We start from the raw sequence: 115343 nt of genomic DNA on the forward strand, positions 1-115343 counted from the left end.
GTGCGACTTGGACCTCATAGTCCCAGTCGAATGCGGCCACGCGCATCGCAACGGCCGGCTCAATCGACATGGTGTATCGCCCTCCTGGCCGATTCCAGTCCTCCGGCGACACTGCTGTCACTTCTTCGCTCCTATCTCAGCGATCTGGTTGATTGTGGTGGCTCCAAGCCGTAGTGGCGGTGGGTTACTCTCGAAACGACCAAGTTCTCCCACAAACCAAAGGCAGTGAGGCCGATATCTGCTTGTGAACGCGTCATGAAGCATCCTTCCCCCTGGTCGTTGACGACGCTCAGACAGCAATAGCCTTGCCTGCACGGCGTGGGTCGGCGCAGGCAGACATGGTCCCGTCTTCTGCCAGATGGACTCCCTCGTAACTGCCCATGTAGAAGTTCCAGGGGTTACAGGCGTCGAGCCTTATACCACGCGAGACGACCTCAGCACGGACGGCCTCATCCAGGTCTGCCTCGATCAGGTAGCTCGGGGGTCCCACCGGATCGGCGAGGAAGGTGTCCACCGAGAGTGCACCGAACCGCGGCCGGTGGACAGATTGCTCTATGTCAAGGCCAAAGTCGAGGATATTCACTGTGTTCTGGACAACATTTTGGATCAGCCCGTGCCCCGGTGAGCCTGCAGCGAGCACGGGCTTCCCCTGACGTAGGAGGAGGGTAGGCGCAAGGTAAGAGGTGCCCCGGCCGCCGGCTGGCGGCATAGTCCGGAGGAAGTGTTCGGCGCCAGCCCAGAGCTGCACCCCATCGACAAACAGCCCATTGGTCCATGGCTGACTCATCACGGAATGCAGGACGGTAGCTATATTACCGTCACCGTCAACGACGGTGAGGTGGTTTGAGCCGGAGTAAGGGGGTTTCGCCACAGGCTGAGGGTCAGCCATCCTCATCAGTTCGAATCGCTGTTGCGCATATGACTTGCTGACTAGGAGGTCGAGCGGGACGTCAAAGAACTCTGGATCTCGGATTTTCGCGCCCTCAGCATATACCTCGCCACAGAACCGCAGCATCCAGTAAAGAGTGTCCGGTGACTCCGTCGACGGGCCCCACCGCTCTAGCGGAATCAGTTCAAGGAGGTTAAGTATCTCGATAACGTGGGTGCCCCCGGCATCCGGCGGCGGAGAGCCGAGGACATCGTAATCCCGGTAAGTGCTTCTCGCCGGGTCTCCCCATCGAACGGCATAACGGTCGAGGTCATCGAGAGTCAGTACGCCACCAGCGTTCTGGACTGTCTCAACCATCCGTTTGGCAAACTCTCCGCGGTAGAAGTACTCGGCTCCATCGTCAATGAGTCTCTCCAGGGTGTCCGCCAGATCCGGCTGCCTCAGAATCTCACCCACTTCGATCAGGCGCCCCTCCGGGAAGAACACGTTACGGCCCTCCGGATACCGTCCGAGGCTGCCAATCTGTTCAAAGGCCATCCCGTAGAGAAAGTGGTTGACCTCGAAACCTTCACGAGCTAGGTCGATGGCGGGCTTAAGCAACTCGGACTTCGGCTTGCTGCCCAGACGCTCCAACGCGGACTCCACGGCAGCCCAGAAGCCGGGAACACCAACACTCTTGCCGGTGCGCAGCTCAGTAGGCGCAAGGTGAGTTAGCTCCTTGGGTCGGTTGATTCCGCCGTTGAGATATGAGGCCTCGCCAGTCGCAGCGTCATAGTGCAGCATCGACAGCATCCCGCAGATCGTTGTCATGTGCGGCTCGACGACGGTCTGGGCGACCGAGGCAGCCATCACGGCATCCACTGCATTGCCACCGGCGTTGAGGGTGTCGACCGCGATCTGGCTAACAATGGGATGACTTGAGACGGCGATGCCGTTTTTCCCTCGAGCGGTTTTCTTGCGTCCGAAGCGGGACTCTCCAACGAGACGGCGACGCATCTGCTGTTCCATGGGCATTCTCCTTATGTCGTGATCAGGACGATGGCCATTCACAGCATGAGTGGCCTAGGGGCAGTCAAGCAGCTCGGGAATCGGCCCATCGCCAGACCACTTCAGCCAGCTCAGATAATGGAATAGAACCGGTCCCGAGCACTGCGTCGTGAAATCCTTTAATATCGAAGCGAGCCCCCAGCATGGCTTGGGCTTCCTCTCTCAGGCGGACAATCTCTAGGCGCCCAGTCATATATGCAAGAGCCTGGCCGGGCATGCTGATGTATCGGTCGACTTCGTTCACGATGTTGTCCATAGTCAACGCGGTGGCGTTCCACATGTAGTCGATTGCCTGGCATCGGGACCAGCCCAAGGCATGGATGCCGGTGTCTACGACCAGTCGGGCGGCACGCCATGCGTCGAACGAGACCATTCCGAAACGCGCCAGTCCCTCAGAGTAGAGGCCCATTTCATCGGCAAGGCATTCTGTGTACAGACCCCATCCCTCTGAATAGGCAGTAACGTAAGTGAACCGACGATAGGCGGGTAGTCCGATCAGGCCCTGAGCCAGCGCGAACTGCATGTGGTGGCCGGGAACAGACTCGTGAAAGGTGAGAGTCTCGATTTCATGCCTTGGACTTTTCTGAGGCTGAGAGGTGTTCATCCAGAACCGGCCCGGCCTGCTGCCAGTTTCAGCGGGTGGATGGTAGTACCCGAGAACCGACGAGCCAGCCTCGGCGTCGTTCATCGATTTGATCTCACAAGGCGCCTGATGCCGTTGCCCGAACCAATCCGGAATGGCCTCCTCAGCTCGGTGCACCGCCGCGGAGGCCTGACTTAACATCGCCTCACGGGAAGAGAATCGGAGCGCCGGATCGTCCCGGAGCCGCTGTTTGACCTCGTCCACATTTTGCGTCCCAAAGACGCAGGAACCTAATTCGCTGAACTCCGCACGGAGTTCCTGCACCATAGCAAGCCCTGTAGCGTGGAGGTCTTCGGCAGTCCGATCCGTCGTGGTGTGCTGCCGAACCAACCGGGTGTATATTTCATCGCCCTCCGGCAGGTACATCAATCCGCAGTGATCATCGCTCCGGGCTGCAGGAAGGACCTCCTCAGCCAGTGTGGCCCGCAACCGAGCCATTGCCGGACGGATGGAATTGTCAACGATCTCTTCGAATCGGCCTCGGCGTCTGGAGTCGAGGAGCTGCGCGAGCGGCTGCAAGAGAGGGTCTTTGGATGGGCCTGCGTTGAGGTAGTTATCAAGCATCGATAATGAAGACTCGATCGCTCGCTTGTTCGAGACAAAGCCGTCGCGCAGGCCGCTCCTCAACGCCTGCGCCGATTGGACAATGTAAGTGCCGAGTCTGCTGAGTCGCATCTCGTAGTCGTCGGTTCTCTGCTCGGAGTCCAAAGTGACCTTGGGGACCGCAGAAAGGATCGCGTATACGGGGCCGGCCAGGAGGTTACCGATCTGCCAATCGTCATCACGGGAGGCGATTCCGTTGAGGATCGTCGTCACGTTGTGCTGAAGTAATGATCGAGATGCCCGGTCCGTCGCACTCAGTTCTTCGAGTGCGAATGCATCGAGCTGGTCCCGAAAGTGAGACATCCTTTGCGTCAATCCGGAACGCGTGGCCTCTGAGATATCTGGGACCTCTGCATCGTGACCAGGCAGACCGAGAGTGGTCGCCCTGAAAGGGAAAGCCGAGCAGAACTCCTCAAGATAGCTCGCTCCGAGTTCATCGACAGTAGCTGCGACACGAGAGGCACTCATGATCCATCCCGCCCTGCTGCCCACCGCCGGATCGGCGAGAGATCAATCTCGGTGAGTTCGGAGAAGCCGGCCAACTGCTGACTGGGGAAACCGGTGTCCTCACCACGAAGCTCCTGGCCGAGGAAGGACCCGACGGTGGCATTCAGCAGGTCGACGGTTGGCTGAGAGGCAACTCTGCCTCCGGCTGGGAGGGCGCTGGCTCGTTCGTTCTGAGGGATAAGGACCAGGTCGGTCAGTTCGAGGTGACTTACGTGGGCCACACGCAACCGGTACACGTGCCGAGTGAGACCAGCGAGTTCAAGCGGCTCGAAGGAAAACTCGTTGGTGTCGATCGTCGTGACACCCGGGGCGCCCATGGTCGCCATCTGCTCGGCGAAATCTGTCGCAAGATGCATCAGCGGAACCCGCATCTCAGCGCCGAAGAGGTCCGAGGTGAACTGTTCGCCATCAAGGTTGACGGCTGCCTTCACTCGCTCGTCCAGCTGCGCCGTTAAAGCGGCGGCCGAGCCTCCGAAGGACATTCCGACAGTTGCGATCGCGTCGAGGTCACTGCTTTCTACGATCTTCCTAGCTATTCCCTCGACCCAGTTGGTTTCGAGTGCATCGATGACCGCACGCATGTCATTGACCCAGCGTTCTGCCCATCGACCAACGCCACGGTCGTCATGGAAGTCAGACGTCAGTTCATGTCGACGCCCGATGTCTGCCATGAATTTCTCCTGGTAGCTCGGCGACCCGACGAGCGCCACGAAGGCATCCTGCAGCGTGCCATCGTGACGCAGTGTGGTCCCGTCCGGGTACCGGACGCCACTTGCCTCGCCCGGATGGGCGACCGACCATACGACGTACCCATGGCTGGCCAGGTGCTCCATGAGCGGCGTGTTCTGCGATACCCAGGCTGTCGCGCCGTGCGAGAAAATCACGGTGGGAAAGGTTCCCTCCGCTACCGGCGCGTCCACGACGGAGAACGTTGCCATAGATGCCAGCGAAGTCGCCCACCGTGTGGGCAATCCCCCGGGCTCGACACACCACTCGACGAGCCGGGCCTCTTCGCCAATGAGGTATGGGCGGTGCTCGCCGTCGGCAGTGCTGGCCGGATACCAGACCCGCAACATGATCCGCCGGCCCAAGGAGTCCTCGGCTCTCACTACTGGGTAGGTGCTGTCGACCAGTTCGCCATCGCGCACTCCAACCGGGCGCGGGCCAGTCGGAGGGTCATAAGTCAAGTAGGTCATGGCCGCTCATCTTTTACAACAGTGCCTGCTTTGACCACGAGGCGGACTTGATCGGGATCCGCAAAGGCAGCCGGGTCGGCCAAAGGATCGACGGCCCAGGCCGTGAGGTCAGCAGACTTGCCGACTTCGATCGTGCCGGTTTCGTCACCAATTCCGAGAATCTCGGCGTTGATGCGGGTGGCGGACTCCAGTGCCGGCATCGGAGTTTCAATCGCGCTGCGAAGTGTGAGCTCCATTCCTCGATGCTTTTGTTGAGCACCAATCAGGTCGGAGCCAGATCCCACCTTTACGCCGGCCTTTCGCGAGGCTTTGAGTCCAGCGATCTGCCCATCGAGGACAGGACCGATTCGCTCCTTCATGTTCGAGGGAAGGCCTGCGGCAGAAGGGTCCTCAAGCAGTGCATGAACAACTGCCAGAGTCGGTACATGTGCTACGTCGTACTCAGCCATCAGAGCCGCCGTCTCATCGTCGATCTCCGAGCCATGCTCGACACACTTGGCCCCGGCACGAACTGCATTGCGAATGCCAGCGTTGTTGTGTGCGTGCACAGTCACGTAGGTGCCGCGAGCGGCAGCCTCTTCGACGGCTACCTCGATCTCTTCGACAGTGAACTGGGTATCGCTCAGTTTGTCGTGAGTGGACACCACTCCTCCCGTGACGCACATCTTGATGAAGTCCGCGCCGCGCCGGAAGGTCTCTCGGATGTTCTTGCGCATCTCTGCCGGCCCGTCGGAGAGCAGGGAAAGGGCTCGTAGTCCCGGGATGCCATGATCGTGCCAGTTGGCGGTCGGTTCCCAGTCTGCCGCGGTATGACCGTGGCCACCGGTCTGACACTGGACCGGACCGCATTGGAGGATTCTCGGACCACGGACCTTTCCGGAGGCGACAGCGCGTGCCAGTCCACCATCGATGCCTCCTGTGTCTCTTACGGTGGTAAAGCCTGCATCGAGCGTATCGCTGCAGTTCTTGAACATGTCCGCGGCAAGCTCGGCGACAGAAATATCGTGGCGGAGACTAGGGCCTATATCGCTCGACAAGCCGAAGTGAACATGCGCGTCGATCAGGCCGGGGGTGATGGTGAGACCTTCCGCATTAACGAGCTCAGCGCTATGTGGTGCCTCGCCGAGGTGCGCGATCTGTCCGTTCACGACATGGATCGCTAATCCGTCAACAGGTTCGCTTCCCGTGCCATCGATGATGCGTGCACCCACGATCCAATAGTCAGAAATCACGATTCTCCCTTAGCTTGAGGGTAGGTGCATTCAACCGTATCCGCACGGGTCCGTCTTTTGCGATGACAGAGGATGGAACTAGCAACAAAATCTCTCAACATTCGTAGTGCGACATCCCCCTTCAAGCACCACTGTTTGTTAGACCCGGCGACTCATGTCACCAATGCCTGTCACAGTACGTCTGTCGAGACTTTCCCTTCTGTATTTCATCCGTCGTCATCAAGTAACCATCCATGGTCTGATTTAGAGTCGAACTGTTGCTGAAGATTAGGGAGACTCCATTGGATAACAGAACTAAGGTGACTAACCGCTTTCGCACCAGACAACTACCACTGGTCGAGACCCTCCCCACGGATGCGGGGGGCACATTCTAATGCAGGATTATTCTCTCGCCACTCTCTCCCCACAGCACTGGTCCCACCATGTACGCATTGCTGCGGAGAAAACCGAAAGCTCGGACATGGTGGCAAGCGAGTCTAACGTTCATATCGGCCGAAACGGAGCAGTGTCAGCAACCGCCTCAGCAATCTCCGTAGCAGCCGGCATAGAGACGCTTAAGCGGGGCGGAAGTGCCGCTGACGCCGCCGTCACGATCGCTATGACCGGTACCACGACCCAGCTCGGATCGGTGGTCTCCTTCGCGGGCATTATGTCGTTGATCTACTACGACGCGCGGACAGGAAAGATCCATTCCCTCGATGGTGGTTACAACACCTACCGAAATGAAACTGATCCTGAGTCGATCCCGAAAGCGGATTTGGGAGCGCTTGGAACAGCGTACCGCACCGGTACTGCGGGCGGGGGGAACTTTTCTCCGCCGCCCGCAGAACAGACAGACTTGGGCCGAGAAACTCTGGTCCCGGGATACATGGCCGGTTTCGAGGTGATGCACCAACGTTTCGGGCGCTTACCTTGGAGGGAGTTGTTTGCCCCCGCAATCTGGTATGCCGAGCGGGGCGTGACCCTGTGCGCCAAATTGGCAGGATTCTTCGAATGGCGCAAAGAATTCCTCGAACGCACGCCGGAGGGTAGAGCTTTCCTTCATCCGTGTGGCAATCCGATCCCCCGCGCTGGCGATAGATTCCATCAACCTGAGCTGGCAAAGACACTGCGCGCCGTGGCAGAACAGGGCGCGAGTCACATGTATACCGGCGGATGGGCACAGGAGTTTCTCCGTGTTATCCGACGCGAAGGGGGCAAGGTCTGTGCAGCAGATCTCGCGGAATACCAACCAACATGGAGCGAGCCTTATGCGGCGAGTTTCGCGGGAACAACCGTTTATGCGCCCGGCGGAGAGAACTTTGCGGGATTCAACGCCATCCCTTCCTTAAACATCGCTGAGGCAGCCGGGGTCGACCGAATGAGTCCATTTTGGAAAGATCCAAACAGCTTCGCGACGCTCTCCCGTATTGTCGGCCTGACGGAGGGCGCACCGGTACTGCACGCCGAAGTAGCTAACGGACTCGACCTGCGTGGTATCGATCGGTCACGTGAGGCATTACTCAGCAAGGAATTCGGTCAGCAGGCAGCACAGTTGCTTGAGCAAATCGGCCGTCCTCCTGAAGGCGACGGTAAGGATCACCACTCTAATTCGCTCGTTGTGATCGACAAAGAAGGCAACATCGCGGCCCTCACCCATTCAATCAATTCGGTTGTCTGGGGTTCAACTGGCATTGTAGTCGGCGGCGTTCCAATCCCCGACTCCGCAGGCTTCCAACAGAAACGACTCGCTACTCTGCGCCCCGGAGCCCGGTTGCCAAACGAAATGGTGCAAACAGTCGCAGTGCGCGACGAAAAGCCGGTGTTTGCCACTGCTGGAATAGGGACGGGCCTTGTTCCGGAGAATATTAAGCTCCTCGTCAGCGTCCTTGGCCAACGCTGCGGACTCCCCGAGGTACAGGCGGCTCCTCCCCTCCTGACAAATTTCGCTCTGGGAGACACATCCACTGTTCGAGATGTGGTGGTGCCTGAAGGGACCTACAGCCCTGAATTCTTGACGAAGGTTGCCACCACTGGTCTGAAAGTCACCGAAATTCCGCCTCAGACTGCGGCGGGAGTCCGTGGCACTATAGCTGCGGTGTCGGTTGATCCCGTGACCGGTAAAAGGCAATCCTCGGACACCAAAGGCCTAGTACTCTTCGGCGACGCTTACTAGACCTGAGGCCGACTCAGCAGGGCTACCTCGGAGGCCCCCGGCGGAACTCCGCCGGGGGCCTCCGTTTGAGGTGTTATGGGCCACGGCAACGCGGCCGGGACAGGCCAGATCAGGCGTTGGCCGTCTTTCCAGCCGGCTTGCGCAGGTCGAAGCGGTCCAGCTCGGTGACCTTGTACCAGGCGGCCACGAAGTCCTTGATGAACTTCTCCTGGGCGTCGTCGGAGGCGTAGACCTCGGCGAGCGCCCGCAGCTCGGAGTTGGAGCCGAAGACCAGGTCGACCCGGGTGCCGCGGCCGAAGGTCTCCCCAGTAGCGTCCATGGTGCCTTCGAAGGCGTGCTGGCCTGAGTCCAGGGCTTTCCAGGTCTTGCCGAGGTCGAGCAGGTTGACGAAGAAGTCGTTGCTCAGCACACCCGCCCGGTCGGTGAACACACCATATGTGGAGCCGTCCCAGTTGGTGCCCAGCACGCGCATACCGCCGAGCAGCACGGTCATCTCTGGTGCGGAGAGGGAGAGCAGGTTGGCTTTATCGACCAGGGCGTGCTCGGCCGGCAGCGAGTTGTCCGGGCCCACGTAGTTGCGGAACCCGTCGGTGACCGGCTCCAGGTAGGCGAAGGAGTCCTCATCGGTCTGCTCCTGAATGGCATCGGTGCGGCCCGGGTTGAAGGGCACCTCGATACTCACCCCGGCATCGGCTGCTGCCTTCTCCACTGCGGCGTTGCCGGCCAACACGATGAGGTCAGCCAGGCTGATCTTCTTGCCGGCACCGTTGGAGGAGTCGAACCGCTCCTTGATGGTCTCGAAGGCACCGAGCACCTTGGCCAGCTGCTCGGGGTTGTTGACCTCCCAGTCCTTCTGCGGGGCCAGCCGAATGCGGGCGCCGTTGGCGCCGCCGCGCTTGTCTGGGTGCCGGAAGGTGGAGGCGGAGGCCCAGGCGGTGGAGACCAGCTCGGAGACGCTGAGTCCTGAGTCGAGCACCTGCTGCTTCAGGGCGGCGGCGTCGTCTGCATCGATCAGCTCGTGGTCCACTGGTGGCAGCGGATCCTGCCAGATGAGGTCCTCCTCGGGGACCTCAGGGCCCAGGTAGCGGGCCTTGGGGCCCATATCGCGGTGGGTCAGCTTGAACCAGGCGCGGGAGAAGGCCTCCTGGAAGGAATCCGGGTTCTCATGGAAACGCCGGGAAATCTTGTCGTACTCCGAGTCGAAGCGCAGAGAGAGGTCGGTGGTGAGCATGCGAGGCTCACGCTTGTCGTCACTGTGCGCCTCAGGCACCAGACCGTCGCCCTCACCGTTGGTGGGCCGCCACTGCCAGGCACCGCCGGGCCCCTGGTAGACCTCCCACTCGTAGGCGTAGAGGATGTGGAAGAACTCGTTGTCCCAGCGGGTGGGGTGGTAGGTCCAGGTGACCTCCAGGCCTGAGGTGATCTGGTCATCACCCTTGCCGGTGCCGTTGGAGTTCCGCCAGCCCAGGCCCTGCTCCTCCAGCCCGGCGCCCTCCGGATCGGGGCCCAGGTAGTCGTCGGTGTTGGCGCCGTGAGCCTTGCCGAAGGTGTGACCGCCGGCAATCAGAGCCACAGTCTCCTCGTCGTTCATGCCCATCCGGGCGAAGGTGACGCGGATGTCGTGGGCTGCCTTGACCGGGTCTGGCTCGCCCTCCGGGCCTTCGGGGTTGACGTAGATCAGACCGAGATGGGTGGCGCCCAGCGGCTTGTTGAGGTCACGCTCGTCACCTTTGGCGAAGCGTTTCTCGCTGCCCAGCCACTCTTCCTCTGCGCCCCAGTACACGTCATCCTCAGGCTCCCAGACATCGGCGCGGCCGCCGGCGAAGCCGAAGGTCTTAAAGCCCATGGACTCCAGGGCTACGTTGCCGGCCAAGATCATCAGGTCGGCCCAGGAGAGCTGGCGACCATACTTCTTCTTGATCGGCCACAGGATGCGCCGGGCCTTGTCCAGGCCGATGTTGTCCGGCCAGGAGTTCAGCGGGGCGAAGCGCTGCTGTCCGGTGCTGCCGCCGCCGCGGCCATCCACTGCACGATAGGTGCCGGCGGAGTGCCAGGCCATGCGGATGATCAGCGGGCCGTAGTGCCCGAAGTCGGCCGGCCACCAGTCCTGGGATGTGGTCAGAGTCAGCTCGATATCCCTCTTCACCTCGGCCAGATCCAGCTTGAGGAACTCAGCGGCGTAGTCGAAGTCCTCGTTGCTGTAGGGGTCGATGGTGGCGGTGTTCTTGGCCAGAATCTTCAGGTTGAGCTGGTGGGGCCACCAGTACCGGTTGCCACCACCCATGGTCGGATGCGGGGGCCCAGCTGGCTTCTCAGCGGTAGGCACGGTCCCGGTGCCCTCATTGTGCACCACGGGGCAGCCGTTGGGGTTCTCAGTCATCAGGTTCCTCTCTTGGGTGGATCAGGACTCTTCAGGTGGACAGGAGACAGTAGGGTCAGACAGGCTGGGCCGCTTTGTGCTCACCGGCATTCTGGGCAGCACAGTTACGGCAGATGCCGCGGAAGACCACATCAGCAACCTCCACCTCCATACCCAGCCCGGCAGGGGCCTCCAGGCAGGGTGCTTCGCCGTGCACACAGTCCACATCCTCGATGCGGCCGCACTGGGTGCAGATGGCGTGGTGGTGGTTATCGTGGGTGCGCGTCTCGTAGCACGCCGCGGATCCAGGAGGATCGAAGCGGCGCAGCAGCTGGTGTGCAGTGAGATCGTGCAGCACGGTGTAGACCGACTGCACGGTGATCTCAGGCAGTCGGCGGGCGACCTCAGCATGGATGGCCTCGGCAGGCTGGTGCGGGTGCTCAGCGACAGCGTCGAGCACAGCCAAGCGCTGCCGGGTGACGCGTAGCCCGCAGTCCCGAAGTGTTTCGGGCCATGAATGCTGCATAGCGGTCATGACCACTATCTTGCCGCAAATTATGAGTAATTCATAATTAGGGCAGGCCTGAGGCGTGAAGCAGCACTGTTACATCAGAGATTCGCCGATGGAGTTGAGCTCCTCGTCAGTGATGGTCTCATCCTCCTCCGGCTCATCCTCAGCCAGGTCCTCGGATTCGTTCCAGTCGGTGAAGCTGATATCCATCTGGATGCCTTCAGCGTCCATGCTGATGGTGTGCAGCAGTGGCGAGTCTTCATCGGCGAGGACCACGAACTCCACGTACTCTTCGCCATCCTCCTCGCGGTAGACCCAGACTTCCTGGCCGTCGCGGTTGTCGGCTTCGCCCTGGATCTCCAGATCGGCTAGGGAGTCCACGCCGGCACTGGCCAACATCTCGGAGCGGAAGTCCTCGATGAACTGCTCCGGGGTCTCGATCTCCCCGCCGAAACTGAGGGTCATATCGATCCAGGTGCCCTCATCCTGCAGGGCGGCCTCCAGCTCATCAGCGTCAGGTCCGGCCGCATCATCAGGCTGCAGGGCGCGGTACTCGGCGATGAAGGAGACCACAGATTGATAGACGGTCTCGCCGCTGTCGTAGAGCAGGTACTCGGAGAGCCCCTGGAGCTCCCACACTGAGCCGTTGCCCTGCATATCACCGCCCACGGTAACCTGAACCGTCTCACCGGCAGGCTCCTCATCACCAGGATCATCCTCTTCGCCGTCCTCCTCGGTGAGGTCCTCGGCTTCGCCGTTCTCCAGACCTTCCAGGTCGAATAGTTCGGCGGGCACATCAGCGGTGATGGTCACAGAATCCTGGGCAACAGAGTTCTCCCAGAGCTCATCTTCAATATCTGCCAGGCCGGGGGCATCTCCGGCGGCGGGGGCCTCATCATCCGGTTCCTCGCCGTCCTCGTCAGCGATCTCCCCGGGGGTGTCGCCCTGGTCCTCAGCGCCGTCGGGATCCACATCCTCCTGTGCGGCGTCCTCCGGGTTGTCATCGCCCACAGTGGTGTCCTCGGGGTCGTCCCCGCAGGCGGTCAGTGCCAGTACGGCCACCCCGAAGATTCCGGTGGTCCGGTAGAGCGTGTTCCTATTCATTGTTGCCATCCTCAGTGTCCTCGGTCTCGTCCAAGTCAATGTCCTCGGGGTTCCAGCCCTGCTCTGCTGCGATGGCCAGCACAATCTCGTCCAGGGTGATCACATCCTCCGGCACCTCGGGGGTCTCGGAGGCGTTCCACTCGGTGAACTCGAAGCGGGAGTCCTCATCGGTGATGGACAGCAGGTAGGGCTCACTCTCGGCGGCGACCACGAATTCGCTGGCCCCGCCGTCTGCGGTGTAGATCCAGACCTCCTGGCCCTCGCGCTGGCCGGCCTCAGCCTGCATAGCGTCCACGTCCTCGCCAGTCAGCTCGTTCTGCCAAGTTGTGATGAACTGCTCGGCGGAGAACACCGCGCCCTCGGCGTCCTCGAACAGCACCCAGGAGTCTCCGATGGTCTCCTCCATAAACTCCTGGTCCACCAGTTCGGCGACCTCATCGTCGAGCTCACTGACCAGCAGGGCGGCGAAGTCCTCACCGTGGAAGTACTCCTGACCCTCCAGTGCGCGCTGGGTGAAGCTGGAGCCGCCGGCGGAGAAGCTCATTTCCGAGTCGGTGCCGTCCAGGGCCCCTGAGATGGCCAGCTCACCCATGGTGTCGTCGTCGAGGCCGGAGAACTGCTCGTCGAGATCCGCCTCGCCGGCTTCCACCTCTCCAGTGATGGTCACCGAGTCAGCAGCGAGCATGGCGGCGAAGACCTCTTCGCGGATCTCACCGAAAGCCGGAATGTCCTCCGTATCAGGTTGATTCTGAGTGGAACCCTGCTGGTCCGGGGTCTCGCCGGTGTAGTCGAAGGGGTTGCCGCAGGCAGCCAGGGTGAGTGCCGCGGCGGCGACGGGGAAGGTTGCTCGCCTCACTATGTGCCTCCTCGTGGACATGATGCACCGAGGTTAGTCGGTGAGCCTGAACATGGGCTTCACTCTGCCCGAATGCCGGGCAGATACGCAGCGCTGGTCCCGACGGGCGCAGGTGTCGCGCCTAAAGTGCTCAGCTTAGCGGCAAGTACGACGACGCCCACGGAGGCTCACTCATAGCAGCCGGTGATCATTCTCCCCCACCACGCGCAACCACCGGTAGCCGTAGCCGCCCAGGGGCATTCGGCTGGATGAGCTGCGGTCCAGCCGGCAGGACTCGTCGCTGAGCAGGTCCATCAGGATGGTGCCCGACTGCTGGTCCTCCAGGGTGAAGTCCGCCACGGTGGGCTCGGGGCCCAGGTTGTGCAGCAGCACCATGGTCTTGCCCTCCCAGCTGAGCTGGTGGGCCAGCACTTCAGACACCCCTGTTTGGATGATGCTGCACGCCCCCCAGCCCAGTTCTGGGGACTCTCTGTAGCGCTTGGCCAGTCGGGTGATGTGGTGCAGCAGCGAGTCCTGGTCGCGGCGGGCTTCAGCGGCGTTGACGTGTTCAGGCCCGAACGCTCCTTGGGTCACCTCCCGGCTCAGCGCGGAGGGTTTCGCGGTGGAGAATCCGGCGTTCTTGCCCGCGGTCCACTGCATGGGGGTGCGCACCGCTTCCCGGCCGGGGACCTCGAGGTTCTCCCCCATGCCGATCTCCTCCCCGTAGAACAGCACCGGGGTGCCGGGCAGGGTGAACAGCAGCGAATAGGCCATCTTCAGCCGTCGGGGGTCACCTTCGAACATGCCGGGCAGTCGGCGGCGCAGCCCGCGCCCGGCAAAGCGCATCTGTTCCTCCGGGGCGAATGCGCCCAGCACCTCATTGCGCTCATCCTCACTGAGCAGGTCCAGGGTGAGCTCGTCATGATTGCGCAGGAAGTTGGCGTACTGGGGCTCCACCCCCAGTGCCGGACGGGAGCTCAGCGCCTCGGCGAGTGGGGCGGCCTCGTGCCGTGCCATGGCCAGGAATAGCCGCTGGTTGGTGAAGAAGTCGAACTGCATGGTGAGCTGGTCACCCTCGGCCCCGCCGAAGAAATCCAGCTGCTCCTCGTGCGGAAGGTTGACCTCACCGAGCATGACGGCAGAGCCCTGCCCGGAGGCCCGGCGCTGCAGAAAGCCGCGCAATGCCCGCAGGTAGTCGTGGGGCTCCTCGAACTCGTGCTCATCGTGGCCCAGCAGGGTTTCCTGGTTGATGGCGAAGGGCACCGCGTCCACCCGGAAGCCGTCGAGGCCGAGCTGTAGCCAGAAGCCCATCATCTTGGCGATCTCATCTCTGACCTGCGGGTTTGCGGTGTTCAGGTCCGGCTGTGTGTGCAGAAAGTGATGCAGGTACCATTCCCCGGTGCGTTCGTCATAGGTCCAGATCCCGTCCTCCTCGTCCGGGAACATGGTCTGCTCAGAGGTGTCACCGGGGTCGTCCGCCCGCCAGACGTAGTAGTCACGGGAGGGACTGTCCTTGGAACGCCGTGCGGCTTTGAACCACGGGTGCTGATCGGAGGTGTGGTTGATCACCAGATCGGCGATCACCCGGATGCCGCGGTCGTGGGCCACCCGGATCAGCTCCACCAGGTCACCGTGGTCCCCGTAGCGGGGGTCGACCCCGTACATATCGGCGATGTCATAGCCGTTGTCCCGCCGCGGGGAGGGGTAGAACGGCATCAGCCAGAGGCAGTTGACTCCGATCTCAGCGAGGTAGTCGATCCGCTGGGTGACTCCGTGCAGGTCTCCGGTGCCGTCGCCGCTGGAGTCCAGATAGGTCTCCACGTCGATGCAGTAGATGATCGCGTTCTTGTACCAGAGGTCTGCGGTCTCGGTGATGCGCATGGGCTCAGGTTCCTCTCGATGGATATCTACCCCGGCTTTTCTTCATCACCCGGGCTTATAAAGCGGGGGGAACGAGAAACGCGGGGTAATTTCACTGAAGTTGGGGCAGGACGTGCTCTCCGAAGGCGTCGATGAACGGCTCCTGCTCCTGGCCCACATGGTGGAGGTAGACGGCGTCGAACTCCTCCCCTGCTTGGGCAAGCCATGCGGTATGGGCATCAAGGGACGACGACGCCCACACGGCCTCGGTCACCGTATCGGGGCTGACCTCCTCAGCGGCGGCATCGAAGTGGGCGGGTGTGGGCAGATCCTGATCCAGGGGCGGGCCGAAGACATTGCTGCGCCACTGGTCGTAGGCGATCTCGCGTGCCTGTTGATCAGTCTCGGCCCAGCTGAGGTGGACCTGCAGCATGGCCGGGCCCTGACCCCCGGCATCCCGGTAGGCGGTCAACACCTCATTCTGGGCTCCGCCGGGCTGGTTGAGCGTGATGAATCCGTCAGCCCATCGAGCAGCACGGCGGGCGGATGCGGGGCTGATACAGGCCGCGTAGAGCGGGACGGTGGTCTCGGGCCGGTCGTAGAGGTAGGCATCCTCCACCCGGGTCAGCCCCTGGTGGCTGCTGATCCACTCACCGCGGTGCAGCCGCCGGATAATCTCTGCCGATTCCTCCAGCCGGGCCCGCCGTGTTTCCTGGTCCAGCCACTTCTCCGCGGTGACGTGTTCATTCATCGCCTGGCCGGCCCCCAGGGCCACCCAGTAGCGACCTGGGAACATCTGGCCCAGGGTGGCGGTGGCCTGGGCGGCCAGTGCGGGGTGATAGCGCTGACCCGGGGCGCAGACTGAGCCGATGGGGAAGCTGGTGGTGGCCAGGGCCGCTCCCAACCAGGAGAAGGTGAATCCGGAGTGCCCCTGGCGATCCGACCAGGGGAAGAAGTGGTCAGAGCTCATGGCAGCCTCGAATCCAGCATTCTCAGCATGCCGGACATCACGCAGCAGCTGGGCCGGGGAGATCTGCTCCTGCGATGCGTGGAATCCGTATGTGGTCATAGAACAATCACCCAGATAAGTAGTCAGTAGATACTCCCTTGTCAGAAAGCCTACCGACACTTACCTGGGTGATGGCTGAATACTCCTCGAGGTGTTACTTGATGGAGTCGATGATGCCGTTCAGAGTCTCACTGGGTCGCATGACTTTGAAGGCCTTGGCCTCATCGGGGCGGTAGTAGCCGCCGATCTCGGCCGGGCTGCCTTGAACCCCGTTGAGCTCAGCGAGGATCTGCTCCTCCTTCTCCACCAGTGCTGAGGCGACCGGAGCAAACGTCTCAGCCAGGGCGGCGTCGTCGTTCTGTGCTGCCAGCTCCTGGGCCCAGTACTGTGCCAGGTAGAAGTGGCTGCCGCGGTTGTCGATGGTGCCCAGCTTGCGCCCCGGACTGCGGTTCTCCATCAGGAAGGTGGTGGTGGCCTTATCCAGGGCTGCGGCCAGCACCTTGGCGCGGGGCGCATCGGCCTGTTCGGCGTACTTCTGCAGGGAGGGCACCAAGGCGAAGAACTCGCCCAGGGAGTCCCAGCGCAGGTAGTTCTCCTCAGTGAGCTGCTGGACGTGCTTTGGGGCGGAGCCGCCGGCGCCGGTCTCGAACAGTCCGCCGCCTGCCATCAGCGGCACGATGGAGAGCATCTTGGCGGAGGTGCCCAGCTCCAGGATGGGGAAGAGGTCGGTGAGGTAGTCGCGCAGCACGTTGCCAGTGACGGAAATGGTGTTCTCACCTTTGCGGATGCGCTCCACCGAGTACTTGGTGGCGGCAACCGGGTCAAGAATCTCGATGGTCAGGCCGTCAGTGTCGTAGTCGGCCAGGGAGGTCCGGACCTTGGCGATCAGGTTGGCGTCATGGGCACGGTTCTCATCCAGCCAGAACACTGCGGGCCAGCCGGTCTCCCGGGCCCGGTTGACCGCCAGCTTCACCCAGTCGGCGATGGGGTCGTCCTTGGTCTGGCAGGCCCGCCAAATGTCACCCGGCTCCACCTGGTGCTCGATGAGCACATCGCCTCTCGCGTTGACCACCTGGACAGTGCCGGCGGTCTCGATTTCGAAGGTCTTGTCGTGGGAGCCATACTCCTCGGCCTTCTGCGCCATCAGCCCCACATTGGGCACCGTGCCCATGGTGGTGGGGTCGTAGGCGCCATTGACCTTGCAATCCTCGATGACGGCTTGGTAGACCCCTGCGTAGGAGGAGTCCGGGATCACAGCCAGGGTGTCGTCGGTCTCGCCGGTTGGGCCCCAGACCTTGCCGCCGTTGCGGATCATGGCTGGTATGGAGGCGTCGACGATCACATCGGAGGGTACGTGCAGGTTGGTGATGCCCTTGCGGTCATCGACCATGGAGATCCGGGGACCGGCTTCCAGTGCAGCCTGGTATTCGGCCTTGATTGCCTCGCCGGTGGACCCGAGCTTCTCGGCGCCGGAAAGGATGGAGGCCAGGCCGTCGTTTGGCGAGAGCCCGACCTCTGCCAGCTGGTCGCCGAACTTCTCAAAGATGGTGGGCACGAAGGCCTTGACGATGTGACCGAAGATGATCGGATCGGAGACTTTCATCATGGTGGCCTTCAGATGGGCGGAGAACAGCACGTCGAGTTCCTTGGCACGGACCACCTGCTCAGCGAGGAAGGCATCCAGGGCCTTAGCGGAGATGAAGGTGCCGTCCACCACTTCGCCGGTCTGGACGGCCAAGCCCTCTTTGAGTGCGGTGACGGTGCCGTCGGCGGTCACGTGCTGGATGGTGAGCTCATCGGCGGACTCGATGATCACTGACTGCTCGTTGGAGGCGAAGTCGTTCTCGCCCATCGTGGTGACCTCGGTCTTGGAGTCTGCACTCCACTGCCCCATCCGGTGCGGGTTGACACGGACGTACTCCTTGATGGAGGCAGGCGCCCGACGGTCGGAATTGCCCTCGCGAAGCACCGGGTTGACCGCGGAGCCCTTGACCTTGTCGTAGCGGGCGCGGATCTCCTTCTCATCCTCTGTCTGCGGGGACTCGGGGTAGTCGGGAAGGTTGTAGCCTGCGGCCTGCAGCTCGGCCACCGCGGCTTTGAGCTGAGGCGCGGAGGCAGAGATGTTGGGCAGCTTGATGATGTTGGCCTCGGGGGTCTTGGCCAGCTCGCCCAGCTCTGCCAGGGCGTCGGCCTCGGCCTTGTCCTCGCCCACATGATCAGGGAACTGGGAGATGATGCGCCCGGCCAGGGAGATGTCGCGGGTTTCGATCTCGACCCCTGCGGTGGCGGCGAAGGCCTCCACGATCGGCTTCAGCGAGTAGGTGGCCAGCATGGGCGCTTCGTCGGTGTTGGTGTAGATGATCTTTGCCATAGAACGGCAACTCCCTCGAGGTCGGAGATGTGCAGAAGTATTCAAGTTCAATCTATCAATGGTTTAGAGCCCCAGGACCGCCATAGCGATCATGAAGTAGACGATCAGCCCGGTGGCGTCCACAAAGGTGGCGATGAAGGGGTTGGCGAAGACAGCCGGGTCCGCGCCCAGCGCCTTGCCCAACAGCGGCATCAGCCCTCCGGCACTGGCGGCCAGTGTGCAGATGGCCAGTAAGGTCAGTCCGATCACCGTGCCTATGGACCACCCGTAGACCAGCCCCGCCAGCGTGAAGCCCAGCACACCCAGGGTGGAACCCAGGGTGATGCCCACCCGCACCTCGCGCCAGAGCACTTTGAACACGTCTCTGGTGGCCACATCGCCCAATGCAAGGGCACGGGTGATGGTGGTGGCGGCCTGGTTCCCGGTGTTGCCTCCGGTGCCGATCAACAGCGGGACGAAAAGCGCCAGGACGGTGACGGCCTCCAGCTGGTCCTCGAAGGCATCCAGCACCGAGACAGTCAGGGCCGCGCCCACCGCCAGCACCAGGAGCCAGACGATGCGCGAGCGCATGATCTGCAGCACCGGAGTGGAGAGATAAGGCCGGTGCAGCGGCTCGGCACCACCATGGCGGGCGGCATCCTCAGTCTCTGCACGTTCCAGGATGTCCAGGGCATCGTCCACGGTGAAGATGCCGACTACCCGGTGCTCCTTGTCAGTGACCGGCATAGCCAGGTGCTTGCGGTCGGCGCAGCGGCGGGCGGCGTCCTCAGCTTCGTGGTCGGCGTCCACAGAATCGGCCTCAGACATGATGGTGCTGATGATGGTCTCCTCATCAGTGACCATCAGTTCGCGCAGACTCACCACACCTTTGAGCAGCCGGGCCCGATCTACCACGGGCAAGGTGTAGACGGTCTCCGCATCGGCGCCCACTCTGCGGACTTTCTCCAGAGCCTGCTTAACGCTCCAGTGCTCCGGGATCGCCACGAACTCCGGGGACATCTGACGACCGATGGTGCCGTCAGGGTAGCCCAACACAATGTTCGTCAGACTGCGCTCGCGCGGGTCCAGGTGGCGCATCATCTTCCGGGCCACCGAGGCTGGCATCTCGTCCATCAGCCGGACCCGGTCATCAGGATCCAGAGATTCGAAGAAGTGGGCGACGTCGCTGTCCTTCAGGCCTTCGATGATCTCGTGCTGCAGTGCCTGGTCCAGCCGGTCGAATACCTCCACCGCGGTGTCCTTGGGCAGTAGCCGGAAGGTCACCGCCCGGTCTTTGACGCCCAGACGCTCCAGGAAATCGACGATGTCGCCGGTGTTGAGCTCATCCAGGGCGATGCGCAGCTCACGCAGCCGCTCATCACGGATGAGATCCTCGAGTTCGTCCAGCTGCTCAGTCATGATCAGTGGAAGAAGTGCCGGACGCCGGTGAGGTACATGGTCAGGCCGGCCTGTTCAGCGGCGGCGATCACCTCGGCGTCGCGCTGGGAACCGCCGGGCTGAACCACGGCGGTGACTCCTGCAGCGATCAGTGACTGCAGGCCGTCGGCGAAGGGGAAGAACGCGTCAGAGGCGGCTACTGCGCCGCGGGCCCGCTCCACGCCGTCGCCGCCTAAGGTATTGGCTCGCTGCACGGCCAGCCGGCAGGAGTCCAGCCGGTTGACCTGTCCCATTCCGATGCCTACGGTGGCCTGATTCTTAGCCAGCAGGATGGCGTTGGACTTCACCGAGCGGATCGCCCGCCAGGCAAAAGCCAGGTCATTCAGCTGTGCGTTGTCTGCCGCGGGGCCGGCGGCCAGCTGCCACTGGGCGGGATCGTCACCGGGAGCCTGAAAGGTGTCTGAGGCTTGGAGCAGCATGCCACCGGAGATCTGTTTGTACTCCACGGCATCCCGGCTGTGCTCAGCAGCGAGCTGGATGATCCGGATGTTCTTCTTCCGCTTGAGGATCTCCAGCGCCTCTTCCGCGAAGGAGGGGGCGACGACGACCTCGGTAAAGATGCCTGCCACAGTTTCGGCCATCTCCCCGCTGACCTCACGGTTGGCTGCGATCACCCCGCCGAAGGCTGAGAGCGGGTCGCAGGCGTGGGCAGCCTGATGGGCGCCGGCGATGCTCTCCCCCACGGCCACACCACAGGGGTTGGCGTGTTTGATGATGGCCACGGCGGGCTCATCGAAGTCGTAGGCGGTGCGCACCGCGGCGTCGGCGTCCACGTAGTTGTTGTAGCTCATCTCCTTGCCGTGCAGCACAGTGGCCTGGGCCAGTCCCGGTACGCCGTTGTGCTCAGCGTAGAGAGCAGCCGGCTGATGGGAATTCTCCCCGTAGCGCAGCGTGGCGACCCGCTCCAGGGCGAGCCCGGCAAAGGGTGGGAACTCCACTTTGCGCCCCTCCCCCAGAGTGGCCGGGGCGGGGATGTCAGCGGCGTCGACGTCGTCGTTGAACTCAACGGCGGTCCAGCGGGCCACTGCGGTGTCATAGGCGGCGGTATGTGCGAAAGCCAGTGCTGCCAGGCGTTTGCGTCCGCCCAGGCTGAATCCTTCACCCTGGGCGGCGGCCACGGTCTCGCGGTAGCGCAGCGGGTCCACCACCACGGCCACCGAGGCATGGTTCTTGGCCGCGGCGCGGACCATGGAGGGGCCACCGATGTCGATCTTCTCCACGATCTCCGCCTCAGAGGCGCCGGAGGCCACTGTCTGGGCGAAGGGGTAGAGATTGCCCACCACCAGGTCGAATGCAGCGATCCCATGGTCTTCCAGGGTCTTGACATGCTCAGGGTTCTGCCGGTCAGCCAGGATTCCGCCGTGGATGCGAGGGTGCAGGGTCTTGACCCGTCCGTCGAGCATCTCCGGAAACTCGGTGACCTCTTCGACCGGGATGACCGGGACGCCTGATTCGGCGATGGCGGCGGCTGTGGAGCCGGTAGAGACGATCTCAACCCCGGCAGCGTGCAGTCCGGCGGCCAGATCCCCTAGCCCAGTCTTGTCGAACACGGAGATGAGTGCCCGCCTGATCGGCTGGAAGCCTTCGGCACTGGTCATATCTGCTCCTTCACACCTCTCCGTTCTGGGCCGGGTACTACTCTACCGGTGCCTCCACCATCCTCCTCACCACGAAATAATGTGTCAGAAAGGTGGAAACTCACCCCGAATCGGCCATCATTCCGCAGCTTCTCACACACTATGTGCGCGGAATCCGGCCGAGTCAGACCTCGAACGTATCGCCGTCCGGGCTTCCCGCCCACCGCCTGGTCTGTGCGGCCCCCTGCCCGGCCAGCTGTTTGAGCATGCGCTGAAGGCTATGCATCAAATTTGTAGCCCAACCCTCTGACGGTGACCAGCAGGCGGGGCTTGGCGGGGTCGGTCTCGATCTTGGAACGCAGCCGCTTGACGTGCACGTCCAGGGTCTTGGTGTCGCCCACATAGTCGGAGCCCCAGACTCTGTCAATGATCTGGCCGCGGGTGAGCACCCGGCCAGCGTTGCGGATCAGGATCTCCAGCAGCTCGAACTCCTTCAGCGGCAGGTTCAGGCTGCGCCCTGCCACTTCCACGATGTGCCGCTCGATGTCCATCCGCACCGGCCCGGCCACAATGGTGGAGGAGTCGTCCAGCTCGGTGTCCACATGCCGGCGCAGCACCGCCCGGACCCGGGCCAGAAGCTCACGGGATGAGTACGGCTTGGTCACGTAGTCGTCGGCACCGAGCTCCAGACCCACCACTTTGTCGATCTCGGAGTCCTTGGCGGTGAGCATGATCACCGGCACTGCTGAGCGCAGCCGGATCTGGCGGCAGACCTCAGTGCCGGGCTGGCCGGGCAGCATCAGGTCCAGCAGCACCAGATCGGCGCCTTCTTTGTCGAAGACTTCGATGGCCTCAGTGCCGTCCTCGGCCACAACCACGTCGTAACCCTCCTTCTGCAGCGTGTAGGACAGCGCCTCGGAGAACGAGGCCTCGTCTTCGACGATGAGAATCCTGGTCAAGGTGACTCCTCAATTTCTTCCTGCCGCCTATTCGGCCGGCGGCTGCTTCTTGGCGGTGTAGGTTCTAACGGTCTGCGATGGTGTGCTGGCAGTGCTGGTGAATGTCTCGGCAAGATCGCCGACGGCGGCGTCGTCCCCCAGTCCGCTCAGGCTGTCCAAGCCCTCTTCAAGCTCGGGCATGCGCACAGTGAAGGTGGAGCCGCGCCCGGGCTGGGACCACAGCGCCACCTCGCCGCCGTGGTTGCCGATCACGTGCTTGACGATGCTCAAACCCAGTCCGGTGCCGCCGGTGGAGCGGGAGCGGGCGGCGTCGACCCGGTAAAATCGTTCAAAGATGCGTTCCTGATTCTCTGGGGCGATACCGATGCCCTGGTCGGTGATGGTGATTTGGGCGATGCCGTCGCGGGATGAGAGTCCGATGCCGACCCGGGTCACCTCAGGCGAGTAGCGCACCGCATTGTCGATGAGATTGCGGAAGGCCATGGTGAGCTGGTCAGGGTCCCCGTGCACACGGCGGGGAAGGCTGCCGCCCACCCGCAGCTCGATCTGCTTGGCCTCAGCCGGAAGCCTGGAACGGTCCACTGCATCGGCGAGCACTGCGTTGAGATCCACCGGCACCCCGGCATGCACAACGTTCTTGCCCTGCACCCGGGAGAGCTCGATGATGTCCTGGACCAGCACGGCCAGCCGGTTGGACTCCTTGTGCAGCCGCTTGGAGAAGCGTTGGACGGCGTCGGGGTCATCAGCGGCGTCTTCAATGGTCTCAGCCAGCAGGCTGATCGCACCGACCGGGGTCTTCAGCTCGTGGGAGACATTGGCCACGAAGTCATTCCGGACCGCCTCGGTACGGGAGACCTCGGTGCGGTCATCGGCCAGCACCAGAATGTACTCATCACCCAACGGGGCCACCCGGAGGCTGACCACAATGGAGGTTTCGCCCTGCAGACCGCGCGGGAGCTCCAGCTGCTCCTCGATGATCACGCCGTCGCCGCGGACCCGTGCGGTCAGCCCCAGCACCTCCTGATGGACCACAGTGTGGCCGCGGACCAGGCCGAAGGCGTAGGCGGCCGGGTTGGCCCGGACCACCCCGTCCACAGTGTCCACCACAATGTAGGCCAGGCCCAGGGAGGCCAGCACCTCGGTGGCGCCCTCCGGCATGGCGGGTTCATCCACATCGATGCCCTCGGCCCGCTGCCGTTCGCTGACCCGGAAAGCGTGCATGCCCACCACGCCAATGGCGAGGCCGACGACGCCGGCGAGCACAGCGATCAGCAGGGAGTCCACAGTCCCCCAGCTTAGGCCGAAAATTCACCGCGGCGTTGCCTCTGGGTCGCTCCGCGGTCAACAGTTCACGGTCTGTTCACCTTCTGGTTGCCTGGTTGTCCGGGCGGTGTTCATCCGGCGGGGCGAGGATAGCGATGCACTCGCGTGAGGAAAGGACCCGTTGAACTATGCGCAAACTCTTCCAGGAAGACCTCCACAATCTGGGCGATCAGCTCAGCGATATCGCCGTATTGGTCACCGAGGCGATGGAGAAGGCCTATCGCTCCTTCGAGATGGCCGATGTGCAGCTGGCCGAGGAGGTTATCGCTGCTGACGCCCGGATCGACGCCAAGCAGAGTGACCTGGATGAGAAGGCCATCGAGCTGCTGGCCCTGCAGGGCCCGGTGGCTTCTGACCTGCGGTTGATCGTTGGGGCGCTGCGGATGTCCACCTCCCTGGAGCGGATGGGTGATCTGGCCCGGCACATCGCTCAGCTGACTCGATTACGCTACCCGGACACGGTGGCCCCTGCTGCGCTGGTGGAGGTGTACCGGAAGATGGCGGAGAAGGACGTGGCGATCGCCAAGAAACTGGTGGAGTTGATGGTGACGCGTCAGCTGGAGCTGGTGGCTGAGATCCACTCGCTCAACGAGCAGATCAATGAGATGCACGCCGGGATCTTCATCACTATTGCCCGTCCTGGCTGGGAGGCCTCGGCTGCCACCACCGCCGATGTCACTCTGGCCAGCCGGTACTTCGAGCGCTTCGGCGACCACGGTGTCTCAGTGGCCAGGAAGATTCAGTACCTGGTCACCGGCGAGTGGGAGCCGGAGCCCGCAGCCTGAACAGAGTGCTCAGCGTAGGATCGGGGACTATGACGACGACGCTGCCGCTGAACTCAGGTGCCCATATCCCCCAGATCGGCTTCGGGACCTCCCAGGCCGCAGATGCTGCTCGCTCTGTGGCTGAGGCGGTGCGGGCCGGGTACCGGCATATCGACACCGCCCAGATGTACGGCAATGAGACCGGTGTCGGTGAGGGCGTGCGCGCCTCCGGAGTGCCGCGGGAAGAGGTCTTCGTCACCACCAAGCTCAACAACGGGCACCATGATCCGACCGATGTGCACCGCACCTTCCAGGAGTCCCTCGACCGGCTGGGCTTCGACTATGTGGACCTCTTCCTCATCCACTGGCCGCTGCCGTTCCTGAACACCGACTATGTGGACACCTGGAAGGCGATGCTCCAGGTGCAGGAGACCGGCCGGGCCCGCTCGGTGGGTGTCTCCAACTTCCAGCCGGAGCACCTGGAGCGGATCATCGCAGCTACCGGGGTCGTCCCCGCGGTGAACCAGATCGAGGTCCATCCCTACTTCGCCAATAACGAGCTGCGTGAGTTCTCCAAGGCCCGCGGAATCATGGTTGAGGCCTGGAGCCCGCTGGGCAAGGGCACCGAGCTCAGCGACCCGGTCATCGCCGAGCTGGCGGCGAAGCACGGCCACGCGCCCGCCCAGGTGATCCTGCGCTGGCACCTGCAGCGGGGCGACGTCGTCATCCCCAAATCAGACAATCCGGAACGCATCCGGTCCAATCTGGATCTCTCGGGCTTCGAGCTCACCGAGCAGGATATGGCCGCCCTGGATGCCCTGGACAAGGGTGAGGAGGGGCGGCGCAGCCCCCACCCGAATGAGTTCGGCAAGTAGGCCCGCTTAGTCTCCGCGTCCGCCCCCTGGCGCCCCTTTCTGCTTCCCATAAGGCGAATGGTGTGCTGAAATCCCGGGAAACAGCAGCACTTCAAACCGCTTGCGGCGGATTTCAGCACACCAACCTGCGGGATGCTCAGCCAGTATCAGCGGTGTTGCCGTAGCAATCGCTCCAGGCGCGCGATCAGGGAGCGAAATCCCTCCTGCTGATCCACCCGGTTGGCCAGGATGACAGTCCAGCCTTCTGCCTCGAACGCTGCGTTGCGGCGCTGGTCCCGGGCCTGCTGCTCTGCTGTGAAGTGGTGTTGCCCCTCGTACTGCAGCACGATCTTCTGGTCGCGGTACCCAGCATCGCCTGTCGGAGAGTACGCATCCCGAGGGTGAAGCTTGATCTGAAGCTCAGGCTCCCGAAGCCCTGCTGCAATTATGGCAAGCCTCATATAGGTTTCCGGTTCGGAGTCTGCCCCCACCCGGACCAGCTGCAATGCCTCCCTGGCCCGAGAAACACCTATCCGCCCGCGGCCAGCCCGAACGATGCGCTGAAGTTCCTCAACCGTGCACCAAGGGCGCTTCCGAGACTCAAGGCTGGGATGAGGTTGACGGACCAGCTGGTCACCGACGGCGACGAGTTCATGGACCATCAGCGTCTCAGCCAGTTCCAGGAACACGCGCGGTCCTGGCGAAAGCGCAGCACCTCGGAACTTCCACAGCTCCGGGGGATATTTCTTGGAGCGGTGGAAGACCACATCAGAGGCACCAGCGAGGGCAGGCGAACGATTGAGCCCAGTGATGTGGATGCGCAGATCGTGCTGAAACCGGCGGGGAACCCTCAGCCCAAGACATCTCGCCGCCGTGAAGTGGCTGATCCAGAGGTTCCCGGACCGCACTGAGAGTGCCCGGGCCTTCGACAGCATGCCCTCAAGCAGCGTCTCAGACTCCCCTGAGGCGGTTCTATGATCCTGATCCAGTGGCTTGTGCCTATAAACTCCCCAGCTGATCCGTTCCACGTCTCGGGCCTGCAGACGTCCGCCCTCAACACCGTGTTGGGAAGCTTCTTCTCGAGTAAACACGGCGCCCAGTAGTTCTGGAGGCAGTGGATGCGGATTCCTCATACCCACAGAATCCCACCAAATGAGTCCAAAATGGACAAAAAGTGACTATCTGTGGATAAACAAGTCCTCCTAGCAGGAGGATGAAGCAAGGATAGTTCTCGGTGCCGACCCTATCGGAGAGAATGGTGTGTTGAATTCCTCGGAAGACTGCCGCGACTACGGCTATTCACGGGAATTCAACACACCAAGCCAGACACACCCGTCCCGGTCAGGAGCTTAGGCCTTACTTCTTACCCTGGTTGGCAACGGCCTGGATTGCCTCAGCAGCAGCCTCGGGGTCCAGGTAGGTGCCACCAGTGTTAACCGGTGTGAAGTTCTCGTCCAGCTGGTAGTGCAGCGGAATGCCGGTGGGGATGTTCAGTCCGGCAATGTCCTCATCGCTGATCCCATCCAAATGCTTCACCAGGGCACGCAGCGAGTTGCCGTGGGCGGCCAGCAGCACGGTCTTACCTGCCTTGAGATCGCCGATCACCTCGGACTCGTAGTAGGGGATGAACCGCTCCACCACGTCCTTGAGGCACTCAGTCTTCGGCGCAGCCTCGCCCAGATCTGCGTAGCGAGCATCCCCGGACTGGCTGTAGGGATCCTCGGCGTCGATCTCAGGGGGAGGGGTGTCGTAGGAGCGCCGCCAGGTCATGAACTGTTCCTCGCCGTACTTCTCGCGCACCTGGGTCTTGTTCTTGCCCTGCAGAGCACCATAGTGGCGTTCGTTGAGCCGCCAGTCCCGCTTGACCGGGATCCACAGCCGGTCAGCGGTCTCCAGGGTCAGGTGCGCGGTGGTGATAGCGCGCTGCAGCAGCGAGGTGTGCACCACATCGGGCAGCAGGTTGTGCTCAGCCAGCAGCTGACCGCCGCGGGCGGCCTCAGCCCGGCCGGTCTCAGTCAGCGGCACATCCACCCAGCCGGTGAAAAGGTTCTTCTGGTTCCACTCGCTCTGGCCGTGCCGCAGCAGGATCAGGTCATAGCTCATTGCCGGTGCTCCCATTCAGTAGAGGGTGTGAGATCACGACGCCGTTGTCTTCAGTGACCACTCTATCGGGACTCGGGTGCCGCCGGGGCAGCCCGCAGTGGACTACCGGCCACTGACCGCGGGGTCCACATCAGCCAGGTACACCGAGGCCATGCAGGCGCCGATCACCGGGAAGAGCAGGCTGAACGCTCCAGGCGGGGAGAGGTGGGAGAGCAGGCCGATGACGGTCAGGGCCAGGGCTCCGCCGGTCATGCCCAGCCAGAATCCTTTGGTGCGCTTGCCCTGCACGAAGAACATGTCCGAGCTCTTCGGCAGGCAGCGCAGCAGGGCGATCACGGCCAGGATTACGCAGACCACAATGAACGCCAGCTGAATATAGTAGTCGGCGAGGAATGCCAGGATCCAGAGCTGAGACATGCCTCGATGCTATCGCAGGCTCAGCGCCCGTGCGGTGCAGATAGGCTGAAGTCCGTGAGTGAGCAGAGCAAAGGACTCTTCGTCGTCTTCGAGGGCGGCGAAGGCGCGGGCAAGACCACTCAGCTTCAGCTGCTGGAGGACTGGCTGACCGGAGCTGGGCACACTGTACTGCGCACCCGGGAGCCCGGCGGCACAGAAATCGGCGAGCGGATCCGTGGTCTGCTGCTGGAGCACGGCCAGGGAGAGGTGGACCCGCGGACCGAGACGCTGCTCTTTGCGGCCTCCCGTGCTGCCCATGTGACCCAGAAGATCCGCCCGGCCCTGGCCTCAGGCGCCGTGGTGCTCTGCGATCGCTACATCGATTCCTCCCTGGCCTATCAGGGTGCTGGTCGCGGCCTGGGGGTGGCTGAGGTGGCACAGATCAATGCCTGGGCAACGCAGGGTCTGCAGCCAGATGTCACCGTTCTGCTGGATCTGGATCCTGCGCTCTCTGCCCAGCGCCGGGCGGCCCGCGACGGGGGTGCGGCCGGGGACCGGATAGAATCGGCGGATCTTGTCTTCCACGCTGCGCTGCGCCAAGCGTTCCTGGACCGGGCCGCTGGTGCCCCGAAGCGTTACCTGGTGCTTGATGCCACCGGCAGCATGGAGCAGTTGCACGCTGAGATTCGCGGCTGCCTTCAGCCGCTGCTCAACGGTGCTGCTGGTGCCGACTGAGCCGCCGGTCAAGAACCAGCAGCAGTGCGACGATGCCCGCCCCAGCTGCTGCCAGACCCGCCGCAGGTGCCAACAGCTCATCCGGCGCCAACAGCCCGCGGTCCTCAGTCTGCCAGGGCCAGAGGGTGCGCAGCGCTCCGAGCATCACTCCGGCAAGCACCACCATAGTGACCGTGTGATGGTGGTCCAGCAGCCATTTCAGCCCCTTGACGATGCTCACCAGCCCAATGAGCAGCCCGGCGAAGAACACCGCGAGGTATCCGAGGTCGAGGTCCCGAGCGGCGGCGATGGTGGGCTGGTAGAGCCCGAAGGTCAACAGTAAGAAAGACCCGGAGAGTCCGGGAAGCAGTAGCGCGGAGACAGCCACTGCGGCCGCTGGCAGCACAATCCACCAATGGGGTTCCACCTGGCCCGGAGGCAGGGAGACCAGCACGAAGGTGACTGCCGCAGCTGCCAGGCCGATGATCCAGTGCTTTACCGCCAGGGTGCCTGAAGCCGAGTCGCGGGCCATCCGGTAGGGCACCGCCAGGGAGACCAGCACCATGCCGAAGAAGGCAGCCCGGGTCAGCTCAGGGTAATTTTCCACCCAGTCTCCAATGAACTGCACGGCAGTGAAGAGACCGATTGGCATGCCGATCATCACCGGGATCACCACGGACCAGTGGACCAGGGCCATCTGCTCCCGAAAGTGCTGCGCCCGGTCGGGACCGGTGATCAGCGCCCGGACGCCGGAGACGATCGCGGAGGCGGAGTCGATGAGCTGCCGGTATATCCCCACCACCAGGGCCACTGTGCCCCCGGAGACCCCGGGCACAGTCTCCACCACACCGATCAGCCCGCCGCGAATAACATTGCCGGGCACCGAGGTGCGCCGAAGCTCATCAAGAACGGGGGCGTCGTCGTAATGGTCAGGAGTGTGGGTCACGGAGGAAGCCTACAGCGGATCGAGGGTGTAGGGCTCCACGGCCTGGAAACGTACCTGATGACCGGGAGGCAGTTGGGCGGCCAGGCCGAGGTCCTCACGGACGACGACGCCGATCACAGGGTATCCGCCGGTGACCGGGTGGTCTGCCAGAAACACCATCGGTTCACCTGAGGGCGGGATCTGGATGGATCCGCGCACCACCGGCTCACTGGGCAGCTCCTCCTGGCGGGTGCGCTGAACCGGCGGTTCGGAATGCTCAGGGCCATCGGGATCCTCGGGGTGCGCAGCTCGCAGCCGCGTGCCCACACGGTTGGAGTCCTCGGAGACTGTCCAAGTCATTGACTGCAGCGCGGCAAGCCCTGGGTTGCTGTGCTTGGAGGCGAACCACTCCTCCCGGGGCCCCGGGACGAACCTCAGGGTGGTGGGGATTCCCGGCTCGGGCAGGGCGGTGCGGGCGACGTCGGCGATCCCCACAAAGCCGGAGGGCGCCCCCACCAGGGCGAAGCACTGGCCGGCGGAGACTGGTGCCGGGCCGAGTCCGGAGAGCAGGTCGGTGGCGGAACTGCCCAGCACCGCCGGGGCGGCCAGTCCCCCGGAGACGGCCACATAGCTGCGCAGTCCTCGGCTGGGAGCGCTGAGTCTCAGCCGCTCGCCCGGGTAGATGAGGAAGGGGGCGCGCAGCGGAACCTCCCTGATCTGCTCGGGCCCGGGAACGCCGTGGCTGGCCATATTGGAGGTCTCCGGCACGGACGGAGTGCTGATCTGAAGTCTGCTTTCGGCCCCGGTGACCGCCAGCACGGAGATCTGGTGCACCGCCAGTTCCAGTCCGCCGTGGAGGACCTCGAAGCCCACTGCCTCCTGAGGGTTTCCCACCAGTTGGTTGACCTGTCGCAGTGCCTGTAGGTCGGCGGCCCCGGAGCGGGGCACGCCCAGTTCGCTGTGGCCGGGCCGGCCCAGGTCCTGCAGCAGGGTCTGCGGGCCGGGGCTGAGCACCTCCAGCACCACGTCTGTGGCCGGCACCGGCGGGACGGGGGCAGGCTGCTGGGCTCCGGCGCTCACGGTGATCCGTTCGGCCACGGGCCGGTAACGCACCGTGTCTCCGGCCCGGATCAGGGCAGGTTCGGGACGGCTGATGTCCCAGAGCGCGGCGTCGGTGGTGCCGATGAGCTGCCAGCCGCCCGGGCTGCTGCGCGGATAGGCTGCAGAGAACTCTCCGGCCAGGCCCACCGCACCGGCGGGGACCACGGTGCGCGGGGTCTCCAGTCTCGGCACGGGCCCGGGGAGGCCGGACTTCCTGGGCCGGCGCCGGGTAACCAGCTGCTCCGGCAGACAATAGGTGAACCCGGGGGCGAAGCCGCCGAAGGCAGCCGCCCAGCGGGTGCTGCTGTGCCAGTCGATGAGTCCCTGGGGACTGAGCCCGAGATGCTCGGCGGCAGAGTCCAGGTCGGCGCCGTCGTAGTGGACCCGCAACTCGATTTCCCGGCCAGTCTCGGAGGCACCGGCCTTAGGACGGATACGGCGCAGCTGCCGCTGCGCCTCCCGGGCCTGCTGACGGGTGCGGAAGGCGACCAGCACAGTCCGCGCCGCGGGCACCGCCTCAAGCTGCCCGGGCAGCGGCGTGGCACTGAGCTGCCGGTGGAAGGCCAGCACATCGGCCGGGCTGGCGAATTCGGCCAGCAGAGCCCGCTGGCCCGCCCGGTGCAGGGCCTCCATCAGGCGAAGCTCTCAATGCTGACCCCAGCGCCGGTGAGCGCGGCGCGGACCGCCTCGGCCATTGCACCGGCTGAGGGGGTGTCCCCGTGCAGGCAGATGCTGTCGGCCTGGATCTGCAGGCTGGTGCCGTCCTCGGCGATGATGGTGCCCTCCTCCGCGTAGCGCTGGATTGTCTCAGCCACCGCAGGGATATGGGTGACTACAGCGCCTGGTTCACGCCGGGAGACCAGCGTACCGTCCGGCCGGTAGGCCCGATCTGCGAAAATCTCCTGAGGGGTGGGGATTCCCCGTTCTGCGGCGATCTGATGGGCCAGGGCGCCGGGGGCCAGCAGCAGCGGAAGCACCCGACCGGTGGCCTCGGCGAAGGCGGAGAGCGCATCGACCACCGCGAGCGCATGCCCCGGATGGCTGTGGCAGGCGTGGTAGAGGGCTCCATGCGGCTTGATGTAGCGGACCCTGGTGCTGGCAGCGGCGGCCAGGCCGTCCAGGGCGGAGAGCTGGTAGAGCACATCGGCGGTGAGCTCCTCAGCTGAGGCGTCCACAAACCGGCGACCGAACCCGGCCAGGTCCCGGTAGGCGGGGTGGGCGCCCACGGTAACCCCGGCCTCTGCTGCGGCCTGCAGGGTGGTACGCAGGGCCTGCGGGTCCCCAGCGTGGAACCCGCAGGCGATATTGGCCGAGGAGACCTGGCCCAGCATGGCGGAGTCCTGGCCCATGCTCCAGGAGCCGAAGCTCTCGCCGAGGTCGGCGTTGAGGTCGATGCTGTGCTGGGCAGCCACGGTGAGCCCCTTCGTGAAAGAATCGGTATGTGAGTCAGGATGCCAGCAATCAGGATACGAAAGAACCGCTGTTCAGCTGGAACTTTATCCTGGCGATCCTGATCAACCTATGCATCACTACGGTGTTCTTCACCCTGGTGACGGCTATGGCGGTCTATGCGGCCAGCGAGTTCGGTGCCGGAGAGACTGCCGCAGGGTTCGCCGCCAGCGCTTTTGTGGTGGGCGCCCTGGCTGCCCGGTTCTTCGCCGGCAAGTACGTCAACACCCTGGGCCGCAAGCCGATTCTGGTGATCTGCCTGCTGATCTTCACCCTGGCTAGTGTGGGCTACCCGGTGATCAGCTCCTACGAATGGCTGATCACCCTGCGCATCTTCCACGGCATTGCCCTGGGCTTCGGCCAGACCGCGCTGACCGCTGCAGTCTTCGACATCATTCCCCGCTCCCGCCGCGGGGAGGGCTCGGGGTACTATCTGCTGGCCAATTCGCTGCCCCCGGCCCTGGGGCCCCTGGCGGCCATTCAGCTCTCGGCGGCCTACGGCTATTCGGGAATGTTCTCGGTGGTCTCGCTGATCTCGGCCATCGCTTTCCTCTTCGCCTGCCTGGTCCGCACACCTGAGGTGAAGCAGCCCGGGACTCCGCTGCGGGAGCGGCTGCGCCTAGGCCCCTCTGATGTGATTGAACCGCGGGCCTTCTCCATCGCCCTGGTGGCCATGCTGCTGGGCATCACTTTCGCCTCGGTGATGACTTTCCTTAACGGCTATGCCCAGTCGCTGGGGATGACCGATGCCGCCAGCATCTACTTTGTGGTCTATGCCGCCACCATGCTGGTGGCCCGGTTGTTCATGGGTCGAGTCCAGGACCGCTTCGGCGACAATGTGGTGATCATGCCCGCACTGGGCGCCTTCATCGTCTCCATGAGTCTGCTGGCCTGGTCACCCAACCAGGCGGTGATGGTAGCCGCCGGGGTGCTGGCCGGGTTCGGCTTCGGCGCGATGCTGCCGGCGATCCAGGCGATCATCGCCTCCAAGCTGCGCACCCACCGGATCAGCATCGGGATCTCCACCTTCTTCATCATGATGGATCTGGGCTTCGGCTTCGCCCCGCTGGCCCTGGGCCCGGTGGTGGAATCCTTCGGCTACCAGGTGATGTACGCCGGGTGCGCCGGCGTGGTGGTGGCCACCCTGGGCCTGTACTGGCTGGTGCACGGGAAGTTCTCGGTGCGCCAGGGAGTGGCGCGGCGTCGTGCCCGCAGGTGGGTCAATGAGGCCACCGGCGTGATGCCCCTGGTCCAGCAGAGAAAGCACGATGACGCCACGCCGGCTCCCCGTGCCAGCACGCCCTCGGTCTGAGCCTCACTGCCCCGGCTGGGAGTGGTGCTGCAGGAACTGGTAGACCTCGGTGGTGTCCACTCCGGGGAAGGCGCCCTGCGGCATGGCGGCCAGCAGGTGGGTGTTGGCCCGGCTGGCCGGCCAGGCGGCCCCGGCCCAGACCTCGGCGAGCTCGGCCGGAGGCGTGCGGCAGCAGCCGGGATCGTCAGGGCAGCCGGAGACCGAACGGGCCTGGGTGTCCTTGCCGCGGAACCATTTGGCGTGCTCGAAAGGCACCCCGATGGACAGCGAGTACATCCCGGAGGAGTGCGCTGAGGTGCGGGCGGTGCACCAGTAGGTGCCGGCCGGGGTGTCGGTGTATTGGTTGAAGGAGCGGAATTTGTCCTGGACGTCGAAGACCTCCCGGGAGGTCCATCGCCGGCAGACGGTCTGGCCCTCGATGGCCCCTGAGTGGTCGGTGGGGAAGCTGACGCCGTCGTTCTCATAGGCCTTGTGGATGATGCCGGACTCGTGGACCTTCTGAAAGTGGCAGGTGATGCCCAGATGTTCGGTGGCCAGGTTGGTGAACCGGTGGGCGGCGGATTCGTAGGAGACGGCGAAGGCATCGCGGAGGTCCTCGATGGCCAGCTCCTTGGCGCCCTTGGCTTCGACTAAGTGCTCCACGGCGGTGCGCTCGGGCATCAGCAGGGCGGCGGCGAAGTAGTTGGTGTAGACCCGCTGGCGCAGAAACTCAGAGTAGTCCTCCGGCTCGGTGTGGCCCAGCACGTGGTGCCCCAGAGCCTGCAGCAGCACTGAGCGGGCATCCCAGTCGCGAGAGCGGCCCTGGGTGAGGTAGATGATGCGGTGATGCCGGTCAGTGACGGAGCGGGTGGAGTTGGGGAGATTGGGGACGAACCGGATGGAGAAGCCCAGATGCTCAGCGACACGGGCGGCGATGTGGTGTCCCAGCGGCCCGGAGGAATAGCCCACGGCGTCAAGCAGCTCGACGGCCTGGGCCTCGATCTCGGGGTAGTAGTTGTTGCGGGCCTTCATCTCCTCGCGCAGTTCGGTGTTGGCCCGGCGAGCCTCCTCAGGGGTGGCGGCCTGCTCCTCAAGCCGGCGGGTGAGCTCACGCTGCAGAGCCACCAGGGATTCCAGCACGTCCATCGGCAACCGATTGGATATCCGCACTGTGGGCAGTCCCAGGGCGGCGTAGAGGGGTCCGCGCTGAGTCTTCTCCAGCTCGATCTCCAGGGCTGCCCGCTTGGAGGGTGGTTCTGCGCCAAGCAGGTCATCGGTGCTCACGCCGAGCGCACGGGCCAGCTGCTGGAGCTGGGAGAGTTTGGGCTCGCGCCGGCCGTTCTCCAACAGGCTGAGCTGACTGGGTGCGGTGCCCACGGCCTCGCCCAGATCGTCCAGGGTCATGCCCTGTTTCTTTCGCAGGTGCCGCACCCGGCGGCCCAGGGCAATCAGGTCCAGGACGTCATCTTCGGTTTCAGGCTCCGTGGCAACCATGGTGTGAGTGTACTTCCCGCGGGAGGACTGCGCCCCCGGAGGACCTCGAATAACTCCGGGGACGCAGTGGTCTTCTCCCGCTATCTGCGGCTCCGCACTGCCGTCGTTGTCGCGCCTTCGGCGCTCACATCCTCAATCGCCTCAGCGGACTCCCCCTGGAGTGGGGTCTGCACTGGGCTCAATCGGGTGCCCCGCTCCCCGATGACATTGAGGCTGCAGGCGTGGGTGGTCACCGGTTTGCCGTTAATCTCGATGGCGCTCATGGCATCTCCTCGTGGTGGTCTCCGGCTCAGTGAAACTGGCCCTCTTCGGTGGAGCCGCGAAGGGCCACCGTGGAGGATTCGGGGTTCAGAGTGGTGGAGACGGCGTCGAAGTACCCGGTACCGACCTCGCGCTGGTGCTTGGTGGCGGTGTAGCCCTGGTCCTCGGCGGCGAACTCCTTCTCCTGCAGCTCCACGTAGGCCTTCATCTGCTCAGCGTTGTAGCCCTTAGCCAGTTCGAACATGGAGTAGTTCAGGGCGTGGAACCCGGCCAGGGTGATGAACTGGAAGGTGAAGCCCATGGCACCGAGCTCACGCTGGAACTTAGCGATGGTGTCATCGTCCAGGTGCTTCCTCCAGTTGAAGGAGGGACTGCAGTTGTATGAGAGCATCTGGTCGGGGTGCTCGGACTTCACGGCCTCGGCGAACCGCTTGGCCACTTCCAGATCCGGGGTGCCGGTCTCCATCCAAATCAGGTCAGAGTAGGGGGCGTAGGCCTTGGCCCGGGCGATGCAGGGGTCGATCCCGTTGCGCACCTTGTAGAAGCCCTCTGCGGTGCGCTCACCGGTGATGAACTCGGCGTCGCGCTCATCCACATCGGAGGTGATCAGGGTGGCGGCCTCAGCGTCGGTGCGGGCGATGATCACGCTGGGGGTTTTGGACACATCTGCGGCCAGTCGGGCTGACTGTAAGGTGCGGATGTGCTGACCGGTGGGCACCAGCACTTTTCCACCCAGGTGGCCGCACTTCTTCTCGGAAGCCAGCTGATCCTCCCAGTGCACCCCGGATGCACCGGCGGCGATCATGGACTTCATCAGCTCATAGGCGTTGAGCGGGCCGCCGAATCCTGCCTCTGCGTCGGCGACGATCGGCACCAACCAGTCCTCCACGGTGCGTTTGCCCTCCAGGTACTCGATCTGGTCGGCGCGCAACAGGGCGTTGTTGATCCGCCGGACCACGTTCGGCACGGAGTTGGCCGGGTAGAGCGACTGGTCGGGGTAGGTCTGCCCGGAGAGGTTGGCGTCACCTGCCACCTGCCAGCCGGAGAGGTAGATGGCACGCAGTCCGGCCTTGACCTGCTGCACGGCCATGTTGCCGGTCAGGGCTCCGAGCGAGTTGGTGAACTTGCCGGCGGCGTGCTCCTCGGTCAGCTGGGCCCAGAGCTTCTGCGATCCGCGCTTGGCCAGGGTGTACTCCTCCTGCACGGTGCCTTGGAGCTTCACCACCTCCTCAGCGGAGTAGTCGCGGCTCGCGTTCCGCCAGCGCGGGTTGGTCTCCCACTCGGTCTGCAGCGCCTGGACCTTCTCTTCGAAGGCCACGCGGCTCTCGGGCTGAAGTCCGCCGGTTCCGGTCCCGGTGGTCTCGTCGGTGGTGATTGTCATGGGAATCTCCTTTGATTCTTGGTCTGCCATCGCTGACATTCACCAGTTTTCGGCACTTCGCAACCCCATTTCCAGCTCTTCTGGGGTGAAGATCTGCATTTCTTTGCTTTTTCGAAGAACTGGCACAACTTGAAGCATTTTCCCAGAGGACGACGGCGCCTGCTCACCTCCATGGCAACCTGGGCCACCACCCGTGATCACCTCGTGCCGCACTCCCTGGCGCGACGCCGCTCCGCCCCACGCGGTCCACACATCACCACATCCGCCCCACTCCCCTGCACAACTACACCGCGGAATCATGTCTACACCGCCTTATAACCCGGTGTACTCACGAAAGACCGGTGTACTTAGGCTTCTGGGTAGGCTGAACACCCGATGAACACTCAGTCACACACCAATCGGGCCGTGCGCCGTACCACCAGGCGCCAGGCGCGGCGGAACCTGGGCCGCACCATGAACTCCCCGCGCGGCCAAAACCGGCAGTCACTCGTTCAAGGCCTCTCGATGTGGCTGGGAGTGATTCTGCTGGCCATCCTGGTGGCCGGGGCGCTCAGCTGGTGGCAGAACCGGCCACCAGAGCTGCCGGAGGGGTTCTCTGATGATGCCGCGGTCGCTGAGCTGGTACGCATTGTGGACGGGGACACCATCGTGGTGGAGCTGGACAGCGGTGAGCAGCGGGTACGTCTGCTGAACATCGACACCCCTGAGACGGTGCATCCGAACCAGCCGGTGAAATGCGGCGGGCCGGAAGCCTCAGCGGCGATCGCGGAGCTGATCAGCCCAGGAGACCTAGTGGTGCTGGAATTCGACATGGAGATCCGAGACCACTACGACCGGTTGTTGGCCGGGGTCTTCACCGAGGAGGTGTTCATCAACGAGGAGCTTGCCGCCCAGGGGTGGGCGGAGCCGGTGTACTTCGCACCCAATGGGCGCTTCCTGCCAGTGATCGAGGAGGCCTGGGCACAGGCTGAGGCAGACGGCGTCGGGCTCTTCTCACCTGACCTTGGCTGCCGCTCAGGCGAGCCGATCGGGCAGTGAGCTGGAGGCCAACGGTGCAAGAGACTTTCCGCGATCGATTGAGCCGAGTGAAGACTCGAGCTTGCGCGAAGTCTTCCGAGGCGATGGTTAGGGAGGGAAAACGGCCTCAGCTGTTTTTCCACCGGCGGGCGGCAAGGAAGCTGCGCACACCGAGGAACAGGTAAGCCACCAGGATCACCAGGGAGATGAAAGCGGCAATGACGGCTGCCGGACGCTCATGCTCCCCGGCCAGCAGGTCTGCAGTGCCGCCCAAGGGCATGAACATGCCCAGCGCTCCGATCAGGGCGAAGAGCAGAGCCATATGGATGCCTGCCATCAGGCTCTTCAGCGCGATACCGCCGCTGATCAGCAGCAGCACACCAATGATCGCCGGGATCAGCGCAGTCCAATGTGCGGCGTCATTGATCAGTGAGAAGATGTATCCGCCTCCGCCGACCAGGACCAACAGGCCACCGGTGATGAAAGTCAGCCTCGGCATGGGGGAGTTGGTGTAGGTCTCGGTCACAGATGCTCCTTCGGGTTGAATGCCACAGTGCTCACCGGTCAGTCTAACGCCGTTTTCTACGTGACGTAGAAGTCGCGGATATTAGAAACCCCACGCGCACCTGCCAGAGCCCGCCTACCCTTGCTACCGTCAGGTCCTGGGGGAGTTCAGCAGGATGACACCACGCGTGGGGCCAGAGACCATCGTATCGCGAGTTGATGATCCTGGGCCAACCCTCGCAATGGCGACCGGTAGGCTAGCGGAGTGAGTTCTGCACAGAGTGAACCTGTACGCCTCGAGGCCGGACCGCATACGGTCAGCTATTCGATCACCGTCCCTGCCCCCGCAGCGGAGATCTACGCGTTGTTGGCGAATCCACACCGGCACCATGAGATCGACGGTTCGCATACCGTCCAGGCCAGGGCCATCGGCGCCCATGAGCTCACCGAGGGCGCGCGGTTCAGTGTGCATATGCGCAAGTTCGGGTTGCCTTACCGGCTGCCGCTGCGGGTCACCCAAGCCCGTCGGCCAGCAGCCGGGGCCCAGGGCGTGATTGAGTGGCGCCAACCCACCGGTCACCGCTGGCGCTGGGAGTTTGAGGTCCTGTCAGAGAACGACGACGCCCTCAGCACTCTGGTAACCGAGTCCTTTGACACCGGGCAGCAGTTCCCGCCGGCCCGTGCCGCGATAAAGCTGGCTAAGGTGCTGCCGGCTAATGCCAAGAGCATTCAGGAGTCCCTGCGACGGGTAAGGCAGAAGTTCACATGACTTACGAGACCACCACTGCCTCTTCTGATGCTATGCCGTTGGTGAATCTACGCGACCTGGGTGGGATCCCGGTGGAGGGCGGACGTGTGAAGCCCGGAGTGCTGTGGCGCTCCGATGACCCGACCATCGCTCCTCGGGAGGAGATCTCCGCCTTGGCCCAGCAGGGGCTTTCCGCAGTTCTGGATCTGCGTTCCACCCCGGAGGTTGTGAGTTCCCCACACCGACTGACCGGCGAGCTGGGCGTGCGAGCGCATCATCTCCCCTTGGCCGAAACCGCAGTACATCCCCTGGCGATTGTGGAAGCTGCTCCAGCCATGCGCTCCCCGGTTGATGTGGGCCGCTGGTATGCGGGTCTGGTGCGCAGCCATATCCATGAGGTGGCCGAAGGCCTGCAGGTGATCGGTCAAGCCGAGGGAGGAGTGCTCTTCCACTGTGCAGCCGGCAAGGACCGCACCGGGATTCTGGCCGGGGTGGCACTGACTCTCTTAGGTGCTGACCGCAGTGAAATTGTGGCTGACTATGCCCGAACTCAGAAGAACCTCACCAAGATCTTTGAGCGGCTGAGGTACGCGGCCTATGCGCAGCCCAAGCATCCCGATGATGAGGGCGCCGCCCGCGCCCGCGCTTTCTTCTCCTCGAACCACCCGCTGCTGACCGCCGCTGAAGATTCGATGGATTCGATGCTCAGTGAACTGGGCGGCTCAGGAGGGATCCTGGACCTGCTGAAGCGTGAGACTGATCCGGATGAGCTTGCCGAGGAGCTGAACGCCAAGCTGGTGGAGTAGCCGATGTGCGGAACCGACTAGTTTTCCGCTACGATGTATCGGTCCTCGTATGAGGACAAACTTTGGAGACGTGACCGAGCGGCCGAAGGAGCCACCCTGGAATGGTGGTGCAGGGTTAATTCTCTGCCGAGGGTTCAAATCCCTCCGTCTCCGCCGTGTTCTGTCTCAGAACATTGGAAAGGCTCTGAACCCTTGGTTCGGGGCCTTTCCTGTTTCGTTTTATTGGGGTTGATATCCGCGTGTGGGGTCGAGGATGAAGTCACGTAAGACCTCTCCGGTGCGTTTATCAGCAACGATGATGTGGCGGTCTTTGACGATCTTGACCACGGGGGTTCCAGCGTGGGTTCGGCCGATGCCGATATGGCGCATCCGGCCGTCATAGCGGATGCTGAGTTTGCCGAATTTATCGACTCGATCGTGTAGGTAGCGGGTGGTGTCCTCAGGCAAGGGTGCAGGCGCGTCTTTGGGCGCTGAGGTGTAGGCCGCGTAGGGGGTGGCTTTGCGGGCTGTGTGGATGCGCTCGGTGTTATAGACCTCGGTGAAGCGGCCTAGTAGCTGGTTGAGCTCTGTGATGTTTCCTGGTGAGGACTGGGCGGTGATCCATTTCTTCAGGGTCTGCTGGAAGCGTTCGATCTTGCCCTGGGTCTGAGGGTGATTACCACGACCGTTGCGCTGTGCCACATCATGGGTGCGTAGCAGCTTCTCGAACCGGTTAGACCCACCACGGAACCGGGTGGTGTAGACCAGTCCGTTATCGGTCAGGGTCGCTGCAGGGTGCCCGTAGGCCCGTGCAGCGGCGGTAAAAGACGAGACCACGGTATTGACGCTCACCCGGGTATGAGCCTGGATGTGCAGGATCATCCTCGAGTAGTCATCGAGCCAGGTAATCACCTCCGCCCTAGACTCATCAGCGAGCAGGATTTTGGTGACATCAGATTGCCAGCACCCATTAGGCAGTTCAGCCTCAAACCGGATCAGAGAGGCTTTGGGACGTTTCTTCGGCTCCGGGGTCACCAGGCCCTGCCGGGCCAGTATCCGGTTAATGCTGGCTCGGGATGGCAGCTGGTCTCTGAAGACCCCAGCGGCCAGGTGATCAGTAATGGTGGCTGCCCCTGCATCCAGACCCGCAGTGACCAAGCTAGAACGGATCCGCACGATCTCAGCAATCACCTCAGCAGACACAGCCGCAGGGTGAGACCTCGGCCCTCTGGACTTGGCGTAGAACGCCGCATCGCCTTCTCTAGCCCACTGTCTCAATAGCTTGGAAACCATCGACTCTGAGACCCCATAAGCCCACGCTGCCTGAGCCTGAGACATCGTGCCGCTATTGATCGCCTGGATGATCTGTCTGCGCTTGGTCATCGACCATCATCAGCCACCCCTAGCCTTGATGATGTATTGAGACATCCCTTGACGATCTATTGAGCCACAACACCCCCGCCTCCGCCAGTGAAGTGTCAAGACATCGGAAACACCTCGAACCCTCAGGTTCGGGGTGTTTTTCGTTGTGGCCCGTAGTTGCGTATGGGGTCAAGGACGGAGTCTGTGTCGATCTCTCCGGTGCGTTAGCCAGCGACGGCGACATGACGGCCTCTGACGATTAACACGGTGATCGCAAAGACAGTGCTGCTAAACCCCATAGTATTCCCGGTTGCAAAGCCTCTACAGGCTAAGTGCTCACGCTGATCCAGATGATCACTGACATTCCTAGGTATACGCGATCGTGACAAGATAACAGCAATCGTTACATTATTTGCAATAATTCACCTTGCATTGCGTTCGCAAAGAATCTAACGTCGTATCCAGATGTCCCATGAGCGACATCAGAACACAACGCTGACACCTATCCACGCAAGGAGCGAGGACCATGAACGGCACAGCACAAACCACCGCAACACTCGCCCGGCCCACGCTGCGCCGGACCCCAGTGCGCGCGCTGACTGCGCTGAGCATCGGAGCAGCAGCAGCCCTGATAGCTGCACCGGCAGCCCACTCCCAGGCAGAGGAGATTCCCTTCGACCTGCATGGGACCGTAGATGGTGGCGACGTAACCGTCGAATGGGATGACATCGCAGAAGCCGAGGAGTTCATCTTCACTGTGAGTATGGCCGGTACTGACGGGGTCTTCATCGAAGAAACCTTCACCACCAGTCCAGCCAGCTTCAACGTGGCCGACATCCCCGTAGAGGGCTACGAGCTCTCCGACTACGTGGACTACCTGCTGGCCGTCAACGTCTCCGGCCAGTTCCCCGGTGAGGATACCTACTACGCCTATGAACAGGCCTATTTCAGCGTGATGCAGGATGAACAGGGCGAATGGACCATCGGCGCACCTGACGCTGAAGCTGACTCCAACTGGACTGGAATGACCCAGGAGGAGATGGACGCCCATTTCGAGGCACACTTCACCGTAATCGGAGACGACTCTGGTGAACCGGAGCCTGAGGGCCCCAGCATCGAGGACTTCAGCGCTGAGCAGGAGAACTCCATCTTCCTCTACACCGAAGGCGGACCCGCCGCGCGCGGCGTCGAAGCCCTTGTCACCCTCAATACTGAGACCAGCTATCTCAACGAAGAGCTGGATCTCTATCTGCTGCCGCAGCAGGGCAGCACCAGTGAGACAGTGGCTCTCGGCACTGACCTGGTGGAGGAGCACTACACCGTCAACATCCACCAAGAGAACGTGCAGGTTGACCACACTGCCCAGATCAGGCTTGATGAGTCGCTGGCGCCTGGTCAATACTGGCTGGTGGCCTACACCAGCAGCGGAGAGCCGGTCGGCTGGCACAACCTGGAGATCGGCGAAGACGATTTCTCAGATGTAGAGGAGTACCAAGGCGACCAGAAGACCCGGACCCCCGAGGAACTCCATGAGAGTCTGTCCGCTCTGGCTGAAACCGGTGAGGGCCAGCAACTGCTGGAGATCCTATGTGCCGATCCTGCCTATGGATACCTCTGTGACGACCAGGGCGGCGAACCAGGCCCGAGCGAGTCTCCCAACCTCACTGAAGATCCCACTGAAGCCGCATCTCCCTCCGCTCTGCCCAGCGAAACACCTGAGGCTGAGCCGGCCAGTCACACCCAACGCCTGGCCGACACCGGCTTCGGTGTGCTTATTCTGGGCCTGGTGGCGGCCGGACTGCTCACCACCGGGATCTTCCTCGCCCTGCGCAGCCGGGATAATGGGCATAACGCATAGAGGCGCACAAGAGACTAGGAGTAATCTGCTATGACAGTGCTGGTTCCGCAGGCGGGGAAACCCCATTCAACTCCCGACCGGCTACAGTGGCACCGGCCTTCACGCCTAAAGCCGCGACTACTTCCCGCCCTCGGGGTGGCCGGCACCCTGGCGCTGGTCACCCCGGCGGGAGCCTACGCCTCCCCTGATCCTGATGCGCTCTCCGAACAGACCTATGGCGGGCTCAACCTGGGCGAGGGGGTGGGCACCTTCCCGCTGGACTCCACCTTTGACCTCATGCTGTTGTCCGAGGACTATGACATCCCAGAGTCAGTAGAGGTCTGGGCGCTCTCCCCCGAGGGTGATGAGATCCTTATCGGCTCAGGTGCCACCGAGTCGAGCACTTACCAGAATCCAGGCTCCGAGACCTATCCGGAGGTGGAGGTGGAGCTGATCGAGGTAGAGCTGCCCAGCGCTGAGGTCACTGCCTCCGACTGGTACGCCTTCGTCGCAGTGGACGAGGACAGCGGCGATCTGGTCACCTGGCAGACCTATCCGGTGCTGCTCGAGGGGGACGACCGTTCCTTCGACGGCGATGAGCTCTACGAGATCTGGCCGGCTCCGGATCCGCAGGACCGCACCAGTCCCAGCAGCACCGCCCCCACCGTAGATGTGCTCACTGAGGATACCTACGGGCTGGTGGGAATCCATCAGGATGATGCGCTGCTGCCCCTGGATGAAGAGTTCACCGTGGAGGTTCAGGCAGACGTCTATGCAGACCTGTGGCTGCTTCCCCCGAGCAGCGGAGAGGAGGCCATCTTCCTCCCGGCCCGTGTTGCCGAGAGCAGCGATGACCGCATCCAGTGGAATACGCAGATCGGCAGTGAGGATATCGATTACACCGGCATCTACGGCCTGGTCTACGTCTACGGTGATGAGGTACTGGGCTGGGCTCCTTTCGGAATCACCTTGGACGGGGAGCCCCTGGACGCCGGGCTGCCGGGTGTCCATGCCACAGAGGACGGGTTCGCCGATCGGAGCATCTGGCCAGTGCCAGACTCTGTTCCCGGCCCTGAGGAGGCTGAGCGGGCGGAAGAAGATGATGATGACGCCGGCGAGGATGAGACAGCAGAGGCCACCGAAGAGCCGGCCCCAACACAGGAGCCGGAGGAAGGTTCTGATGAGACTGAGCCGGCCGAAACCGATCAGGCCTCAGACACCAATGGAATCAACGGCTGGGTGGTCGTGCTGGCGATCGCCGGCGGCGCCCTGATCGCCGCCGGAATCGCCTACCTCATCGGCAACCGCCGCAAAATTACCTGACGGATCAGCCTCTGGCTGAGGGGGAGACCGTGGCATCGACGCGCTGGAAGGACTTAAGGTCCACGTAGCCGCAGGAGGCCATCGCATGGCGCAGCCCGCCCATGAGATTGGATGATCCGTCGGTGTGGTGGCCAGGGCCCAGCAGCACCTCCTCCAGCGAGGCCACAGTACCCACCTTGGTGCGATGGCCCCTGGGGAAGTTCGGATGCACTGCTTCCAGGCCCCAGTGCCACCCGCTGCCCGGTGCTTCCTCGGCCCGGGCCAGGGTGGCGCCCAGCATCACGGCGTCGGCACCCATGGCCAGCGCCTTGACGATGTCTCCGGATGAGCCGAGACCGCCATCGGCGATCACGTGGACGTACCGTCCGCCGGACTCGTCGAGATAGTCACGCCGGGCTGCGGCGATGTCACTGATGGCGGTGGCCATCGGAACCCTGATGCCTAGGGCGCGGTGCGTCGTGGTCGCGCTCCCGCCACCGAAGCCCACCAGCACTCCTGCCGCACCAGTGCGCATCAGATGCAGGGCTGGGGTGTAGCCGGCGGCACCTCCCACGATGACCGGCACGTCGAGCTCGTAGATGAACTCCTTGAGGTTCAGCGGGTCCTCGGTCTCAGAGACATGCTCAGCAGAGACCGTGGTGCCACGGATGACGAACATGTCTACCCCGGCATCAATCACCGTCTGGTAGAACTCCTGGGTGTTCTGCGGGGTCAGCGAACCGGAGACCACCACTCCGGCCTCACGGATCTCTGCCAACCGCTGAGTGATCAGCTCCGCTTTGATCGGCTCAGCGTAGAACTCCTGCATCCGCCGTGTGTTGGTCGGGGATATCTCCTGGCTCTCCAAGTGGGCGATCTCTTCGAAGACCGGCTCGGGGTTCTCGTAGCGGGTCCAGAGGCCTTCAAGGTTGAGCACCCCGAGACCGCCGAGCCTTCCCAGGGCAATGGCGGTGGCCGGGGACATCACCGAATCCATCGGGGCGCCGATCACCGGCATGGTGAAGGTGTAGGCGTCGATCTGCCAGTCCAGGGAGACGTCCTGCGGGCTGCGGGTCCGCCGAGAGGGGGTGATGTTGACGTCGTCCAGTGCCCAGGCTCGGCGACCTGTCTTGGCGAGTCCGATCTGGATCTCATTCACAGTGAGGCTCCTCAGCGGCCGCGGTAGTTGGGGGCCTCGACGGTCATCATCACATCATGAGGGTGGGACTCCTTCAGCCCCGCGGAAGTGATCCGCACGAACTTTCCCTTGGCCTTGAGCTCATCAATGGTGTGCGCCCCCACGTAGAACATGGTCTGGCGTAGCCCGCCGGTGAGCTGGTGCAGCACTGCTGACAGCGGCCCGCGGTAGGGCACCTGACCCTCAATGCCCTCTGGAATGAGTTGCTCGTCATCGGGCACATCGGCCTGGAAGTAGCGGTCCTTGGAGTAGCTGGTGTTCTTACCCCGGCTCTGCATCGCGCCCAAGGATCCCATGCCGCGGTAGGCCTTGAACTGCTTGCCGTTGTAGAAGACCAAGTCCCCTGGGGCTTCGGCCGCGCCGGCCAGCTGAGAGCCGGTCATCACCGCATCAGCTCCGGCGACCAAGGCCTTGCCGATGTCCCCGGGGTGCTGCAGCCCGCCGTCGGCGATCACCGGCACACCAGCTGGGATCGCCGCCTTGGCCGATTCGTGGATGGCCGTGACCTGAGGTACCCCCACTCCCGCCACCACTCGGGTGGTGCAGATGGTGCCGGGACCGACGCCGACCTTGATCGCGTCCGCACCTGCCTCCACCAGGGCCGCCGCACCTTGCTTGGTGGCGGCCTGGCCACCGATGATGTCCACACCCTGGGCCGCGGGGTCAGCCTTGAGCTTGGCGATCATGTCCAACACCCCGCGGGTATGGCCGTTGGCGGTGTCGACCACCAACACGTCAACTCCAGCATCCACCAGAGCCATCGCCCGCTGGTAGCCGTCACCGAAGAAGCCGACAGCCGCACCGACCCGCAGCCTACCCTCGTCATCCTTGGTGGCCTGTGGGTACTTATCGGCCTTATCGAAATCCTTGATGGTGATCAGCCCGGTGAGCTTGCCGGAGTCGTCCACCAGCGGCAGCTTCTCCACCCGGTGCTCGCTGAAGATCTTCAGCACCTCGGCATTAGGGATACCTTCTTTGGCGGTGATCAGCGGGGCACGGGTCATCTTCTCGTGCACCTTGATGGTGGTGTACTCGGCGTCCGGGATGAACCGGATATCGCGGTTGGTGATGATGCCCAGCAAGGTGCCGGCCTCGTCCACCACCGGCAGCCCGGAGATCCGGTAGTGCGCGCAGATGTCGTCGAGCTCAGCAATCGTGGCTTCAGGGCTGATCGTCACCGGGTCAGTGATCATGCCTGACTCAGAGCGTTTAACCTGGTCCACCTGCTTGGCCTGCTCATCGATGGAGAGGTTGCGGTGGATGATCCCGATCCCGCCCAGCCGTGCCAACCCGATGGCCATCGGTGCCTCGGTGACAGTGTCCATGGCGGCAGAGACCACCGGGGCGTTCAGCCGGATATTGCGGGTCAGCTGAGTGGAGGTGTCCGCCTCAGAGGGGAGCACATCGGTCTCCCCGGGGAGCAGCAGAACATCGTCATAGGTCAGACCGACCAGGGCGAAGGGGTCGTGCCCCTCGTCATGGGTGTGGCTCAAAGCTAGGGCCTCTCAACTTCTTGTGCGGTGACGGGTCAGGCAAGTAACAACCAGTCTACTGGCAGTGAAATTCCGGGGCACCCGCGGTGACCGGGGCGTCGTCGTTCTGGTGAATATGAACTTATATGAACTTTTTCCTGCGGAGCCTGAAGATATTGCCGCATAGTGGTGAGTGCACTGCACCGATTGCGAAAGGCTTCCCTGATGAGCACCGAAGACAGCACCCCGGCCGGGGACACTCCAACCCAGGCCACATCCAACTCCGGGCTGAAAACCGGAATCGCCATTGTGGCAGTGGCCGCACTGGCCGGTACCGCAGGCTTCGTAGTGGCTAACTCCACCGGTGACTCCGCGGACACCGGCACCACAACCTCCGACGGCGACGGCGCCACAGCAGGAGAGTCCGCCACCACCGTCACCTCGGTCAACATCCCTGGCGAGAACCGGGGGTACGACGACGTCCACACCGACGAGCCGCTGGTGGACACCGACTGGCTCGCCGAGCGGATCGATGAGGGTGACCTCTACGAGCAGGGCATCGTGCTGCTGGACGTCTCCGAGGAGTTGGCCAGCTCTGAACTGACCCCTTACTCCGAGGCGCATATCCCGCAGGCCCAGTACGTGAACTGGACCACCGAGTTCACCCAGGAGAACACCCGGGAGTTCATCGACCAGGATCAGTTCACCGAGTTGGCTCAGCGTCTGGGCATCGAGGACGACACCACTGTGGTGATCTACGGTGACAACAACAACTGGTTCGCCGCCTACGCCGCCTGGGTGTTCAACCTCTACGGTGTGGAGGACGTCAAGCTGCTCGACGGCGGCCTGCACAAGTGGGAGGTCTACGACGGTCGCGAACTGGTCGAGGAAGTGCCCTCCGTGCCTGAGGGCAGCTTCGAGGCCCAGCCGCAGAACCACGATATCCGCGCCTTCCAGCCTGAGGTGTTAGAGGTTGCCGAGGCCAATGCCGCCGCTGACGGCGAGGTCGTGGGTGACTACAACCTGGTGGATATCCGCTTCCAGGACGAGTACGACGGAGAGGTGGGCGTCAACGCCGAGATCTTCGAGGGCGAAGGCGCCTCCATCTGGGGCCATATCCCCGGCGCGGTCAACGTCCCGTGGGGCTCCATTGTGGACTCTGAGACCGGCGAGTTCCTGCCCGCTGACGAGATCCGGGCTATCTATGAGGAGGCCGGGGTCGATTTCGACAAGCCGATCATCGCCTACTGCCGGATCGGTGAGCGTGCCTCCCACACCTGGTACGCGCTGAGCCAGGTTCTGGGCGAGGACGTCAAGGTCTACGACGGCTCCTGGTCTGAGTGGGGCAACTCCGTGGGTGTTCCGGTGGCGAATAACACCGGCGAGCGCGGCGGAGTCTGGGGCGGCAACTGAGCTGCTCTCATAACTGAGTAACCTAGTGGGCCGGACCTGAGTCTCAGGTCCGGCCCACATCTGTGAATGAGGATCTGGTAAATGACAGTAGAAGTGAAGGCTGATCGTGAACTCGGCTGGACCCGCGGAGATACGATCCGCACCTCGCTTGCAGTGACTGTGGCCGCGGTGCTTTTGGGGCTTGCCTGGTACCTGGCGGCCACTGGCGGTGAGGGGCTGGGCGGTTCCAACGCCGCACTGATGCTGCTGGTCGGAGCCGGACTGGGCATCCTCTTTGAACGCGGCAGGTACTGCTTCTTCTGTGTGTTCCGTGACCTGTTCGAGAAGAAGGACAGCCGCGGGATGTACGCCATCCTGGTCTCCATCGCAGTAGGCATGATCGGCTACGCGGTGATCTTCTCCACCCGCATCCCCACCCCCACCGCAGACAACACTCCCTCTGACGCGCATATTGCACCAGTCTCGATCGCGCTGGTGATCGCCGGGCTGGCTTTCGGACTGGGCATGGTGATCTCCGGGGGCTGCATCGCCGGGCACCTGTACCGGCTGCCCGAGGGGCATCTTCGCTCCATACCCGCCCTGGGCGGTGTGGTACTCGGCTTCGGCGCGGGGTTCCTCAGTTGGGACTTCATGTACTCCAGCTTTATCCTCGGCGCGCCGGTGCCCTGGCTTCCGGCGGGCAATGGATACACCATCGCCGTGCTGGTGCAGCTGGGTGTGCTGGTGGGGATCGGCTGGTGGCTGCTGCGCTGGAACCCGCCCGTGGCCGGCCGTGGGGACCGGGTGGTGGATGCCACCGAGGTGCGGCGCCTGGTGTTCTTCAAACGCTGGCCGGCCCTGATGACCGGGGTCGCGGTGGGTCTGCTGGCAATCCTGGCCTATTACAAGGACGTGCCCTTGGGCGTGACCTCTCAGATCTCTTCGCTGACCCGCACCGGAATGACCGAGGCCGGGATGCTGCCGCACTTCATGCCCGGACTCGACGAACGTTTGGCCGGCTGTGTTGCCGTGGTGGTGCACACCATCACCACCAATGGCTGGCTGATCCTGGGCATCATGCTGGCCTCGCTGGCCGCAGCACTGCCCGGGCGCCGGGTGCGGCTGGAGAAGACCACCACCTTCAACTCAGCCACAGCCCTGCTGGGCGGGGTGCTTCTGGGCTGGGGCGCGATGATCGGGCTGGGCTGCACTATCGGCGTGCTGCTCTCCGGCACCCATGCCTTTGCGCTCTCCGGCTGGGTCTTCGGTACAGCCGTGGTGGTGGCTGCCGGTCTCGCCTTCCGGCTCGGCCTGCACCGCAAAGCCGCGCCGGGCGTTTTCCCCGGCGGTAGATGACACTCTAATTAGCACTCTGCTTGATTGAGTGCTAACTGGCGTTCTATAGTTCTACTTAGCACTCGGCACCACCGGGTGCTAATGCTCTGGGCCGTCAACCCGGGGCTGATGAAACGCCTAACGGAACTCACCGGCTCCCGCGACACGGTGGCTCCCAAGGCGAGCAACAAGAAAAGCCGGGTGCGGCGTCGTCGTCCCGGTAAGCCCAAGAGAAGATTCAACTTCAGCAAAGGAGAGAGCTGACGTGTCAGTCTCCATCAAGCCCCTCGAGGATCGTATTGTTGTCCGCCCCCTGGAGGCCGAGCAGACCACCGCATCCGGCCTGGTCATCCCGGACACCGCTAAGGAAAAGCCGCAGGAGGGCGAGGTCGTGGCCGTAGGCCCCGGCAAGGTCTCCGACGCCGGTGAGCGCCTGCCCGTAGACGTCGCCGAAGGTGACGTGGTCATCTACTCCAAGTTCGGCGGCACCGAGGTCAAGGTCGGCGGCGAGGAGTACCTGGTGCTCAACGCCCGCGACGTCCTGGCCAAGGTCGAGAAGTAAACCACTTTCACGCTCGACTTATCTCAAGGAGTAAGAACCTATGGCTAAAGAGCTTCTGTACGATGATGCCGCCCGCAAGGCGCTTGAGGCCGGCATCAACAAGCTCGCCGACACCGTCAAGGTCACCCTGGGCCCCAAGGGCCGCAATGTGGTGCTCGACAAGTCCTGGGGTGCACCCACCATCACCAACGACGGCGTGACCATCGCCCGTGAGGTGGAGGTTGAGGACCCCTACGAGAACCTCGGCGCACAGCTGGCCAAAGAGGTCGCCACCAAGACCAACGACGTCGCCGGCGACGGCACCACCACCGCTACCGTACTTGCCCAGGCCCTGGTCAAGGAAGGTCTGCGCAACGTGGCGGCCGGAGCTGCCCCCAGTGAAATCAAGCGCGGTATCGAGGTGGCCGTTGACGCGGTGACTCGTCGCCTGCGCGAGAATGCCCGGGAGGTCTCCGGTCAGCAGGAGGTCGCCTATGTGGGTGCCATCTCCGCCCAGAACGACGAGGTCGGCGAGCTGCTCGCCCGCGCCTTCGACACCGTGGGCGCAGAGGGTGTCATCACCATCGAGGAGGGCTCCACCACCTCCACCGAACTCGATGTCACCGAGGGTATGCAGTTCGACAAGGGCTTCCTCTCCCCGCACTTCGTCACCGACGCTGAGCGTCAGGAGGCTGTGCTGGAGGACCCGCTGATCCTGATCCACCAGGGCAAGATCTCCAATATGCAGGAGTTCCTGCCGGTGCTGGAGAAGGTGCTGCAGGCCAAGAAGCCGCTGTTCATCATCGCTGAGGATGTGGAGGGCGAGGCGCTGTCCACCCTGGTGGTGAACAAGCTGCGCGGCACACTGAACGCCGTGGCAGTGAAGGCCCCCGGCTTCGGCGACCGCCGCAAGGCCATGCTGGAGGATATCGCCACTCTGACCGGTGCCACTGTGATCACCCAGGACTTGGGTCTGAAGCTGGACCAGGTTGGCCTGGATGATCTGGGTACCGCCCGCCGGGTGACCGTCACCAAGGACGAGACCACCATTGTGGACGGTGCCGGCACCAAGGATGCAGTGGAGGGCCGGGTCGCTCAGATCAAGGCTCAGATCGAGACCACCGACTCTGAGTGGGACCGTGAGAAGCTGCAGGAGCGGCTGGCCAAGCTGGCCGGCGGTGTGGCTGTGATCCGCGTGGGCGCTGCTACTGAGGTGGAGCTCAAGGAGCGCAAGCACCGCATCGAGGACGCCGTCTCCTCCACCCGCGCTGCTCTCGAGGAGGGCATCGTGGCCGGCGGCGGCACCGCGCTGATCAACGCGCTGTCCGTACTGGACCAGGACGCTGAGGTCAAGGCACTGACCGGCGACGCTGCAGCCGCAGTGGGCATCGTCAAGCGCGCCCTGATTCAGCCGCTGCGCTGGATCGCCCAGAACGCCGGCGAGGACGGCTTCGTGGTTGCCTCCAAGGTGGCCGAGCTGGAGCCCAACCACGGCTTCAACGCCAAGACCGGCATCTACGGCGATCTGATCAACGACGGTGTGATCGACCCGGTGAAGGTGACCCGCTCTGCACTGCAGAACGCGGCCTCCATCGCCGCCCTGGTCCTGACCACCGAGACCCTCGTGGTTGAGAAGAAGGATGATCCCGAAGACGACTGATCTTCTGATCACTGCCTGACTCACCTTCGCGAGGCCCCGTCCAGCAGCACGCTGGGCGGGGCCTCATCGGTATCTGCTGTGGAAAGATAGAGACAATGAGTACGACGCCGCCCCCCGCCATTTCCACTGCCCTGATCCGCATCGCAGAGCCCGCAGACTATCAGCGCATCGGCGAACTCACTGTCGCAGCCTATGTGAACGGCGGGCATATGCGAGCCTCCGACAATTACGTCCAGCACCTCACCGAGGTGGCTGAGCGGGCAGAGCAGGCGAGGCTGCTGGTTGCGGAGGTGGACGGTGTGGTCGCTGGCTCTGCCACGGTCACCGATTACGATGGAGCCTTCGCGGAGGTCTCCCTGCCCGGGGAAATCGAGTTCCGGATGTTAGCCGTAGCCCCAGAATTCCAGGGCCGAGGTGTGGCCCGCACCCTGGTCCGCCATATAGTGGCGCAGGCTCAGTCCCGACCTCAGATCCACGGTGTGGCGCTGTGCAGCCTGAGATCTATGACCGCAGCCCATACGCTCTACGAATCCGAGGGGTTCATCCGCGATCTGCGCCGCGACTTTGTGCTCAATATCCCGCATAAGCAGGCCACTTTCCCCTTCTTCCGCAGAGAGGTGTGATCCTGTGAGGACTACGAGGTTCACCATCCTGGCTGTCTGTACCGGCAATATCTGCCGCTCACCCGCCATGGAGCGGCTGCTGGCCCACTTGTTCCACGATGAGCCGGAGATTGAGGTGATCTCTGGGGGCACCTATGCCCATGACGGTGAGGATATGCAGGAGCCGATGAAGCGGCGCATCGCCGGCTATGGGGCAGAGGTGGAGGGCTTCGTGGCCGAGCAGGTCACCCCGGGGATGATCGAGCGCGCCGACCTGATCCTGGCCGCTACCCGGGTCCACGTGCAGGACATGCTGGCCGAGGTGCCGGAAGCCCGGGCGCGGATGTTCACCCATCCGGAGTTCGGCCGCCTGCTAGAGAGTGTGGATGACCACGCCCAGGGCGACTCTGTCACCGAGCAGCTTACCGCTCTGGTTCCGGTGCTCAACCGGGCACGGCAGAAGACCGGGCCGCCCACTGGAGAGGAGGACGTCGTCGATCCCTATATGCTCCCGGAGTCGGTGTACAGCGAATCCTTCCGGCAGATCCGGGAGCCGGTGGAGAAGCTGGCAGAAGTGTTGGCGATGAGGGAGCAGCTCCTTTAGGTAGGCGTGAAGGCCGGCGCCGCCGGCTGAGCCGGGAAAACTAACTCAGAGGGAATCGAGTCCGAAGGTGGTGAGCACCAGGGGGAAGGCCAGAAACGCCACAGCGTCGAGCAGGAAGTGGGCGATGACCAGCGGCATCACTCGCCCATACTTCAGATAGAGCCAGCCGAAGATCACCCCCATGACCAGATTGCCGAACCCGGGTCCGAATCCCTGGTAGAGGTGATAGGCCGCGCGCAGAGCCGCTGAGGCGAGGATCAGGATCCAGAGGCCGGCGGTAGCGCCGTTCAGCTGCGGCCAGATGCGCCGTGCCCGGTCGAAGAGGTAGGCCACCATGATGATCTCCTCCAACAAGGAGTGCCGCAGAGCTGCGAAGAGAAGCACTGGGGTGCTCCACCAGTATTCGGCGACATCGGCCGGGATGATCTGTACAGTCAGGCCCAGGCTGCGTCCGGCGAAGTACACCGCCAGCGTGCCCAGCCCGAGCACGGCGAACAGCCCAGTGCCGAGAACCCAGTCCTTACCCGGGCGGCGGAAGTCCAGGCCCCAGCTCCGGAATGGGTTGCCGGCGCCAAGGAACACCAGGTAGATCACCAGGGCCACCGGGGTCAGGGCGAAGAGCGAATCCAGCAGCTGGTAGCTGAAATCGAAGAACTCGGCACGGGACCGGGAGCGCTGCACGGTGGCGCTCTGCTCAGACAGCGGGGCGATGCTCAGCCGCTCGGCCAGCTGCAGCACGGCATAGACCGCACTGCGCCCCAGAGAGAGTGCCAGCACGATCCCCACTTCCCACGCGTAGAAGCGTCGGGAGGCCATGCTGCTGTCCACTCCTGGTCTGGCAGGATGGTGAGAAGGCGGCGTCGTACTGGTCACTTATCCAGTCTAGGAGTGAAGCGAGGGACGATGGGCTCAGGAGTCGGCTGAGGTGCTGCCTGAGTCGTTGTTGGTGACTTTGCGACGACGACGGCGGCGGCGCTGCGAGGATGAACGGGAGCCGCTCTCCTTGGGCTGCTGAGCCGAGGCCGCGGCGTCGTTGTTGCCTTGGTCACTGCGTTCACCGCCTGAGCGACGACGGTTACGGCCGCGGTTCCGACCACCGCCCCCGGAGTGCCCGCTCTCCCGCTTGCCACGATCGCCGGAGCGGTCCGGGCCGCCGAGGTCCTCGAGCTCCTCCCCTTCGAGCCCCTCCTTGGAGCGCTTATGCCGCGGCAGCCGCCCCTTGGTGCCTTTGGGAATATCCAGGTCCTCGAAGAGATGCGGGGAGGATGAGTAGGTCTCCACCGGCTCGGGCTGATCCAGGCCGATCGCCTTGTTGATCAGCGACCAGCGCGGTACATCCTCCCAATCCACAAAAGTGACTGCAGTGCCTTTCTGGCCGGCGCGGCCGGTGCGGCCGATCCGGTGCAGGTAGGTGGACTCGTCCTCGGGGCAGACGTAGTTGATCACGTGGGTGACGTCAGTGACGTCGATGCCGCGGGCGGCCACATCGGTGGCCACCAGCACGTCGACCTTGTCATTGCGGAAGGCGCGCAGGGCCTGCTCGCGGGCGCCCTGGCCCAGGTCGCCGTGGATGGCTCCGGCGGCGAATCCGCGGGACTTCAGCTCATCGGCCAGCTTGTCAGCCTGCCGCTTGGTACGGGTGAAGATGATGGTCCGCCCGCGGTTTGAAGCCTGCAGGATCCGGGCAATCATTTCGTCCTTGTCCAGGGAGTGCGCCCGGTAGACCACCTGGCGGATGTCCTTCTTGGTGACACCCTCGTCGAAGGGGTCAGCCGCGGAGATATGGGTGGGTTTGGTCATGAACCGCCGCGCCATGGAGACCACAGGCCCGGGCATCGTGGCGGAGAACAGCATGGTCTGGCGCACCTCGGGCACAAAGCTCAGCAGCTTCTCCACATCGGGCAGGAACCCGAGGTCGAGCATCTCATCGGCCTCGTCCAATACCACGATCTTCACGTTCTTCAGGTTCAGGTGCTTCTGCCGGTGCAGGTCGATGAGCCGGCCCGGGGTGCCCACCACAATCTCCACACCGGCCTCCAGCTGTTTGATCTGCGGCTCGTAGTCGCGGCCGCCGTAGATGGTGGCGATCCGTGCACCCAGCTTGGCTCCGGCGGTGGTGAGGTCCCCGGCCACCTGTACGGCCAGCTCACGGGTGGGTGCAACGATCAGCGCCTGCGGTGCCCCAGGGGCTGGAAGTGCGTCATAGAGCCCAGTCCCTGGCGCGGCCACCCGCTGCAGGGCGGGGATGCCGAAGCCCAGGGTCTTGCCGGTGCCGGTCTTGGCCTGGCCAATGATGTCAGCCCCGCGCAGGGCGATCGGCAGGGTCTCGGCCTGGATGGGGAAGGGGGTGGTGATGCCCTTCTCGGTCAGGGCCTCAACGATTTCGCTGCGGACGTCGAAGTCCGCGAAGGTCAGCGTTGGCTCGCTTCCCGCTCGCTCACTTACAGGCTCTGCGGTGCCGATGTTCGGCTCAGTGGTCGTCTGTGAATTTTTTGTCATTCGTTCTTTCATTCAGCGACGGCGGCGAATCCCACCGTCTGTTTGGTGTCGGAGCCGATCTCTACGTATCCGATCGAGGCCACCGGCACCACCACTTTCTTCTCGCGGCGGTCGGTGAGGCTCAGCAGCGGCTTGGACTTCTCGATCGCCTCAGCCACAGCCTTCTCGACGTCCTCAGCCGAAACCTCCGTGTCGATCACGATCTCGCGGGCCACGTTCTGGACTCCGATACGTACTTCCATGCCACTCCTTGAGGTCTTTGGGGCGGTGCCGGGTCGGCTCAGCGAAGAGCACAACGACGCCGCGGTGCAGGTCTTTATGCCCGATCCTACCTGCCCAGCCCGGTCAGGACTGCTCTGACTCCTTGGGAAATCCACTTATTCCGCGCCAGGCTAAACGTGAGGTGAGCTGGGCAGAGGTGTCGAGGTCGGGGCGTTCGGAGAGTTTGGACCAGTGGCGGGCGGCAGAGGTGGCCATGCCGATCAGTCCGTGGCCGAGCATCGTGGCCTCGGCCATGGGCTGGCCGGTGTCATCGGCAATCACTTCAGCGATAGCCACAGCCAGGGCGTCGTGGAACCGTTCCAGACGCTCGGCCACTGTGTGGTCGTTGTCCATACCGGCGGCGAAGATCAGCCGATAGGCCTCATCCTTGCGGGCGATGAACTCATAGAACGCGGTAACGGTGCCGGAGACCCGCTCTTTATTGGTCTCCGCGCTGCTCAGTACGGAGGTCAGCTCGTTCTGCAGCTGGTGGAGGTGAGTGTCCAGCAGGTCCAGGAACAGTTCGTGCTTGCCGGGGAAGTGCTGGTAAAGCACCGGTTTGGAGACCTCGGCAACCTCGGCGATATCGTCCATGGAGGCGGCGTGGAAGCCTTTGGCCACGAACACCTTCAGGGCTGAGTCCAGCAGCTGGACACGACGCTGCTCGCGCGGCAGTCGTTTGGCTCGGGCAGTCTCCGTGATCGGTCCGTTCGTCATGGGTGACGATTCTAGAGCACTGTGACGTAACCCGGGTCACGTGGGCAGGGGCCCCGAGGCTGTAGCTCCGGTGCCGATCTGCAGTATCCGCACCACCTGTTCGGGCTCGGTGCTGTTCTCGCCCAGCCTGTTGGGCTTGCCGGTGATGCCGTGGTAGTCGGAGGAGCCGGTAATGATGAGGTCGCGGCGTCGAGCCAGGTCCAGCAGCAGCTGCTGGCCCTCCGGCGGGTTGTCCCGGTGGTGCACTTCCACTCCCAGCATCCCGGCCTCAACCAGTTCCTCCAGTTCAGTCAGAGACAGGGTGTTTCCACGGGCACCAGCCATCGCGTGGGCGATCACCGGCACCCCGCCGGCCGCCCGCACCCGTTCCACCACTTCGGCAGGATGCGGATTGTCCTGCCCCACGTAGTAGCGGGATCCCTTATAGAGGTGGCGCTGGAAGGCCTCAGTGCGGGATTCCACCACACCGGCTGCCACCAGGGCATCGGCCAGATGCGGGCGGCCGATCGAGGCGTCTTCGCTAACCTGCTCCATCACCAGCTCCCAGGTGATGGGGAAATCCTCAGCCAGGAGTTCACAGATCCGCTTGGCCCGCTCCACCCGGCCGCCACGGGTGGCAGCGTTGATCTCCAGCATGGCCGGGTCCAGCGGGTCATGCAGGTAGCTGAGCATATGTACGCTGGCGGTGTCCGTCTTGGAGCTGATCTCCATCCCGGGGATGAACACCAGGCCGTGCTGCTGCGCGGCGGCGCGCGCCTCATCCCAGCCTGCGGATGAGTCGTGGTCGGTCAGCGCGATCCCGGCCAGCCCCACCCGCGCAGCCTCAGCCACCACATGGGCCGGGGGCTCGGTCCCGTCGGAGACTGTGGAGTGGGTGTGCAGATCGAAGCTCATAGAGCAACTGTATCCACTGGCCTCCGCACTGGAGGTGCGCCGGGACCTCTGCACGGGGACATAGACTGATTTTCATGACATCTGATGCGCAGACCAGTGATGAGAACCAGCAGCTGCAGGACCGGGTCAACAATCGTTCCCAGCGCCCCCAGTCGGAGGCTTTCAAGAAATTCATGGCCTCCCACTGGGCGCCTTCTGATGCAGGCATACACTCCCGTGATGAGGTGGCAGACTTCACCCCGCGGCGTCGTGCTGCGGTCTCTGAGCAGTTCGCCGGCGAGCGCGTGGTGGTCCCGGCGGGCCCGCTGAAGGTCCGCTCCAATGACACCGACTACCGGTTCCGCCCGCACTCTGCTTTCGCGTATCTGACCGGGCTCGGGGTGGACCATGAGCCCAATGCGGTGCTGGTCTTCGAACCCACCAACGACGCCCCCAGCAGCTCTGATTCAACTGGTGCCTCGGATACCCCGCACCATGAGGTGGCCCTGTACTTCAAGCCGATGGCTAGCCGTGACACCGAGGAGTTCTATGCGGACTCCCGGCATGGCGAGTTCTGGATCGGCCCGCGGCCTGACCTGGCGGAGTTCGAACAGCGGCTGGGCATCCGCACCAAGGACCTGGACCAGTTCGAGGCTGCGGTCACCAAGGATGTGGGCCCAGCGGAGAGTGGCGGGACCCAGGTGCGTCTGCTGCGCGAGGCCGATCAGAATGTGGACGCCCTGGTGGACACCGCCCGGGCCAATACCAGCATGGACCTGGAGGCTGCTGATGCTCTGGACGCTGAGCTGACCGAGTTCTGCTCTGAGCTGCGCCTGGTCAAGGATGACTGGGAGGTGAACCAGCTGCGTAACTCCGTGGCCGCCACCATCGCCGGATTCGAGGATGTGGTCCGCGCCCTGCCCCGGGCGGTGGGCCATGACCGCGGGGAGCGAATCGTTGAGGGCGCTTTCTTCGCCCGCGCCCGACTGGAGGGCAATGACCTGGGCTATGACACCATCGCAGCCTCCGGCAACAACGCCACCATCCTGCACTGGATCCGCAACCATGACCGGATTGATCCCGGTGAGCTGCTGCTGCTGGATGCCGGGGTGGAGGCCGATTCGCTCTACACCGCTGATATCACCCGAACCATCCCGGTCTCAGGCAGGTATACCCCGGTGCAACGGAAGGTCTATGAGGCGGTGCTGGCCGCCGCAGACGCCGCCTTCGCAGTGGTCGAGCCCGGGATCAAGTTCCGCGATATCCACACCACTGCAGTCACAGTGCTGGCTGAGCACCTTGATGAGTGGGGCCTCCTGCCGGTGTCCCTGGAGGAGGCGCTCTCCCAAGAGGGCCAGCAGCACCGGCGCTGGATGCCGCACGGCACCAGCCACCATTTGGGTCTGGATGTGCACGACTGTGCCCAGGCCAAGCGCGACCTCTACCTGGACGGGGTGTTGGAGCCCGGCATGGTGTTCACCATTGAGCCTGGCCTGTACTTCAAGAATGAGGATCTTGCGGTGCCGGAGGAGTACCGCGGCATCGGGGTCCGCATTGAGGATGACGTGCTGGTCACCACCGACGGCTGTGAGAACCTCTCAGCAGCTCTGCCCCGCAAACCCGACGACGTCGAGGCTTGGATCGCCCACCTCCAGTCTTAGAGAGATCCCAGCCACTAGGTCATGCCTCGTTGACTCGCTTCCCACCGCCCACCAGACCGCGGATCCCCGGCTCGCTCACTTGGGCTGCACGCTGACACGTAACTGGCTCTGCGCCTGGCCCGGTCACACATGCCTCCGGGATCTGCTCCACTCCCCCAGACTTGCCCAGCACGCACTATCGCGCATGCTCACAACGGCAGCACCCACCGGCGGACCCCTTAATCGCTGAGACGTTCGGTGAGCAGATTCCGCTCATCAGACCTGATGGCTCCCTTAACGTCTCATTCCGGGACTCTGAGGTCTTGCCGGTGCTACTTATGGGGAGTCAGCAGGCCCTCACCGCGAGGATGGCTCCCCCCGCGTCTCATCGGAGACTTCGGGGCGTGTGGCGTCGTCGTCCTCCGTCTGCTCCGGCTCGGCAGGCTCGGGCTTCTGCACGTCGGAGAGGCGCACGCCATAACGGGGCTTGCCGTCGGGCTGCGCCCACTCTTTCTGGGATGCTGCACCGGCGCCTTCGAATGACGACGCCGGTTCCCCACCCTCTCTCTGCTCACCGTAGGTGGGGGAGGAACCTTCACCTGAGGGAGTTGTGCCGGAAGCAGGGTCAGAGTCAGTGTCCGACGGCGGCGTCGTACTGGAATCTGGTGAGCCGAGACCGGGGCGGGGGGCACTGGGGTCGTTGGGCGTGCTGCTCTGTGTGGACTGCGCAGAGGTGGCCGACTCACGGCGGGCCGCCGCATCTAGGTTGGTGGATTTACCGGTGGGGTCATTGAGCGCATTAAGGCTGCTGACTCCGGCCTTAGCCACCAGCTGGCGGGCCTTCCCAGCCACCTGGAAGTCGCAGACCACATCGAAGGTGGTAGCAGTCAGCTGGGAGACCGAGATGAAGCTGCGAGCTCCACGCCGGGCCGAGAAGCTGATCACCCCGATGATCATCCAGATGGCCATGCCCATCAGCACCGCCATGCCGAAATTGACCAGCACCATCCCCTCCGGGGTGAACAGCATCAGCAAAAGTCCTATGAACGCACCGAACAGGGCCCCCTGCACCGCACCGGTCAGTGCAACCCGCGGATAGCTGAGCCGGCCGCGGACCTTCTCCACACTGCGCAGGTCATTTCCCACAATGGTGATGGCCTTCAGATCCAAGCCCTCGGCCGAGGCGAGGTGGTCCACCACTTTCTGGGCGTCCTCATAGGTGCGGTAGCGGCCCAGCAGTTCGCCGCGGGGCAGTCCGCCGGTGTGCAGTCCAAGATTCGCCATAACCCCATTGTTCCCCAACTAGACTGGACGGGTGAGTGAATCAGCTGCTGCCGAACGCGTACGCCGCCGGCTTGCCGAGGTGCTGGACCCCGAACTGCGGGTGCCGATCACCGAGCTCGGCATGGTGGGTGCGGTGGGAGTCGACGATGCCGGACTGGCAGAGATCACCGTCAAGCTCACCATCTCAGCCTGTCCCATGCGCAGCAGGATCGTGGAGGAGGTCAGCACCGCCGCAGTGCGCGCCGAGGGGGTGCGCACCGCCGAGGTCACCCTGGCTGTGATGAGCCCTGAGGAGCGTGCGGAGCTGAAGGAGCAGCTGCGCGGCGGCCAGGGAGCTGGGCCGAATGGGACCAAGATCAACCGGTTCGCCCAGCCGGATTCGCTCACCAAGGTCTATGCGGTGGCCTCCGGCAAGGGCGGAGTGGGCAAGTCCACCGTCACGGTGAACCTGGCCTGCGCGATGGCCGCCCAGGGTCTGAAGGTCGGGGTGATCGACGCTGATGTGCACGGTTTCTCCGTGCCAGGAATGTTGGGCATCACCGATAGGCCCACAAGGCTGGATGAGCTGATCCTGCCGCCGGTGGCCTACGAGGTCAAGACCATCTCGATCGGCATGTTTGTGGACGGCAACCAGGCGGTGGCCTGGCGCGGGCCGATGCTGCACCGGGCGGTGGAGCAGTTTCTCACCGATGTGCACTTCGGAGACTTGGACGTGCTGCTGCTGGACCTGCCCCCGGGCACCGGTGACATCGCCATCTCGGTGGCCCAGCTGCTGCCGGGATCGGAGCTGCTGGTGGTCACCACCCCGCAGGCCGCCGCCGCCCAGGTGGCGGAGCGGGCCGGAGCCCTGAGCACCCAGACCGACCAGCGGATTGCCGGGGTGATCGAGAACATGGGCCCGATGACCCTGCCTGATGGCAGCCTGCTGGACCTCTTCGGCTCCGGGGGCGGGGAACTGGTGGCCGAGCGGCTCAGCGAGCAGCTGGAGACTGAGGTGCCGCTGCTCGGCTCGGTCCCCCTGGACACTGGTCTGCGGCAGGCAGGCGACGACGGCGTCCCAGCCGTGGTCTCCGCACCGGACTCCCCTGCCGGACAGGCCTTACAGGCTGTGGCGCAGCGCCTGGCGTCCCGTTCCCGTCACCTCGCCGGCAAGCATCTGCCGGTCAGTCTGCGATAGTTCCGCAGCTCGGGAGCTCTCGCACCGGTCGCAGCGGGGTGCCCTTATGGTTTGGCGTAGTCAAGATGGCGGGCCATCAGCTCGGCAGCCCGCTCAGCATCACCGGAGATGACAGCCTCGGCGATTGCCACGTGTTCATCGGCGGTCGTCGGCAGACCGTTGTCCTCTGCCAGGTAGGCATAGAAGCCGTTGACTCGTGACTGGTCGCGCAGAGTGTTGACAATATCCAGCCAGCGGCGGTTGCCCACCAGCCCCACCAGGCTGGAGTGGAAGCTCTGATCCACCTCCAGGTACTCGGAGACATCATGGTGGGTGGAGAACTCCACGGTCTGCTCCGCCAAGGCGCGCAGTTGCTGGATGGTCTCCGCGTCCAGGTCCAGCTGTGCGGCCCGGCGGACGGCCTCCACCTCAATGAGCATACGCAGGTCGTAGACCTCCAGCTTGTCCTGCGGAGTCAGCTCCACCACCCGGAACCCGCGATTGCGCACCAGCTCCAGCAGGCCCTTGTCCACCAGGGACATCATCGCCTCGCGCGCCGGCGAGTTGGAAATACCAAGTTGGCTGGCCAGGGCGTTCGCTGAATAGATTTCACCAGGCTTCATCTGACCGCTCAGCAGGGCACGGCGGATCATGGCCTCCGTGGAGTCCTTCAGTGTCTGCCGGGTCACTGAGCCGGCCACCCACCCCTGGCTTGTGCTGATCCTCAACGGCTGCCCCGCATCCAGTTAGTCCTCTCCACGGTCTAGAGCAGTGTACTATCCACAGTCAGCCCAGGCTCAGCCAGGAACTGGCGGACCATTGGTCAGCCATATAGGTCTCTGGCTCTCCGGTGTTGGCATTGATGATCAGTTCATCGGGGCCCTCAGCCAGATCGAGTTTGACCCTCCACAGGGGCAGGTAGACCAGGGTGATCTCCTCAATGCTGTGCCGGGGCTTCTTCATCATGTAGCTGCGGTCTACCTTGTCCAGCACCGCCTTGATGTAGGGCCTGGTCTGCTCAGCGGTGGTGATCTTCAAGGCACTCTGGTGTGCTGCGGCGTCGTCGTCCCCCAAAGGATCACGCAGCGGCGGGATGGTCTCCATGACCCCCCGGTATCCGGAAACGGCATCGATGAAGACCACATTAGGCCGGACCTTCGGCGGAAACGGCGGGCGGTCCGCATAGCTGAGGATCTTGGCCAGCCATATCGGGTGGTGGATCAGCTTCCTGGAGCTGATGGCAGCCTCCGCCTGTGCGGAGGAGACCCGAAACCGGCGCACCGGACCCAGTCCCCTCCGCACACCGGAGAGAAATGCCTTATCGCTGAGCGGAGCGGATTTTTCTCCGATCAGTTGGATGCCCAACAGCTATACCTCCAATTTGTCCCGTACGTTGGTGTGGTTGAGCTCAACTTCGCGCTGGATGTGCGCCGGCGGCGGGGTGGTGAGCAGGCTGACCACTACCATCAGGACCAGTGAGACCGGGGCGGCGATAATCGGCTCAGCGACCAGGGCAAAGAAGTCTCCTGAGACCAGAATCACGAATGTGATGCCGCCGCCGAGCATGCCGGCCATAGCTCCTGCCGCATTGGCACGCTTCCACCAGATCCCCAGCACAATCGGGAACCCGAAGGCTGACAGCAGCGCGCCACCGACCCAGCCGACCATGATGGCGATCAGCCCCGGTGGGTCCAATGCGATCAGGATGCCGGCGAATGCCGCGAGGAACATGACCACCAGGCCAAGCCGCACCACGGTCTTCTCTTTGGCATCAGTTTTGATGTATCCCTTGAAGAGGTCCTGGGAGACTCCGGCCGAGATGGCCAGCAGCATGGCATCAGCAGAGGACATAATGGCCGAGATCAGCGAGGCCAAGAGAATCCCAGCGACTATCGGCGGAAGGTAGAGCTCGATGACCTGAAGGAAGATCATGTCATTGTTGTCCAGTTCACCGATAGTGCCTAACGTGGCGCCGGCACCGGCCATCATGAAGCCGAAGCAGAAGACCGACGCGTAGAAGATGGCAGCCACGAAAGCTGACCGGCGGGCTACTTTCGCGCTCTTAGAGGCGAAGTTACGCATCACTGCGGAGGGGGAGATCACACCGAACCACAGGAAGGCCAGGAAAATACCGAAGTAGGTCATCCAGTGCTGGCTCACATCGCCGAATGCGGGGTCTACTTCGAGTGCTTCCTGAATAAGGTTGAGCGGACCATCATGGGAGACCCAGATGACGGTGGCCACGATAGCCAGGCCACCTACCATGATGATGCCCTGGATGAGGTCCGTGTAGGTAATGGCCCACATTCCGCCCAATGCAGCATAGAGGGTGAAACCCAGGCCCAAGATGATGACCGCAGCGGTGTAGTCAATACCGAGGACATACTGGCCGATCAGCCCGGAGGCAGTCAGCTGCGGCACCATGTAGAAGGTCATGGTGATCACCACAATCACTGCGGCCACTGCGCCGACTGCCTTGCTGTAGCGCAGCTTGAAGTACTCCGGCATAGTGCGCACTCCGGTGCGCCGGATCTGTCCTGAGATCAGAAATACCGCGAAGGGGAGGATGGCCGTGGCCGCGAAGCCGTAGGTCATCAGGAAAGGCAGCCCGAGTGATACGCCACCGCCGACCGCACCCATCAGGGAGCTGGCTGAGGCCAGGGCTGCGAAGAGGGCCACCCCGCCGACAAAGCTGTTAATGTTGCGTCCCGCCGTCCAGTAGTCATCCGCTGAACGCTGAGCCCGCTTGGAGAAATAGATTCCGATGCCGATCATCGCGGCCAGATAGACCGTGACGATGATGGTTTCCTGTACTTGCATGGTTTTCCCTCAGCTCTCTGCCTGGTTGGCCGCCGTGCCGCTCAGTTCACTTGTGGTGCCAGACTCGACCTCATCGATGTCTTTTCCGACAGCCTTCTCTAGGCGTTCCATCCACAGCACGTAGATGCCGGTCAGTGCGATAGACACCGGCATGGTGGCGAACATGATCCATCCCACCAGCGCTACGCCGCCGGGATGGGGCTCTCTGGGCCACCAGATGAAGATGATCGCGGACATCACCAGCAGTACGATCAGCAGGACAATGCCCGGATCGCTCCACGTAGACCGATGTCGCGCAGGATACTCTGCGGGTTCTGATCTTGATGTCATTCTCTCTCATTTCCTTCTCTTGAGTGCGTAAATCCCCGCCACCACGGACAGGTCCTGCCACGGCATTCCAGTGCCTTTGAAGAACCGGGGGATGTCTGGCGGAAGTTCCGCCCTGCCGGTGACGAGGTCTTTGAGGGTGGTGGCGGCGCCCCAGTCGAAGCTGCCCTCTGTGGCAGGGATGATGAGGTCTCCAGCCTCGCGCTGAGCACTGGAGCGGGACTCCACGATGACGGCGGATCGTTGCGCCAGTGCACTGTCAGTCTCACGGTGGTGGGGGTCATGGGAACCGATCGCGGCAACCGTCGCATGATCCTTCAGCAGACCGGAGTCGAACAGCGGCTCCGGAGATGCAGTGCAGCAGACCACCACATCAGCTTCAGCCACGGCCTCCGGCCCGCTCACGCGCGCACTGACACCCAGGGATTCGGCCGTTTCAGCTACGGCTTGTACTTTTTCCGTGCTGCGGCCCACAACATCGAGGTGAACCAGGTTCATCACAGCCTGCAGCGCCTCAATATGAGCGTGTGCCTGGACACCGGTGCCGAAGACCACCGCACGACTGGCTGAAGCTGCTGCGGCGTGCCTGACCGCCAGAGCGGTGGTGGCCGGTGTGCGCAGGGTAGTCAGTGCGGCACCGTCTAAGGTGGCCACCGGGGTGTGAGTCTCCCCGTCAAAGAGCAAGTAGACACCTTGAATGACGGGCAGGCCCACTTTCTCATTGCCTGGCCGCAGAGTCACCACCTTGGTGCCGCACCACGCAGAGCTGGCTGAGGGCATCTGCAGCATTTGGCCCCGCGGGGTGGTCAGCCTGGAGCGCTCCCCGTCATCCTCAGGGTCGAACCCAGCTACTAACGTCTCCTCCAGAGCGTCGACCGCTGCGCGCATCGGCATGAGCTCTGCAATCTCCTCCACCCCGATCCATAGAGGTGCCCCGGACTCAGGCTGCGACATAAACCCCTCGTTCTGTCGGTTATCGATCACTAATGATTGAAAAGGTAATTTAGCAGCTGCCAGGCGCCACGGGAAGAGGTGAGGGCCAGGCCCTCCTAAACACTCTCTGCAGGGGTGAACACCCTCAGATGAACTCCACGCCCTGGGCCAGGGGCAGCTCCCCGGAGTAGTTGATGGTATTGGTGGCCCGGCGCATATAGGCCTTCCAGGCATCTGAGCCGGATTCACGGCCGCCGCCGGTTTCCTTCTCTCCGCCGAAGGCCCCACCGATCTCAGCTCCGGAGGTGCCGATATTGACATTCGCGATACCGCAGTCCGAACCGGCAGCAGAGAGGAAGATCTCCGCCTCACGCTGATCTTCAGTGAAGATTGAGGATGAGAGTCCTTGTGGAACGGAGTTGTGCAGTTCGATGGCCTCCTCCAGTGTCTGATAGGTCAGCACGTAGAGGATGGGAGCGAAGGTCTCCTGGGTGACCACCTCGGTCTGGGTGGGCATCTTCACAATGGCCGGTTCCACATAGTAAGCCTCAGGAAACTGGTCCTGCAGAACACGGGAACCGCCCACCAGCAGTTCGCCGCCCTGCTCCTTGGCTGCGTTGAGCGCCTTGTGCATCCCCTGATAGGCGGCTTGGTGAATCAGCGGCCCAACGAGGGTGCCTTCCTTTCGGGGATCGCCGATGCTGAGTGTCTTATAGGCGACCACGAGCTGCTCGGTCAGTCGTTCACTGACCGATTCGTGGACGATGAGTCGGCGCAGCGTGGTGCAGCGCTGGCCGGCAGTACCAGCAGCGGCGAATGCCACTCCACGCAGGGTGAGCTCCAGGTCGGCCTTATCGCTGACAATGGCGGCGTTATTGCCCCCCAGCTCCAGCAGGCATTTGCCGAAGCGCTGAGCGACCCGGGGGCCGACCTCCCGGCCCATTCGGGTGGAACCGGTGGCGGAGACCAGTTTGACCGCAGGGTTGTCCACCAGTGCTTGACCGCCTTCACGGTCGGTGAGCACCAACTGGTGGATGCCTTCAGGCGCCCCAGTTTCGCTGACCGCGCGGGCTAGCAGCGCATCAGTGGCCAAGGCGGAGAGCGTAGCGATTTCAGAAGGCTTCCACGCCACTGTGTCGCCGGCTACCAGGGCGTTGGCGGTGTTCCAGGCATAGGGGGCTACTGGAAAGTTGAAGGCGGTGATGATGCCGACGACCCCAAGCGGGTGCCAGGTCTCCATCAGCCGGTGACCGGGTCGCTCCGAAGGCATGGTCTTGCCGTAGAGCATGCGTGACTGCCCCAGGGCGAATTCACAGATGTCGATCATCTCCTGCACTTCGCCCTCAGCCTCGGAAGTGATCTTGCCCGCATCCACCTGCACCAGGAAGGCCAGGTCCTTCTTGTGTTCGGCTAGCAGCTCGCCCCAGCGCTTGACGGTTTGGCCGCGGACTGGTGCGGGGGTGTCGCGCCATGCGGGGAATGCGTCTTCAGCCTTCTCGACCGCCTGAGCGACCTCGGCCTTGCTGTGCAGCGGAAGGTGCAACAGATTCTTCCCGTCAATGGGGTTACGGGCGGCGAGGCCGCCGCTGAGCGAATCGACATCGACTCCGCAGGCGGAGAGTGCGGCCTTGGTGTGCTCAATGAGGTCTGACATGGTGTTCTGCTCCTTTAGATGATGTTGACTTCATGCAGTACAGATTCAGCGTTCATGAACCGATCTGCGGAGAATTGCGTGGCATCCATGAAGGATTCCCTGCCCAGGTAGAGGTCAGTGATCAGTTCGCCCACCGCAGGACCCTGGAGGAAGCCATGGCCAGAGAAGCCGGTGGCGTAGAAGAAGCCGGCGACATGGGAATCCTGGCCGATCAGCGCGTTGTGGTCAGGGGTGGCTTCATAGAACCCGGCCCAGCCTGAGGCTAGTTCCGGCTCAGCAAGCTGCGGGGCGCAGATACGGGCAGCGGCGTTGAACTCAGCTAGCCACTCGTTGGAGTATTCGCGGTTGAGGCCAGGTTCCTGCTGGTGGGAGATGCCCAGCAGCAGGCCGTTGCGGTAGTTGTGGAAGTAGAAAGTGGTGCCCAGGTCCAGGGTGAAGGGGACTGCGGGGTGGGCGGCATGCTGCTGCGGGGTCAGGCCGATCATCCGACGTACCGGCACCACGGGGAGTTCGACGCCGGCCTGTGCGCCTATCTGGGCGCTCCATGCCCCGGCGCAGCAGATCACCGCATCGGTGGTGATACATCCGCGGTTGGTGGTCACTGCACAGATCTCTCCTGCTGCCCGTTGGACTTCTAACGCCTCAGTACGGGGCAGGATGGTCACCCCCAGCCGGCGCGCAGCAACGGCGTAACCCTCCACTACTGCGCTGGGATCAGCATGCCCATCCTCCGGAGAGAAGGAGGCCCCCAACAGTGCACCAGTATTGAGGTAGGGATTGAGCTCTCCTGTCTCCTCGGGACTGATCAGCCGGGAGTTGACCCCCAGGCTGTTCTGCCGTGCGGTGGCTTCTTCCATGGCGGCCAGCTGCTCTTCGGTACGGGCCAGGAAGAGGTAGCCGACCCGGGAGAGTTCAATATCAGTGCCGAAGTCCTCGGTAAAACGCGCAAAGCGCTCCAGCGAGCGCTGGCCCAGCTGGATATTGCCCGGGTCGGAGAAATTGGCACGCACCCCGCCCAGTGGTTTTGCTGAGGATCCGCTGCCAAGCTCGAACTGCTCCACCAGCACTATGTTCCGCACCCCGGCAGCGGCCAGGTGATACGCGATGGAGACCCCCATGATGCCCCCTCCGATAAGCACCACATCAGCAGCACGGGGCTGGGTGAGGTCGTCGGAGGGCAGCGTCAGCGGTACGGTGCGGACACTCACAGGACAAAGACCTTGCCAGTGTCCACTCCTTCAACAGCACGCCGGTAGGCCAGCCCCACAGACCGGTCTGAAACCGGCTCAAAGCCTGGGAAGAAAGCATGGTACTTCTCCGCGCTGCTCAGCACGTTCGGGCTGACGATATTCAGCCTGATCCCGCGCGAATACTCCACCGCGGCTGCTTTGACGAAGTGCTCCAATGCGCCGTTTGCCATCGCAGAGGCAGCACCGGCAGCAATTTGTTCACGCCCGATGATGCCCGAGGTCAAGGTCACCGATCCGCCATCGTAAATGCGATCCAGGGCCTCTGCGGCCACGCTGACCTGACCGATCACCTTGGACTGCAGACCACTGAGGTAATCGTCTTCGCTCAGCTCAGTAACAAGTTTGAAGGGGGCCTTTCCGGCGGCAATGATCAGTGCATCGAACATACCGACCTGCTGGAACGCCCTGCCCGCGGTAGCCGGCTCTGTGATGTCTACTGGCGGATCGGAGCTGCGGGAGAGACTCACTATCTCATGGTGCTCGCCTAGCACTGCACCGGCGGCCTGGCCTACATGTCCGGTGCCTCCCACAATCACGATCTTCACAACTGCTCCTTATCTCTCCCCTGGGTCCAGCCCCAGGCGCTGAGTGACCTGGTCGATCGAGTCCTGCTGCTGCTTACGGTACATATCGGTAGGTTCTATGATCTGTCGGCCGACAATCTCGGACAAGGTGTGGATGTCAAAGGAGACTGCTGCCGCAGTGTCGTCTCTGGAACCATCACCGTCCAGATTGGACTGGAAGATTCCTGCCGCTGACTTCGGCAGGAAATCCTCATAGACGATCGGAGTCCGCTCCACAAACCCTCGGCTGACCGCATCCTCAAGAGACAGCCCCGCTGCTTGATCTGTCTCTTCTGCTACCGCGTAGGTGAAGTACCCCAGTTCTTGCTGTGCCAGGCCGGCCTCTGTGCTAGGGAGGTTCTCTCGCCACACCTGCAGAGCGATCTCCGGTTTGCGGGAAGTATCGCCACCCTCAGCCACACGTTTGTCCACTTCGGCAAGCATGGTGTCATAGAGTTCCCGCCCGGCGGGGGTCACCGCGATCCCCCGCTGTTCCACCTCACCGAAACGTACCTTCAGGCTGCCTGGGCCCACAGTCCCATCATCAAACTCAAACACTCGTTTCTCAGACAGAGCGCGGAAGGAGGTCTGACGGAGCAGGATGTCCGGGCCCTCCCAGCGCGGGGGGCCCTGGATCTCATCGATCATCGTGATTCCGCGGGCTTCCATCTTCTGGTACAGCGCATCGATGTCCAGTACCCGCGGAGTGAGGTGGTTGATATGGGTGGAGTCCACCCCGCCGATGTCCGCGGCCACCGCTGAGATGTTCTCCAGGCGCCGGTACCAGCTCTCTGTGATGGGGGAATCCGAGAGGACAAAGGACTCTACAGCCAGATCCAGCAGCCGAGGAGCTTCTCTGCCCTCGATCCCACCATCCGCTGCCGCCTGATCAGCCAAACCCAACAACTCTTGGCCAAACAGCTCCCGCTGGGACATAAAGTCCCAGAGCTCGCGGCGCAGTTCCTTGTCGAAGAACCGCGGGTCATCAATAGTGAGCATAGAGGTAAAGACACGGAACGGGTTCAACGCCAGTTCATCCGCGTCCCGAGGGCGGAAGGCCGTGGAGACCACCGGCACGGATGAGGCCGCAGCGTCCCGGAGATCATAGAAGCCCACCGGGTACATGCCGAAGGCGGCGAAGAGCCGAGCCACATTGCTGAGCTCCTCCGGCGTGCCGACGCGAATGGCACCGTGTCGCTCTGCGGTGACCCGGTCAATGCTGCCCAGCCGTTCTGCGTCATGGCCGAGCCTGTCGAGGTAGTCCTTGTTGACCTCGGTGGAGACCTCTACCAGCGTGTTATAGGCGGGCACTTCCTCTCCGTACATTCTGGACATTCGAAGCGCGAACTCGGCACGCAGCTCCCATGTCTGCATCGGGCACTCCCTTTCTCTGTTATCGAGAGTTATATATAACCGATTACTTCTGGTGACACTAATTGGCCGTGCCGCGAGGTGTCAATGGTGATGCCGAGGCGCACAGCCTCCGGCATTGCACTGATGCGGCTCACCGCGGCGATAACGATTGAGCCACACGGTCGTAGGGAACTGGGAGAATGTGCAACGGTTCACGTAGCCTAGTGACACACACCGCATCACTGACTATTGAGGAGAATCACGATGACGTGGACAACCCAAGCCACCCGTCTGACCGCAGCTGCGGCTGCCGCAGCCCTGCTGCTGAGCGCCTGCGGGGACGATGACGAGAACGGCAACGGCAGTGATGCCGAAGCCGGTGAAACTGTTGACGAGTCTGAGGTGGGCGATCTGGACGCCGACTTCATCACCATCGCCACCGGCGGGTCTTCCGGGGTCTACTACCAGATCGGCGCCACTATGACCGACATCCTGGCCGATGAGCTGGACTCCGACACCTCGGTGCAGGCCACCGGCGCCTCGGCGGAGAACATCAACATGATCACCGACGGTGACGCCGAGCTGGCCTTCACTATGGGCGATGCCACTGTGCAGGCCACTGAGGGCACCGGGCCGTTCGAGGACGAACCGCGTGATGATCTGATGGCCATCGCCACCCTCTACCCGAACACCGTGCAGTTGGTGGCCCGCGCTGACTCTGGCATTGAGTCGGTGGAGGACCTTGAGGGCGCTAATGTCGCCGTGGGAGATGTGGGCTCCGGCGTGGAGCTCAACGCCCAGATGGTGCTGGACGCCTACGGTCTGAGCTACGAGGATATCAACGAGGACTACCTCTCCTACGCCGAGGCCACTGACCAGATGGCCAACGGCCACATCGACGCCGCCTTCGTCACCTCCGGGCTGCCCAACCCCACCCTGGTGGAGCTGGGCACCAGCACTGATTTCGTCTCAGTGCCAATTGACGGCGAGGGCCGCGAGAACCTGCTGACCGAGCATGACTTCTTCGCAGAAGACCTCATCCCCGCCGGCACCTACCTGGACGAGGAGGATGTGGAGACTGTGGGTGTGACCAACCACCTGCTGGTCACCGCAGAGCTCTCCGAGGACGCGGTCTACGACATCACCGCCGTTCTTTTCGACAACCTGGACCGGATCCACTCCTCACACGCCGCTGCAGAGCAGATCACTCTGGAGTCGGTGACTGAAGGCATCGTGGTGCCGCTGCACCCCGGCGCCGCCCGTTACTTCGAGGAGAACGGCGTCGACCTCGACTGACCGTCTGAAACTCCCGGACCGGCGACGGCGGCTGTTGGGCTATTGCGGCTCAGCGGCCGCCGTTGGCGTCCTCACACTGACCCTAGGCAGCAGTGCAGGCTGTGCTGCGGGGACTGAGGATGAGCCACGGGTGGTCATCTCCCACCAGCGCACCGATGAGGTCTACGCCGAATATCCGGTGGAGCACGACACAGAGATCAGCCAGACTTGGATCCACTCGATCGAGCTCTCGCCCTGGACCGACTACTACCGGGTGGAGATCCCCCTGGAGGGCGGACAGCCGTATCTGGTGCTGGAGGCCACCGAGTTTGAAGAGTACGGCGCTGGGATGCCTCTAGATGAGGGTGATGTCAGCTTTGGCAACGGAAACATCCGGATCGATAACATTGACCGGAAGTTCGATACGATCACTTGGTTCCACTCGCACAGCGCAGACTACGAGCTCACTGTTGGGGACGATGTGACGATCAGCGCAGACCAGCTCCCTGACCGCGAACCTTTAGAACTGAGAATTGAGACCGCACCGTGATGACGTCTAAGAAGACCGCCGAGCCTGAGCCCGGACGAACACCTGAAGCTGGGGTTGATGTGGTCGAGCTCAACACCGGGGACGCCGATGCCCGGGAGGCGCTGCAGGATGAGGCCGCCGAGGCGGTGGCCAAGTATGATGCCGAGTCCCGGGTGCGCACCACTGAGTGGAAGCCTCTGGCCCTGCTGATCAGTGCAGTGGCGGTCTTCACCGCGCTCTATCACATGTGGACTGCCTATGCCGGGCCGCCGGCCACGATGATCCACCGGTCCATCCATGTCTCTGCCATGCTGTTCCTGACCTTCATGCTCTACCCGCCTTCGCGGAAGGCGCGGCAGAACTGGTGGCGGATCCCGGATGCTGTGCTGGCCCTGGCCTCCACCGTACCCACCATCTACCTGGTGGTGAACTACGAGTCCATCGTGCTGCAGGCCGGCCGCTTCACCATGACCGACGTGCTGGTGGGCGCCCTGCTGGTGGTGCTGGTGCTGGAGGCCGCCCGGCGGGTCACTGGTTGGGCGCTGCCGATCCTGGCAGTGCTGTTCATCCTCTTCGGCATGTACGGCCGCGAGCTCCCCGGACTGTTCCGGCATCGCGGCTACGACTGGGACACCCTGGCCTATAACTTCTACGCCACCACGGAGGGGATCTTCTCCACCGCAGTCGGCGTCTCAGCCACCTATATCTTCCTGTTCATCCTCTTCGGCGCTTTTCTGGCGAAGTCGGGGATGAGCCAGCTGTTCAACGACCTGGCCCTGGCCATCGCCGGACAGACCCGCGGTGGACCGGCCAAGGTAGCCACAGTGGCCTCCGGCTTCATGGGGTCGATCAACGGTGCGGCAATCGCCAATGTGGTCTCCACCGGTGCCTTCACCATCCCGCTGATGAAGAAGATCGGCTATACCCGGACCTTTGCCGGTGCGGTGGAGTCCACCGCGAGTGTGGGCGGGCAGATCCTGCCACCGATCATGGGCGCGGCCGCGTTCATTATGGCCGAGACACTCGGTGTTCCCTACACCACGGTGGCCCTGGCTGCGATCGTGCCGGCACTGCTCTACTACATCAGCCTGATCGCCCAGATCCATCTGCGGGCCACCCGGATGGGGCTCAAAGGCATCTCCAAGGACAGCCTCCCGGCGGTGCACCAGGTGCTCAAGGAGCGCGGCCATATGCTGCTGCCCCTGGTGTTCCTGATCTACATGCTGTTCTTCACCGGATACACCATCCTGTACTCCGCCCTGTTCACCATTCTGGTGACCATCGGCATCTCGATGATCCGCAAAACCACCCGGATGAGCCCGATGGATATGATCCAGGCCCTCGACCAGGGCACCCGCTCGGCCATCTCGGTGGCCGTCGCCTGCGCCTCGGTGGGTGTGATCGTCGGAGTGGTTTCCATCACCGGCTTCGGCGTGATTCTGGCCAGCGCCATTGTGGATCTCTCCGGCGGGGTGCTGTTCTGGACCCTGGTGATGTCCATGGTCGCCTGCCTGGTGCTGGGTATGGGGCTGCCCTCGATACCCGCCTATATCGTCACTGCCACGATGGCCGCACCGGCCCTGGTGGAGCTGGGCGTGGAGCCGCTGGTGGCCCACCTGTTCGTGTTCTACTTCGGGCTCTTCGCCAATATCACTCCTCCGGTGGCGCTGGCCTCCTTCGCCGCGGCCGGAATCTCCGGCGGTCGTCCGATGATGACCGGTGTAGCTTCGATGAAGCTGGCGGCCGCCGGCTATGTGATCCCCTATATCTTCGTATACAACCCCGACCTGCTGCTGCGCGATGTGGATTTCATCACAGGGGTGCAGGTGGTCGGCTCGGCCCTCCTGGCGATTCTGCTGCTGGCAACTGCCCTGGAGGGCCACTTCATGGTGGATATGGCCTGGTACCTGCGCCCGGTCATCGCCGTAGGCGCGGTGATGATGCTCTCCACGGATCTGACCTATGACCTGATCGGCATCGGCCTGGTGGCCGCTGTGCTGGCCGTGCAGATGATTCGGGCCAAGGCTCAGAACCGTCTGCATATCAAGTCGATCTGACGTGGCAGCACTGGGGTGGATCTCGCTGTCGATCCTTGCGGTCGTCTTCGCTACCTCCGTGGTGCAGCGGGTCACCGGCTCAGGCTTCGGGTTGATTCTGTCACCGTTCGTGGTGCTGCTGATCGGGGCACATGAAGGGGTTATGCTGTCCAACTTCCTAGCCATCTTCGCACCGGCCTTCGTACTGTGGCGGACCTGGCGGGCCGTCGAGTGGAAGCGGCTGCTGTGGCTTCTGATTCCGGCGATCGCTGTCATGCCTCCTGCAGCCTGGGTCTCAGTCCGAGCGCATGAGGGAGTGCTCTATATAGCAGTGGGGTCCCTGGTGATCTTCGGAATCCTGCTCTCATTGGTGGTGCACCGGATCCGGCTCAAGCTCGATGGGCCGCTCACCCGGATCACCACCGGTGCGGCGGTGGGCACCGGAACAGTGCTGGCTGCCGTAGGAGCACCGGCCACTGCGATCTACACGGCGCTCTCCCGCTGGTCGATTCCGGCGATGGTCGCCACTGTTCAACCACTGTGGATAGTGGTCTCGGTGGTTTCCTTCGGCACTAAATGGGCCATGGATGATGGCCAGCTGCCGGCACTTCCCTGGTGGGCCTGGCCCGGCTCAGTGGTGGCGATCGTAGCCGGCATGTATGCCGGAGAGTGGTTCCAGCGGCATATGAACGAATCCTGGCTGCGCCGTACAGTGACCTTGGTGGCTCTGCTGGGCGGGGTACTCGCCCTGGGCATGGGTATCGGCGTGTTCATCAGCTGAGCTGCTCAGCGTACGACGCCGCCTGCCCGTCTCAGGTAGCTTCGGAGTCGTAGGGTGCCGGAGCAGTGGTCAGGGGGTCGGCGTCGTCGTTGTCTGTCTGTTGCCCTGTCACAGTAGTCCCAGCTGCGGCCGACCCGGCCACCCCTGCGGCCAAGGCGCCCCCGCTTTTGGCAGTCTGCTGTGAGCCGGCTCCACCAAATAATTCCACGGGGTCCACAGCTTTCTTGACACTGCCCACCGCAGCCTTAGCCTCATCGTAATCCTCGGCCAAGGCCTCCCTGATGATCCGGCGCGGATCGTACTGGCGGGGGTCGTACTTCTGCCAGTCCACTTCGTCGAAGTCAGTACCGGTCTCCTCCCTGAACCTCACCTTGGCGTCATCAGCCCAGCTGCGGGCGCGCCTGACCCAGCGGGCCAGGGTCTGGGCATAGGTGGGCAGCCGTTCCGGCCCCAAGAGCACCAGGGCCAGGACTATGAGTATGAGGAACTCGTAGAAGTTGATGCCGGGCACAGGGAAACTCTACCCGGCCGCCGGGGCTAGTCGGCGAACCAGCCGAAGATCTCGTCGAAGCCGCGCTCCAGACGGTCAGCGGGGCCGGGCACATTAGGGGCCAGCTGAACCCGGGAGCGATCAGTGATCATCACCCAGGAGGTGATTTCTGAGGCTCGGTGGTGGGGCAGGCTGGAGGTGATGACGTACTGGACGCTGGAGGTCTCTACAGCGGTGGTCCAGGTCTCCGCCTCCTCCTCGCGGTACAGGGTAGCCTCTTGGCCGGTGGTCAGCTCCAGGGTCTCAGCGGTCACCGCATCCAGGTTCACCACAGAGTGCAGCTTCTCATGCAGCGGGTAGAGCTCCACCTTCTCGGCCTCGGGGCGGGTCTCTGCCACATTGATGAAGGAGGTGCCGTCGGTCAGGCGCACCTGGATGGTGCGGACGCTCTCGACTGAGCTGGTCTCCACGTAGTCGTGCTGGAAGCCTTCCCGGTCCAGGTAGGGCACAGCCCAGCCCAGCGGCTTGAGGTCGCTGATCCGGTCCACCGGCAGTTCCTTGACCTCAGTGCTCTTCAGCGCCCCGGGCAGGATGGCGGCAGCTTCACCCACTAGGTATTCTTCATCTGTCCCGGCCGGAGCATGCAGGGCAGAGACGGTGGCCACCTCGCTGTCGGCAGTGACATTGGGACTCTGCCGGGGTTCGGGAGGAAGCAGCTCGGTGACGGTGGGAGTAGTGGGAGCGGCCCGGCCGCCGAGCACCCAGGCCGCGCCAAGGATGATGCAGGCCACCAGTGCGAAAGATGCCCCGAATACAGCGATAACCCAGCTGAGACTGACTCGGCCGGGCGTACGCGATCCGCGGGGGGTGCTGCTGATTGTGCGGGGCATCCCGGCTAGTCTGCCCGGAGTTGCTGAAAGTATCCTTATTTTTGGCTGGGAATCCTTGTCCCCGTGACCTGACGAGCGGGGCGCTATAGTTCACTCATGACATCGCCGGACAAGATCAAGTACGCCAGCTGGGCCTATGCCGAGGAACATGCTGGTCCAGATGAGCTGGTGGAGCATGCCGCCGCACTGGGCGCTGATCTCGGCGTGCAGCCGCTTGCGGAGGGAACCGCTGCTGCGCTGACCGTGCTGGCGGCCGCTGCTTCGGCCCGCGCTGTGGTCTGCATCGGCCTGGGCACCGGGCTTGGTGCTGCTGCGCTGCTGCGCGGGTCGGCCCAGGACGCGGTGCTCACCGGCATCGATGCCAGTTCAGACTGTGTCAGCGCTGCCCGCCAGCTGCTGCAGGCACATGGTACGGCTTCGGCACGCACCCGGCTGATCACCGGCAAGGCCGATCAGATGCTGCCCCGGCTGACCTCCGGAGGCTACGACATGGTGTTCATTGAGGCGGAAGCCCAGGATGTTCCCGGGTTTGCGGAGCAGGGGCTGCGGCTGCTGCACTCCGGCGGGCTGCTGGTGGTCAATGATGCCCTGGACGGCGACCGTGTCCCCAGGCCCGCAGTGCGTGAGCCTTCCACGCAGGCGATGCGACAGGTGGAAGCGGCGCTGCGGAAGAACCGCGCCGTGGTCAGCGCCCTGTTTCCCACCGGCACCGGTCTGCTCACTGCCGTGAAACTCTAGCGCAGGTATTGACCGTAAACGGTTCGATACGGAATGCCTGGCGAGGAATGCGGGACACCTGACATTGGGAGACTGTGCAAGCGCAGTGCCTTTGTGCGGACCATGTCAGTTTGTGCAAGCCCTGTCAGGGAGCAGACGCCTTGGGCCAACGGCCGAGCTGAGCGCCGCGAGGTGCCCGTAGCAGGCCGTTTACTCGCCCACTGCTTCGATCAGACACTGCTTGAGCGATTCGGCTTCCTCGTTGTTGATCTCCAGCACCAGACGGCCGCCGCCGTCGATCGGCACACGCATAATGAGGCTGCGCCCCTCCTGAGTGACTTCCATCGGACCGTCGCCAGTACGCGGTTTCATAGCAGCCATCGGGCTATCCCTCTTCCGTAGTTGTGCCGATTATCAGGGTTAACACCCCTATTATCCCTCACTGAGCGGCAATGTCATCACGGTCACGGTCACCGGTCTGCCCCGCTGAACGCTCAGCCTGGGCCTGGCGCAGCTGTTCGGTGAGGGCGCCCAGCAGCTTGTCCACCTGCTCCATCCGGTAGCCGCGGGGGGCGGCGTCGAACTCTACCTGCTCCAGGTGGGCTGCGGTCAGTCCCGAATCCCCGGCCTCGGCGAGCAGCTCATCGACTGGGTCAGGGAGCGCTGCCGGGGACTCCTCACGCGGGGCGGGTTCACCGTCCCAGGCGCCCACCAGCAGCACCACGACGACGCCGAGTCCCACCACTGCGATCACGAATAACCACATCACAGCTCCACCCTACGTGCTTCCCCACAGCCTTGAGTGCATGATTTGAGCAGTAGTTTGAGCGATCCTGAGCCCGAATTGCTACCCAAATCATGCACTCGACGAAAAAAGACGGCGCTCAGCGTCGGGAGGGCTGGGCCTCGGGGTCCTGATCCTCGTGGATAGGGGTCTCATCGACCGGGGGCGGGTCGGACAAGTCCGGCTGGAAGATGAGGATGAAGATGCCAAAGGCCACTACGTAGACCGCGAAGATCCGGAATCGCGCCCGGTAGAGCAGGGTGAGCACCAGCCATAGGGCGAAGGCTCCGACCACGGCGGCCACGATGAACGCCATCCAGTAGGCCTCAGCCCCAATGCTGAACCCGCCCTGATGGCCGATCAGGCTGCGCGACTGCACCGCGGTGGCTGAGACGATGGTGGGGATCGCCACGAAGAAGCTGAACTGCGCGGCGATCCGCCGGTGCATGCCCAGCATCAGGGCCGCAGCAATAGTGATCCCGGAACGCGAGATGCCGGGGAACAGGGCGATGGCCTGGGCCAGCCCGATCACCACTGCCACCCAGATGGTCATCTGGGCCGCGCCCCGCCAGGTGTTGGTCACCGAGTCGGTCCACCAGAGGATGCCTGCAGTGATGAACAGCAGCACCGCCACCATCCAGGGGGTGGCGAAGACCTCGGTGCCGTATTCGCGGATGACCAGGCCCAACACTCCGGTGATGCCCACCACGATCACGCCCAGCAGCATGAGCTTCAGGTGGATCAGGTGCCGGAAGCTTCGCCGCTTGACCAGCCAGCCGATCTCCCGCACGGTGCCGTGCAGCAGGCGGATCAGCGGCTTCCACATCACCACGACCACCGAGACCATAGTGCCCAAGTGGACCACCAGGTTGAAGAAGATCATCTCCGGGCTGTCCGGGGCAGGGATTGCAGAGCCGGTGTCCACCAGCCAGTGCTCGGCGATCACCAGATGCGATGAGGAGCTCACCGGGATGAACATGAACAGCCCCTGGATCGCGCCCAGGAGCACAGCTTCCCACAGAGTCAACTGCTCAGGACTTCCGGTTGTAGAGGTACATCGAGATCGGAGCGAACACTACCACCAGAAACCCGCAGTAGAGGGCGACCAAACCGAGGCTGGCGGCGTCGTAGGTGCCATCCATCAGCTCGCGGACCGCGGTGACCAGCACGGAGACCGGGTTGGCGTCCACCACCGGCTGCAGCCAGCTGGGCATGGTAGCGGTGGGCACAAAGATGTTCGAGGCGAAGGTCAGCGGGAAGATCAGGGTCATCGAGACCCCCATCACTGCTTCCTCAGTGGGCATCAGCAGGCTGACCATGGTCCACACCCAGGAGAGGCAGAAGCTGAACACCAGCAGCAGGGCGAAGCCGGCCAGCACCCCGGCGACCCCGCCGTCCGGGCGGAAGCCGACGATGAAGCCCACGGTGAGGATGATGGTTCCGGCCAGTGTGTAGCGGACCTGGTCACCCAGCAGTGCGCCGACCAGCTGAGCGGGCCGCCAGGTGGGCAGGGAGCGGAATCGGTCGAAGATGCCCTTGGAGATGTCCTTGTTCAGGGTCAGACCGGTGTACATGGTGATCATGATCAGGGTCTGCACAAAGATACCGGGGATGAAGAACTGCACGTATTCGCTGATCGCCGCTCCGCCGGTCTCACCGGACCCGGAGACCACCGCACCCATCGCGCCGCCGAAGATCAGCGTGAACATGACGGTCATCATGATCGGGAAGATGGTCACGTCGAAGAGCTGCATGGGGATGTGCTTAATCTTCAGCATGGCGCGCCAGCCGAAGGTGATGGAGCCGGAGAGCGCCCCGGAGGGGGTGGGACGCTGCTCGGCCGGCAGCAGAACGCTGCGAATACGTCCGGCCTCAGTGCTGGTCTCGACGGCTGGTGCGTATCCCGCCGTTCCCTGACGTGGCCCGCCCGAATGCTCCACATCCGCGCCTGAAGCCGGCAAGTCGCCATGCTCCTGCCTCACCGCAGTGGTTTCGGTCTCCCTGCTCATGCTGCTCCTCCTGACCCGGCCGCGGCGGCGGCAGTGGATCTGCCGTCGTTGTTAGCATCGTTGTTGTCTTCTGCCTCTGTCGGCTTGCCGGTCAGGGCCAGGAACACCTCATCCAGGCTGGGCTGACCGAAGCTGAAGGTCTCCACTGCGATCCCGGCCTCCTCCAGGGCGGCCAGCGAGGGGGATGCGCTGGCGTCTTCGCCCAACCGGGCGGATAGAGCCGCGGAGTCCTTCTCGCGGACGACGACGCCGCCCACTGTGCGTTCCAGCACCGCAGCGGCCTCTTCGCGCTGCACCGGGTCCACCACGCGGACTTTCAGCGCGCCGGCGCCGACCTGGGACTTCAGCTGACCCGGTGTGCCTTCGGCGATCACCCGGCCGTGGTCGATCACCGCGATCCGGTCGGCCAGCTGGTCGGCCTCCTCCAGGTACTGAGTGGTCAGTAGGATGGTGGTGCCTCCGGCGACCAGGGTGCGGATGATGTCCCAGACCTGGTTGCGGCTGCGGGGGTCGATGCCGGTGGTCGGCTCATCCAGGAACATCAGCTCGGGGGTGACGATCAGGGATCCGGCGATGTCCAGGCGGCGGCGCATACCTCCGGAGTACTTCTTGACTTGTCGGTCGGCGGCCTCGGAGAGCCCGAAGGCCTCCAGCAGGTCCAGGCCGCGGGACCGGGCAGCCTGCTTGTTGAAGCCGAGCAGCCGGCCCAGCAGGATCAGGTTCTCGATCCCGGTGAGATCCTCATCTAGTGAGGCGAACTGGCCGGTCAGGGCGATCTGCTCACGGATGACCTTCGGCTCGGAGTAGACATCGTGGCCGAGCACCAGGGCCTCTCCGGCGTCCGGGCGCAGCAGAGTGGCCAGCATCCGGATCGTGGTGGTCTTACCGGCACCATTGGGGCCGAGCACGCCGTAGATGCCGCCGCGCGGGATGGTGAGGTCCACGCCGTCGACGGCGGTGTTGTCACCGAACTTCTTGACGAGGCCATGAGCCTCGACAGCATAGGGGGATGGGGACACAGATGCCTCTCAGCAGATGGAAGGGGTGCCCGGCTCATCCTACCGCCTGATGATCCGTATGCTGAGCAGCCGTCCAGCTTATTACAGGCCGAGTTGCTGGGCGAGCCAACGGTGGATGAGGGCGTTCATGATGGCCTGCTGCTCGGGGTTGGCTGCGCCGCCGTGACCGCCCTGGGTGTTCTCCCAGTAGGTGACATCCGCGTTGATGCCTTCCAGAGCTGCGGTCATCTTGCGGGCGTGGCCAGGATGCACCCGGTCGTCCTTGGTGGAGGTGGTCAGCAGCACCGGCGGGTACTCGGTGCTCGCATCCAGCAGGTGGTAGGGGCTGAAGCTCTGGATGAACTCCCAGTCATCAGTCTCCGGGTCGCCGTACTCGGCGCGCCAGGAGGCACCGGCCAGCAGCTTGGCGTAGCGCCTCATGTCCAGCAGAGGCACCTGGATGACCACCGCCCCGAACAGGTCCGGGTACTGGGTGAGCATGTTTCCGGTGAGCAGCCCGCCGTTTGAGCCACCACGGCAGGCCAGCTGCTCCTTGGTGGTGATCCCGGATGAGACCAGGTCCCGGGCTACCGCCGCGAAGTCCTCATAGGCCTTGTTCCGGTTCTGCTTCAGTGCCGCCTGGTGCCAGCGCGGACCGTACTCCCCTCCCCCGCGGATGTTCGCCAGGGCGAAGACTCCCCCGGCCTCCAGCCAGGCCTTGCCGACCAGGGAAAGATAGTTGGGGGTCTGGCTGATCTCGAACCCGCCGTAGCCGTAGAGGACGGTCGGTCGTGGTTCTGGGCCGGCATTGGCTTCCCTCGGGGCTCCGTCGGCGGCGGCCTGCACGGTCTCAGCCGGACCGATCAGAAAGTAGGGGATCCGGATGCCGTCCTCGCTGAGTGCAAAGCGCTGAACAGCGGCCAGGCCATCGGCATCGAACCGCTCTGGGGCCTGTTTGATCTGCTCGTATGTCTCCTCTCCGCTCTCCAGCAGAGGTCCCAGCGAACCGAGGTGCCTGGTGGTCGGGGTCAGGAAGTCATTGGCGGTGATCCAGATGTCATCGGACTCACGCGAGTCGAAGGCCCCCACAGACAGGGACCCGGTGATCCCGGTGAGCACCCGCTGGGACTGCCAGGCGGCGTCGTTCCTCCAATGGGCTTCCACATGCTCGACCACATCCTCCATCACGGTCAGCGCGAAGAGGTTCCTAGTAGCGGTGATGCCCTGCAGCGAGCTGGACTCGGTGGGGGTGAACAGCGGGGTCAGCTCAGGCTGGTCACCGTTGAGGAACTTCTCGGCGTCGGTGACATAGAGACTGCCGCCGGGGAGGACGACGCCGCCCACACTCGCCTCAGTGCGCGGGGCGAAGAAGATGAGGTCTCGATGGAACCCGACCCGGACATCAGTGGGTACGTCGATGAGCCTCAGGTGAGGTTCATCGTCCTCGGTGTACTCGATGAGGTAGGTCTCAGAGTCGTAGAAGCCCAGCACCCGGACGGCCACATGGCGCTCATAGCCGGCAGTGGAGTCATAGCCTGCGGAGGCGACCATGTCGTCCTCAGCCACTGAGATGATCGGCTCGGCGTCCAGCAGGTCGGTGCCGCGGACCCAGCGGCGGGCGATGCGCGGGTAGCCAGAGGTGGTGACGGGGATCTCTTCAGTGGGACTGGCCTGGTCGGTGGCGGCGTAGACGGTGTCCGCGTCGATCCAGCTCAGTCCGCCTTTGCCCTGAGGGCGGTAGAAACCCCCGTCTTGGGGTTCGATGAATGCTCTGGTGTTGAGGTCGAATTCACGGGTGACATCGGCGTCTGAGCCTCCGGGCGAGAGGTCGATCAGCGCGCGGGAGTAGCCGGGTATCTCATCACTGGCCTGCTCGGGACGCAGCACGGAGGCGCCATGCCAGACCCAGGTGGTGCCCTCCTGTTCGGAGAGGGCGTCGAGATCGAGGAGGATCTCCCATTCCGGGCTGTCAGTCTTATAGGACCCCAGAGTGGTGCGCCGCCAGATGCCCTGGGGGTGCTCGGCGTCCGTCCAGAAGTTGTAGAACCAGTCGCCGCGCTTGGTGATCCCGGGGATGCGGTCGGAGGCATCCAGGATCTGGCGCAGGGAGTCCTTCAGGGGTGCGAACTGCTCGTCCTGCAGCTTCTGCTCAGCTGTGGCGTTGCGCGCCTTGACCCAGGTCAGCGCGTCCTCCCCCGCTACTTCCTCGAGCCAGATGTGTGGGTCATTGGATGGGTCGATCACACGCTGAGTCATGGCCTCAACCCTACAACCCAAGCGGCTCTGTGCGGAGTGCTGAGCAAGGGAACCGAAGGAAGCGAGCCCGGTCAGGCCAGCAACTGAAGTGAGCGCAGCTCAAGTGCCCGCACGCGGACCCTGACAGCAGGGACCCGTGAAATGAGTCAGCATCTTACGGGCCATGTCAGGGAGGTTGCTCAGCCAGTATTCTGAAGGCCCGCTGCAACGCCTTTCAGGGTAATCAAGAGGAGGTTGCGGGGGTCCTGGATCTCATCCTCGGAGAGATTGCCGGAGCGGAGCTTCTTCAGGGCGCGCAGCTGGATGAGGCTGAGTGCATCCACATAAGGATTGCGCAGCTGAACGGCGCGGCCGAGCACCCGGTGGTCAGCCAGCAGGCGGTCTTGGCCGGTGATGGCCAGCACCCATTTCTCGGTGAGGTCGAGCTCCTCGAGCACTGCGGCGGCCAGCTCCGGCTTGTCTCCCAGACCCAGGTAGCGCCGGGCGATCCGCCGGTCAGTCTTGGCCAGCGACATCTCAATGTTGTCGATCATCGCGGCGAACAGCGGCCACTCGGCGTAGGCCCGCTTCAGCAGGTCGAGATCCCCGACTGCCTCCAGCGCAGTGCCCAGCCCGTACCAGCCGGTGAGGTTGGTCCTGGCCTGCCCCCAGGCGAAGTTCCAGGGGATGGCGCGCAGATCCTCCAGGGATTCCACCGAGAGTCCACGCTTAGCCGGCCGGGAACCGATGGCCAGCAGTCCGATCTCATCCTGGGGCGTCACCTGGGCGAACCAGGGGGCGAAGCCCTCCGCTTTGATCAGGCTGTGGAACCGTGCCCGGGAGGCATCGTCGAGCTTGTGAGCTAGGCCGGCGAACTTCTCTGCGGCTGCGGCGTTCCGCTTCTCCGTAGAAGGGGCAGAGGCCATCAGTGTAGCTGCGGCCACCTGCTCAATATGCCGCAGGGCGATCTCAGGGTTGCCGTAGCGGGCGTCAATCACCTCGCCCTGCTCGGTGACCTTGAACCGCAGGTCCACCGAGTGCGGCGGCTGAGCCAAGATGGCACGGTTGGCCGGTCCGCCGCCGCGGCCCAGTGCCCCGCCGCGGCCGTGGAACTGGGTGAGCTGGATATTGTTCTCCACGGCCCAGGCGGCAATCTTCTCCTGGGCTTGATAGAGCGCCAGGGTGGCGGCCACCGGCCCGACGTCCTTGGATGAGTCGGAGTAGCCGAGCATCACCTCCATGCGGCGGCCGGTCTCCTCCAGCCGTTTCTGCAGGTGCGTGTTCTGCAGAGCCTCTTCGAGGATCCGCGGAGCGTTCTGCAGGTCATCGTAGGTCTCGAACAGCGGGATAACGTCCAACACCGGGGCATCTACCGCTCCGTCGAGGGCCTTCTCGGCCAGTACATAGACATCCGCCAGGTTCTGCGCGGACTGGGTGAAGGAGACGATGTAGCGCCGGGCCGCGTTGACCCCGTAACGAGCCTGCAGGGCGGCGATGGTACGGAAGGTCTCCAGCACCTCCTCACCGGGTACTGTCATCTTCTCCGCAGAGCCTGGATCCTCCAGCCATTGCAGGGTGCGGGTGTGGACAGCGGAGTGCTGACGCACCTCTAGCTCAGCCAGGTGAAAGCCAAAGGTCTCCACCTGCCAGATCAGTTCCTGCAGGTCCCCGTAGGCGACCCGGAGGGCACCGGCCGCCACCAGAGAGTCCTGCACAGTGCGCAGATCCGCCACCAGCTCCTCCGGAACCCGGTAAGCCAGGTCTGCATCGCGGGCCCGGGTGGCAGAGACCCGTCCTGCGATGGCCAACAGCACCTGCCGGTGCGGCTCCCGCGGAGAGTGCCGTGCGGCACGCTCGGTGAGTTCCTCTGAGAGCTGCTTCTGCCGATTCCATAGGGCCGTCAGGGCGCCGTCGGGTGTTGTGTAGCGGTCGTCCAGGGTCAGTGAGAGCCCCACGGTGCGGGTACGTTCTTCCAGGTTGCCCAGAACCCTGTCCGCGGCCTGTGCCACAGCCTGTCGGGTGACCGAGGCAGTGACATTCGGATTGCCGTCGCGGTCACCAGCAATCCACGAACCCAGGCGGATGAAGGCCGGTGCTTTGGGGGCTGTCCGGCCGGCAGCTTCCCCCTGCAGCCAGTCGTCCATCCGGCGGTAGGCCTCAGTGAATACTGTGGAGAAGGAGGACTCGAAGACCCCCAGGGCGGTACGGACTTCATCCAGCGGTGAGGGATTGGAGACTCTCAGCTGGGCGGTGCGCCACATATTGTCGATCTCTTCGGTCAGCTCCCTGGTGTTGCGGGCCTGAGCCGCCGGACCCATCCGCGGGTCGTCACGCTGGTCCAGCAAGTATCCGATCCGCCGCACACTGGCGGTGATGGCGTTGCGCCGAGCCTCGGTCGGATGGGCGGTGAGCACCGGGTGGAAGCGCAGCTCTTTGAGCCGACGCTGCGCCTCGCGCTGGCCGATTTCCTCAGCCAGGTGGGTGAAGGCTGCGGCCACCGAGTCGGAGGGCTTCTGCTGCTGAAGAGGCAGCTCCCCGTCACGGGTACGCAGAGTGCGGACCCGGTGCTGCTCCTCGGCCAGGTTGGCCAGCAGGAAGTAGCAGGTGAACGCCCGCGCCATCTCCTTGGCCCGCTCCGGGCTGAGTCCCTCCACGAACTCCTCAGCCTGAGCCAGGGTCTCCTCGGACTCATCCCCCACCGCGGCGATGGTCAGGGCGCGCAGTCTCTCCACATCCTCGTAGAGCCCCGCTGAGCCGTACTCCTTCAGCACAGTGCCGAGCAGTTCGCCGAGCAGGCCCACATCCCGGCGCATGGCATCGGGAACCTCGTGCTCAGCGGCACGGCGGGAATGGTCGTGGGCAGTGCTGGGCTCAGACATGGTGGGGACTCCTCCCGTGGTGACGGTAGCGGTAAGACCCCATTGTCCCGCTCTGACGTGCAGTTGCCCTCACGTTATCAGCGAACCGAGCACCGGAACCGTCCCTAGCACGTTTAAAGTGGTGCCCTATGAGTGAACTGGCAGGACGTAAGCGGGTGGCCGCCGATGCCCGGGCCTGCGGAGTGAGCATCGAGTTTGTGGACCGAGGGCCCGCCGAGTCGCTTCAGGAGGCCGCGGCGAACTTAGGGCTGGAGCCTCGGGAGATCGTCAAGACCCTGGTGGCCAAGGCCAAGGTGACCCAGACTGCCACCGAGCACAGCTATCTGATCGTGCTGATACCTGGGGACAAGCAGGTGGACTGGGCCAAGCTGCGCAGGCTGGCGGGGATGAAGAAGCTCTCCATGGCTTCCCCTGAGGAAGGGTGCGACGCCACCGGTTACCGTCCCGGGACCATCAACCCCTTCGGTGCCCAAGCCGCCGACGGCACCCGGTGGCCGGTCTACGCCGATGAGTCCATCACCGGCCGGGTCTGCTTGGGCGCCGGAGAGCCGGACCGCAACCTGTTCGTTGAGGCGGCCGAGCTGTTCGAGGCATTCGAGGTCACCACCGGCGACATCGCCAAATAAGTGCCTACGCAAACAGGGCGCTGCTCACCGGCTGGCCCTTGACCAGGGTGGCATACCACTCCAGGCAGGCGCCGTCGGTCAGTGAGGCGATCTGATCGATGAGGGCACGATGGCGGCCGGCGTCATCGTCCGCTGCCCGGAAGTCCGCCTGGAAGGGCGGCTCCAGGAACCGGTCCCCGGTCTCTGCCAGCAGTCCGTGCAGGGCTCGCAGCACCTCGGTCTGGCGGGCGTAGACCGGCAACTGCTCACGGGAGGCCATGATGTAGTGGGCGGCGATGCCCTTCATCACGCAGATCTCATCCAGGGTCTCCTCCGGGATCACCAGATCTGCCTCGTGGCGCACCAGCGGCTTATCCCCGTGGGTCTCCCTGGTGGCAGACCAGAAGGCGTGGCAGAACCGACCGATCAGCTCAGAGGTCATGTTTTTCAGTGCGGCCAGGGCTCGGCGCGAGCCATCGGACTCCAGCACCCAGTTCTCGGCCGCCTCCAGGCGGGCGATGGCGGCGGCGACCCGGTCCTCGGGGGTCCCGGGCAGGTACCACTCCTGGGTGGTCTGGATGACCCTGGCCCGCTGGACCGGATCGGTGAGGAACTTCAGCTGGAAGCGGCCGTTGACAATGCCGTCCTCCACATCATGCACGGAGTAGGCGATGTCATCGGCGGCGTCCATCACCTGGGCTTCCATGGACTTCCGTGTCCCCTCCACGCCCCGGCGCATCCAGAAGAACACCTCGAGGTCATCCTCATAGGCGCCGAACTTCTGGCTGCGGGTTCCGTCGGGCTTCAGCGGGGCCTGGTGGGCACGCCAGGGGTATTTGACTGCGGCGTCCAGACTGGCACGGGTGAGGTTGAGTCCGGCGGAGCGGCCGTCGGGGTGGAAGCGCTTGGTCTCCAACCGGGCCAGGATCCGCAGGGTCTGGGCGTTGCCCTCGAAGCCGCCGATGTCTTCGGCCAGGTCGTTGAGCACCTTCTCCCCGTGGTGGCCGAACGGCGGGTGTCCCAGGTCGTGGGAGAGGCAGGCGGCATCGACCACATCGGGGTCGCAGCCGAGCATCCGGCCCAGTTCCCGCCCGACCTGGGCGACCTCCAGGGAGTGGGTGAGCCGGGTGCGGGAGAAGTCGTCATTGGAGGGCGCGACCACCTGGGTCTTGGCGCCCAGCCGGCGCAGCGCAGAGGAGTGCAGCAGTCGGGCACGGTCACGTTCGAAGGATGAGCGGTAGACGGATTTGCCGTGCTCGGGCACCCAGCGGTCCTCATCGGCCTCGGTGTATCCCGGGGCCAGGGCTGCATACTGCCCCTCGAGACGCTCGACGTTCCGCACATTCATGACTCCAGCCTATCTAAGCCGCTCAGCCTGCCAGGTGGGACCAGGCTGGGGCCAGTTGTCGCCAGGGACCGCTGGCGGCAACGCGTCCGGACTCCAGGACCACCACGCGGTCCGCCCTGGCCAGCGCACTGCGCTTGGACGTGGACCCGATCACCGTGATCCCCTTCTCACGCAGTGCTTGCCACAGTTCAAGCTCGGTGGCCGCATCCAGGGCGCTGGAGACGTCGTCGGCCAACAGCACCTCGGAGTCGGTGGCCAGCGCCCGGGCAGTGGCCAGCCGCTGCACCTGTCCGCCGGAGAGCCGCACGCCCCGGTGGCCGACCGCTGCGTGCAGACCACCTGCGGCAGTGATGTCCTGCTCCAGCCGGGCGATCCGGACCGGCTCATCAGTCTGCCGGTCCCGATCCAGCCGGATGTTCTCGTCGAAGGTGCCGGAGAGCACCCGCGGCACCTGAGCGATATAGGCGAAGCGCTGCGGGCGCAGGAACGTCTCAGCATCAACCGGGGCATCGTTGAAGAGGATCTGCCCGGTGTGCGGGACCAGTCCGGCCAGGCTGGCCAGCAGACTGGACTTGCCGGAACCGATACCGCCGAGCAGCAGCACCAGTTCGCCCTTGGCCACCTGGAGATCAACCTCCTGCACACCGAGGGTCCCGTCAGTGTGCACAGCAGTCAGACCCTTCAGCCGAAGGCTCTGCAGTGCTTCCTGCGGCTCCGGCTCAGGGGCAGGTGCCTGACCTGCCACCTCATCAACGCCAGTGATGGGCCGGTAGAGGCTCTGCCCACCGGCCAGCCGCTGGGTGGCCAGCTGCCAGGCGCGAACCCCCGGCGCTTTGGTGACCACCGAGCCGGCGCACAGCCCGTACCAGGTGAAGCCGAGAACGCTGCCGGAGGTAAGGATAGTGGTGGCCAGATCCCAGGTGCCGGTGAAGAACATCGCCCAGGAGAAGGTCACCCCGCTGGCGATGACGATTCCCGGCACGCCGTCCAGGACCGCCTGCACCCGGTGCTCGCTGATCTGGGCGGTCACCCGCCGGGCATCCACCTGGTTGAGGTGGCCGCGCACGTCATCTGTCGCAGCGGCCAGCTTCACTGTGCGGGCGGCATCCATCGCGGAGACCAGCACCCGGCCGTAGGTCGCCCGCGCATCGGCTGCTCGTGTGGCGCTGCGGCCTGCCACAGGGCGTCCGCCCCAGCAGGCCAGTGCCGAACCGATCAGCACGCTGGCCAACACCGCACCGACCAGCCAACTGCCCGAGAGCAGCACCGAGAGCAGCACAATGATGACCGCCGAACCGATATCGCCCCATCGGTCGGCGTAGTCCTGGATGCGGTCACCGTCCATCGCCCGGGCCACCACCTCCCCGGGCGGGGTGGCTTCCAGCCGGGGTTCGTCCAGCTGACCAGCCAACACCCGGCTGCGGTGCCGGGTCAGGCAGAGCGTCCACCAGCGCGGGTACAGGTTGACCGCGAAGCCGAAGATCATCGGCATCGCCAGCACCGCAATGGCTGCGATCAGGATGACCAGCGGCCAGACGCCGTCCTGCCCGGTGGCCAGCGCATCCACAGTCAGGCCCCAGAGCCAGTTGGTGATCAGTCCCTGCGGGGATAGCGCGGCCATCAGGAAGAACAGGAACAGTCCGAATGCGCCCCAGCCGGGTTTGGTGCCGAAGGCGCTGAGTACGGCCCGGGTCAGGCTCGGCCCCTTGGGCGGCTCGGCCTGGACAGGCGGCTCGGTGCGGCGTCGTACCCCGCCGATCGATACGGTGCCCTTGACCACAGTGTCCGTGGCGGCGGTGTCGGTGCTCACCAGCTCAGCTGCTGCCGGTGTTTCGGCCGGCTCCTCATCCACGAACCCGTGGTGCTCCTTGGAAGCCTCGATCAGCTCCCGGAACGGACCAGGCTGCCCGGCCAGTGCAGTATAGCTGCCCTGCTGGATGACCCGTCCGCTCTCCAGCACAGCAACGTGCTCAGCACGCTCGATAGTGCTCAGCCGGTGCGCAATCAGCACACCGGTGCGTCCGGTCAGCAGCCGCCGGGAGGCGCGTACCACCCTCGACTCGGTCTGCGGATCCATCCGGGCAGTGGCCTCGTCAAGCACGACGACGCCGACCTCACGGACCAGCAGCCGGGCGAAGGCCACCAGCTGCTGCTCACCAGCGGAGAGCATCACCCCGCCCGGGCCGAGCAGGGTGTCCATACCATCGGGCAGCCGGGCCACCCATTCGGCCAGCCCCAGCTCCTCGACGGCAGCCTGAATCCGATCCCGCGGGATCGGTGCGAACAGAGCGATATTTTCGGCCAGGGTGCCGGCCAGCAGTTCGGTGCGCTGGGTGACCACACCGACGGTGGCGCGCAGCTGGTGCAGGTCCATTTCGGTGACGTCGATGCCGCCGAGAAACACTGTGCCGGGCGGCGGCTCCACGGCCCGCGAGATGAACGAGGCAAGGGTAGACTTTCCGGAGCCGGTACGGCCGACCAGAGCCAGGGTCTCGCCCTCGGGGACGCTGATCGAAACCTCCTGCAGGGCGAAAGAGCCCTCGCTGTAGGAGAAGTTGAGATCGGTAATCTCCAGGGCACTGCTCTGGGCAGGGTGGTGGCCTTCCTCGGGCTCGGCGCTGGCCGCCATCAGCTGTCTGACCCGGGTGATCGCACCGAGCCCCTCCTGCAGCTGGGGCAGCTGATTGATCAGCTCGCCGACCCGTCCGATCAGCAGTGTGGTGGCCAGCACCAGGGTGATCAGCTGCGGCAGGGCCAGCTGTTCGGCGGTGACCAGCGCCACCCCGGCCACCAGCAGCCCAGCGAACAGCGCCTGGAGCATTGTTTGGGACCGGAAGATCAGCTCGGACTCTTTGGTGACCATCCTCCCGAAGCTGCGATGGATGCCGGCGGCCAGCTCGGTCACCCGGCGCAGTCCGAAGGCCTGACCTCCTGAGGTGCGCAGGTCGTCACGGGCGGCGACCACTTCCTCGAAGGCTGCGGCGTGGTCGGTCCAGGACTGTTCATTGACTACTTTGCGGGCCGCTATCACGGCGAACAGCGGGCGCACGAACAAGAGGTTGGCCGCCACCAGTGCAGGCATGATCAGCCAGGCCGGCCACCACATCAGCCCGGCGATGATCCACAGCGGCAGCGCGCCAAGCACGGTGCCCATCATGGCCCAGAACTGTTGGCGCATCAGGTTGTTGATCGCATTAGTGTCGTCGTCGACCCGGTCCAGGATCTCCCCAACAGCCTGTTCGCTGAGCACGCTCAGCGGCTGTGCGAAGGCGGCGTCCAGCAGGTCTCGGCGCAGCGTGCCGGCGGCCCGGTCGACAACGCCGGCCCAGCTGACCTGGGCAGCCACCTGGATGATCGCAGCGCCGATGATCAGGGAGCCGAGCAGCACCACGCCGCCGAGCGTCGGCGCTTCGGCCAGCTGCCCTGAGACCACTGTGGCCAGGGATTGGGCGAGCATCGCCAGAGCGAGCGCAGCAACGGCAAGGCCGCTGACAGGCTCGGCAAGCCGCCGCCACGTGATACTGCGCGAGGCCGAAGGTGAGGAGTGGACCGGAGTGGGCACCCGATCAATCCTAACCCCCTGAAGTATCCACCTCAGCGGCTTGGATCATCTGGCGCTGGCCCTCATTGAGCTCCTGGGAGGCCAGCCAATCCTCGGGGAGGTGGACCTTCTTGGGTGAGCCGGCACGGCCGCGGGGCCCCTCGGCGTCGGCCCCGGGGTAGCCGATGCTTCTGTCGAGCCGGCCGAGCAGGTCCTCCAACTGGGCCAGTGACTCCACGGTGACCAGCTGGGTGCGCAGTGCCGCACCCACTGGGTAGCCCTTGAAGTACCAGGCCACATGCTTGCGGATATCCTGCATGGCTTTGGGCTCGTCGCCGTCGAAGTAGGGGATGAGCATCTGAGCGTGCCGCAGCAGGGTCGAACACACCATGCTCACCCCCGGGCGGTGACGGTCTTCCCGACCCTCGAACGCAGACTGGAGATCACCGAACAGCCACGGCCGGCCCTGGCACCCACGGCCGACGACGACGCCGTCCACCCCGGTCTGCTCCACCATCGCCACGGCGTCCTCAGCACTCCAGATGTCTCCGTTGCCCAGCACCGGCAGATCGGGCAGGGAGTCACGCAGCCGTCTGATCGCGTCCCAATCCGCCTGCCCGGAGTAGTGCTGACGGGCGGTGCGGCCGTGCAGGGCTACAGCCACCACACCGGAATCCCGGGCCACTTTGCCGGCCTCGAGGTAGGTCAGGTGATCCTCGTCGATTCCTTTGCGCATCTTGACCGTCACCGGGATGCCGCCGCGGGCAGCCTCGCGCACAGCAGTGGCCACAATGGACTCGAAGAGCCGGATCTTCCAGGGCAGGGCGGAGCCACCGCCCTTGCGGGTGACCTTGGGCACCGGGCAGCCGAAGTTCAGATCGATATGGTCGGCCCGGTCCTCCTCCACCAGTATCCGCACCGCATGGCCGGTGGTGACCGGGTCCACGGAGTACAGCTGCACCGATCGCGGCACCTCATCGGGCTCGTGCTTGATGATCCGCAGGGACTCCGGGCGGCGCTCCACCAGGGCGCGGGCGGTGACCATCTCGTTGACGTAGAGTCCGCCGCCGTACTCCCGGCACAGACGGCGGAAGGCGGTGTTGGTGATCCCGGCCATCGGGGCGAGCACCACCGGGGTGTCTACAGTGATGGGCCCCAGTTTCAGCGCCGGGAGCAGTGCTGTGCCGGGGGCGTCGTCGTGCTCCCCAGCTGCGGCTGCCGGTCGTTCCAGAGTCTCAGTCACAGTTCTATTGTCCAGTTGGCGTCAAGAAGACACCGCGTTTTCTCATCTACACCGGGTTATAAGTGGGTGTAGGCGTGAAAGCGTGGTGTGTTTGTGAGGGTCAGGCGGCGTCGCGGGCGTAGATGAGCGCTTCGAAGTCGATCTCAGCCTCGTCCTGCTCAGCCAGGGCGTCGGTGATGCGCTTCAGCGGCACCATGGCGTCATCGACTTCCACAGAGACCGGGTACCGGGCGGCGACCAGTCCGAGCAGCTGACGAACGACCTGCTCGGCTGACTCCTCGCTGAGCGAAGGAACCCAGCCGATGAGCACATCGGCCGGCGCATCGGTGCGCTCGGGTGTGTAGCTGACCGCGAAGGCCAGGATCGGATTCTCGCTCTCCTGGGCGGTGGAGCGGAGCACGACGGCGCCCGCGGCACCTGATTCTGGGGAGAGCAGCATCTGCTGGGCTCGCCCGATGGTCATCTCCGCACGGTCCCAGGTGTGCACCGCGTTGTAGAAGTCAACCACCAGCTGGGTGAGCTCCACTGACCCGGTGGCGATCTCCTCCAGGTCCACAGGGAGGTTCTCCACATCAGGCACTGGGAGGCTGCCCGGCTGGATGAGCACCTCGCGGGAGTGCTGGATCTTGCGGAAGCCGTTGTCCTTCAGGAAGCACTGGGCGGCTGAGCCCTTGGCGCAGCGGGCCTTGAGGCTCTGCACCGCACAGTTGGGAATCTCCGCCTCCAGAATGTCCAGCAGCTGAGCGGCCACCCCTTTACGGCGGTGCTCCGGGGCCACCTCCACGTAGAAGGAAAGCCGGTCTGGGTGCAGGGAGGAGCGGAAGATCATGGCAGCGGCCACCGGAACATTGGCGTCCTCGGCCACGATGCAGCGAGACCATGGATCGTTGGAGGAAGGCCCCAGCAGGCCACGGTCCCGGTGATGCATCGGGTTCTCCGGATCACCCCAGACTTCCAGGAGTCTGAGATCATCCCCCTCGGCCCAGGGCCGGACGGTCAGGCCGGAGTCGAGTATTAGTGTTGGTTGGCCCGCAGGCGCTGTCGGCAACATCGCAGGCTAGCGTAAACCCAACAGCTGATCAGCGCAAAGCTATCCGAGCCGGGTCGCCAAATAGCTCTGCACCTGGTCGAGGCTCAACCGCTCCTGTGTCATCTGATTCCGGTCGCGGATTTGCGTTCGGCGATCCCCCACCACGGCAGATCCGCCGCGGGCACCTGACCGCCTCTCTTAGCGCAACCGTTCAGCAAGGTAGCTATCGATCTGGTCAAGAGCGACACGCTCTTGACGCATCTGATCACGGTCCCTGACGGTTGCGGCCTGGTCCTCCAGGGTGTCGAAGTCAAAGGTGATGCAGAAGGGGGTGCCTATCTCGTCCTGCCGGCGGTAGCGGCGACCAATGGCCCCGGCGTCGTCGTAATCGATGTTCCAGTGCTTACGCAGCTCGTCAGCCAGCCTGCTGGCGGGCTCGGCCAGCTCAGCCTTCTTCGACAGCGGCAGCACTGCGGCCTTCACCGGAGCCAGCTTGGGGTGCAGCTTCAGCACGGTGCGCACATCCGTACCGCCCTTGGTGTTGGGCGCCTCGTCCTCGGCGTAGGCGTCCACCAGGAAGGCCATCATCGAGCGGGTCAGCCCGAAGGCGGGTTCGATGACGTAGGGCACGTACCGGGATTCGCTGGCCTGGTCGAAGTAGCTGAGGTCCTTGCCGGAATGCTCGATATGGGTTTTCAGGTCGAAGTCGGTGCGGTTGGCGATGCCCATCAGCTCGCCCCATTCCCCTCCGGGAAAGCCGAAGCGGTACTCCAAGTCGATCGTGCGTGCCGAGTAGTGGGCCCGCTCTCCGTCCGGGACGTCGAACCGGCGAATATTGCCGGGGTCGATACCGAGGTTGTAGAACCAGTTCTCGCAATCGGCGACCCACTGGTCGAACCAACCCGAAGCATCGGCGGGCGGCACGAAGAATTCGATCTCCATCTGTTCGAACTCGCGAGTCCGGAAGATGAAGTTGCCCGGGGTGATCTCATTCCGGAAGGACTTGCCGATCTGCCCGATGCCGAAAGGCGGCTTGCGCCGTGCGGTGGTGACCACATTGGCAAAGTTGGTGAAGATGCCCTGGGCGGTCTCCGGACGCAGGTAGTGCAGTCCGGACTCGTCCTCCACCACGCCCAGGTAGGTCTTGACCAGCCCAGAGAACTCCCGGGGCTCGGTGTACTTGCCCTTGGTGCCGCAGTCCGGGCAGGGCACCTCGGCCAGGCCGCCCTCGGGCGCCCGGCCCTTCTTTGCCTCAAACCCCTCGATGAGATGGTCCTCACGGTGCCGCTTATGGCACTGCAGGCACTCCACCAGAGGATCGGTGAAGGTGTCCACATGCCCGGAAGCCTTCCACACCGCCGAGGGCAGAATGATCGAGGAGTCCAACCCGACCATGTCCCCGCGACCACGCACGAAGGTCTGCCACCATTCAGCCTTGATGTTCTCCTTCAGCTCAGTGCCCAACGGGCCATAGTCCCAGGCCGAGCGGGAGCCGCCATAGATCTCACCGGCCTGAAAGACGAAGCCGCGGCGCTTGGCCAGGTTGATGACTTTGTCGACGGTGGTCTCGGTGGCCATGGGCTCAGATGCTCCTCGTGGGTGATTCAGCAGTGCTTGCAGGTGCTTATCAGCCGCGCACTGCGGCGCGACGCAGGCCAGCTTACCGCCCTAGCGGCCCTTACCACGCATGAGATCGGGCAAAGAGGCGACGACGACGGCCACCAGCGTCATCGCGGTACCCATCACAGTGGCAGCGGTCACCACTGAGCCTGGGGCGGGAACGATCAGGTCCAGCAGCAGTGAGCCCAGCAACTGGCCGGCGATCATACCCATCGCGGCGATGAGCACACCGACCTTGGTGACCAGCAGTGCGCCCAGGGCGATGAACACGATACCCAGGGGACCGCCGGTGTAGTACCACCAGGTGGTGGGCAACTGTCCGGGGACTCCGCCGGCAGCCAGCAGTTTGACCAGCCAGATGAGCAGCAGCAGAGCTGATCCGGCCGCGAAGTTGAACAGGGTGGCTGGGATCGGGCTCTTATAGGCGGCTGATTGGCGTCCGTTGAGCGCCTGCTGGCCGGCCTGCAGAAAACCACCGGTGAAGGGCAGGATTACCAGTGACAGCCAGACGAGACTCCCGTTGCCGCTCAGCTGCGGGGAGACCGCCCAGAGCACTGCAAGCACGGTGAGGGCTGCCCCGAGCATGCGCATGGGGCTGATCCGCTTTCGGCCCGCCGGGCCCAGGCCGATGCGATCCCAGAGCAGTCCGCCGACGGTCTGGCCGGTGACCACGGCCACGGTGAACACTGCCACCCCGATGAATCCGATAGTCAGAGTCTGGGTCAGCACGAAATAGCCTCCGGCGCAGCCAGCCAGCAGGTACCAGCCCCTGACCGTGCCGGAGCGGAACGCGGGCCTGACCCGTGAGATGGCGCGGCGCCCCGCCGGTACCGTGAAGCTGATCAGACACATCACCAGAAGTCCCATGAAGAAGCTGATGAATGCCGCCAGGTAGGGGTCCTGGGTCTGTTCGGAGAGCTCGGCGTTGATCCGGCCCTGGGCCGGGATCGCGCTGCCGGAGATCAGCATGACCAGCAGCAGACCCAACCAGGCGGCGGCTGAGCGCCCAGGCTGGTCCGGGGCGGAGGCTGAGGGGGTCATGCCGATAAGAGTAGACCCGTACCCCTGGCCGCACTCGCATGAGATTCCACAATGCAGACTAATAAGTCCACAATGTGTGCACTTCGGCCAGGTTCTCCACTCAAGGCTCAGGGAAGGAATGATGGAGGGATGAATCAAGCAATCGAGGTGCCGATTCGGGACGAGTCCATTCGGCTGGGGCAACTGCTGAAGCTGGCCGGGGTGGTGGAGAACGGCGCGGTGGCACGCGAGGTGATCGCAGGCGGCGTCGTTCTGGTGGACGGTGCGGTGGAGACCCGCCGTGGGGCACAGCTGCATCCAGGGCAGAAAATTGAATTCAACGGCCAGGAAATAGGACTTCCATCAGTCACTCTCATCCTGACAAATAACTCCTGACCCTTTATCGCTCCAGGTCAGAGCAACAGGAAAACAATCAGGAATTTCTGTGGTTCATAGCGTATCTTGCCCTGTGTGCGCATCTGTCTGATTGCTTCCAGCCAATTCCCAATCGCCGAGCCGTTTGCCGGCGGACTGGAGGCCCATACTCATGCGATGGCTCGTGCGCTGACCCGCCGGGGCCATGAGATCACCCTCTTCGCCGCAGCGGGAAGCGATCCGCAGCTCGGCGCCCGGGCAATTCTTCCGCAGGCCTTCTCCTCCTCCGAGGCGGCGCGGCGGGACCTCTCGGCGGCACCGGATCAGTGGATGAGCCAGCACCATGCCTATCTGGGACTCATGCTGAAGCTGGCCCGGGAACGCCGGTTCACGGTGATCCACAACAACTGTCTGCACCATCTGCCGCTGGCCATGTCGGAGCTGCTGCCGGCCCCACTGGTCACCACACTGCACACACCGCCCACCCCTTGGCTGGAGTCAGCAGCCCGTTATGCCGCCTCCAGCTCCAGCTTTGCCGCCGTCAGCCGGGCCACTGCCGAAGCTTGGCGGCACAGTGTGCGGGCCCGGGTGATTCCCAATGGGGTGGATATCTCCCAGTGGCCGGCCGGTCCTGGTGGGAAGAGTGCAGTCTGGAGCGGACGGATCGCCCCCGAGAAGGCGCCGCATCTGGCCATCGACGCCGCCCATGCGGCTGGAATGTCCATCGCCCTGGCCGGACCAGTGATGGACGCCAGCTACTTTGAGCAGCAGCTGCTCCCCCGACTGGGCTCTGATGCGATCTACCACGGTCATCTTCGGCACCGAGAACTTACGGAACTGGTGGGCGCCGCAGCAGTTGCGGTGGTGAGCCCGCAGTGGGAGGAGCCATACGGCCTGGTGGCCGCAGAAGCCATGGCCTGCGGGACCCCTGTGGCGGCCTTCCGCCGCGGCGGGCTGGCGGAGATCGTCACCCCAGCCTCCGGGGCACTGGCTGCCGAGGATTCGGTCCCAGCCCTGACAGAGGCGATTCTGCAGGCACGGGGTCTCAGCCGTGCTGAGGTGCGCAGCTATGCCGCAGCGGAGCTCTCTTTGGACCGGATGGTCAGCGACTACGAACAGCTTTATGAGGCCATCGCATGATCGGCTGCTATATCCACCACCAGGGCCTGGGCCATCTGCACCGCTCCCTAGCCTGGGCCCAGCAGCTGGGCGAGCCGGTCACCGGTCTCTCATCTCTGGAGCGCCCCAAGCAGTGGCCGGGCCCCTGGGTGCCATTGGAGCCTGACTGGGATCCTCCCCCTGAAGCTCCGGTTGACCCCACGGTCGGCGGGGCACTGCACTGGGTTCCAGCCGGGCACCCGGGGCTGCGAGCGCGGATGCACCGCATCTCCGAGTGGATCGCCCAGGCAGAGCCTGAGCTGCTGGTGGTGGATGTCTCGGTGGAGGTGGCACTGCTGGCCCGGCTGCACGGGGTGGCGGTGATCACCGTTGCCCTGCCCGGCGACCGGCGGGATGATGCGCACCGGCTGTGCTACACGGTCTCTTCCGCCGTGGTGGGGTTCTGGCCGGCGACGGCGGAGGACATCCTGCAGCGCAGTGACGAGGGCCCGCAGCTGCATGCGATAGGGGCGCTCTCCCGGTACGACGCCGCTGCCCAGCCAGTGCCGGAAGCCCACCACACAGCCCCTGCCCGGCCCATGATCACTGTTCTCATCGGCGCCGGCGGCGGCGGGATCTCGACTCAGGAGCTGGCCGCCGTAGAGACCGCGATCCCAGGCACTGAACTGTGCGTGCTCGGCGGTGAGACCGGCATCTGGGATCCCAATCCCTGGACAGCACTGGCGCAGGCAGACCTGGTGATCGTTACTGCGGGGCAGAACTCGGTGGCGGAGGTAGCAGCCAGCAGGACCCCGGCAGTGGTGCTCGCCCAGGACCGGCCCTATGCCGAGCAGCAGCATATGCACCAGGGCTTGCACCGGGGCCCCTGGCCTGTGGTGACCGCGCCCAGGGAGATCGCCAGTCCAGGTGCCTGGCGCAGCACGCTGCAGGCAGCGTTTGAACTGGACGGCCAAGACTGGGCCGGCTGGAATGACGGTCAGGCGGCTGCCCGATTCTGTGAGCTGCTTCAGGAGCTGCGCCGATGAGCCAGATCTATGTCATCACCACCGTGCGCGGCCGGCACCGCCACCTGCGCCGGCAGCGCTGCGGACTGGCATTGAGCCATACAGCCCCGGCAGCCCACATCGTGGTCACTATGGGGGATGACGACGCCGCCCGGCTCGCCGCAGAGCTGCCCGGCCCGCCGGTGCATCGCCTCCCGGTTCCGATGAACGGCCGCTCGACCCTGCCGCTGGCCGCTGCCAGGAACCGGGGAGTGGAGGCCAGCGCAGCCCTGCATCGCGCTGAACCAGATGATCTGCTGATCTTCCTGGATGTGGACTGCATCCCTTCTCCCGAACTGGTGGACTATTACGCCCGTGCTGCCGCGCAGCGGCCCGATGATCTGCTGTGCGGGCCGGTGGCATATCTTCCGGAGAACGACCCGGGCTGGGTGCAGGCCCAACGGCTGCGGGAGCTGGCGGAGCCGCATCCGGCACGTCCTGCACCAGCCCCGTATGTGCTGCAACAGGGGCAGGAGTATGAGCTGTTCTGGTCATTGTCCTTCGCGTTGCGCCGAGGGCTCTGGGAGCAGATCGGCGGTTTCGACGAGTCCTTCACCGGCTATGGCGCCGAGGACACCGACTTCGCCCAGCGTGCCAGATTGCGCGGGGTCGGGCTGTGCTGGGTGGGCGGGGCCGAGGCCTTCCACCAGCATCACCCGGTCTCTGATCCGCCGGTGGAGCACCTGGAGGACATCCTGGTCAATGGTCGCCGGTTCGCCGACAGCTGGGGCTGGTGGCCGATGCAGGGCTGGCTGGAGGCGTTCGAGGAGCTGGGACTGGTGCACCGCACCACCGATGGCTTCCAGAGCACTCTCCGTGTGGCCTCGGTGCCGCAGTCTCATGTTTACATCCGCCATCTGGGGCCTCCCGAGCCGGGTGAAAGCTGTGTGCTGCGGCTGCCGGATCCTCCTGCGCGGCGGGCGGACACCCCGCAAGGGGCTCCCTGGTGGCCGCCGATGATGCTGGACCCGGAATGGGTGCGCAGCACCGAGTTCGACGTGTTCCACCTGCACTTCGGCTTTGATGCTGAGCCTCCGCAGCGGCTGGCCGAGATCTGCGATGCCCTCCAGGACAGGGGCGCTCCACTGGTCTATACGGTGCATGATCTTCAGAACCCGCACCACACCGACACCGCCCTGCACACTGGGCAGCTGGATGTGCTGATGTCGCGAGCAACCCGGGTCATCACGCTCAGCCACCGGGCCGCAGAGATCATTGCAGGGCGTTGGGGTGTGCAGGCCCAGGTGATTCCGCATCCGCATGTGGTGGATCTGCCGCTGATCGAGGGCTACCAGCAGACTCCGCTCCGCCGCCAGGGTGAATTCCGGCTCGGGGTCCACCTGAAATCGCTGCGGCAGAACATGGCAGCCATCCCGGTGCTCAATGTGGCTTCCGCGGCAGTGGCGCAGATCCCTGGCGGGGTGCTGCAGGTCAATGTGCACCATGATGTTTATGACCAGCACGGCGCCCGTCATGACTCGGAGCTGCGCGCCTGGCTGCAGAAGCATCCCCAGGTGGACCTGCAGGTGCATGACTACTTCAACGATGCTGAGCTCTATGACTATCTGAGCAGTCTGCACGCCTCACTGCTGCCCTACCGGTTCGGCACTCACTCCGGGTGGCTGGAGGCCTGCCATGACCTGGGCACCCGGGTGATCGCCGCCGATGTTGGCTGCTATGCCAGCCAGGGCGCGGATCACCTCTACCAGTGGGCAGAGAACGCCCGATTGAGCCGAGTGGCGCCCCGCGGTGGCGCGGGGGCTCCCGAGGCGATTGAGGAGCGTGAGCGAAGCGACGACGACGCCCACAGTCAGCTGGTGGCGGGTTCCCTGGAACAGGCGGTGCAGGCTGCCGCGCAGGCGGGTGAGTCCACTGCTCCCGACGGGATAAGCCGGGCCGAGTGGCGAGCCCAGCAGCGGCACCAGATCGCCGCCGCACATGAACGGATTTACCGGGAAGCCCTCAAGGATTCAGCACCTCGTAGCGCAGGAACTCGTTGATGTGGGCGATCTCCTGGGGGACCACACCGTGGCCGGCGCCGGGGTAGAGCACCTTGGTGAGCTTCACGGTGCCGTGGGCCCATGGGTGGGTATAGTCGACCATCTCCTGAGGAATGATCGGATCCTCCTGGTCCCGTCCCCAGAAGAAGGGTGTCTGCTGGGCGGCCAGCGCGGCGTCGTCGAAGTAGTCCGGCAGTCCTTCGCCGCGCTCGGGGTCCACGGCGAAGCCGGAGAGACCGACCATGGCAGCGAATGCCTCCGGCCGGCTGCGCAGTAGGCTGGTGCCCATGGCCATCCCCATCGAAAACCCGATCAGAGTCACCGAGCTGTGCTGACCGCGGACGGCATCGATCCAGCCCCAGACGTCCTCCACGGCGTTGCGGGCCGCCGAGGATGAATAGGCCAGCCGCTGCACATCCAGGTCGAACCAGGTGTAGCCGCCAAAGCCCAGGGGGACCGGGGCACGGACCGAGGCGAAGGTGAATTCCTGCGGCAGACCCGGCACCATGCCCAGCAGATCGCGCTCATTGGCCCCGTAGCCGTGCAGCAGCACCGCCAGCGGGGTCCCCGGGCGGTCAGTTTCGGGCCGCGTCCATTCCACTGTGTACTCAAGCGTCATGGATCAATCCTACGGACCGCGGCGGGTGCCCTTCCACCCCGACACCTGCTCTTCAGCTCGCCGATTCGCCTTCGGCGGGATCAGCTCACCCAGGGGTCCCTGACATCGGGGAACCGTGCAATCCGTCAGGATTGTGCGGGTCATCTCAGGGAGAATCCTCCAGTGTCGAGGCGGTGATCCACCACAATCGATCAGATCATTCTCATCCCTGGGGCTGATGGACGTTACCCATCGGTAGTGCGAGAATGCTGGGGTGAGCGGAACTGAGAGCAGCACTGTAGGCAACGGCGCGGCGGTGCCTGAGCCCGAGGAACTGAGAGCAGAGCCGCGCGCGGAGATGGTCCACCCGTGGCAGCGCTATGTGGCTCTGGGAGACTCCTTCACGGAGGGAATCGGTGACCCGCATCCGGAGCGCCCCGGCTATCACATCGGCTGGGCCGACCGGGTGGCCCAGGAACTGGCCCGCAGCATCGAGAACTTCGCCTACGCCAACCTTGCGGTGCGCGGCCGGCTGATCGAGCAGATCCGTGACGAGCAGATCGCGCCCGCTCTAGAGCTCAGACCTGACCTGATCACCCTGTGCGCCGGCGGCAATAATGTCATCCGGCCCGGCTCCGACCCGGATGAGACCGCACGCATCCTGGACACCATGGTCCAGCTGCTGGCCACCACCGGTGCCACCATTGTGCTGTTCAACGGCCCGGATGTGCACGACACCCCGGTGATGGGCTCCATCCGCGGCAAAGTGGCCATCTTCAATGAGAATGTGCGCACCGTAGCCAAGCGGCACGACGCCGTGGTGGCAGATATGTGGAGTCTGCGCGAGCTGACAGCCAAGGAGATGTGGGACGAGGACCGGCTGCACTTTTCCCCGCTGGGTCACCACACCATTGCCCGCGAGGTGCTGGACACCCTGAACGTGAAGCATGACCTGGATCCGGTGAAGCCGCAGCCGCCGGTGGAGCGCTCCTGGCGCGAGGCACGGGTGGATGATGTGGTGTGGGCGCGGCATCACCTGTTCCCGTGGGTGATCCGCCGGCTGCGCGGCCGCTCCTCCGGCGACGGCATCACCGCCAAACGCCCGGATATCGAGCCCCTCTTCGGCGGTTCCATGCCGCCGGGCGGGGCTCCATCCTCCGAATGAGGCGAGAGCTAGCGTATCCCCACCCAGTCTTTGGAGCCGTCGGTGTAGTGCTGCTCCTTCCAGATGGGCACCTGGGCTTTGATCTGCTCGATCAGCTCTGCACAGGCGGCGAAGGCCAGCGCACGGTGCGCGGAGGCGCAGGCTGCTGCTAAGGCGTGGTCGCCGATAGCCAACTCGCCAATCCGGTGTGCGGCCCAGACTCGCACCTGGGGATGTCGCGTGCTGATCTGTTCACAGACTTCTGTGAGTACCTGCTCAGCGCTCGGATGCGCGGTGTAGTCGAGCCTGACCACGGACTTCCCTCCGTCGTGGTCCCGGACAATCCCGGAAAAGACTACGACGCCACCGCATTCAGGTGACCAGACCTCCGCTTCAGCCTGTGCCGTGTCCAGCGGTTCGGCGGAGATGGCAGCGTGCACTACGCTCATGAACGGCTCCAGTCCCCGGAGGCTCCCCCGGATTTGGCGATCACCTTGGTCTCAGCGATCACTGCGGCGCGGTCTACGCCTTTGATCATGTCGTAGAGGGTCAGGGCCGCCACCGAAGCTGCGGTCAGCGCCTCCATCTCCACTCCGGTCTGCCCTGAGGTCTTCACCTCAGCGGTGATCTGCACACTGCCGGGGACCGGGACGTCCAGCTCTAAGTCCACGGTGACCTTGCTGATCGGCAGCGGGTGACACAGCGGCACCAGCTCGGAGGTCTTCTTCGCTGCCATGATCCCGGCGATCCGCGCAGCTCCCAGTGCATCCCCCTTGGCCAGCCCGTTCTGGGCCAGCAGCCCAGTCACCTCAGGCGTGGTCACCACAGTGGAGACCGCCCCGGCGGTGCGGGAGGTGACCGGTTTGGCGGAGACATCGACCATCTGGGCGCTGCCGTCTGTCCGGACATGGGTCAGCTTCTCGGACTCGCTCACAGCAGAATCGCCTCCAGTTCAGTGCCGGCGGGAATCTCAATACTATCCTCGGGGATCTCCAGCAGGGCATCTGCTCGGGCCAGGTGGCCCAAAAGGTGGGAGCTGGGACCACCCACCGGCAGCGCGAGAGAAGCGGCGTTGTCGTGAGTCTTCAGCTCCACGCGGCGGAATTGGCGGAGCCCGGGCGGGGAAGTGAGCTGCTCCCCCAGCTGCACACGCACCCGCCGCTGCGGTGGGCAGCCCGGGTCCAGATCGGCGAGCGCGGGACGCACCAGCACCTGGAGGCTCACCGCACAGCTGACCGGGTTTCCAGGCAGGGCAACGAGTGCGGCACCTCTCTGCAACGCACCCCAGCCCTGGGGTCCACCAGGCTGCTGGGCCACCGAGCCGAACTGCACCCCGTGCTCGCTGAGCGCCTGACGCACCACCTCGTAGGCTCCTGCGCTGATGCCCCCGGCGGTGATGACCAGATGCGGGGAGTGCTGGGCGACCAATCGCTGCAGAGCGGCGTCGAACTCTTGGGTCTGATCACTGGGCACCCGGGCAGTGTGCACGCTGTGCCCGAAGCGCTCACAGGCCGCGCGGATGAGCACCGTGTTGGCGTCGTAGAGTTGACCGGGCGCCAATGACTGGCCGGGGCTGCGGATCTCCTCCCCGGTAGCCAGCACCAAAGTGCGAATCCGCTCCAGAACGCTGATCTCAGAGATTCCGCAGGCGGCCAGCAGGCCGAGTCGGGCACCGGTGAGCAGGTCTCCGGGGTGCAGCACGGTCTCCCCGGCCGCCACATCGGAGCCGGCGGCCCGGATAAAGCTACCGGGGGCCAGGTCCTCCGCGGTGAGACTGGTGAAACGCACCTCCACGGGCTCCCCCAGGTTCAGTGTCTGCAGCACCGCGAAGCCCTCCGCAGTCTTCTCTACGGGCACGACGACGTCCGCCCCGGCTGGCACCGGTGCCCCGGTCATCACAGCCAGGCATTCCCCCTGCGGAAGCTCCGGTACGGCTGAGCCGGCCGGGACAGTCCCAGCCACTGGCAGAGTGGTGTTTCCGGGCTGCAGATCAGCACTGCGCAGGGCGAAGCCGTCCATCTGCGAGTTGTCGAAGCCGGGTAAGGGGGTGGGTGCGGTCACTGTCTGGGCGCTGACCCTCCCGGCGCATGAATCAACGTCCAGATGCAGGGTCTCGGCACCGCGGACCGCCAGTGCGGGCTCCAGCACCTCGCGCAGTCGTTCGATGTGCTGCTCCACCGTGGCCCGACCACCTGGTGCTGAGTCCCACGCCGTAGACTTGTCTCCCATGAGTTCCAGGGTAGCGCTGACCGAACCCCGGGTAAGAGCTGCGCCTGTTGCCGCCGCTGAGCGTGCTGACCCGGCAGCCGGGCTGCTTGACCGGTTCGGCCGGAAAGCCACTGACCTGCGGCTCTCCCTGATCGATAAGTGCAATCTGCGCTGCACCTACTGCATGCCCGAGAACGGCCTGCCCTGGTTGAAGCGCCAGCAGCTGCTCACTGCCGATGAGGTGCGCCGGCTAGTGCGCATCGGAGTTGAGCTGCTGGGCATCCGGGAGCTGCGGCTCACCGGCGGCGAACCCCTGGTGCGCAAGGATTTGGAGGAGATCCTCGCCGGTATCCGGGCTGAGCATCCTGAGCTGCCGGTGGCGCTGACCACCAATGCGATCGGGCTGGAGAGTCGGGCTGAAGGGCTGGTGGAGGCCGGGCTGACACGGGTGAACATCTCCCTGGACTCGGTGCACCGAGAGACTTTCGCCAAGCTCACCCGGCGAGATCAGCTCGATGCCGTACTGCGCGGGGTGGAGGCCGCCGCTGAGGCCGGGCTGACCCCGCTGAAGATCAATGCAGTGCTAGTCCGCGGGATCAACGACACCCAGGCCCCCGATCTGCTGGACTGGGCATTGGAGAACGGATTCGAGCTGCGGTTCATCGAGCAGATGCCGCTGGAGGCGGAGAAGACCTGGCAGCGCGAGGCCACGGTCACCGCCGCCGAGACACGCCGGCTGCTGAACCGGCACTACCGACTGGAGCCAGTTGCAGAGGATCGCGGGGGCGCTCCCGCTGAGCTTTTCGATGTGTACAACGGTGACCGACCGGGCCGAGAGAAGTCCGCCGCTGATGGTGGGTCCGTCCCTCCGCGCGGCAGAGTCGGGATCATTGCCAGCGTCACTGAGCCGTTCTGCGCGGCCTGCACCCGCACCCGGATCACCGCCGAGGGCCGTGTGATGAGCTGCCTGTTCTCCCGCGATGAGGTGGACCTGATGGATCTGCTGCGTTCCGGTGCCGATGACCAGGCGGTGGCCCAGCGGTGGGCTGAGGCCATGTGGGCCAAGCCGGCCGCCCACGGTACCGACCGGCCCGGGTTCGAGCTGCCCGGCTTCACCCGTCCGAAGCGTTCGATGTCAGCAATCGGAGGTTGAGATGGGCAACCAAACCAGTGAGCGTGAAACTGGCACCGTCGCCGTCCGCCTCTACGCGGCAGCCGCCGAGGCCGCTGGAACCCATGAACTCACCGTGACAGTGGAACACAGCCGGCTGCCGCTGACCCAGCTGATCGATGGGCTGTCCCAACGCGGTGAGGCACTGGAGCGGGTCTGCGCCCAGTCCAGCTATCTGCTCAACGGAACCCGCACCAAGGCGGACTCGGGCACAGTGTCCGCTGGCGACGTCGTCGATATTCTCCCGCCGTTTGCCGGGGGGTGAGCCCCAAGCGAAGCGACGCGGCGACTTCAAGCGTGAAGTCCGGAAGTAAGCAGGACGAGGTGGACCCTGAGGTCAGCGCCCCGTGCAAGCGCGCAGCGTTTGTGCAGGCCAGATCAGGGGGCGAACGGATTTCCCCGTCGCCGGGACCAGCTCAGGCGGCCAGCCCGATCCCGGTGCTGCGGGCTACCAGCCGTTCGACCACACCGATCAGCGAGTAAACCACCAGTGAGGCCAGGGTGACGATGAGCACCGAGGCCCAGAGCCGGTCGTAGTCGGTGCGGGTGACGGCCTGGATGATGCCGTAGCCCATACCGTCGCCGGTGGCCAGCCATTCGGCCAGCATCGCCCCGGTCAGCGCGCCGGGGATGGAGACCCGGGCGGCGGTGAAGAAGCTGGGCAGCGAGGCAGGCAGGCCCACCCGGCGCAGCACCGTGGCCTGTCCACCGCCGTAGACCTGAACCACCTCGGTCATTGCCGGGGATGCGGAGCGCAGACCCTCTACGATGGTCACCAGAGCGGGGAAGATCACCACGATGGTGCCCATCGCGGCCACCGAGGCGAAGTCCCGGCCGAAGATCAGCACGATGATCGGGGCCATCGCCACCAGCGGCACCGAACGGCAGATCATCGCCAGCGGCATCACCGCGGCCTCGAATCCCTTGGATATCTGGAAGGCCATGGCGGTCACTGCGGCCACGAACATGCCGACCCCAAAGCCGATCAGAGTATCGAGCATGGTGATCCAGAAGTCGCCGAAGACCAGCTCGCGGTGCTCTGCGGCGTCTTGGTGGGTGAACAGGTAGGCGTAGACATCCAGCGGCCCCTTGCCGATGATCGGGCTGACGTCGAAGAACCACAGCACGCCGACCCAGATGGTGACGATCACCGCCAACGACGCCGCCAACCTGACCAAAGGTGCCCCTATGGCACGCAGAATCGGGTTCATAGTTGGGTCACCTCCTGGTCCACGGGGTCGCATAGCGGCCGATGACTGCGATCACTGCATAGGCGATACCAGCCACGACGACGCCGACGATCGCCAGTGCCCAGAGTCGCTCGACGTTATTGCCCTGGGCGGCCACCATGGCTGGGCCGAGACCGCGGGTGATGCCGCCGACGTATTCGCCGAGGATGGCACCGAGCACTGAGGCTGGGGCGGCGATCTTCAAGGCGGTGAACACATAGGGGATCGCTCCGATGAGCTGGACTTTGGTCAGCTGCTGGAGTCGGGATCCGCCGGCCACGGTGATCACGTCCAGCCCGGCCCTATCCGCGGATTTCAGTCCCTGGATGGTGGTGACCACGGTGACGAAGTACACCGAGAGCCCGGCGAGCACATTGGCGGTCATCGGCTGGCCGCCCACCGCGTAGACCACCGGGCCGATGGCGATCAGCGGCAGGCAGTAGGTGATCACCGCCAGCTGAGTGGCAATGCCTTCCAGCCAGGGGGCGATCAGCACCAGAGAGGCAGTGAGCACTGCGAGCAGGTTGCCGATCACGAACCCGGTGGCGGCTGCGGTGAGGGTCACCGAGGCATTGCGCCAGTAGAAGGTGAAGCCGTCGTCGAAAAGCTGCCCGACCACCGCGAATGGGGTGGGGATCGCCGAGCTTCCCCCGGCGGCGGTGCCGATATTGCCGAAGGCGCCCATCACCCACCAGAGCAGCAGGAACACCAGCAGACCGGTGGCACCGGGGACCCAGCCTGGCACGGACAATCGGCGCGATCGGGCACCGGAGGTACGGGGTGTGGTGGAGACCAAGGTGGTCATCTCAGTGCTCCCCGGAACGGTCTTTGCCGAAAAGCAGGTCGGAGGCGTGGTCCACCAGGGCGTGGAACTCCGGGGTGCGCTGCATCTCCGGGGTGCGCGGTCTCGGCAAGTCCACCTCGAAGACCTCCTTGACCCGACCGGGCCTGGCGCTCATCACCGCAACTACATCGGAGAGGAAGATCGCCTCAGAGATGCCGTGGGTGACCATCAGTGTGGTGGCCGGTTTCTCGGCGAGGATGCGCATCAGTTCGATGTTCATTCGTTGCCGTGTCATATCGTCCAGTGCTCCGAAGGGCTCATCCAGCAGCAGCACCTGGGGCTTGACCACCAGGGCGCGGGCGATGGACACCCGCTGGCGCATACCGCCGGAGAGCTCACCGGGCCGGGAGTTCTCGAACCCGGTAAGCCCCACCAGTTTGATCAGGTCCTCGATCAGCCCAGGCTCGGGCTTGATCCCGGCCACCTCCAGGGGGAGCCGGATATTGGAGCGTACACTGCGCCAGGGCAGCAGGGCCGCGTCCTGGAACGCGATGCCCAGCTCATTGGCCGCACGCAGCTCCGCCGGGGTCTTCCCATCCATCCACAGCTCCCCGCTGCTTGGGCTCTCCAGCCCGGCCAGCATCCGCAGGATGGTGGATTTGCCGCAGCCGGAGGGCCCCAGCAGGGAGAGAAAGGTTCCCTGGCCGGTGGCCAGGTGGGCGTCGTCGAGGGCGGTGACCTGCTTCTTGCCAGAGCCGAAGGTCTTGGTCACCCCGCGCACGTCCACTCCGGTGCCGCTCAGCAGGGGGTTCTCCGGCACTGCGGCCGGATTCTCGTTGCTCACATGGACTTCTGCCAGGTCGGTGCTCATAGTTCACCTCACGGAATCAGATCGGGGTTCTCTTCGTAGACCTCTTCCAGCAGGCTGAGGTCGAAGAGGTCATCGGGCACGTCGTAGCCGACGTCGGAGACGGCCTGCAGGGTATCGGCAACCAGTTCGTCGCTCATGGTCAGCAGACCGTTCTCATCGGTCCACTCGTCAGAGATCAGCGGTGCCTGTCGCTCAGCGGTGAGCAGCTGGTGCTCGAAGTCCAGGCCCTGGTCTGCTGCCCAGTCTTCCACGGTGACTGTGGCAGCGTCGTCGTGATCCTCCAGAGCGGTATGCCAGCCGCGGATGGTGCCGGCCAGCAGAGCCTTGAGTGCCTCGCGGTCATTCTCGATGGTCTCCTCAGTGGCGATGATGGAGCCGGCGGCGAAGGGCAGCCCGTGGTCGTAGAGGTACATGTACTCCACGTCGTGGCCATCGAGCTCCACATCAATGGCCTGGTTGGTGGCGTAGCCGATGTAGGCGTCCACCTCACCGTTGGAGAGCGGCTCGGCGGTGCCTCCGGTGGAGACCATCTCCACGTCGTCGGGGTCGATGCCGTTGACTTCAAGGAAGGCGAAGTAGACCGGCTCGTTATTGGGTGCGACCCCAATGCTCATGCCAATCAGGTCCTCAGGTTCGGTGGCGGGATTCTCGGCCAGGCTGAAGATGGCGAAGGCATTGCGTTGGAAGACCGAGCCGATGACCTTGATATTGGCATCATCTCCCTCGGCGTCGATGAAAGAACCCACATCGATGGGGTTGGAGAGTCCGGCCAGCCCGGTGCCGGTGGCGATCTGGGTGGCTGAGGGGGTGGCCGCCGGTCCGCCGGTGATCAGCTCGACCTCCTCGAAGCCTTCCTCCTCGTAGTAGCCTTCGTCTACGGCATAGTACATCCCGGCGAACTCTGCGGTCATGATCCAGGACAGTGGGACTTCAACGGAGCCGAAGTCGCCATCGCCATCACCTCCTCCGTTGCCGCAGCTGGTCAGGGCCAGGGCTCCTACCCCAATAGCTGCAGCGAGCTTAGTCCTGGTGGCAATAGTGGTGGTGTTCATGCGGTGTCTCCTTTGAATAGGTGCGAGTGACGGACGAGTTTGGTTGGACTTCAGTATTCAGTTCTGCATGGCGGCGGCGGCCTCACGGTGACCGAGGACGGCGTCTTCCAGCCCCGGCAGCTGCAGCTGCCCCTGACTGAGCCGCTCCACCCCGTTGACGAACACGGTGTGCGCCCGGGCGGGGCCGGAGCGCAGCCAGCCTTCAACGGGGTCGGTGAGCACTCCGGTCTGGGACAGCGGGGCAGAGGACCAGATCACCAGGTCGGCGCAGGCTCCGGGGTTGAGATGGCCGATCTCATCGGCCCAGCCCAGGTTGGCCGCGGAGCCCTGCGTGGCCATGTTCAGCGCCTCCCGTGCGGTGAAGGAGTCCGGGCCGTGCCGGAACCGGCCCAGCAGCAGGGCGGTGCGGGTCTCCAGCCACAGGTCGGCAGAGTCGGCGGAGGCGGAGCCGTCGCAGCCGATGCCCACGCTCATGCCCAGACTGCGCAGAGTCTTGGCGTCGGCGGCGTTGCCGCAGATGATCATGTTGGAGCTGGGACACTGGGTGGCGCCGACTCCGGCGGCGGCCAGCCGTGCATTCTCCGCCGCAGAGCCGTAGACGTAGTGAGCCACCCAGGAGCGCGGGGTGGCCCACCCGCAGTCTTCGAAGTACTCCACCGGGCGGCACCCGTAGACCTCTAGGGCGTAGTCGTCCTCGTCGGTGTCCTCGGCCAAGTGGGTGTGCAGCCGTACATCGTGGTGCTCGGCCAGCTCAGCGGTGGAGCGCATAATCGACTCGCTGACGGAGAACATGGAGCACGGCGCCAACGCCACCCGGGTCATCGCCCCGGGGCTGGAGTCGTGATAAGTCTTGATCAGGCGCTCCGAGTCGGCCAGGATGGTGTCCTCATCCTGGACCACCTCTTTGGGCGGCAGCCCGCCGTCCTCCACTGAGCGGGTCATCGAGCCGCGGTTGGCCATGAACCGGAAGCCGATATCGCTCACCGCCTGGAACTGGGCATCAATGAGTTCAGGCACCGGGTGGACGTACATATGGTCGGAGCTGGTGGTGCAGCCCCCGGTGAGCAGCTCAGCAGCTGCCACATAGGTGGAGAGGTACACCGATTCCTGGTCCAGCCTGGCCCATTTGGGGTAGAGGGTGGTCAGCCATTGGAACAGTGTCCCGTTGACCGCCGGGGCGTAGGCCCGGGTGAGATTCTGGTACATGTGGTGGTGGGTGTTGACCAGCCCTGGGGTGACCAGCCTGCCTCCGGCATCAAGTGTGCGAGCCGCCTCCGGCATCGGCTGCCCCATCCGGCCTGCGCTGTGCACTTGGCCGGCGGCGATGGCCAGCCAGCCGCCGTCGATCTCCCGTCCGGCGTCCTGGGCTGATTCCACGTCGGTGATGCCCCCTGCCCGCTCGGCGGCAGAGGCAGGCTGGGACTCAAGCACCAGATAGGCATTGGTGATGAGCAGGTCAGCGGCAGGTGCAGGATTCACATACGCCACACTATGAAACGTTTGTTTCACCGCACTCACCTGCGGATTACAGCCAGGTAAAACGCAAACGGAAAAACTCCGTGACACTGTTCTGTCATAAGGCTGTAACAGATGTCCGACTAGGCTGAACCGATGAGACGAACGTTTCATGCCCTGTGCTGAACAGTTGTGAGGAGGCCCTAAGAGTGCTGGACCGGATCACCCAGTACCGTCACGCTCTGACGCAACCGCAGCACTGGGCGGTGGCCACGGTGGTCAGCGTCTCCGGGCCCTCTCCCGCTCCGGTGGGCACCTCCATGGCCGTCTCTACGGAGCTTGAGATCATCGGTTCACTCTCCGGGGGCTGTGTGGAGTCCACCGTGGCATCCTTGGCCCAACAGTGCATTGAGCAGGGTGGGACTCAGCTGGAGAGTTTCGGTCCGGACGGTGGCCTGCTGGGCGAAGTGCCGCTGACCTGCGGAGGACAGATCCAGGTATTGATTCAGCCGCTGAACACCCTGAGTCAGCAAGAGCACGACGACGCCCTGGCAGCTTCCCGTCTCAACCGGCACCTCTCTGCCCGACTCAACAGGGAAATCGCCGTTGCTGGCCAGCAGTTCACCGTCACCGAGCACCGAGAGGCCGCCCCGCGGCTGCTGCTCTTCGGGGTGCAGGACTATTCGGTCCAGCTCGCCAAGCTAGCACTGGTCAGCGGCTGGCAGGTGGTGCTGGTGGAGCACCGGCCAGCCTTCGCTGCTGCGGACCGGATTCCTGCCGGAACTCAGTTGGTGGTGGATGATCCTGCCTCAGCTGCGGCACGGCTGATCACTGATCAGCAGGCAGGGTGGACCGCGGCCTGCGTGATGACCCATCATCCTGACCTGGACGTGCCTGTGCTGGATACGCTGCTGCGAGCACAGAGGCAGCCGGAGTTCATCGGTGCCCTGGGCTCGCGCAACGCCCAAGCCCGTCGTCGCACCGCCTTGAGCCAGCGGGGCCATTCTGCTGAGCTGATCGCTGCGGTACGCGGCCCGTTGGGCTTGGACATCGCGGCAGGCTCGCCTGCAGAGTCCGCTGCCTCAGTACTGGCTGAACTGATCGCTGCGAAGAATGGCGCAGTCTCCGCTTCTGCTGGTCAATCGCTGAGCGGCACTGCCGGGCCCGTCAACTACACCCGCCCGCGCGTACAGAGCATTATGCAGGAGATCACCATGATGGTGGGAGAGCGCTGATGGATATCACGAGCGTCGACGAAGTACTCAGCACCTGGGACCCCGATGATGTGCGCCCGGGCGACTCCTGGCTGGCCGGCGGCACAGTGCTGTACTCCTACGGCCAGGACTTTCGCACCGGTGCCCCGCGCAGGCTGCTGGACATCAGTGCCGCCCCGTGGGAACCTCTGGTTTGGCACACCGGGGATGCATCGGATGAGTCGGGCCTGGATGTCTCCGCAACCTGCACTATCGCCCAGTTCCACTCGGCTGCTGAGCAGTTGTCCGGCCACGGCCTCACCACTGAGCAGCACCCCGGACTGGGACTGATGCGTCCGGCTGCGGAGGCCTTCGTGGCCTCCTGGAAGGTGTGGAATCTGTCAACCGTGGGTGGCAACGTGGCCACTGCACTGCCTGCCGGACCCATGACCTCCTGGCTGGCCGGAATGGATGCCACTGCCCTGATCCTCTCCCCCGGCGGGAGGAGCCGTGAGATTCCGGTGGCTGAACTGGTCACCGGGACCGGAGAAACCGCATTGGCTCAGGGCGAACTGATCCGCAGCTTCTGGATTCCGGCAACGCACCTGGCCCGGCCAGCAGTCATGGCCCGGGAATCACTGACCCGCTACGGCCGCTCCGCAGCCCTGCTCATCGCCCAGCGGACAGCGCCGGAGTCCGCCCGCCTGACCATCACCGCCAGTACCGATCATCCGGTGGTGCTGGAGCTGAGCCTGGACCCTGAAGCAGCCGCAGCAGCAGCTGATGCCCTCCCCGGAGAGCTCTGGGTGGACGATGTGCACGGCTCCCCCTCCTGGCGACGCGAAACCACCAGCCGGCTAGCCGCCGAGCTCATCCGGGCCCTCACCAATTCGCCCGCACCTGCCCCCGCTCCCACCTCATCCGCCTCCCCACGCTCCTCACGGAAAATCAGGCAGTTGTCGGAAAATCGGCACCTCATGAAACGCCGACAGTCCAATAACCCCCTGAAAACTGGAGATGATGAGGGCGCAGTCACGGTGGACGGCGCCGAAGTGCCGCTTCAGCATGCCCCGGGGCAGTGTCTGCGCACCTGGCTACGCGAATCAGCGGGGGCCGATGCGGTTAAGCGCGGCTGCGATGCCGGGGACTGCGGGGCCTGCACCGTACACCTGGACGGCACCGCAGTACACTCCTGCATCACCCCTGTTCAACGTGCCGCCGGAAAGAGCATCACCACTCTGCGCGGGCTCAGTTCCGAGGCTGCACAGGCCGCCATCGAGGCAGAGGGACGGCCCGACTACCAGCAGCTGCGTGGGCGCCTGCACCCCACCCAGCGCGACTTCCTGGAATCTCATGGATTCCAGTGCGGATACTGCACCGCTGGGTTCATCATGACCGCTGCTGCCGAGGACTCGCCCTATCTGGAGGAGAGCGAGCAGGAGCGGAAGTTCAAGGGGAACCTCTGCCGATGCACCGGCTACTGCTCCATCAAGGACGCCCTGGCCGGGACGCCCCGGGCTAGCAGTGAGACTGTCCCGGGCCGCAGCCCCATCCCACCGGCCGGCCCCGGAGTGGTCACCGGCACCGTGGATTACAGCATGGATAGGCCGCTGCGCTCTGACCCTCAATTTCCCGAGGAGCCCCCGCTTCATCTGGTCGCGGTGCGCTCGCCGCATGCCCATGCCCGGATCCTAAGCATCAATACTGCTGCGGCACTCAGCCAGCCCGGCGTCGTCGCCGTTTTCACCCATGAGGACACCCCAAGCGATATCCGCTACTCCACCGCTCAGCATGAGTTGGTGGAGGATGACCCGGCCGATACCCGGCTGCTGGACAATACGGTCAGGTTCGCAGGCCAGCGGGTGGCGGTGGTGGTGGCGCAGACCCGGCGTGAAGCCGCGCGAGCCGCACAGCTGGTGGATGTGGATTATGAACTCCTCCCGCCGGTGCTGAACCCCCGGGAGGCCACTCAGCCAGGCGCGCCGGTGCTGCACCCGGAGCTGGAACAGCGCACCGACGCAGTGGGCAGCACCTACTTCCCCATCCTGGAGGCCCAGCGCAACCGACTGGCCATGGTGGAGGCCGCCGCCGGGGACTCAATGACCGCGCTGACCCAGTCACCACACCGGCTGCGGCTGCGCTTTGCCACTCACCGGACGTCACATATCGCGCTGGAGACCCACGGCACGCTGGGTTGGATCGATGAGACCGGCCGTTATATTCTGCGCACCTCCACCCAGGTGCCCTTCCTAGCCAAGCGGACTCTGCAGCGAATCTTCGGACTGGCCCCGGAGGCACTGCGGGTCTTCGCCCCTCGGGTCGGCGGCGGCTTCGGCTCCAAGCAGGAGGTGATCACTGAGGATCTGGTGCTGCTGGCACTGATTAAGCTCGCTGAACGCGGCATCCGACGGCCGGTCTGCTGGGAGCTGACCCGCAGTGAGGCGTTAACCGCCACCACCACTCGGCACCAGTTCCAGATCGAGGTGGCCCTAGTAGCTGATGCTGTCGGTAGGCTCACTGCACAGGCTATGGAGGTGCTCTCGGACACTGGGGCCTACGGCAACCACGGACCGGGGGTGATGTTCCACTCGGTGCATGAGTCCATGCAGCTCTACTCTGCTCCGAATAAGCGAGTGCGCGCGGAGGTGGTCTACACCAATAACCCACCCGCCGGGGCGTTCCGCGGCTATGGGCTGTCCCAGACACTGTTCGCGGTGGACTGCGCTATGGATGAGCTGGCCCGCCAGCTGGGCCGGGACCCGCTGGAGTTCAAGGCTGCGAACATAGTGGGTGTCGGTGAGGAGCTTTTCGGCCAGGATGCCGATGTGCAGGTGGATGCCGCCGGGCTGCACCAGTGCTTGGAGATCATGGCCCGACAGCTGCGCACTGAGCCGCTGAGCGATGCAGAGCTGGATCGGTGTGAGCAGCGGCTGGCCGAGGAGCGACACGGTTACCCCTCTCCCGGCGGGGACTGGCATCTAGGAGTTGGTACCGCGGTGGCGATGATCGACACCGCCCCGCCCAACGGGCAT

101 protein-coding genes, 1 tRNA gene and 1 other RNA gene (2 of these 103 cut by a window edge) are annotated in these 115343 nt (G+C 64.2%); 34 read left to right on the forward strand and 69 right to left on the reverse strand.

Annotation, left to right across the window (positions count from 1 at the left end):
* The 5 genes from F0311_RS11565 to F0311_RS11585 form a co-directional block, all read right to left on the reverse strand.
* Positions 1-70, reverse strand: the 5' portion of a protein-coding gene (locus F0311_RS11565) for an alpha/beta hydrolase (protein ID WP_150462097.1). It extends 770 nt beyond the left edge of the window; 70 of the gene's 840 nt are visible here — the first part of the coding sequence; it begins with the start codon at positions 68-70; the stop codon falls past the left edge of the window.
* Positions 71-289: 219 nt separating this feature from the next.
* Positions 290-1897: a gamma-glutamyltransferase family protein gene (locus tag F0311_RS11570; RefSeq protein WP_191089900.1), complete on the reverse strand. Its 1608-nt coding sequence runs from the start codon at positions 1895-1897 to the stop codon at positions 290-292.
* Positions 1898-1961: 64 nt separating this feature from the next.
* Positions 1962-3650, reverse strand: coding sequence for a DUF885 domain-containing protein (locus F0311_RS11575; RefSeq protein ID WP_150462099.1), 1689 nt, complete (start codon positions 3648-3650; stop codon positions 1962-1964).
* A complete protein-coding gene (locus tag F0311_RS11580) occupies positions 3647-4885 on the reverse strand; it encodes an alpha/beta hydrolase family protein (protein WP_150462100.1) in 1239 nt (412 codons plus the stop codon). The genes F0311_RS11575 and F0311_RS11580 overlap by 4 nt, the downstream gene beginning before the upstream one ends.
* Positions 4882-6117: a metal-dependent hydrolase family protein gene (locus F0311_RS11585; RefSeq protein ID WP_223881293.1), complete on the reverse strand. Its 1236-nt coding sequence runs from the start codon at positions 6115-6117 to the stop codon at positions 4882-4884. Before F0311_RS11585 ends, F0311_RS11580 begins: the two co-directional genes overlap by 4 nt.
* 505 nt (positions 6118-6622) lie before the next feature.
* On the opposite strand from F0311_RS11585, the gene F0311_RS11590 reads away from it, so the two are divergent.
* The gene (locus tag F0311_RS11590; RefSeq protein ID WP_191089901.1) at positions 6623-8272 is read left to right on the forward strand and encodes a gamma-glutamyltransferase; all 1650 of its coding nucleotides are present in this window, start codon (positions 6623-6625) and stop codon (positions 8270-8272) included.
* A 109-nt stretch (positions 8273-8381) separates the two neighbouring features.
* Here F0311_RS11590 and katG read toward each other — a convergent pair whose 3' ends face one another.
* The 11 genes from katG to F0311_RS11645 form a co-directional block, all read right to left on the reverse strand.
* A complete protein-coding gene (gene katG / locus F0311_RS11595; protein ID WP_150462102.1) occupies positions 8382-10652 on the reverse strand; it encodes a catalase/peroxidase HPI in 2271 nt (756 codons plus the stop codon).
* Between the two features lie 55 nt (positions 10653-10707).
* The gene (locus F0311_RS11600; RefSeq protein ID WP_150462103.1) at positions 10708-11166 is read right to left on the reverse strand and encodes a Fur family transcriptional regulator; all 459 of its coding nucleotides are present in this window, start codon (positions 11164-11166) and stop codon (positions 10708-10710) included.
* A 69-nt stretch (positions 11167-11235) separates the two neighbouring features.
* On the reverse strand, positions 11236-12246 hold the full coding sequence (locus F0311_RS11605) for a hypothetical protein (protein ID WP_150462104.1): 1011 nt from the start codon (positions 12244-12246) through the stop codon (positions 11236-11238).
* Positions 12239-13102, reverse strand: coding sequence for a hypothetical protein (locus F0311_RS11610; RefSeq protein ID WP_150462105.1), 864 nt, complete (start codon positions 13100-13102; stop codon positions 12239-12241). Before F0311_RS11610 ends, F0311_RS11605 begins: the two co-directional genes overlap by 8 nt.
* Before the next feature lie 171 nt (positions 13103-13273).
* A complete protein-coding gene (locus tag F0311_RS11615; RefSeq protein WP_150462106.1) occupies positions 13274-14962 on the reverse strand; it encodes an alpha-amylase family protein in 1689 nt (562 codons plus the stop codon).
* Positions 14963-15053: 91 nt separating this feature from the next.
* Positions 15054-16010, reverse strand: coding sequence for a TIGR03885 family FMN-dependent LLM class oxidoreductase (locus tag F0311_RS11620; RefSeq protein ID WP_150462107.1), 957 nt, complete (start codon positions 16008-16010; stop codon positions 15054-15056).
* Positions 16011-16104: 94 nt separating this feature from the next.
* Positions 16105-18321 carry an NADP-dependent isocitrate dehydrogenase gene (locus tag F0311_RS11625; RefSeq protein ID WP_150462108.1) on the reverse strand — a complete coding sequence of 739 codons (2217 nt, stop codon included), beginning with the start codon at positions 18319-18321 and terminating at the stop codon, positions 16105-16107.
* A gap of 63 nt (positions 18322-18384) precedes the next feature.
* A complete protein-coding gene (mgtE, locus tag F0311_RS11630) occupies positions 18385-19719 on the reverse strand; it encodes a magnesium transporter (protein WP_150462109.1) in 1335 nt (444 codons plus the stop codon).
* Between the two features lie 2 nt (positions 19720-19721).
* On the reverse strand, positions 19722-21356 hold the full coding sequence (gene purH, locus F0311_RS11635; RefSeq protein ID WP_150462110.1) for a bifunctional phosphoribosylaminoimidazolecarboxamide formyltransferase/IMP cyclohydrolase: 1635 nt from the start codon (positions 21354-21356) through the stop codon (positions 19722-19724).
* 257 nt (positions 21357-21613) lie between these two features.
* Positions 21614-22294: a response regulator transcription factor gene (locus F0311_RS11640; RefSeq protein WP_150462111.1), complete on the reverse strand. Its 681-nt coding sequence runs from the start codon at positions 22292-22294 to the stop codon at positions 21614-21616.
* Positions 22295-22321: 27 nt separating this feature from the next.
* A complete protein-coding gene (locus tag F0311_RS11645; protein WP_396897439.1) occupies positions 22322-23578 on the reverse strand; it encodes a sensor histidine kinase in 1257 nt (418 codons plus the stop codon).
* 167 nt (positions 23579-23745) lie between these two features.
* On the opposite strand from F0311_RS11645, the gene phoU reads away from it, so the two are divergent.
* Together phoU and F0311_RS11655 are read left to right on the forward strand one after the other, a co-directional pair.
* Complete coding sequence (gene phoU, locus F0311_RS11650; RefSeq protein ID WP_150462112.1) at positions 23746-24402, forward strand: phosphate signaling complex protein PhoU; 657 nt, start codon at positions 23746-23748, stop codon at positions 24400-24402.
* 29 nt (positions 24403-24431) lie between these two features.
* Positions 24432-25256: an aldo/keto reductase gene (locus tag F0311_RS11655; protein WP_150462113.1), complete on the forward strand. Its 825-nt coding sequence runs from the start codon at positions 24432-24434 to the stop codon at positions 25254-25256.
* 146 nt (positions 25257-25402) lie between these two features.
* Here the strand turns inward: F0311_RS11655 and F0311_RS11660 are convergent, their stop codons facing one another.
* The 3 genes from F0311_RS11660 to F0311_RS11670 form a co-directional block, all read right to left on the reverse strand.
* Complete coding sequence (locus F0311_RS11660) at positions 25403-26170, reverse strand: PDDEXK family nuclease (RefSeq protein ID WP_150462114.1); 768 nt, start codon at positions 26168-26170, stop codon at positions 25403-25405.
* A 421-nt stretch (positions 26171-26591) separates the two neighbouring features.
* Positions 26592-27338 carry a phosphoglyceromutase gene (locus tag F0311_RS11665; RefSeq protein ID WP_150462313.1) on the reverse strand — a complete coding sequence of 249 codons (747 nt, stop codon included), beginning with the start codon at positions 27336-27338 and terminating at the stop codon, positions 26592-26594.
* Between the two features lie 102 nt (positions 27339-27440).
* Positions 27441-27755 (reverse strand): DUF2516 family protein, encoded by a 315-nt coding sequence (locus tag F0311_RS11670; RefSeq protein WP_150462115.1) that lies wholly within the window; start codon positions 27753-27755, stop codon positions 27441-27443.
* Positions 27756-27809: 54 nt separating this feature from the next.
* Between F0311_RS11670 and tmk the strand changes: the two genes are divergently transcribed.
* Positions 27810-28469 carry a dTMP kinase gene (gene tmk, locus F0311_RS11675; protein ID WP_150462116.1) on the forward strand — a complete coding sequence of 220 codons (660 nt, stop codon included), beginning with the start codon at positions 27810-27812 and terminating at the stop codon, positions 28467-28469.
* On the opposite strand, the gene F0311_RS11680 is transcribed toward tmk, so the two are convergent.
* From F0311_RS11680 to F0311_RS11690, 3 genes are read right to left on the reverse strand one after another with little or no spacing between them, the layout of a single operon-like run.
* Positions 28444-29394, reverse strand: coding sequence for a DUF368 domain-containing protein (locus F0311_RS11680; RefSeq protein WP_150462117.1), 951 nt, complete (start codon positions 29392-29394; stop codon positions 28444-28446). The genes tmk and F0311_RS11680 overlap by 26 nt on opposite strands.
* Positions 29395-29403: 9 nt before the next feature.
* Positions 29404-31107 (reverse strand): 5-oxoprolinase subunit B/C family protein, encoded by a 1704-nt coding sequence (locus F0311_RS11685; protein WP_150462118.1) that lies wholly within the window; start codon positions 31105-31107, stop codon positions 29404-29406.
* A complete protein-coding gene (locus F0311_RS11690) occupies positions 31107-31886 on the reverse strand; it encodes a LamB/YcsF family protein (protein ID WP_150462119.1) in 780 nt (259 codons plus the stop codon). Before F0311_RS11690 ends, F0311_RS11685 begins: the two co-directional genes overlap by 1 nt.
* A 29-nt stretch (positions 31887-31915) precedes the next feature.
* Here F0311_RS11690 and F0311_RS11695 point away from each other — a divergent pair, with 29 nt between their 5' ends.
* A complete protein-coding gene (locus tag F0311_RS11695; protein WP_150462120.1) occupies positions 31916-33235 on the forward strand; it encodes an MFS transporter in 1320 nt (439 codons plus the stop codon).
* 3 nt (positions 33236-33238) lie between these two features.
* On the opposite strand, the gene F0311_RS11700 is transcribed toward F0311_RS11695, so the two are convergent.
* The 3 genes from F0311_RS11700 to aceA form a co-directional block, all read right to left on the reverse strand.
* A complete protein-coding gene (locus F0311_RS11700) occupies positions 33239-34708 on the reverse strand; it encodes a helix-turn-helix domain-containing protein (RefSeq protein WP_150462121.1) in 1470 nt (489 codons plus the stop codon).
* Between the two features lie 80 nt (positions 34709-34788).
* Positions 34789-34971 carry a hypothetical protein gene (locus F0311_RS11705; protein ID WP_150462122.1) on the reverse strand — a complete coding sequence of 61 codons (183 nt, stop codon included), beginning with the start codon at positions 34969-34971 and terminating at the stop codon, positions 34789-34791.
* A gap of 26 nt (positions 34972-34997) precedes the next feature.
* A complete protein-coding gene (gene aceA / locus F0311_RS11710) occupies positions 34998-36350 on the reverse strand; it encodes an isocitrate lyase (RefSeq protein ID WP_150462123.1) in 1353 nt (450 codons plus the stop codon).
* A 375-nt stretch (positions 36351-36725) separates the two neighbouring features.
* Between aceA and F0311_RS11715 the strand changes: the two genes are divergently transcribed.
* Positions 36726-37388 carry a thermonuclease family protein gene (locus F0311_RS11715; RefSeq protein WP_150462124.1) on the forward strand — a complete coding sequence of 221 codons (663 nt, stop codon included), beginning with the start codon at positions 36726-36728 and terminating at the stop codon, positions 37386-37388.
* 106 nt (positions 37389-37494) lie between these two features.
* Here the strand turns inward: F0311_RS11715 and F0311_RS11720 are convergent, their stop codons facing one another.
* A complete protein-coding gene (locus tag F0311_RS11720) occupies positions 37495-37893 on the reverse strand; it encodes a hypothetical protein (RefSeq protein ID WP_223881294.1) in 399 nt (132 codons plus the stop codon).
* An 80-nt stretch (positions 37894-37973) separates the two neighbouring features.
* Positions 37974-38070, reverse strand: an RNA gene (ffs, locus tag F0311_RS11725) — signal recognition particle sRNA small type.
* A gap of 66 nt (positions 38071-38136) precedes the next feature.
* Between ffs and F0311_RS11730 the strand changes: the two genes are divergently transcribed.
* The 3 genes from F0311_RS11730 (at position 38137) to F0311_RS11740 (ending at position 39578) form a co-directional block, all read left to right on the forward strand.
* Positions 38137-38640, forward strand: a complete 504-nt coding sequence (locus F0311_RS11730) for an SRPBCC family protein (RefSeq protein ID WP_150462125.1) — start codon at positions 38137-38139, stop codon at positions 38638-38640.
* Complete coding sequence (locus tag F0311_RS11735; protein WP_150462126.1) at positions 38637-39425, forward strand: tyrosine-protein phosphatase; 789 nt, start codon at positions 38637-38639, stop codon at positions 39423-39425. The genes F0311_RS11730 and F0311_RS11735 overlap by 4 nt, the downstream gene beginning before the upstream one ends.
* Before the next feature lie 64 nt (positions 39426-39489).
* Positions 39490-39578: transfer RNA gene (locus F0311_RS11740), tRNA-Ser, on the forward strand.
* A 66-nt stretch (positions 39579-39644) separates the two neighbouring features.
* On the opposite strand, the gene F0311_RS11745 is transcribed toward F0311_RS11740, so the two are convergent.
* A complete protein-coding gene (locus F0311_RS11745; RefSeq protein WP_150462127.1) occupies positions 39645-40787 on the reverse strand; it encodes a DDE-type integrase/transposase/recombinase in 1143 nt (380 codons plus the stop codon).
* A 505-nt stretch (positions 40788-41292) separates the two neighbouring features.
* On the opposite strand from F0311_RS11745, the gene F0311_RS11750 reads away from it, so the two are divergent.
* On the forward strand, positions 41293-42624 hold the full coding sequence (locus F0311_RS11750; RefSeq protein WP_150462128.1) for a DUF1206 domain-containing protein: 1332 nt from the start codon (positions 41293-41295) through the stop codon (positions 42622-42624).
* A 30-nt stretch (positions 42625-42654) separates the two neighbouring features.
* Entirely contained in the window at positions 42655-43926 is a 1272-nt protein-coding gene (locus F0311_RS11755; protein WP_150462129.1) for a hypothetical protein, read from the forward strand.
* A gap of 4 nt (positions 43927-43930) precedes the next feature.
* Here F0311_RS11755 and F0311_RS11760 read toward each other — a convergent pair whose 3' ends face one another.
* Positions 43931-45064: a GuaB3 family IMP dehydrogenase-related protein gene (locus tag F0311_RS11760; protein WP_150462130.1), complete on the reverse strand. Its 1134-nt coding sequence runs from the start codon at positions 45062-45064 to the stop codon at positions 43931-43933.
* 11 nt (positions 45065-45075) lie between these two features.
* Positions 45076-46596 (reverse strand): IMP dehydrogenase, encoded by a 1521-nt coding sequence (gene guaB, locus F0311_RS11765; RefSeq protein ID WP_150462131.1) that lies wholly within the window; start codon positions 46594-46596, stop codon positions 45076-45078.
* 204 nt (positions 46597-46800) lie between these two features.
* Here guaB and F0311_RS11770 point away from each other — a divergent pair, with 204 nt between their 5' ends.
* The 6 genes from F0311_RS11770 to F0311_RS11795 all read left to right on the forward strand — a co-directional run bounded on the left by F0311_RS11770 (position 46801) and on the right by F0311_RS11795 (position 52709).
* Entirely contained in the window at positions 46801-47988 is a 1188-nt protein-coding gene (locus F0311_RS11770; RefSeq protein WP_150462132.1) for a sulfurtransferase, read from the forward strand.
* Between the two features lie 81 nt (positions 47989-48069).
* Complete coding sequence (locus F0311_RS11775) at positions 48070-49323, forward strand: YeeE/YedE family protein (protein WP_150462133.1); 1254 nt, start codon at positions 48070-48072, stop codon at positions 49321-49323.
* Between the two features lie 244 nt (positions 49324-49567).
* Entirely contained in the window at positions 49568-49864 is a 297-nt protein-coding gene (gene groES, locus F0311_RS11780) for a co-chaperone GroES (RefSeq protein ID WP_119901963.1), read from the forward strand.
* A 40-nt stretch (positions 49865-49904) separates the two neighbouring features.
* Positions 49905-51503 (forward strand): chaperonin GroEL, encoded by a 1599-nt coding sequence (gene groL, locus F0311_RS11785; protein WP_150462134.1) that lies wholly within the window; start codon positions 49905-49907, stop codon positions 51501-51503.
* A 95-nt stretch (positions 51504-51598) separates the two neighbouring features.
* Positions 51599-52126 (forward strand): GNAT family N-acetyltransferase, encoded by a 528-nt coding sequence (locus tag F0311_RS11790; protein WP_150462135.1) that lies wholly within the window; start codon positions 51599-51601, stop codon positions 52124-52126.
* 4 nt (positions 52127-52130) lie between these two features.
* The gene (locus F0311_RS11795) at positions 52131-52709 is read left to right on the forward strand and encodes an arsenate reductase/protein-tyrosine-phosphatase family protein (protein ID WP_150462136.1); all 579 of its coding nucleotides are present in this window, start codon (positions 52131-52133) and stop codon (positions 52707-52709) included.
* Between the two features lie 45 nt (positions 52710-52754).
* Here F0311_RS11795 and F0311_RS11800 read toward each other — a convergent pair whose 3' ends face one another.
* The 5 genes from F0311_RS11800 to F0311_RS11820 form a co-directional block, all read right to left on the reverse strand.
* On the reverse strand, positions 52755-53582 hold the full coding sequence (locus tag F0311_RS11800) for a CPBP family intramembrane glutamic endopeptidase (RefSeq protein WP_223881295.1): 828 nt from the start codon (positions 53580-53582) through the stop codon (positions 52755-52757).
* Positions 53583-53618: 36 nt separating this feature from the next.
* On the reverse strand, positions 53619-55208 hold the full coding sequence (locus F0311_RS11805; RefSeq protein WP_223881296.1) for a DEAD/DEAH box helicase: 1590 nt from the start codon (positions 55206-55208) through the stop codon (positions 53619-53621).
* 8 nt (positions 55209-55216) lie between these two features.
* The gene (locus F0311_RS11810; RefSeq protein ID WP_150462138.1) at positions 55217-55450 is read right to left on the reverse strand and encodes a DUF3107 domain-containing protein; all 234 of its coding nucleotides are present in this window, start codon (positions 55448-55450) and stop codon (positions 55217-55219) included.
* A gap of 103 nt (positions 55451-55553) precedes the next feature.
* Positions 55554-56186 carry a TetR/AcrR family transcriptional regulator gene (locus F0311_RS11815; protein ID WP_150462139.1) on the reverse strand — a complete coding sequence of 211 codons (633 nt, stop codon included), beginning with the start codon at positions 56184-56186 and terminating at the stop codon, positions 55554-55556.
* Between the two features lie 36 nt (positions 56187-56222).
* On the reverse strand, positions 56223-57080 hold the full coding sequence (locus F0311_RS11820; protein ID WP_150462140.1) for a PHP domain-containing protein: 858 nt from the start codon (positions 57078-57080) through the stop codon (positions 56223-56225).
* 74 nt (positions 57081-57154) lie between these two features.
* On the opposite strand from F0311_RS11820, the gene F0311_RS11825 reads away from it, so the two are divergent.
* On the forward strand, positions 57155-58720 hold the full coding sequence (locus F0311_RS11825) for an aminopeptidase P family protein (RefSeq protein ID WP_150462141.1): 1566 nt from the start codon (positions 57155-57157) through the stop codon (positions 58718-58720).
* 336 nt (positions 58721-59056) lie between these two features.
* Here the strand turns inward: F0311_RS11825 and F0311_RS11830 are convergent, their stop codons facing one another.
* A complete protein-coding gene (locus tag F0311_RS11830) occupies positions 59057-59983 on the reverse strand; it encodes a general stress protein (RefSeq protein ID WP_150462142.1) in 927 nt (308 codons plus the stop codon).
* A 31-nt stretch (positions 59984-60014) separates the two neighbouring features.
* Between F0311_RS11830 and F0311_RS11835 the strand changes: the two genes are divergently transcribed.
* Positions 60015-61160 (forward strand): Mrp/NBP35 family ATP-binding protein, encoded by a 1146-nt coding sequence (locus tag F0311_RS11835; RefSeq protein ID WP_223881297.1) that lies wholly within the window; start codon positions 60015-60017, stop codon positions 61158-61160.
* Between the two features lie 44 nt (positions 61161-61204).
* On the opposite strand, the gene F0311_RS11840 is transcribed toward F0311_RS11835, so the two are convergent.
* The 9 genes from F0311_RS11840 to hglS all read right to left on the reverse strand — a co-directional run bounded on the left by F0311_RS11840 (position 61205) and on the right by hglS (position 70060).
* Positions 61205-61867 (reverse strand): GntR family transcriptional regulator, encoded by a 663-nt coding sequence (locus tag F0311_RS11840; RefSeq protein ID WP_223881298.1) that lies wholly within the window; start codon positions 61865-61867, stop codon positions 61205-61207.
* 58 nt (positions 61868-61925) lie between these two features.
* Positions 61926-62504: a hypothetical protein gene (locus F0311_RS11845; RefSeq protein ID WP_150462143.1), complete on the reverse strand. Its 579-nt coding sequence runs from the start codon at positions 62502-62504 to the stop codon at positions 61926-61928.
* Between the two features lie 3 nt (positions 62505-62507).
* Complete coding sequence (locus F0311_RS11850; RefSeq protein ID WP_150462144.1) at positions 62508-63959, reverse strand: sodium:solute symporter family protein; 1452 nt, start codon at positions 63957-63959, stop codon at positions 62508-62510.
* Between the two features lie 9 nt (positions 63960-63968).
* Positions 63969-64289, reverse strand: coding sequence for a hypothetical protein (locus F0311_RS11855; protein ID WP_150462145.1), 321 nt, complete (start codon positions 64287-64289; stop codon positions 63969-63971).
* Between the two features lie 6 nt (positions 64290-64295).
* Entirely contained in the window at positions 64296-65240 is a 945-nt protein-coding gene (locus F0311_RS11860; RefSeq protein ID WP_150462146.1) for an ornithine cyclodeaminase family protein, read from the reverse strand.
* Positions 65241-65364: 124 nt separating this feature from the next.
* Positions 65365-66873, reverse strand: coding sequence for an L-piperidine-6-carboxylate dehydrogenase (amaB, locus tag F0311_RS11865; protein ID WP_150462147.1), 1509 nt, complete (start codon positions 66871-66873; stop codon positions 65365-65367).
* Between the two features lie 14 nt (positions 66874-66887).
* Positions 66888-68081 carry an NAD(P)/FAD-dependent oxidoreductase gene (locus tag F0311_RS11870; protein ID WP_150462148.1) on the reverse strand — a complete coding sequence of 398 codons (1194 nt, stop codon included), beginning with the start codon at positions 68079-68081 and terminating at the stop codon, positions 66888-66890.
* The gene (locus tag F0311_RS11875; protein ID WP_150462149.1) at positions 68078-68668 is read right to left on the reverse strand and encodes a short chain dehydrogenase; all 591 of its coding nucleotides are present in this window, start codon (positions 68666-68668) and stop codon (positions 68078-68080) included. Before F0311_RS11875 ends, F0311_RS11870 begins: the two co-directional genes overlap by 4 nt.
* A gap of 9 nt (positions 68669-68677) precedes the next feature.
* Positions 68678-70060 carry a 2-oxoadipate dioxygenase/decarboxylase gene (hglS, locus tag F0311_RS11880; protein WP_150462150.1) on the reverse strand — a complete coding sequence of 461 codons (1383 nt, stop codon included), beginning with the start codon at positions 70058-70060 and terminating at the stop codon, positions 68678-68680.
* A 243-nt stretch (positions 70061-70303) separates the two neighbouring features.
* On the opposite strand from hglS, the gene F0311_RS11885 reads away from it, so the two are divergent.
* From F0311_RS11885 to F0311_RS11900, 4 genes are all read left to right on the forward strand, one after another.
* Complete coding sequence (locus tag F0311_RS11885; protein ID WP_150462151.1) at positions 70304-71335, forward strand: TAXI family TRAP transporter solute-binding subunit; 1032 nt, start codon at positions 70304-70306, stop codon at positions 71333-71335.
* A 130-nt stretch (positions 71336-71465) separates the two neighbouring features.
* Positions 71466-71864 (forward strand): DUF1850 domain-containing protein, encoded by a 399-nt coding sequence (locus F0311_RS11890; protein WP_191089902.1) that lies wholly within the window; start codon positions 71466-71468, stop codon positions 71862-71864.
* Positions 71864-73900, forward strand: coding sequence for a TRAP transporter permease (locus tag F0311_RS11895; RefSeq protein ID WP_150462153.1), 2037 nt, complete (start codon positions 71864-71866; stop codon positions 73898-73900). Before F0311_RS11890 ends, F0311_RS11895 begins: the two co-directional genes overlap by 1 nt.
* 1 nt (position 73901) lies before the next feature.
* Positions 73902-74660 (forward strand): sulfite exporter TauE/SafE family protein, encoded by a 759-nt coding sequence (locus F0311_RS11900; RefSeq protein WP_191089903.1) that lies wholly within the window; start codon positions 73902-73904, stop codon positions 74658-74660.
* Positions 74661-74691: 31 nt separating this feature from the next.
* Here F0311_RS11900 and F0311_RS11905 read toward each other — a convergent pair whose 3' ends face one another.
* Positions 74692-75171 (reverse strand): Sec-independent protein translocase family protein, encoded by a 480-nt coding sequence (locus F0311_RS11905; protein ID WP_150462155.1) that lies wholly within the window; start codon positions 75169-75171, stop codon positions 74692-74694.
* Positions 75172-75197: 26 nt separating this feature from the next.
* Positions 75198-76040, reverse strand: a complete 843-nt coding sequence (locus F0311_RS11910; RefSeq protein WP_150462156.1) for a hypothetical protein — start codon at positions 76038-76040, stop codon at positions 75198-75200.
* A 96-nt stretch (positions 76041-76136) separates the two neighbouring features.
* Here F0311_RS11910 and F0311_RS11915 point away from each other — a divergent pair, with 96 nt between their 5' ends.
* The gene (locus F0311_RS11915; protein ID WP_150462157.1) at positions 76137-76778 is read left to right on the forward strand and encodes an O-methyltransferase; all 642 of its coding nucleotides are present in this window, start codon (positions 76137-76139) and stop codon (positions 76776-76778) included.
* Between the two features lie 189 nt (positions 76779-76967).
* On the opposite strand, the gene F0311_RS11920 is transcribed toward F0311_RS11915, so the two are convergent.
* From F0311_RS11920 to F0311_RS11950, 7 genes are all read right to left on the reverse strand, one after another.
* Positions 76968-77138 carry a DUF3117 domain-containing protein gene (locus F0311_RS11920; RefSeq protein WP_084709788.1) on the reverse strand — a complete coding sequence of 57 codons (171 nt, stop codon included), beginning with the start codon at positions 77136-77138 and terminating at the stop codon, positions 76968-76970.
* Positions 77139-77196: 58 nt separating this feature from the next.
* Complete coding sequence (locus F0311_RS11925) at positions 77197-77523, reverse strand: DivIVA domain-containing protein (RefSeq protein WP_223881326.1); 327 nt, start codon at positions 77521-77523, stop codon at positions 77197-77199.
* 118 nt (positions 77524-77641) lie between these two features.
* A complete protein-coding gene (locus F0311_RS11930; RefSeq protein WP_150462159.1) occupies positions 77642-78568 on the reverse strand; it encodes an undecaprenyl-diphosphate phosphatase in 927 nt (308 codons plus the stop codon).
* A 4-nt stretch (positions 78569-78572) separates the two neighbouring features.
* Positions 78573-79550, reverse strand: coding sequence for an ABC transporter permease (locus F0311_RS11935; RefSeq protein WP_150462160.1), 978 nt, complete (start codon positions 79548-79550; stop codon positions 78573-78575).
* Positions 79547-80569, reverse strand: coding sequence for an ATP-binding cassette domain-containing protein (locus F0311_RS11940; protein WP_150462161.1), 1023 nt, complete (start codon positions 80567-80569; stop codon positions 79547-79549). Before F0311_RS11940 ends, F0311_RS11935 begins: the two co-directional genes overlap by 4 nt.
* 81 nt (positions 80570-80650) lie before the next feature.
* Positions 80651-82804, reverse strand: a complete 2154-nt coding sequence (locus tag F0311_RS11945; protein WP_150462162.1) for a prolyl oligopeptidase family serine peptidase — start codon at positions 82802-82804, stop codon at positions 80651-80653.
* Between the two features lie 179 nt (positions 82805-82983).
* Positions 82984-85662 carry a phosphoenolpyruvate carboxylase gene (locus F0311_RS11950; RefSeq protein WP_150462163.1) on the reverse strand — a complete coding sequence of 893 codons (2679 nt, stop codon included), beginning with the start codon at positions 85660-85662 and terminating at the stop codon, positions 82984-82986.
* A gap of 128 nt (positions 85663-85790) precedes the next feature.
* Here F0311_RS11950 and F0311_RS11955 point away from each other — a divergent pair, with 128 nt between their 5' ends.
* A complete protein-coding gene (locus tag F0311_RS11955) occupies positions 85791-86288 on the forward strand; it encodes an aminoacyl-tRNA deacylase (protein WP_150462164.1) in 498 nt (165 codons plus the stop codon).
* Between the two features lie 4 nt (positions 86289-86292).
* On the opposite strand, the gene F0311_RS11960 is transcribed toward F0311_RS11955, so the two are convergent.
* The 6 genes from F0311_RS11960 to F0311_RS11985 form a co-directional block, all read right to left on the reverse strand.
* Positions 86293-87615, reverse strand: coding sequence for a deoxyguanosinetriphosphate triphosphohydrolase (locus tag F0311_RS11960; RefSeq protein ID WP_150462165.1), 1323 nt, complete (start codon positions 87613-87615; stop codon positions 86293-86295).
* Positions 87616-87637: 22 nt separating this feature from the next.
* Positions 87638-91177, reverse strand: coding sequence for an ATP-binding cassette domain-containing protein (locus tag F0311_RS11965; protein WP_223881299.1), 3540 nt, complete (start codon positions 91175-91177; stop codon positions 87638-87640).
* 10 nt (positions 91178-91187) lie between these two features.
* Positions 91188-92387: a tRNA dihydrouridine synthase DusB gene (gene dusB / locus F0311_RS11970; protein ID WP_396897443.1), complete on the reverse strand. Its 1200-nt coding sequence runs from the start codon at positions 92385-92387 to the stop codon at positions 91188-91190.
* 112 nt (positions 92388-92499) lie between these two features.
* Positions 92500-93447, reverse strand: coding sequence for a GNAT family N-acetyltransferase (locus F0311_RS11975; protein WP_191089905.1), 948 nt, complete (start codon positions 93445-93447; stop codon positions 92500-92502).
* A 180-nt stretch (positions 93448-93627) separates the two neighbouring features.
* Positions 93628-95007 carry a glycine--tRNA ligase gene (locus F0311_RS11980; protein WP_150462169.1) on the reverse strand — a complete coding sequence of 460 codons (1380 nt, stop codon included), beginning with the start codon at positions 95005-95007 and terminating at the stop codon, positions 93628-93630.
* A 90-nt stretch (positions 95008-95097) separates the two neighbouring features.
* On the reverse strand, positions 95098-96090 hold the full coding sequence (locus F0311_RS11985; protein ID WP_150462170.1) for a DMT family transporter: 993 nt from the start codon (positions 96088-96090) through the stop codon (positions 95098-95100).
* A 129-nt stretch (positions 96091-96219) separates the two neighbouring features.
* On the opposite strand from F0311_RS11985, the gene F0311_RS11990 reads away from it, so the two are divergent.
* From F0311_RS11990 to F0311_RS18545, 4 genes are all read left to right on the forward strand, one after another.
* Positions 96220-96465 (forward strand): RNA-binding S4 domain-containing protein, encoded by a 246-nt coding sequence (locus F0311_RS11990; protein WP_150462171.1) that lies wholly within the window; start codon positions 96220-96222, stop codon positions 96463-96465.
* Between the two features lie 75 nt (positions 96466-96540).
* Complete coding sequence (locus F0311_RS11995) at positions 96541-97584, forward strand: glycosyltransferase (RefSeq protein WP_223881300.1); 1044 nt, start codon at positions 96541-96543, stop codon at positions 97582-97584.
* On the forward strand, positions 97581-98588 hold the full coding sequence (locus F0311_RS12000; RefSeq protein ID WP_150462173.1) for a glycosyltransferase family 28 protein: 1008 nt from the start codon (positions 97581-97583) through the stop codon (positions 98586-98588). The genes F0311_RS11995 and F0311_RS12000 overlap by 4 nt, the downstream gene beginning before the upstream one ends.
* The gene (locus F0311_RS18545) at positions 98585-100606 is read left to right on the forward strand and encodes a glycosyltransferase (protein ID WP_223881301.1); all 2022 of its coding nucleotides are present in this window, start codon (positions 98585-98587) and stop codon (positions 100604-100606) included. Before F0311_RS12000 ends, F0311_RS18545 begins: the two co-directional genes overlap by 4 nt.
* On the opposite strand, the gene F0311_RS12010 is transcribed toward F0311_RS18545, so the two are convergent.
* Positions 100569-101225 carry an alpha/beta hydrolase gene (locus F0311_RS12010; RefSeq protein WP_150462174.1) on the reverse strand — a complete coding sequence of 219 codons (657 nt, stop codon included), beginning with the start codon at positions 101223-101225 and terminating at the stop codon, positions 100569-100571. The two genes, F0311_RS18545 and F0311_RS12010, sit on opposite strands and share 38 nt — an antisense overlap.
* A gap of 337 nt (positions 101226-101562) precedes the next feature.
* On the opposite strand from F0311_RS12010, the gene F0311_RS12015 reads away from it, so the two are divergent.
* On the forward strand, positions 101563-102369 hold the full coding sequence (locus F0311_RS12015) for an SGNH/GDSL hydrolase family protein (protein ID WP_150462318.1): 807 nt from the start codon (positions 101563-101565) through the stop codon (positions 102367-102369).
* An 8-nt stretch (positions 102370-102377) separates the two neighbouring features.
* Here F0311_RS12015 and F0311_RS12020 read toward each other — a convergent pair whose 3' ends face one another.
* The 3 genes from F0311_RS12020 to F0311_RS12030 are packed head-to-tail and all read right to left on the reverse strand — an operon-like array spanning position 102378 to position 104577.
* Positions 102378-102797, reverse strand: a complete 420-nt coding sequence (locus tag F0311_RS12020) for a molybdenum cofactor biosynthesis protein MoaE (protein ID WP_150462175.1) — start codon at positions 102795-102797, stop codon at positions 102378-102380.
* Positions 102794-103282, reverse strand: coding sequence for a cyclic pyranopterin monophosphate synthase MoaC (gene moaC, locus F0311_RS12025; RefSeq protein ID WP_223881302.1), 489 nt, complete (start codon positions 103280-103282; stop codon positions 102794-102796). Before moaC ends, F0311_RS12020 begins: the two co-directional genes overlap by 4 nt.
* Positions 103279-104577 (reverse strand): molybdopterin molybdotransferase MoeA, encoded by a 1299-nt coding sequence (locus tag F0311_RS12030; protein ID WP_150462176.1) that lies wholly within the window; start codon positions 104575-104577, stop codon positions 103279-103281. Before F0311_RS12030 ends, moaC begins: the two co-directional genes overlap by 4 nt.
* Here F0311_RS12030 and moaA point away from each other — a divergent pair.
* A complete protein-coding gene (moaA, locus tag F0311_RS12035) occupies positions 104576-105709 on the forward strand; it encodes a GTP 3',8-cyclase MoaA (protein ID WP_150462177.1) in 1134 nt (377 codons plus the stop codon). The two genes, F0311_RS12030 and moaA, sit on opposite strands and share 2 nt — an antisense overlap.
* 1 nt (position 105710) lies before the next feature.
* The gene (locus F0311_RS12040; RefSeq protein WP_150462178.1) at positions 105711-105992 is read left to right on the forward strand and encodes a MoaD/ThiS family protein; all 282 of its coding nucleotides are present in this window, start codon (positions 105711-105713) and stop codon (positions 105990-105992) included.
* A 151-nt stretch (positions 105993-106143) separates the two neighbouring features.
* On the opposite strand, the gene F0311_RS12045 is transcribed toward F0311_RS12040, so the two are convergent.
* The 5 genes from F0311_RS12045 to F0311_RS12065 are packed head-to-tail and all read right to left on the reverse strand — an operon-like array spanning position 106144 to position 111142.
* A complete protein-coding gene (locus tag F0311_RS12045; RefSeq protein WP_150462179.1) occupies positions 106144-106938 on the reverse strand; it encodes an ABC transporter permease in 795 nt (264 codons plus the stop codon).
* A gap of 7 nt (positions 106939-106945) precedes the next feature.
* Complete coding sequence (locus F0311_RS12050; RefSeq protein ID WP_150462180.1) at positions 106946-107761, reverse strand: ABC transporter permease; 816 nt, start codon at positions 107759-107761, stop codon at positions 106946-106948.
* A gap of 1 nt (position 107762) precedes the next feature.
* Entirely contained in the window at positions 107763-108611 is an 849-nt protein-coding gene (locus tag F0311_RS12055; RefSeq protein ID WP_150462181.1) for an ABC transporter ATP-binding protein, read from the reverse strand.
* An 8-nt stretch (positions 108612-108619) separates the two neighbouring features.
* Positions 108620-109663: an ABC transporter substrate-binding protein gene (locus tag F0311_RS12060; protein ID WP_150462182.1), complete on the reverse strand. Its 1044-nt coding sequence runs from the start codon at positions 109661-109663 to the stop codon at positions 108620-108622.
* A gap of 57 nt (positions 109664-109720) precedes the next feature.
* Positions 109721-111142, reverse strand: a complete 1422-nt coding sequence (locus F0311_RS12065) for an amidohydrolase family protein (RefSeq protein WP_223881303.1) — start codon at positions 111140-111142, stop codon at positions 109721-109723.
* A 185-nt stretch (positions 111143-111327) separates the two neighbouring features.
* Between F0311_RS12065 and F0311_RS12070 the strand changes: the two genes are divergently transcribed.
* Together F0311_RS12070 and F0311_RS12075 are read left to right on the forward strand one after the other, a co-directional pair.
* Positions 111328-112353: an XdhC family protein gene (locus F0311_RS12070; RefSeq protein ID WP_191089907.1), complete on the forward strand. Its 1026-nt coding sequence runs from the start codon at positions 111328-111330 to the stop codon at positions 112351-112353.
* On the forward strand, positions 112353-115343 hold the 5' portion of the coding sequence (locus tag F0311_RS12075) for a molybdopterin cofactor-binding domain-containing protein (RefSeq protein WP_150462185.1). Its footprint extends 789 nt past the window's final position; 2991 of the gene's 3780 nt are visible here — the first part of the coding sequence; the start codon lies at positions 112353-112355; its stop codon lies off the right edge, out of view. The genes F0311_RS12070 and F0311_RS12075 overlap by 1 nt, the downstream gene beginning before the upstream one ends.

This window comes from Nesterenkonia ebinurensis (assembly GCF_008711175.1).
In the GTDB taxonomy this organism is placed as follows: domain Bacteria; phylum Actinomycetota; class Actinomycetes; order Actinomycetales; family Micrococcaceae; genus Nesterenkonia; species Nesterenkonia ebinurensis.

What these genes read in the sequence shown, in the direction of transcription:
- F0311_RS11685 (WP_150462118.1), bottom strand. Translation starts at nt 31,107, where the DNA reads ATGGAGGCCCTGCACCGGGCGGGCCAGCGGGCTCTGCTGGCCGAATTC.
- F0311_RS11620 (WP_150462107.1), bottom strand. Translation starts at nt 16,010, where the DNA reads ATGACCACATACGGATTCCACGCATCGCAGGAGCAGATCTCCCCGGCC.
- F0311_RS11580 (WP_150462100.1), bottom strand. Translation starts at nt 4,885, where the DNA reads ATGACCTACTTGACTTATGACCCTCCGACTGGCCCGCGCCCGGTTGGA.
- F0311_RS12000 (WP_150462173.1), top strand. Translation starts at nt 97,581, where the DNA reads ATGATCGGCTGCTATATCCACCACCAGGGCCTGGGCCATCTGCACCGC.
- F0311_RS12045 (WP_150462179.1), bottom strand. Translation starts at nt 106,938, where the DNA reads ATGAACCCGATTCTGCGTGCCATAGGGGCACCTTTGGTCAGGTTGGCG.
- purH (WP_150462110.1), bottom strand. Translation starts at nt 21,356, where the DNA reads ATGACCAGTGCCGAAGGCTTCCAGCCGATCAGGCGGGCACTCATCTCC.
- F0311_RS11605 (WP_150462104.1), bottom strand. Translation starts at nt 12,246, where the DNA reads ATGAATAGGAACACGCTCTACCGGACCACCGGAATCTTCGGGGTGGCC.
- hglS (WP_150462150.1), bottom strand. Translation starts at nt 70,060, where the DNA reads ATGCAGACATGGGAGCTGCGTGCCGAGTTCGCGCTTCGAATGTCCAGA.
- F0311_RS12020 (WP_150462175.1), bottom strand. Translation starts at nt 102,797, where the DNA reads ATGAGCGTAGTGCACGCTGCCATCTCCGCCGAACCGCTGGACACGGCA.
- F0311_RS11735 (WP_150462126.1), top strand. Translation starts at nt 38,637, where the DNA reads ATGACTTACGAGACCACCACTGCCTCTTCTGATGCTATGCCGTTGGTG.
- F0311_RS11885 (WP_150462151.1), top strand. Translation starts at nt 70,304, where the DNA reads ATGACGTGGACAACCCAAGCCACCCGTCTGACCGCAGCTGCGGCTGCC.
- F0311_RS11810 (WP_150462138.1), bottom strand. Translation starts at nt 55,450, where the DNA reads ATGGAAGTACGTATCGGAGTCCAGAACGTGGCCCGCGAGATCGTGATC.
- katG (WP_150462102.1), bottom strand. Translation starts at nt 10,652, where the DNA reads ATGACTGAGAACCCCAACGGCTGCCCCGTGGTGCACAATGAGGGCACC.
- F0311_RS11815 (WP_150462139.1), bottom strand. Translation starts at nt 56,186, where the DNA reads ATGACGAACGGACCGATCACGGAGACTGCCCGAGCCAAACGACTGCCG.
- F0311_RS11910 (WP_150462156.1), bottom strand. Translation starts at nt 76,040, where the DNA reads ATGCCCCGCACAATCAGCAGCACCCCCCGCGGATCGCGTACGCCCGGC.
- F0311_RS12060 (WP_150462182.1), bottom strand. Translation starts at nt 109,663, where the DNA reads ATGAACACCACCACTATTGCCACCAGGACTAAGCTCGCTGCAGCTATT.
- F0311_RS11805 (WP_223881296.1), bottom strand. Translation starts at nt 55,208, where the DNA reads ATGACAAAAAATTCACAGACGACCACTGAGCCGAACATCGGCACCGCA.
- F0311_RS11935 (WP_150462160.1), bottom strand. Translation starts at nt 79,550, where the DNA reads ATGAGCAGGGAGACCGAAACCACTGCGGTGAGGCAGGAGCATGGCGAC.
- F0311_RS11575 (WP_150462099.1), bottom strand. Translation starts at nt 3,650, where the DNA reads ATGAGTGCCTCTCGTGTCGCAGCTACTGTCGATGAACTCGGAGCGAGC.
- F0311_RS11750 (WP_150462128.1), top strand. Translation starts at nt 41,293, where the DNA reads ATGAACGGCACAGCACAAACCACCGCAACACTCGCCCGGCCCACGCTG.
- F0311_RS11700 (WP_150462121.1), bottom strand. Translation starts at nt 34,708, where the DNA reads ATGGTTGCCACGGAGCCTGAAACCGAAGATGACGTCCTGGACCTGATT.
- F0311_RS11770 (WP_150462132.1), top strand. Translation starts at nt 46,801, where the DNA reads ATGAGCACCGAAGACAGCACCCCGGCCGGGGACACTCCAACCCAGGCC.
- F0311_RS11655 (WP_150462113.1), top strand. Translation starts at nt 24,432, where the DNA reads ATGACGACGACGCTGCCGCTGAACTCAGGTGCCCATATCCCCCAGATC.
- F0311_RS11985 (WP_150462170.1), bottom strand. Translation starts at nt 96,090, where the DNA reads ATGACCCCCTCAGCCTCCGCCCCGGACCAGCCTGGGCGCTCAGCCGCC.
- F0311_RS11860 (WP_150462146.1), bottom strand. Translation starts at nt 65,240, where the DNA reads ATGTCGCAGCCTGAGTCCGGGGCACCTCTATGGATCGGGGTGGAGGAG.
- F0311_RS11990 (WP_150462171.1), top strand. Translation starts at nt 96,220, where the DNA reads ATGAATCAAGCAATCGAGGTGCCGATTCGGGACGAGTCCATTCGGCTG.
- amaB (WP_150462147.1), bottom strand. Translation starts at nt 66,873, where the DNA reads ATGTCAGACCTCATTGAGCACACCAAGGCCGCACTCTCCGCCTGCGGA.
- F0311_RS11715 (WP_150462124.1), top strand. Translation starts at nt 36,726, where the DNA reads ATGAACACTCAGTCACACACCAATCGGGCCGTGCGCCGTACCACCAGG.
- F0311_RS11955 (WP_150462164.1), top strand. Translation starts at nt 85,791, where the DNA reads ATGAGTGAACTGGCAGGACGTAAGCGGGTGGCCGCCGATGCCCGGGCC.
- aceA (WP_150462123.1), bottom strand. Translation starts at nt 36,350, where the DNA reads ATGACAATCACCACCGACGAGACCACCGGGACCGGAACCGGCGGACTT.
- F0311_RS11660 (WP_150462114.1), bottom strand. Translation starts at nt 26,170, where the DNA reads ATGCTGTCGAAGGCCCGGGCACTCTCAGTGCGGTCCGGGAACCTCTGG.
- F0311_RS11705 (WP_150462122.1), bottom strand. Translation starts at nt 34,971, where the DNA reads ATGAGCGCCATCGAGATTAACGGCAAACCGGTGACCACCCACGCCTGC.
- F0311_RS11855 (WP_150462145.1), bottom strand. Translation starts at nt 64,289, where the DNA reads ATGACATCAAGATCAGAACCCGCAGAGTATCCTGCGCGACATCGGTCT.
- F0311_RS11980 (WP_150462169.1), bottom strand. Translation starts at nt 95,007, where the DNA reads ATGGCCACCGAGACCACCGTCGACAAAGTCATCAACCTGGCCAAGCGC.
- F0311_RS11665 (WP_150462313.1), bottom strand. Translation starts at nt 27,338, where the DNA reads ATGAGCTATGACCTGATCCTGCTGCGGCACGGCCAGAGCGAGTGGAAC.
- F0311_RS11600 (WP_150462103.1), bottom strand. Translation starts at nt 11,166, where the DNA reads ATGACCGCTATGCAGCATTCATGGCCCGAAACACTTCGGGACTGCGGG.
- F0311_RS12030 (WP_150462176.1), bottom strand. Translation starts at nt 104,577, where the DNA reads ATGGGAGACAAGTCTACGGCGTGGGACTCAGCACCAGGTGGTCGGGCC.
- moaA (WP_150462177.1), top strand. Translation starts at nt 104,576, where the DNA reads ATGAGTTCCAGGGTAGCGCTGACCGAACCCCGGGTAAGAGCTGCGCCT.
- F0311_RS12050 (WP_150462180.1), bottom strand. Translation starts at nt 107,761, where the DNA reads ATGACCACCTTGGTCTCCACCACACCCCGTACCTCCGGTGCCCGATCG.
- F0311_RS11925 (WP_223881326.1), bottom strand. Translation starts at nt 77,523, where the DNA reads ATGTGGTTATTCGTGATCGCAGTGGTGGGACTCGGCGTCGTCGTGGTG.
- F0311_RS11915 (WP_150462157.1), top strand. Translation starts at nt 76,137, where the DNA reads ATGACATCGCCGGACAAGATCAAGTACGCCAGCTGGGCCTATGCCGAG.
- F0311_RS11820 (WP_150462140.1), bottom strand. Translation starts at nt 57,080, where the DNA reads ATGAGCTTCGATCTGCACACCCACTCCACAGTCTCCGACGGGACCGAG.
- F0311_RS11615 (WP_150462106.1), bottom strand. Translation starts at nt 14,962, where the DNA reads ATGCGCATCACCGAGACCGCAGACCTCTGGTACAAGAACGCGATCATC.
- F0311_RS11950 (WP_150462163.1), bottom strand. Translation starts at nt 85,662, where the DNA reads ATGTCTGAGCCCAGCACTGCCCACGACCATTCCCGCCGTGCCGCTGAG.
- F0311_RS12010 (WP_150462174.1), bottom strand. Translation starts at nt 101,225, where the DNA reads ATGACGCTTGAGTACACAGTGGAATGGACGCGGCCCGAAACTGACCGC.
- F0311_RS11775 (WP_150462133.1), top strand. Translation starts at nt 48,070, where the DNA reads ATGACAGTAGAAGTGAAGGCTGATCGTGAACTCGGCTGGACCCGCGGA.
- F0311_RS11625 (WP_150462108.1), bottom strand. Translation starts at nt 18,321, where the DNA reads ATGGCAAAGATCATCTACACCAACACCGACGAAGCGCCCATGCTGGCC.
- F0311_RS11830 (WP_150462142.1), bottom strand. Translation starts at nt 59,983, where the DNA reads ATGGCGAATCTTGGACTGCACACCGGCGGACTGCCCCGCGGCGAACTG.
- F0311_RS11920 (WP_084709788.1), bottom strand. Translation starts at nt 77,138, where the DNA reads ATGGCTGCTATGAAACCGCGTACTGGCGACGGTCCGATGGAAGTCACT.
- F0311_RS11945 (WP_150462162.1), bottom strand. Translation starts at nt 82,804, where the DNA reads ATGACTCAGCGTGTGATCGACCCATCCAATGACCCACACATCTGGCTC.
- F0311_RS18545 (WP_223881301.1), top strand. Translation starts at nt 98,585, where the DNA reads ATGAGCCAGATCTATGTCATCACCACCGTGCGCGGCCGGCACCGCCAC.
- F0311_RS11895 (WP_150462153.1), top strand. Translation starts at nt 71,864, where the DNA reads ATGACGTCTAAGAAGACCGCCGAGCCTGAGCCCGGACGAACACCTGAA.
- groL (WP_150462134.1), top strand. Translation starts at nt 49,905, where the DNA reads ATGGCTAAAGAGCTTCTGTACGATGATGCCGCCCGCAAGGCGCTTGAG.
- F0311_RS11825 (WP_150462141.1), top strand. Translation starts at nt 57,155, where the DNA reads ATGACATCTGATGCGCAGACCAGTGATGAGAACCAGCAGCTGCAGGAC.
- phoU (WP_150462112.1), top strand. Translation starts at nt 23,746, where the DNA reads ATGCGCAAACTCTTCCAGGAAGACCTCCACAATCTGGGCGATCAGCTC.
- F0311_RS12040 (WP_150462178.1), top strand. Translation starts at nt 105,711, where the DNA reads ATGGGCAACCAAACCAGTGAGCGTGAAACTGGCACCGTCGCCGTCCGC.
- F0311_RS12055 (WP_150462181.1), bottom strand. Translation starts at nt 108,611, where the DNA reads ATGAGCACCGACCTGGCAGAAGTCCATGTGAGCAACGAGAATCCGGCC.
- F0311_RS11670 (WP_150462115.1), bottom strand. Translation starts at nt 27,755, where the DNA reads ATGTCTCAGCTCTGGATCCTGGCATTCCTCGCCGACTACTATATTCAG.
- F0311_RS11960 (WP_150462165.1), bottom strand. Translation starts at nt 87,615, where the DNA reads ATGAATGTGCGGAACGTCGAGCGTCTCGAGGGGCAGTATGCAGCCCTG.
- mgtE (WP_150462109.1), bottom strand. Translation starts at nt 19,719, where the DNA reads ATGACTGAGCAGCTGGACGAACTCGAGGATCTCATCCGTGATGAGCGG.
- F0311_RS11755 (WP_150462129.1), top strand. Translation starts at nt 42,655, where the DNA reads ATGACAGTGCTGGTTCCGCAGGCGGGGAAACCCCATTCAACTCCCGAC.
- F0311_RS11745 (WP_150462127.1), bottom strand. Translation starts at nt 40,787, where the DNA reads ATGACCAAGCGCAGACAGATCATCCAGGCGATCAATAGCGGCACGATG.
- F0311_RS11790 (WP_150462135.1), top strand. Translation starts at nt 51,599, where the DNA reads ATGAGTACGACGCCGCCCCCCGCCATTTCCACTGCCCTGATCCGCATC.
- F0311_RS11570 (WP_191089900.1), bottom strand. Translation starts at nt 1,897, where the DNA reads ATGGAACAGCAGATGCGTCGCCGTCTCGTTGGAGAGTCCCGCTTCGGA.
- F0311_RS11850 (WP_150462144.1), bottom strand. Translation starts at nt 63,959, where the DNA reads ATGCAAGTACAGGAAACCATCATCGTCACGGTCTATCTGGCCGCGATG.
- F0311_RS12015 (WP_150462318.1), top strand. Translation starts at nt 101,563, where the DNA reads ATGGTCCACCCGTGGCAGCGCTATGTGGCTCTGGGAGACTCCTTCACG.